Annotated in this window: 118 protein-coding genes and 4 tRNA genes; 45 read left to right on the top strand and 77 right to left on the bottom strand. The window is 70.4% G+C overall.

Annotated features, from left to right (window positions below):
- Positions 1-63: 63 nt before the first annotated feature.
- A complete protein-coding gene (locus CFN78_RS06355) occupies positions 64-1203 on the top strand; it encodes an adenylate/guanylate cyclase domain-containing protein (RefSeq protein WP_165777480.1) in 1140 nt (379 codons plus the stop codon).
- A 13-nt stretch (positions 1204-1216) separates the two neighbouring features.
- Here the strand turns inward: CFN78_RS06355 and CFN78_RS06350 are convergent, their stop codons facing one another.
- Together CFN78_RS06350 and CFN78_RS06345 are read right to left on the bottom strand one after the other, a co-directional pair.
- The gene (locus CFN78_RS06350; protein ID WP_094861666.1) at positions 1217-2458 is read right to left on the bottom strand and encodes an aldehyde dehydrogenase family protein; all 1242 of its coding nucleotides are present in this window, start codon (positions 2456-2458) and stop codon (positions 1217-1219) included.
- A 120-nt stretch (positions 2459-2578) separates the two neighbouring features.
- Positions 2579-3283 (bottom strand): M50 family metallopeptidase, encoded by a 705-nt coding sequence (locus CFN78_RS06345; RefSeq protein WP_094861665.1) that lies wholly within the window; start codon positions 3281-3283, stop codon positions 2579-2581.
- 506 nt (positions 3284-3789) lie between these two features.
- On the opposite strand from CFN78_RS06345, the gene CFN78_RS06340 reads away from it, so the two are divergent.
- On the top strand, positions 3790-4551 hold the full coding sequence (locus CFN78_RS06340) for a class I SAM-dependent methyltransferase (RefSeq protein WP_094861664.1): 762 nt from the start codon (positions 3790-3792) through the stop codon (positions 4549-4551).
- Here the strand turns inward: CFN78_RS06340 and CFN78_RS06335 are convergent, their stop codons facing one another.
- Entirely contained in the window at positions 4552-5196 is a 645-nt protein-coding gene (locus tag CFN78_RS06335) for an alpha-ketoglutarate-dependent dioxygenase AlkB family protein (RefSeq protein ID WP_094861663.1), read from the bottom strand. It abuts the gene before it with no gap.
- An 86-nt stretch (positions 5197-5282) separates the two neighbouring features.
- On the opposite strand from CFN78_RS06335, the gene CFN78_RS06330 reads away from it, so the two are divergent.
- Positions 5283-6227, top strand: coding sequence for a S1C family serine protease (locus CFN78_RS06330; RefSeq protein WP_094861662.1), 945 nt, complete (start codon positions 5283-5285; stop codon positions 6225-6227).
- Positions 6228-6270: 43 nt separating this feature from the next.
- Here the strand turns inward: CFN78_RS06330 and CFN78_RS06325 are convergent, their stop codons facing one another.
- The gene (locus CFN78_RS06325; RefSeq protein ID WP_094861661.1) at positions 6271-7821 is read right to left on the bottom strand and encodes a helicase HerA-like domain-containing protein; all 1551 of its coding nucleotides are present in this window, start codon (positions 7819-7821) and stop codon (positions 6271-6273) included.
- A gap of 122 nt (positions 7822-7943) precedes the next feature.
- Between CFN78_RS06325 and orn the strand changes: the two genes are divergently transcribed.
- Together orn and CFN78_RS06315 are read left to right on the top strand one after the other, a co-directional pair.
- Complete coding sequence (orn, locus tag CFN78_RS06320; protein WP_094861660.1) at positions 7944-8552, top strand: oligoribonuclease; 609 nt, start codon at positions 7944-7946, stop codon at positions 8550-8552.
- 89 nt (positions 8553-8641) lie between these two features.
- Positions 8642-8717, top strand: a tRNA-His gene (locus tag CFN78_RS06315).
- 166 nt (positions 8718-8883) lie between these two features.
- On the opposite strand, the gene CFN78_RS06310 is transcribed toward CFN78_RS06315, so the two are convergent.
- The gene (locus tag CFN78_RS06310; protein WP_094861659.1) at positions 8884-10098 is read right to left on the bottom strand and encodes a L,D-transpeptidase; all 1215 of its coding nucleotides are present in this window, start codon (positions 10096-10098) and stop codon (positions 8884-8886) included.
- Between the two features lie 204 nt (positions 10099-10302).
- On the opposite strand from CFN78_RS06310, the gene CFN78_RS06305 reads away from it, so the two are divergent.
- Positions 10303-10375: transfer RNA gene (locus CFN78_RS06305), tRNA-Lys, on the top strand.
- A 156-nt stretch (positions 10376-10531) separates the two neighbouring features.
- A complete protein-coding gene (locus CFN78_RS06300; RefSeq protein ID WP_094861658.1) occupies positions 10532-11038 on the top strand; it encodes a CHAP domain-containing protein in 507 nt (168 codons plus the stop codon).
- Positions 11039-11140: 102 nt separating this feature from the next.
- Here CFN78_RS06300 and kynU read toward each other — a convergent pair whose 3' ends face one another.
- Positions 11141-12346, bottom strand: coding sequence for a kynureninase (kynU, locus tag CFN78_RS06295; RefSeq protein WP_094861657.1), 1206 nt, complete (start codon positions 12344-12346; stop codon positions 11141-11143).
- Between the two features lie 170 nt (positions 12347-12516).
- Here kynU and CFN78_RS06290 point away from each other — a divergent pair, with 170 nt between their 5' ends.
- A complete protein-coding gene (locus CFN78_RS06290) occupies positions 12517-14352 on the top strand; it encodes an AMP-dependent synthetase/ligase (protein WP_094861656.1) in 1836 nt (611 codons plus the stop codon).
- 39 nt (positions 14353-14391) lie between these two features.
- On the opposite strand, the gene CFN78_RS06285 is transcribed toward CFN78_RS06290, so the two are convergent.
- On the bottom strand, positions 14392-15342 hold the full coding sequence (locus CFN78_RS06285) for an SDR family NAD(P)-dependent oxidoreductase (RefSeq protein ID WP_094861655.1): 951 nt from the start codon (positions 15340-15342) through the stop codon (positions 14392-14394).
- Positions 15343-15794: 452 nt separating this feature from the next.
- Between CFN78_RS06285 and CFN78_RS06280 the strand changes: the two genes are divergently transcribed.
- The 5 genes from CFN78_RS06280 to CFN78_RS06260 all read left to right on the top strand — a co-directional run bounded on the left by CFN78_RS06280 (position 15795) and on the right by CFN78_RS06260 (position 24566).
- Positions 15795-16994, top strand: a complete 1200-nt coding sequence (locus CFN78_RS06280) for an MFS transporter (RefSeq protein WP_094861654.1) — start codon at positions 15795-15797, stop codon at positions 16992-16994.
- A 1444-nt stretch (positions 16995-18438) separates the two neighbouring features.
- Entirely contained in the window at positions 18439-19800 is a 1362-nt protein-coding gene (locus tag CFN78_RS06275) for a GGDEF domain-containing protein (protein WP_240519303.1), read from the top strand.
- Positions 19801-19865: 65 nt separating this feature from the next.
- Positions 19866-22055, top strand: a complete 2190-nt coding sequence (locus tag CFN78_RS06270) for a phospholipase (protein WP_094861653.1) — start codon at positions 19866-19868, stop codon at positions 22053-22055.
- 160 nt (positions 22056-22215) lie between these two features.
- Entirely contained in the window at positions 22216-23898 is a 1683-nt protein-coding gene (locus tag CFN78_RS06265; RefSeq protein ID WP_094861652.1) for an LCP family protein, read from the top strand.
- A gap of 170 nt (positions 23899-24068) precedes the next feature.
- Entirely contained in the window at positions 24069-24566 is a 498-nt protein-coding gene (locus tag CFN78_RS06260; protein WP_420807855.1) for a helix-turn-helix transcriptional regulator, read from the top strand.
- Between the two features lie 31 nt (positions 24567-24597).
- Here the strand turns inward: CFN78_RS06260 and CFN78_RS06255 are convergent, their stop codons facing one another.
- On the bottom strand, positions 24598-26109 hold the full coding sequence (locus tag CFN78_RS06255; RefSeq protein ID WP_094861650.1) for a flavin-containing monooxygenase: 1512 nt from the start codon (positions 26107-26109) through the stop codon (positions 24598-24600).
- A 157-nt stretch (positions 26110-26266) separates the two neighbouring features.
- Here CFN78_RS06255 and CFN78_RS06250 point away from each other — a divergent pair, with 157 nt between their 5' ends.
- Together CFN78_RS06250 and CFN78_RS30185 are read left to right on the top strand one after the other, a co-directional pair.
- Complete coding sequence (locus tag CFN78_RS06250; RefSeq protein ID WP_094861934.1) at positions 26267-26845, top strand: TetR/AcrR family transcriptional regulator; 579 nt, start codon at positions 26267-26269, stop codon at positions 26843-26845.
- A 198-nt stretch (positions 26846-27043) separates the two neighbouring features.
- Entirely contained in the window at positions 27044-27664 is a 621-nt protein-coding gene (locus tag CFN78_RS30185) for a hypothetical protein (RefSeq protein WP_338065511.1), read from the top strand.
- Here CFN78_RS30185 and CFN78_RS06240 read toward each other — a convergent pair.
- Positions 27661-27882 (bottom strand): DUF3618 domain-containing protein, encoded by a 222-nt coding sequence (locus CFN78_RS06240; protein WP_094861649.1) that lies wholly within the window; start codon positions 27880-27882, stop codon positions 27661-27663. The two genes, CFN78_RS30185 and CFN78_RS06240, sit on opposite strands and share 4 nt — an antisense overlap.
- Positions 27883-28003: 121 nt before the next feature.
- On the opposite strand from CFN78_RS06240, the gene CFN78_RS06235 reads away from it, so the two are divergent.
- Together CFN78_RS06235 and CFN78_RS06230 are read left to right on the top strand one after the other, a co-directional pair.
- Positions 28004-28077, top strand: a tRNA-Leu gene (locus CFN78_RS06235).
- A 165-nt stretch (positions 28078-28242) separates the two neighbouring features.
- A complete protein-coding gene (locus tag CFN78_RS06230) occupies positions 28243-28677 on the top strand; it encodes an SgcJ/EcaC family oxidoreductase (protein WP_094861648.1) in 435 nt (144 codons plus the stop codon).
- 221 nt (positions 28678-28898) lie between these two features.
- On the opposite strand, the gene CFN78_RS06225 is transcribed toward CFN78_RS06230, so the two are convergent.
- Positions 28899-29078, bottom strand: coding sequence for a DUF397 domain-containing protein (locus CFN78_RS06225; RefSeq protein WP_240519302.1), 180 nt, complete (start codon positions 29076-29078; stop codon positions 28899-28901).
- Complete coding sequence (locus CFN78_RS06220) at positions 29053-29928, bottom strand: helix-turn-helix domain-containing protein (protein ID WP_165777466.1); 876 nt, start codon at positions 29926-29928, stop codon at positions 29053-29055. Before CFN78_RS06220 ends, CFN78_RS06225 begins: the two co-directional genes overlap by 26 nt.
- 108 nt (positions 29929-30036) lie before the next feature.
- Here CFN78_RS06220 and CFN78_RS06215 point away from each other — a divergent pair, with 108 nt between their 5' ends.
- The 5 genes from CFN78_RS06215 (at position 30037) to bcp (ending at position 32123) form a co-directional block, all read left to right on the top strand.
- A complete protein-coding gene (locus CFN78_RS06215) occupies positions 30037-30285 on the top strand; it encodes a hypothetical protein (RefSeq protein WP_094861646.1) in 249 nt (82 codons plus the stop codon).
- Positions 30282-30545: a hypothetical protein gene (locus tag CFN78_RS06210; RefSeq protein WP_094861645.1), complete on the top strand. Its 264-nt coding sequence runs from the start codon at positions 30282-30284 to the stop codon at positions 30543-30545. The genes CFN78_RS06215 and CFN78_RS06210 overlap by 4 nt, the downstream gene beginning before the upstream one ends.
- A gap of 119 nt (positions 30546-30664) precedes the next feature.
- Positions 30665-30847, top strand: a complete 183-nt coding sequence (locus CFN78_RS06205; protein ID WP_094861932.1) for a hypothetical protein — start codon at positions 30665-30667, stop codon at positions 30845-30847.
- Between the two features lie 221 nt (positions 30848-31068).
- Positions 31069-31620: a hypothetical protein gene (locus tag CFN78_RS06200; RefSeq protein WP_240519301.1), complete on the top strand. Its 552-nt coding sequence runs from the start codon at positions 31069-31071 to the stop codon at positions 31618-31620.
- Between the two features lie 23 nt (positions 31621-31643).
- Complete coding sequence (bcp, locus tag CFN78_RS06195; protein WP_094861644.1) at positions 31644-32123, top strand: thioredoxin-dependent thiol peroxidase; 480 nt, start codon at positions 31644-31646, stop codon at positions 32121-32123.
- Positions 32124-32172: 49 nt separating this feature from the next.
- Here the strand turns inward: bcp and abc-f are convergent, their stop codons facing one another.
- From abc-f to rph, 3 genes are all read right to left on the bottom strand, one after another.
- Positions 32173-33801 carry a ribosomal protection-like ABC-F family protein gene (abc-f, locus tag CFN78_RS06190; protein ID WP_094861643.1) on the bottom strand — a complete coding sequence of 543 codons (1629 nt, stop codon included), beginning with the start codon at positions 33799-33801 and terminating at the stop codon, positions 32173-32175.
- Positions 33802-34090: 289 nt separating this feature from the next.
- A complete protein-coding gene (gene rdgB, locus CFN78_RS06185; protein ID WP_094861642.1) occupies positions 34091-34699 on the bottom strand; it encodes an RdgB/HAM1 family non-canonical purine NTP pyrophosphatase in 609 nt (202 codons plus the stop codon).
- Positions 34700-34774: 75 nt separating this feature from the next.
- Positions 34775-35569 carry a ribonuclease PH gene (gene rph / locus CFN78_RS06180; protein ID WP_094861641.1) on the bottom strand — a complete coding sequence of 265 codons (795 nt, stop codon included), beginning with the start codon at positions 35567-35569 and terminating at the stop codon, positions 34775-34777.
- A gap of 104 nt (positions 35570-35673) precedes the next feature.
- Between rph and CFN78_RS06175 the strand changes: the two genes are divergently transcribed.
- Positions 35674-36531 carry a hypothetical protein gene (locus CFN78_RS06175; protein WP_094861640.1) on the top strand — a complete coding sequence of 286 codons (858 nt, stop codon included), beginning with the start codon at positions 35674-35676 and terminating at the stop codon, positions 36529-36531.
- Here CFN78_RS06175 and CFN78_RS06170 read toward each other — a convergent pair.
- From CFN78_RS06170 to clpS (CFN78_RS06120), 11 genes are all read right to left on the bottom strand, one after another.
- Positions 36519-37286, bottom strand: coding sequence for an MBL fold metallo-hydrolase (locus CFN78_RS06170; protein WP_094861930.1), 768 nt, complete (start codon positions 37284-37286; stop codon positions 36519-36521). The two genes, CFN78_RS06175 and CFN78_RS06170, sit on opposite strands and share 13 nt — an antisense overlap.
- A gap of 20 nt (positions 37287-37306) precedes the next feature.
- Entirely contained in the window at positions 37307-38110 is an 804-nt protein-coding gene (gene murI, locus CFN78_RS06165; RefSeq protein WP_094861639.1) for a glutamate racemase, read from the bottom strand.
- A complete protein-coding gene (locus CFN78_RS06160) occupies positions 38107-38790 on the bottom strand; it encodes a rhomboid family intramembrane serine protease (RefSeq protein ID WP_094861929.1) in 684 nt (227 codons plus the stop codon). The genes murI and CFN78_RS06160 overlap by 4 nt, the downstream gene beginning before the upstream one ends.
- Positions 38791-38982: 192 nt before the next feature.
- Positions 38983-39711, bottom strand: coding sequence for an aspartate/glutamate racemase family protein (locus CFN78_RS06155; protein WP_094861638.1), 729 nt, complete (start codon positions 39709-39711; stop codon positions 38983-38985).
- A gap of 25 nt (positions 39712-39736) precedes the next feature.
- Positions 39737-40687 carry a PLP-dependent cysteine synthase family protein gene (locus tag CFN78_RS06150; protein ID WP_094861637.1) on the bottom strand — a complete coding sequence of 317 codons (951 nt, stop codon included), beginning with the start codon at positions 40685-40687 and terminating at the stop codon, positions 39737-39739.
- A 3-nt stretch (positions 40688-40690) separates the two neighbouring features.
- A complete protein-coding gene (locus tag CFN78_RS06145) occupies positions 40691-40969 on the bottom strand; it encodes a MoaD/ThiS family protein (RefSeq protein WP_094861636.1) in 279 nt (92 codons plus the stop codon).
- A gap of 67 nt (positions 40970-41036) precedes the next feature.
- A complete protein-coding gene (locus tag CFN78_RS06140) occupies positions 41037-41498 on the bottom strand; it encodes a M67 family metallopeptidase (protein WP_094861635.1) in 462 nt (153 codons plus the stop codon).
- Between the two features lie 61 nt (positions 41499-41559).
- Positions 41560-42582, bottom strand: a complete 1023-nt coding sequence (locus CFN78_RS06135) for a P1 family peptidase (protein WP_205660446.1) — start codon at positions 42580-42582, stop codon at positions 41560-41562.
- A 10-nt stretch (positions 42583-42592) separates the two neighbouring features.
- On the bottom strand, positions 42593-43150 hold the full coding sequence (locus tag CFN78_RS06130; RefSeq protein ID WP_094861634.1) for a DUF2017 domain-containing protein: 558 nt from the start codon (positions 43148-43150) through the stop codon (positions 42593-42595).
- Positions 43147-43380, bottom strand: coding sequence for an ATP-dependent Clp protease adapter ClpS (gene clpS / locus CFN78_RS06125; RefSeq protein WP_094861633.1), 234 nt, complete (start codon positions 43378-43380; stop codon positions 43147-43149). The genes CFN78_RS06130 and clpS (CFN78_RS06125) overlap by 4 nt, the downstream gene beginning before the upstream one ends.
- Positions 43377-43664 (bottom strand): ATP-dependent Clp protease adapter ClpS, encoded by a 288-nt coding sequence (gene clpS / locus CFN78_RS06120; RefSeq protein WP_094861927.1) that lies wholly within the window; start codon positions 43662-43664, stop codon positions 43377-43379. Before clpS (CFN78_RS06120) ends, clpS (CFN78_RS06125) begins: the two co-directional genes overlap by 4 nt.
- An 87-nt stretch (positions 43665-43751) precedes the next feature.
- Between clpS (CFN78_RS06120) and CFN78_RS06115 the strand changes: the two genes are divergently transcribed.
- Positions 43752-45044: a nicotinate phosphoribosyltransferase gene (locus tag CFN78_RS06115; protein WP_094861632.1), complete on the top strand. Its 1293-nt coding sequence runs from the start codon at positions 43752-43754 to the stop codon at positions 45042-45044.
- Positions 45045-45111: 67 nt separating this feature from the next.
- On the top strand, positions 45112-45681 hold the full coding sequence (locus CFN78_RS06110; protein ID WP_094861631.1) for a nicotinamidase: 570 nt from the start codon (positions 45112-45114) through the stop codon (positions 45679-45681).
- A gap of 18 nt (positions 45682-45699) precedes the next feature.
- Here the strand turns inward: CFN78_RS06110 and CFN78_RS06105 are convergent, their stop codons facing one another.
- Positions 45700-46362, bottom strand: a complete 663-nt coding sequence (locus CFN78_RS06105; protein WP_133116291.1) for a hypothetical protein — start codon at positions 46360-46362, stop codon at positions 45700-45702.
- A 217-nt stretch (positions 46363-46579) separates the two neighbouring features.
- Here CFN78_RS06105 and CFN78_RS06100 point away from each other — a divergent pair, with 217 nt between their 5' ends.
- The 3 genes from CFN78_RS06100 (at position 46580) to CFN78_RS06090 (ending at position 49763) form a co-directional block, all read left to right on the top strand.
- Positions 46580-47164 carry a biotin transporter BioY gene (locus tag CFN78_RS06100; RefSeq protein ID WP_094861629.1) on the top strand — a complete coding sequence of 195 codons (585 nt, stop codon included), beginning with the start codon at positions 46580-46582 and terminating at the stop codon, positions 47162-47164.
- Between the two features lie 132 nt (positions 47165-47296).
- Entirely contained in the window at positions 47297-49348 is a 2052-nt protein-coding gene (locus tag CFN78_RS06095) for an ATP-dependent DNA helicase (protein ID WP_094861628.1), read from the top strand.
- A gap of 67 nt (positions 49349-49415) precedes the next feature.
- Entirely contained in the window at positions 49416-49763 is a 348-nt protein-coding gene (locus CFN78_RS06090; RefSeq protein ID WP_094861627.1) for a hypothetical protein, read from the top strand.
- 122 nt (positions 49764-49885) lie between these two features.
- On the opposite strand, the gene CFN78_RS06085 is transcribed toward CFN78_RS06090, so the two are convergent.
- Genes CFN78_RS06085 through ctaD form a run of 4 tightly spaced genes read right to left on the bottom strand, consistent with a single transcriptional unit; the run spans position 49886 to position 54174 of the window.
- Positions 49886-50287 carry an OsmC family protein gene (locus tag CFN78_RS06085; protein ID WP_094861626.1) on the bottom strand — a complete coding sequence of 134 codons (402 nt, stop codon included), beginning with the start codon at positions 50285-50287 and terminating at the stop codon, positions 49886-49888.
- Entirely contained in the window at positions 50284-51111 is an 828-nt protein-coding gene (locus CFN78_RS06080; RefSeq protein ID WP_094861625.1) for a peptidyl-tRNA hydrolase, read from the bottom strand. Before CFN78_RS06080 ends, CFN78_RS06085 begins: the two co-directional genes overlap by 4 nt.
- The gene (gene serB, locus CFN78_RS06075) at positions 51108-52337 is read right to left on the bottom strand and encodes a phosphoserine phosphatase SerB (protein ID WP_094861624.1); all 1230 of its coding nucleotides are present in this window, start codon (positions 52335-52337) and stop codon (positions 51108-51110) included. The genes CFN78_RS06080 and serB overlap by 4 nt, the downstream gene beginning before the upstream one ends.
- Positions 52338-52371: 34 nt before the next feature.
- Entirely contained in the window at positions 52372-54174 is a 1803-nt protein-coding gene (gene ctaD / locus CFN78_RS06070) for an aa3-type cytochrome oxidase subunit I (protein WP_094861623.1), read from the bottom strand.
- Between the two features lie 126 nt (positions 54175-54300).
- Between ctaD and CFN78_RS06065 the strand changes: the two genes are divergently transcribed.
- A complete protein-coding gene (locus tag CFN78_RS06065; protein WP_094861622.1) occupies positions 54301-55155 on the top strand; it encodes a phosphotransferase enzyme family protein in 855 nt (284 codons plus the stop codon).
- Between the two features lie 25 nt (positions 55156-55180).
- On the opposite strand, the gene CFN78_RS06060 is transcribed toward CFN78_RS06065, so the two are convergent.
- Positions 55181-55936 (bottom strand): alpha/beta fold hydrolase, encoded by a 756-nt coding sequence (locus CFN78_RS06060; protein WP_094861621.1) that lies wholly within the window; start codon positions 55934-55936, stop codon positions 55181-55183.
- A 40-nt stretch (positions 55937-55976) separates the two neighbouring features.
- On the opposite strand from CFN78_RS06060, the gene CFN78_RS06055 reads away from it, so the two are divergent.
- A complete protein-coding gene (locus tag CFN78_RS06055; protein ID WP_240519300.1) occupies positions 55977-56504 on the top strand; it encodes a GNAT family N-acetyltransferase in 528 nt (175 codons plus the stop codon).
- 78 nt (positions 56505-56582) lie between these two features.
- Here the strand turns inward: CFN78_RS06055 and CFN78_RS06050 are convergent, their stop codons facing one another.
- Together CFN78_RS06050 and CFN78_RS06045 are read right to left on the bottom strand one after the other, a co-directional pair.
- Positions 56583-56879, bottom strand: coding sequence for a hypothetical protein (locus CFN78_RS06050; protein WP_094861619.1), 297 nt, complete (start codon positions 56877-56879; stop codon positions 56583-56585).
- A 27-nt stretch (positions 56880-56906) separates the two neighbouring features.
- Complete coding sequence (locus CFN78_RS06045; RefSeq protein ID WP_094861926.1) at positions 56907-58040, bottom strand: alkaline phosphatase family protein; 1134 nt, start codon at positions 58038-58040, stop codon at positions 56907-56909.
- Between the two features lie 46 nt (positions 58041-58086).
- On the opposite strand from CFN78_RS06045, the gene CFN78_RS06040 reads away from it, so the two are divergent.
- Complete coding sequence (locus CFN78_RS06040) at positions 58087-58299, top strand: FmdB family zinc ribbon protein (RefSeq protein ID WP_094861618.1); 213 nt, start codon at positions 58087-58089, stop codon at positions 58297-58299.
- Between the two features lie 9 nt (positions 58300-58308).
- Here the strand turns inward: CFN78_RS06040 and CFN78_RS06035 are convergent, their stop codons facing one another.
- The 10 genes from CFN78_RS06035 to nucS form a co-directional block, all read right to left on the bottom strand.
- Positions 58309-60090 (bottom strand): 3-hydroxyacyl-CoA dehydrogenase family protein, encoded by a 1782-nt coding sequence (locus CFN78_RS06035; RefSeq protein ID WP_094861617.1) that lies wholly within the window; start codon positions 60088-60090, stop codon positions 58309-58311.
- A gap of 89 nt (positions 60091-60179) precedes the next feature.
- Positions 60180-61199, bottom strand: a complete 1020-nt coding sequence (locus tag CFN78_RS06030) for a hypothetical protein (RefSeq protein WP_133116290.1) — start codon at positions 61197-61199, stop codon at positions 60180-60182.
- A gap of 95 nt (positions 61200-61294) precedes the next feature.
- Positions 61295-62014, bottom strand: coding sequence for a dihydroxyacetone kinase phosphoryl donor subunit DhaM (gene dhaM / locus CFN78_RS06025; RefSeq protein ID WP_094861615.1), 720 nt, complete (start codon positions 62012-62014; stop codon positions 61295-61297).
- Complete coding sequence (dhaL, locus tag CFN78_RS06020; protein WP_094861614.1) at positions 62011-62649, bottom strand: dihydroxyacetone kinase subunit DhaL; 639 nt, start codon at positions 62647-62649, stop codon at positions 62011-62013. Before dhaL ends, dhaM begins: the two co-directional genes overlap by 4 nt.
- A 1-nt stretch (position 62650) precedes the next feature.
- Positions 62651-63652, bottom strand: a complete 1002-nt coding sequence (gene dhaK, locus CFN78_RS06015) for a dihydroxyacetone kinase subunit DhaK (RefSeq protein WP_094861613.1) — start codon at positions 63650-63652, stop codon at positions 62651-62653.
- An 80-nt stretch (positions 63653-63732) separates the two neighbouring features.
- Entirely contained in the window at positions 63733-64746 is a 1014-nt protein-coding gene (locus CFN78_RS06010; protein ID WP_165777465.1) for a DUF3558 domain-containing protein, read from the bottom strand.
- A gap of 67 nt (positions 64747-64813) precedes the next feature.
- Positions 64814-65104, bottom strand: a complete 291-nt coding sequence (locus tag CFN78_RS06005; protein ID WP_094861611.1) for a hypothetical protein — start codon at positions 65102-65104, stop codon at positions 64814-64816.
- Positions 65105-65122: 18 nt separating this feature from the next.
- Positions 65123-66823 (bottom strand): sodium:solute symporter family protein, encoded by a 1701-nt coding sequence (locus tag CFN78_RS06000; protein ID WP_094861925.1) that lies wholly within the window; start codon positions 66821-66823, stop codon positions 65123-65125.
- Between the two features lie 404 nt (positions 66824-67227).
- The gene (locus CFN78_RS05995) at positions 67228-67467 is read right to left on the bottom strand and encodes a hypothetical protein (protein WP_133116289.1); all 240 of its coding nucleotides are present in this window, start codon (positions 67465-67467) and stop codon (positions 67228-67230) included.
- A 117-nt stretch (positions 67468-67584) separates the two neighbouring features.
- Positions 67585-68244: an endonuclease NucS gene (gene nucS, locus CFN78_RS05990; RefSeq protein ID WP_165777464.1), complete on the bottom strand. Its 660-nt coding sequence runs from the start codon at positions 68242-68244 to the stop codon at positions 67585-67587.
- A gap of 65 nt (positions 68245-68309) precedes the next feature.
- On the opposite strand from nucS, the gene CFN78_RS05985 reads away from it, so the two are divergent.
- Both CFN78_RS05985 and CFN78_RS05980 read left to right on the top strand, forming a co-directional pair.
- Positions 68310-68843 carry an NUDIX domain-containing protein gene (locus CFN78_RS05985; RefSeq protein ID WP_420807860.1) on the top strand — a complete coding sequence of 178 codons (534 nt, stop codon included), beginning with the start codon at positions 68310-68312 and terminating at the stop codon, positions 68841-68843.
- A 130-nt stretch (positions 68844-68973) separates the two neighbouring features.
- Entirely contained in the window at positions 68974-69912 is a 939-nt protein-coding gene (locus CFN78_RS05980; protein WP_094861607.1) for a hypothetical protein, read from the top strand.
- Between the two features lie 58 nt (positions 69913-69970).
- On the opposite strand, the gene CFN78_RS05975 is transcribed toward CFN78_RS05980, so the two are convergent.
- From CFN78_RS05975 to CFN78_RS05945, 7 genes are all read right to left on the bottom strand, one after another.
- Positions 69971-70744, bottom strand: a complete 774-nt coding sequence (locus CFN78_RS05975; RefSeq protein ID WP_094861606.1) for an enoyl-CoA hydratase-related protein — start codon at positions 70742-70744, stop codon at positions 69971-69973.
- A gap of 38 nt (positions 70745-70782) precedes the next feature.
- Positions 70783-71715, bottom strand: coding sequence for a TauD/TfdA dioxygenase family protein (locus CFN78_RS05970; RefSeq protein WP_094861605.1), 933 nt, complete (start codon positions 71713-71715; stop codon positions 70783-70785).
- A 362-nt stretch (positions 71716-72077) separates the two neighbouring features.
- Positions 72078-72842 carry an ectoine/hydroxyectoine ABC transporter ATP-binding protein EhuA gene (ehuA, locus tag CFN78_RS05965; RefSeq protein WP_094861604.1) on the bottom strand — a complete coding sequence of 255 codons (765 nt, stop codon included), beginning with the start codon at positions 72840-72842 and terminating at the stop codon, positions 72078-72080.
- A 42-nt stretch (positions 72843-72884) separates the two neighbouring features.
- Positions 72885-73544, bottom strand: a complete 660-nt coding sequence (gene ehuD / locus CFN78_RS05960) for an ectoine/hydroxyectoine ABC transporter permease subunit EhuD (protein WP_205660444.1) — start codon at positions 73542-73544, stop codon at positions 72885-72887.
- On the bottom strand, positions 73544-74254 hold the full coding sequence (ehuC, locus tag CFN78_RS05955; RefSeq protein ID WP_094861602.1) for an ectoine/hydroxyectoine ABC transporter permease subunit EhuC: 711 nt from the start codon (positions 74252-74254) through the stop codon (positions 73544-73546). The genes ehuD and ehuC overlap by 1 nt, the downstream gene beginning before the upstream one ends.
- Before the next feature lie 25 nt (positions 74255-74279).
- Entirely contained in the window at positions 74280-75164 is an 885-nt protein-coding gene (gene ehuB / locus CFN78_RS05950; protein WP_094861601.1) for an ectoine/hydroxyectoine ABC transporter substrate-binding protein EhuB, read from the bottom strand.
- 186 nt (positions 75165-75350) lie between these two features.
- Complete coding sequence (locus CFN78_RS05945; RefSeq protein ID WP_240519299.1) at positions 75351-77381, bottom strand: methylmalonyl-CoA mutase family protein; 2031 nt, start codon at positions 77379-77381, stop codon at positions 75351-75353.
- 189 nt (positions 77382-77570) lie between these two features.
- Between CFN78_RS05945 and CFN78_RS05940 the strand changes: the two genes are divergently transcribed.
- The gene (locus CFN78_RS05940) at positions 77571-78197 is read left to right on the top strand and encodes a LysE family translocator (protein ID WP_094861600.1); all 627 of its coding nucleotides are present in this window, start codon (positions 77571-77573) and stop codon (positions 78195-78197) included.
- Between the two features lie 10 nt (positions 78198-78207).
- Here CFN78_RS05940 and CFN78_RS05935 read toward each other — a convergent pair whose 3' ends face one another.
- Together CFN78_RS05935 and murA are read right to left on the bottom strand one after the other, a co-directional pair.
- Positions 78208-78432 (bottom strand): pyridoxamine 5'-phosphate oxidase family protein, encoded by a 225-nt coding sequence (locus tag CFN78_RS05935; protein ID WP_133116288.1) that lies wholly within the window; start codon positions 78430-78432, stop codon positions 78208-78210.
- A 30-nt stretch (positions 78433-78462) separates the two neighbouring features.
- On the bottom strand, positions 78463-79737 hold the full coding sequence (gene murA / locus CFN78_RS05930; protein ID WP_094861598.1) for a UDP-N-acetylglucosamine 1-carboxyvinyltransferase: 1275 nt from the start codon (positions 79735-79737) through the stop codon (positions 78463-78465).
- 175 nt (positions 79738-79912) lie between these two features.
- Here murA and CFN78_RS30075 point away from each other — a divergent pair, with 175 nt between their 5' ends.
- From CFN78_RS30075 to CFN78_RS05920, 3 genes are read left to right on the top strand one after another with little or no spacing between them, the layout of a single operon-like run.
- Positions 79913-80041: a hypothetical protein gene (locus tag CFN78_RS30075; RefSeq protein ID WP_276307325.1), complete on the top strand. Its 129-nt coding sequence runs from the start codon at positions 79913-79915 to the stop codon at positions 80039-80041.
- On the top strand, positions 80031-80555 hold the full coding sequence (locus tag CFN78_RS05925) for a glycoside hydrolase family 75 protein (protein WP_205660443.1): 525 nt from the start codon (positions 80031-80033) through the stop codon (positions 80553-80555). The genes CFN78_RS30075 and CFN78_RS05925 overlap by 11 nt, the downstream gene beginning before the upstream one ends.
- Before the next feature lie 53 nt (positions 80556-80608).
- A complete protein-coding gene (locus CFN78_RS05920) occupies positions 80609-81232 on the top strand; it encodes a cob(I)yrinic acid a,c-diamide adenosyltransferase (protein WP_094861597.1) in 624 nt (207 codons plus the stop codon).
- 282 nt (positions 81233-81514) lie between these two features.
- Here CFN78_RS05920 and CFN78_RS05915 read toward each other — a convergent pair whose 3' ends face one another.
- The 16 genes from CFN78_RS05915 to CFN78_RS05840 form a co-directional block, all read right to left on the bottom strand.
- Positions 81515-81712 carry a DUF397 domain-containing protein gene (locus tag CFN78_RS05915; protein WP_094861596.1) on the bottom strand — a complete coding sequence of 66 codons (198 nt, stop codon included), beginning with the start codon at positions 81710-81712 and terminating at the stop codon, positions 81515-81517.
- Positions 81709-82557, bottom strand: a complete 849-nt coding sequence (locus CFN78_RS05910) for a helix-turn-helix domain-containing protein (protein ID WP_094861595.1) — start codon at positions 82555-82557, stop codon at positions 81709-81711. The genes CFN78_RS05915 and CFN78_RS05910 overlap by 4 nt, the downstream gene beginning before the upstream one ends.
- 119 nt (positions 82558-82676) lie before the next feature.
- On the bottom strand, positions 82677-83111 hold the full coding sequence (locus CFN78_RS05905) for a DUF2550 domain-containing protein (RefSeq protein ID WP_094861594.1): 435 nt from the start codon (positions 83109-83111) through the stop codon (positions 82677-82679).
- A gap of 21 nt (positions 83112-83132) precedes the next feature.
- Complete coding sequence (locus tag CFN78_RS05900) at positions 83133-83498, bottom strand: F0F1 ATP synthase subunit epsilon (protein ID WP_094861593.1); 366 nt, start codon at positions 83496-83498, stop codon at positions 83133-83135.
- Positions 83499-83682: 184 nt separating this feature from the next.
- Positions 83683-85116 (bottom strand): F0F1 ATP synthase subunit beta, encoded by a 1434-nt coding sequence (gene atpD, locus CFN78_RS05895; RefSeq protein ID WP_094861592.1) that lies wholly within the window; start codon positions 85114-85116, stop codon positions 83683-83685.
- A gap of 3 nt (positions 85117-85119) precedes the next feature.
- Positions 85120-86070, bottom strand: coding sequence for a F0F1 ATP synthase subunit gamma (locus CFN78_RS05890; RefSeq protein WP_094861591.1), 951 nt, complete (start codon positions 86068-86070; stop codon positions 85120-85122).
- Positions 86071-86081: 11 nt separating this feature from the next.
- Positions 86082-87725, bottom strand: coding sequence for a F0F1 ATP synthase subunit alpha (gene atpA / locus CFN78_RS05885; RefSeq protein ID WP_094861590.1), 1644 nt, complete (start codon positions 87723-87725; stop codon positions 86082-86084).
- 142 nt (positions 87726-87867) lie between these two features.
- Positions 87868-88689 (bottom strand): F0F1 ATP synthase subunit delta, encoded by an 822-nt coding sequence (locus tag CFN78_RS05880; protein ID WP_094861589.1) that lies wholly within the window; start codon positions 88687-88689, stop codon positions 87868-87870.
- Positions 88690-88695: 6 nt separating this feature from the next.
- A complete protein-coding gene (locus tag CFN78_RS05875; protein ID WP_094861588.1) occupies positions 88696-89250 on the bottom strand; it encodes a F0F1 ATP synthase subunit B in 555 nt (184 codons plus the stop codon).
- Positions 89251-89279: 29 nt separating this feature from the next.
- Complete coding sequence (locus tag CFN78_RS05870; RefSeq protein WP_094861587.1) at positions 89280-89537, bottom strand: ATP synthase F0 subunit C; 258 nt, start codon at positions 89535-89537, stop codon at positions 89280-89282.
- Positions 89538-89593: 56 nt separating this feature from the next.
- Positions 89594-90361: a F0F1 ATP synthase subunit A gene (atpB, locus tag CFN78_RS05865; RefSeq protein WP_205660456.1), complete on the bottom strand. Its 768-nt coding sequence runs from the start codon at positions 90359-90361 to the stop codon at positions 89594-89596.
- 324 nt (positions 90362-90685) lie between these two features.
- Positions 90686-91177, bottom strand: a complete 492-nt coding sequence (locus CFN78_RS05860; protein ID WP_240519298.1) for a Cg1360 family ATP-synthase-associated protein — start codon at positions 91175-91177, stop codon at positions 90686-90688.
- Complete coding sequence (locus CFN78_RS05855; protein ID WP_094861585.1) at positions 91174-92337, bottom strand: glycosyltransferase family 4 protein; 1164 nt, start codon at positions 92335-92337, stop codon at positions 91174-91176. The genes CFN78_RS05860 and CFN78_RS05855 overlap by 4 nt, the downstream gene beginning before the upstream one ends.
- Positions 92338-92440: 103 nt before the next feature.
- A complete protein-coding gene (locus tag CFN78_RS05850; RefSeq protein ID WP_094861584.1) occupies positions 92441-93091 on the bottom strand; it encodes an L-threonylcarbamoyladenylate synthase in 651 nt (216 codons plus the stop codon).
- Positions 93092-93148: 57 nt separating this feature from the next.
- Positions 93149-94018 (bottom strand): peptide chain release factor N(5)-glutamine methyltransferase, encoded by an 870-nt coding sequence (gene prmC / locus CFN78_RS05845; protein ID WP_094861583.1) that lies wholly within the window; start codon positions 94016-94018, stop codon positions 93149-93151.
- A 107-nt stretch (positions 94019-94125) separates the two neighbouring features.
- Positions 94126-94470, bottom strand: a complete 345-nt coding sequence (locus tag CFN78_RS05840; protein WP_094861922.1) for a MerR family transcriptional regulator — start codon at positions 94468-94470, stop codon at positions 94126-94128.
- 69 nt (positions 94471-94539) lie between these two features.
- Here CFN78_RS05840 and CFN78_RS05835 point away from each other — a divergent pair, with 69 nt between their 5' ends.
- The 4 genes from CFN78_RS05835 (at position 94540) to CFN78_RS29715 (ending at position 96127) form a co-directional block, all read left to right on the top strand.
- Positions 94540-95316 (top strand): alpha/beta fold hydrolase, encoded by a 777-nt coding sequence (locus tag CFN78_RS05835; protein ID WP_094861582.1) that lies wholly within the window; start codon positions 94540-94542, stop codon positions 95314-95316.
- Between the two features lie 5 nt (positions 95317-95321).
- A complete protein-coding gene (locus CFN78_RS30070; protein ID WP_205660442.1) occupies positions 95322-95570 on the top strand; it encodes an LLM class flavin-dependent oxidoreductase in 249 nt (82 codons plus the stop codon).
- On the top strand, positions 95563-95766 hold the full coding sequence (locus CFN78_RS30065; RefSeq protein ID WP_276307324.1) for an LLM class flavin-dependent oxidoreductase: 204 nt from the start codon (positions 95563-95565) through the stop codon (positions 95764-95766). The genes CFN78_RS30070 and CFN78_RS30065 overlap by 8 nt, the downstream gene beginning before the upstream one ends.
- A 70-nt stretch (positions 95767-95836) precedes the next feature.
- Positions 95837-96127, top strand: coding sequence for a hypothetical protein (locus CFN78_RS29715; protein WP_240519297.1), 291 nt, complete (start codon positions 95837-95839; stop codon positions 96125-96127).
- A gap of 30 nt (positions 96128-96157) precedes the next feature.
- On the opposite strand, the gene prfA is transcribed toward CFN78_RS29715, so the two are convergent.
- The 8 genes from prfA to argS all read right to left on the bottom strand — a co-directional run bounded on the left by prfA (position 96158) and on the right by argS (position 106851).
- Positions 96158-97225, bottom strand: coding sequence for a peptide chain release factor 1 (prfA, locus tag CFN78_RS05825; protein ID WP_094861581.1), 1068 nt, complete (start codon positions 97223-97225; stop codon positions 96158-96160).
- 100 nt (positions 97226-97325) lie between these two features.
- The gene (gene rpmE, locus CFN78_RS05820) at positions 97326-97541 is read right to left on the bottom strand and encodes a 50S ribosomal protein L31 (protein WP_094861580.1); all 216 of its coding nucleotides are present in this window, start codon (positions 97539-97541) and stop codon (positions 97326-97328) included.
- Positions 97542-97874: 333 nt separating this feature from the next.
- Positions 97875-99941, bottom strand: a complete 2067-nt coding sequence (gene rho, locus CFN78_RS05815) for a transcription termination factor Rho (protein WP_094861579.1) — start codon at positions 99939-99941, stop codon at positions 97875-97877.
- Positions 99942-100342: 401 nt separating this feature from the next.
- Positions 100343-101221, bottom strand: coding sequence for a homoserine kinase (gene thrB / locus CFN78_RS05810; RefSeq protein ID WP_094861578.1), 879 nt, complete (start codon positions 101219-101221; stop codon positions 100343-100345).
- A complete protein-coding gene (thrC, locus tag CFN78_RS05805; protein ID WP_094861577.1) occupies positions 101218-102279 on the bottom strand; it encodes a threonine synthase in 1062 nt (353 codons plus the stop codon). The genes thrB and thrC overlap by 4 nt, the downstream gene beginning before the upstream one ends.
- A gap of 4 nt (positions 102280-102283) precedes the next feature.
- Positions 102284-103588, bottom strand: coding sequence for a homoserine dehydrogenase (locus tag CFN78_RS05800; RefSeq protein ID WP_094861576.1), 1305 nt, complete (start codon positions 103586-103588; stop codon positions 102284-102286).
- An 85-nt stretch (positions 103589-103673) separates the two neighbouring features.
- A complete protein-coding gene (gene lysA / locus CFN78_RS05795) occupies positions 103674-105113 on the bottom strand; it encodes a diaminopimelate decarboxylase (RefSeq protein ID WP_094861575.1) in 1440 nt (479 codons plus the stop codon).
- Positions 105114-105195: 82 nt separating this feature from the next.
- Positions 105196-106851, bottom strand: coding sequence for an arginine--tRNA ligase (argS, locus tag CFN78_RS05790; protein WP_094861574.1), 1656 nt, complete (start codon positions 106849-106851; stop codon positions 105196-105198).
- A gap of 213 nt (positions 106852-107064) precedes the next feature.
- On the opposite strand from argS, the gene CFN78_RS05785 reads away from it, so the two are divergent.
- Both CFN78_RS05785 and CFN78_RS05780 read left to right on the top strand, forming a co-directional pair.
- On the top strand, positions 107065-107976 hold the full coding sequence (locus CFN78_RS05785) for a DUF3105 domain-containing protein (RefSeq protein WP_094861573.1): 912 nt from the start codon (positions 107065-107067) through the stop codon (positions 107974-107976).
- Between the two features lie 143 nt (positions 107977-108119).
- Positions 108120-108845 carry a DUF305 domain-containing protein gene (locus CFN78_RS05780; protein WP_420807859.1) on the top strand — a complete coding sequence of 242 codons (726 nt, stop codon included), beginning with the start codon at positions 108120-108122 and terminating at the stop codon, positions 108843-108845.
- 7 nt (positions 108846-108852) lie between these two features.
- Here CFN78_RS05780 and CFN78_RS05775 read toward each other — a convergent pair whose 3' ends face one another.
- Positions 108853-109767 carry a cation diffusion facilitator family transporter gene (locus tag CFN78_RS05775; protein WP_094861572.1) on the bottom strand — a complete coding sequence of 305 codons (915 nt, stop codon included), beginning with the start codon at positions 109765-109767 and terminating at the stop codon, positions 108853-108855.
- Positions 109768-109873: 106 nt separating this feature from the next.
- Here CFN78_RS05775 and CFN78_RS05770 point away from each other — a divergent pair, with 106 nt between their 5' ends.
- Positions 109874-111379 carry a phytoene desaturase family protein gene (locus CFN78_RS05770; RefSeq protein WP_094861571.1) on the top strand — a complete coding sequence of 502 codons (1506 nt, stop codon included), beginning with the start codon at positions 109874-109876 and terminating at the stop codon, positions 111377-111379.
- A gap of 25 nt (positions 111380-111404) precedes the next feature.
- Positions 111405-111477: transfer RNA gene (locus CFN78_RS05765), tRNA-Arg, on the top strand.
- Positions 111478-111608 lie beyond the last annotated feature (131 nt).

The raw sequence follows: 111608 nt of genomic DNA, 5'->3' as shown, positions 1-111608 counted from the left end.
GCCGTGGCCGACGAGCGCGACGCCGAAGTCCCTGCCGAGGTCCCTGCCGAGGCGCTCGCCGGGCTGTCACCCGGTGAGCTGCAACGACGGATCGAGCGCGCCCTGCTCGGCGGCAGGCGCAAGTACACCCGCGCCGAGGTGGCCGACCGCGCCGGGGTGCCGAGCGAACGTTCGGCGCGGCTGTGGCGTGCGCTCGGCTTCGCCACCGTCGCCGACGACGAGGTGGTGTTCACCGACGCCGACGTCGAGGCGATGCGGGTCACCGACCGGCTGGTCCGGTCCGGGCTGGTCGAGGACACGGTGGAGTCCTCGGTGGCACGCGCACTCGGCCAGCACTTGTCCCGGCTCGCCGAGTGGCAGATCGACCTGCTCAGGACGTTGATCGTGGAGAATCCCGGTCTCGCCAGCAGCGAACGCCGGATCGCCAGGCTGGTGGAGGAGCTGCTGCCCGAGCTCGAAGCGGTACAGACCTTCGTCTGGCGCAGGCATCTCGCGGCGTTCGCCGGCCGGGCCTTCGCCGACGGCGACAGCGACACGGATGCGCGGGTGCGGGTGGCCGGCTTCGTCGACATGGTCGGCTTCACCCGACTGACCCGGCGGATCGACGACGCTGAGCTGCGCGCCGTGCTGGAACGTTTCGAGGGCATGGCGGGCGAGGTGATCGCCGAGCAGCACGGGCGTGTGGTGAAGATGATCGGTGACGAGGTGCTGTTCGTCGCCGACTCGGCGGCCGGGGCGGCGGAGATCGCGCTGACGCTCAGCGAACGCGCGGACGCCGACGAGGGCCTGCCCGCCGTCCGGGCCGGGCTGGCGTCGGGGCCCATCCTGTCCCGGTTCGGCGACGTCTACGGCTCGGTCGTGAACCTCGCCAGCAGGCTCACCTCGATCGCCCGGCCCGGCACCATCCTGGTCGACCGGGCGCTGGCCGCCGAGCTCGCGGAGCACCTCGACTATCGCCTGCGACTACGCCGTCCCGTTTCCGTGCGCGGCTACAACCGGCTCCGTCCCTCGGCACTGCGCCGTGCGGGCGATCGCCCCGGCGGCTTCCTCGCGGGTTCGCAGGAACTCGCGGCCGGGGTGCTGGGACGTACCCCGCACGGGAGGGCCCCGGGGCCACCGCTCGACGGCGAGCCGGGCGAGCACACCCCGGACGGCCGCGGCAGACCTGGCGGTGTGCGATCCCGCCGCCGGCGGCGCCGCTGACCCCGCGGTGGGATCAGCGCCCTTCGGGGAGCACTGCGTACTGGCGGACGTAGAGGTCGGTGTAGGTGACCGGACCCCGCGGACCGGGGACCTTGTCGAGGTTGATGCCCGTCTCCGGCACGCCGAGCATCGTGAAGCCGTCGAGCAACCGGGTCGGGGCGTTCCAGAAGACACCGGTTCCCTGGTAGCCGTCGAAGAACGCCTCGGCGGCGGACGCGTCCTCGGTGGCGATACCCGCCGCGAGCCCGGAGGTCCGCTCGTTGGCGATCTCGACGGCCTCGGCGAGGGAACCGACCCGGGCGACGGTCACCGTGGCCTCGCTGTCGGAGTCCAGCGCCCATTCGTAGCCGATCGGATGCTCGTGCGGCGGGAGCGAGGCCACGACGCCGCGCTCCGCGAGCGCATCGGCGATCGACGGCCACACCTGGTCGTGCACGGCCGAGGAGATCAACAGCAGGTTGAGCCGGTTGCACACGCCCAGCCGGTCGAGGCTGCGGGAGACCAGTTCGCGCACCGTCGCCGGGTCGGCGGCGTCGTCGACGTAGAGGACCCCGCCACCGTCGGCGTGGGCGAGGGTGCGGACGCCGTGGGCGGCGGCCTCGGTGGCCAGCGCCCTGGTGCTCTCCCCGCTGCCGCGCAGGATGACCAGCGGTACCAGGCCCGGCAGCCGGACGAGCTCCGCAGCGGCAGCTCGCTCGGCCCGCGGCACGAGCTGGATCACGGCCGGATCGATGCCCGCCTCCACCAGCGCGGGCGTCACCACGACCTCCAGCAGCCGCTGCGCCGAGCCCAGCGCGGCGGAACCGGTGCGCAGCACACCGCCGTTGCGGGACTTGACGAGCTGGGATGCGATGTCGACGGTGACGTTCGGCCGGGCCTCGTAGTTGGCGCCGATGACGCCGACCGGGCGCCTGCGCTCGACCAGCCGCAGCCCACCGTCCAGAGTGGACACCGGCAGGGAGCGCTCCTGGTGCGGGCAGCCGGCCAGCAGCCGGAGCTGTTCCGCCATCCCGGTCAGCCGCTGCTCGGTGATGGTCAGCCGGTCGAGCAGGCCCGCGCTCATGCCCTCGGCCCGCGCCGCGGCCACGTCGGCCGCGTTCGCTTCGAGCACCGCGTCCCGCTCGCTGCGCAGTCGTCCGGCCATGGCCAGCAGGGCCGCGTCGACGGCCTCCGGGGCCGCCGCGGCCAGGGACGGCGCCGCGGTCTTCGCCGCACGCGCACACTGCTCGACAGCCTTCGACACCTCGTCGGTCACCGCGGATCCTTTCGACAGCCCCAGGAACGGACTTCTCCCGTGCCGGTCCGCACGTCCACCGGGTGGCGGCCGGAACACCAGGCAAGTGTGCCGCACGCGCGGCGGGTGCCTCGGCGCCGGTCAGGCGAACACCGGCTCCACCAGCAGCATCCCGCCGAGAAGCAGACATCCCACCGCGAGCACACCGAGGACGAGCATCCACAACGCCGCCGGCACCCCGGTCAGCCGGGAGAGTTGGTCGGCGTCGGAGTCGCGGGCCGCTCCGCGCCTGCGCTTGCCCTGCAGTTCGAAGACCGGCCGGACGCCACCGAGGAGCAGGAACCAGGTCATCAGGTACACGAAAGCCGCCTGGACGCCCGGCGGCGCCAGCCAGGCCACCACGGCGAGCACCGCGGCCGAGACGACCACCGTGAAGACGCCGTACACGTTGCGCACCATCACCAGCACGCCCAGCAGCAACCCGGCGGCCAGCACCAGCAGCAGGGGCGTGCGGTCGGCCGCGATCAGCCCGGCGAAGGCCAGCCCGAGCAACGCGGGCGCGGGGTAACCGGCCAGCGCCGTCAGCGCCATGCCCGGACCGGTCGGGCGGCCGCGGGAGACGGTAACGCCGGAGGTGTCGGAGTGCAGGCGGATGCCCTGCAGGCGGCGGCCGACCAGTACCGCGATCAGAGCGTGCCCGGCCTCGTGGACGATCGTGACCACGTTGCGTGCCCAGCGCCACGGCGATCCCGACAGCACCAGTAGCAGCGCCAGCCCTCCGGTGACGAGTGGCACGGCGCCCGCCGGATCGGGTTGCGCGTTGACGAGCTGATCGAGGCCGTTCACTCGTCCAGCTCACCACAACCGGCCCGCCGCCGGACCGGCCCCCTCCGCCGTGACGGCACGGGCGCGCCTCCGGCCGGGTACCTCGCCGCGCCCCGGAAGCCTGCCGAGTGCTCATGTGCTCCCCCTCCTCGTCGCTCGGGCGACCGTGCCGGGCTCTCGCCGGCCGCCGGCCGCACCTGCGCGGAATCCGCCCGTTTCCTTTCCCCGCAACGAAAGTAGAACGGCGGCGCGAGCTGGCGCCAGCGCAACCGGCACGAGTGGACCGCTCGTACCGAACCGAGCGGCGAACGGCGGGCCGCGGACGACGAACGGCGCCCCCTCCGTCCACGCGGCCCCGCTGCGAGCGCACTGTTGGGTGGCGCGGCGGCCGAGGCCCCGCACGGACGGATGCGCCGGCGGTGCGCGGCGGCCAGACTGGCGGTACCGGAGACGGAAGCCGTCACGCGGAGCCGGGAGCGGAGCCGGAACGCGGCCCGCCGGCAGCACTCCGGGGAAGGAGCGCAACCATGCCCGGTCCCTCCGCGGCCGACCAGCGTCTGCTCGGGCTTCTCGCCGAACCACCGGCCACGCCGAGAACCGCCGCCGGCTACCTCGACCTGCTCGGCGACTCGCCCGCCGGACCGTCCACCGGTATCACCCAGCGGCTCATGGGCGTCGGCGCCGTGGCCGCGGTCTACGAACACTGGTGGCGGCCCGCGCTGGGGCGGGTGGCCAAGGGCGCCGGAGGCCCGAGCATGGACGAGGAGGTCGCGCTCGCCATGGAACTGCTGTGCCCCAATCAGGGCGACACCGTGCTGGACGTGGCCTGCGGCACCGGCCGGTTCACCAGGGCCTTCGCCTGGCACGTCGGGCCGGAGGGCCTGTCGGTGGGGCTGGACGGCTCCCGGCCGATGCTGGACCGTGCCGTGGCGGCGGACGGCCCGGACACGGCGGTGTACCTCCGGGGCGACGCGGTGACCCTGCCGCTGCGCGAATCCAGTGTGGACGCCGTGTGCTGTTTCGCGGCGCTGCACATGTTCGCCGATCCGCACGCCGCGCTCGACTCGTTCGCCGCCACGCTGCGCCCCGGTGGCCGGATCGCGCTGCTCACCACGGCGCGCCGTTCCTGGGAGCCCGCGCGGACCGTCGACACGCTCGGCGGGATCGCCTCCGGGCAGCGCATGTTCGAACGCGGTGAGATCGCCGCCGAACTACGGGCCAGGGGCTTCACCGAGCTCGACCAGACCTACGCGGGCGTCACCCAGATCGTCGGTGCCACGCTGCGCTGATCAGTCCAGTCCGGACTCCCGGAGGGTGATGTTGAGCCGCCCGGCGACGAGGCCGAGTGCCGGATCGGCGGTGCCCGGCCGGGTGCGGGGCACGCCGTGGAAGGCGAGACGCGAAGGGCCGCCGAAAACGAATAGGTCACCGGACTCCAGTTCGACGTCGGTCCACGGGCGGCCACGGTTCTCGGTGTTGCCGAACCGGAACACGCAGGCGTCGCCGATGCTGAGCGAGACCACCGGAGCCGTGCTCAGCTCCTCGCGGTCCTGGTGCAGACCCATCCGCGCGGTGTGGTCGTAGTAGTTGACCAGCGCCACGTCCGGCCGGTAGTCCGGCGCGTCGCCGAGGTAGGCGTCCGCGAGCGCCCTCCTGCCGAGATCGCCCAGCCATTCCGGGAACGGGGTGACCGGGGAGCCGTCCCCGTCGTCGATCGTGCGCGAGTACCGGTACGGGTACCAGTGCCAGCCCAGGCACATCGAGCGCACCGACATCACGCCGCCGTTCGGCAGCCGGGCCGCGCGCAGCGCACCCGCCCAGCCCCGGCACGCCCGGACGAGTTCGCGTTGCGCGTCGAGGTCCAGCCAGTCCGGCAGGTGCACGGCACCGGGGGCCAGTTCCCGCCGGACGCGGGGAATCAGCGCGTCCGTCACGCCGCCGTCTCCTCCTGGCGCGACTCTCAGCCAAATCGAGGGCTTGCCCTCAGCCTGCTCTCACGATGCGCGCCGAACCTGGGTTCATGGACACCGACCAGTATCGCGGCCACGGCCCCTGGAACGCAGCACACCCGCAGAACACCGCCGACCCGGAATCCGGGCATCCACTGTTCGCCCCGGCACCCGGCGGGCAGCGGGAGCGACCGCGCGGACCCCGGCGTCTCGCCGCCGTCGTCTCCGCCACCGCGGTGGCCGCGGCGCTGGTGGGCGGCGGGGCGGGCGCCGTCGTCGTCGGGCTCGGCAGCGGCACGGACGGTGGGCCCGGCACCTCGGCCACCGCCACCGGAACGCCGGTGTCCACCGGGGCCGCCGATGTCAGCGCCGTGGCCGGGCAGGTGCTGCCGAGCGTGGTCCAGGTCAACGTGCGTACGGCGCGCGGCGAGTCGATCGGCTCCGGCGTGATCCTGAGCGAGGACGGACGGATCCTCACCAACGCCCACGTCGTCGACGGGGCGTCCGGGCAGGTCACCGTCACCCTGTCGGACGGCCGGAAGGTGCGGGCCGACGTCCTCGGTGCGGACGCCACGGCCGACATCGCCGTGCTCCAGGCGACCGGCGCGAGCGGGCTGACGCCGGCGGTACTCGGCGACTCCTCGGCCGTTCGTGCCGGGCAGGAGGTCGTCGCGATCGGCTCCCCCGGTGGCCTGCGGAACACGGTCACCTCGGGCATCGTCAGCGCCGTCGGCAGGCAGCTATCCGAGGTCGGCGAGCGGGCCGAATCGCAGGCGCGCGGCGGCGGGTCCGCGGAGCAGGCGCCCGGCTACACCGCGATCCAGACCGACGCCTCGATCAACCAGGGCAACTCGGGCGGGCCGCTGGTGAACTCGGCGGGCGAGGTGATCGGCATCAACTCGTCCATCTACTCCCCGTCGGCGGGCAGCGGCGGTGCCGCGGGCAGCGTCGGAATCGGCTTCGCCATCCCGATCAACGACGCGAAGACGATCATGGCGAAACTGACGGATCGCTGACACGGCAAGGGTTTCGCCGTGCCGGATCGCCGGCCCGCCCTGGCTACCGGCGCCGGTTGCCGAACAGGCCGCGGGTGACCTCCCTGCCGAGCGCACTCGCGGCCGAGCGGGCGAAGGACTTGAGCGCGGGGTTGCTCATCGCCTTCGACAGGAAGCCGGGCTCCTCGGCGTCGGACTCCGGCTGCCGCTCCGGTGCGTCCGGCGTGGCCGCCTCGGTCTCGCCGGCGGACGCCGGGGCGGACACCCGGTCCGCGAGCTTCTCGTACGCCGACTCGCGGTCCACCGTCTCCGAGTACTTGCCGTGCAGATCCGAGGTGGCCGAGGAGGCGGTGATCGCCTCGGCGCCGATGGATCCCATCTTCGACCTGGGCGCGCGCAGCCGGGTCCACGCCACCGGGGTCGGGGCACCCCGTTCGGACAGGACGGTCACGATCGCCTCGCCGGTGCCCAGTGAGGTGAGCGCCTCGTCCAGTGCGTAGTGCTTCGTCGTCGGATACGTCTTCACGGTCTTCGCCAGGGCCTTCTGGTCCTCGGGAGTGAAGGCGCGCAGCGCGTGCTGCACCCGGGCGCCGAGCTGGGAGAGCACCGCGTTCGGGATGTCGGTCGGCAACTGGGTGCAGAAGAACACGCCGACCCCCTTGGAACGGATCAGCTTCACCGTCTGCTCGATGCTGTCCAGGAACGCCTTCGAGGCGTCGTTGAACAGCAGGTGCGCCTCGTCGAAGAAGAACACCAGCTTCGGCCGGTCGAGGTCGCCCTCCTCCGGCAGTTCCTCGAACAGCTCGGCCAGCAGCCACATGAGGAAAGTGGAGAACAGCGCCGGTTTCGTCTGCAGGTTGTCCAGTTCCAGCAGGCTCACCACGCCCTTGGCGTCGGTCCGCCGCATCAGGTCCGCGACATCGAGCTCCGGCTCGCCGAAGAAGTCGTCGCCGCCCTGAGCCTCCAGATTGGACAGTGCGCGCAGGATGACCCCGGCGGTGGCTGCCGAGACCCCGCCGATGCCCTTCAGGTCCTCCTTGCCCTCGTCACTTGTCAGGTGCGTGATCACCGCCCGCAGGTCCTTGGTGTCCAGCAGAGCCAGCCCGCGCTGGTCGGCCCAGTGGAAGATCAGTCCGAGCGTCGACTCCTGGGTCTCGTTCAGTCCCAGCACCTTCGACAGCAGGATCGGCCCAAAGCTGGTGATGCTCGCCCTGATCGGTACGCCCTTCCCGCCGGTGCCGAGGGAGAGGAACTGCACCGGGAACGCCTCCGGAGCCCAGTCGCCACCGGTCTCCGCGGCACGCGCGGTGAGCTTGTCCCCGCCGGTGCCCTGCTCGGCCAGTCCGGACAGGTCACCCTTGACGTCGGCCAGTACGACGGGCACGCCGCTGGCGGAGAGCTGCTCGGCGATCAACTGGAGGGTCTTCGTCTTGCCGGTGCCGGTCGCGCCGGCCACCAGCCCGTGCCGGTTCAGCGTCGCCAGCGGCAGCCGCACGGCCGCCGAGGCGTCGGCCTGCCCGTCGATCACCACCGAACCGAGTTCGATCGCGCCACCGTCACTCGCGTAACCGGCGGCGATCTCCTGGGCCGGGCTGGAGGACTGCTGGTCGGCCATTGAACGCTCCCGCTCATCGAAAGGCTTCGTAGGGCATGCACGATTCAGGGCATTAGAACCCATCGGCGAGCGATTCGCAGGTGACCCGGCTCCTGTCGCCCGGTTCGGTTAGGGTTTGCCGGGTGACTGACCGCCTTGTCTGGATCGACTGCGAGATGACCGGACTCGACCTCGGCAAAGACGCCCTGATCGAGATCGCTGCCCTGGTGACCGATTCCGAGCTCAACGTTCTGGGTGACGGCCTCGACGTGGTCATCCACGCCGATGACGACGCTCTCGCCGGCATGCCGGACATCGTGCGCGACATGCACGCCAGGTCCGGGCTCACCGAGGAGGTCCGTGCCTCCGCGGTCACCCTCGCCGAGGCCGAGCAGCGCGTGTTGGACTACATCCGCGAGTACGTGCCGGAACCCGGGACCGCTCCGCTCGCCGGGAACTCGATCGGCACCGACCGCGGGTTCATCGCCCGGGACATGCCCGCGCTCGACGGGCACCTGCACTACCGGATGGTCGACGTGTCCTCGGTGAAGGAACTCGTCCGCCGCTGGTATCCGCGCGTCTACTACGCCAAGCCGGAGAAGGGGCTCGCACACCGGGCGCTGGCCGACATCACCGAGTCCATCGGCGAACTCGCGTACTACCGCAGGACCGCCTTCGTCGCCCATCCCGGCCCGAGCACCGACACCGCACGGGCCGCGGCCGCCGAAATCGCAGGTGAACGCACGGAGTAACCCCCGGAAACACCCGCCGGGCCCGCACGATACGATGTCTGCGCGCAGGTCGCCGGGACGCTTTTGAGTCCCTACGCGAGAGCGCCGTGGTGGCTGTAGCTCAGTTGGTAGAGCACCTGGTTGTGGTCCCGGAGGTCGCGGGTTCGAGCCCCGTCAGTCACCCCACGAAACCCCTCGTGGCCGAACGTCACACGTTCGACCACGAGGGGTTTTCTGTTGCGCGACAAGCTAAACAAGCCCGCGCGGCGATCCACCTGCCGAAAACGCACGCGGGCCCCGCGAGTTGCTCGCGGGGCCGGGGTGCGTTTCGGGGCGGGTCGGCAGTAGGCGGTCAGTTCTTCTCGCCGCCTGCCTTCCAGTCGTCCCAGCTCATCTGCCAGACGCTCCAGCCGTCGGTGGGCTCGAGCTCCTGGCCTCCGCTGTTCTGCACCGTGATGATGTCGCCCTTCTTGGACATGTCCATCAGCCACTGCGCGTTCTCGGTCGAGAGGTTGATACAGCCGTGGCTGACGTTGCGCTTGCCCTGCGAGCCCACCGACCACGGCGCCGAGTGATAGAAGATGCCGCTGTTCGACATGCGCACCGCGTACTTGACGAAGGTCTCGTAACCGCCGGGGGAATCGGCCGGGACACCGTAGGTGCCCGAGTCCATCGTGTAGCCGTTGTGCTCGCTCATCACCGTGTACGACCCGTTCGGGGTGGTGCTCGACTTCTTGCCCATCGAGATCGGCATGGTGCGGGCTTCCTGGTCGTTCACCGAGACCTTCATCTGGAAGTTGCCACCGTCGGCGATCGCCACCAGCTTGTCGCCGACCGTCGCCGAGGCGGCGCGGTCCTCCTTGCCGAACGTCCCGTTGCCGAGGTTCTTGCCGTAGATCGCCGCGTTCACCGAGAGCTTGGTGCCTGCCTGCCAGTAGTCCTTCGGACGCCAGGTCACGGCCTCGTCGGAGAACCAGTGGAAAGCGCCTTCCTGAGCGGGCTCGCTCACCACCTTCAAGGCGCGTTCCGCCGCGCCCTTGTCGGTGATCTTGCTGCCGAAGGTGAACACCAGCGGCATGCCGACGCCGACGGTCTCGCCGTCGGTCAGGTTCATCGAGACGGTGGTCTGCCGGGCGGGCTTGGCGGTGGTGAAGGTGGACGTGGTGGAAGCGGGCTTGCCGTCGGTGCCCGTGGCCGCGGCCGTCACCGTGTACGACTTGCCGTACCCGAGCGGCTCCGCGGACTGCCAGCCCGAGCCGTCCGGACTCGGCTGGCCCGCGACGACCTTGCCCTCCTCGTTGGTGAGAGTCACCTCGGTGATCTTGCCGTCGGTCGCGGCCACCGTCACCGGCTCGCCGGGCGCGACCTCGGCGGTGCCCTCGGCCGGGGTCACCGCGAGCGAGACGGGTTTCGGGGGTGCCGTAGAGGTCGCGGGCGGCGGCTGCCCGTCACCGGCCTGCTCGTCGGCAGGTGCCGCGGTGCAGCCCGCGAGCACCAGTCCCGCGGCGGCCAGCACCAGCGACCACCGCGTCCCCAGGCGCGAGCCCGCGCCACCCCGACTGCTCATCGACGACCGTCCGTTCCCTGTCGAGTTTGCCCTTGTTCCGTCTGTAGTGTGCCCGACCGCATAAACTTCGTGTGCAGGTAGTGTCAAGTCGTGTCCTTGGCGGAACAGGGGGCTCCCGGCAAGGCCCGAAAACGCCCTGTGCTACGGTTTCCGCCGTCGCCAAGGAGTTCCGGCGACGTGAGAACAAGCATGTGACAGACACCAGCGCCGTTAGCTCAATTGGCAGAGCAGCTGGCTCTTAACCAGCGGGTTCGGGGTTCGAGTCCCTGACGGCGCACCCACAGAACGCAGGTCATCGTTGATGGCCTGCGTTCTTTTTTGTGCACGCCCTCGCGCCCACCGCGCATTGCTCCGCTTGGCGCTACCTCGCCCGTACCGACTCTGGTTGGCTTCGATCGTCCAGTGGGAAAATGTGACACCTGTCGGAGGATCCGTGACCAAGCACCGCGCACGAGGCTGGAGCCGTCCCGCCATCGCGGCCGTCACCGCGGCCGCTGCCGCGCTCATCCCGCTGGGCACCGCCGCGCCGGCCCTCGCCGAGCCGCCCACCCCGGCCGCCGTTCAGGAGATCGCCGCCTCCCCCGGCGATGGCACCGCCGCGGGTGCGGTCGAGTGGTTCACCTCGAAGAGTGGCTCCACCGCCTACGAGGGCCTGTGCGAGAAGGCAGTGGAGAACGCCTACGGCACGACGGGCATCTGGCCCTCGGCGATCGCCCACTGGGAGGGTGCGATCAAGGCGGGCAAGGCGCACAAGGGAAGCACCAACGCACCCAAGGGCGCGTTCGTCTACTGGAACACCAGCCAGTACGGCCACGTGGGCATCTCGGACGGCAAGGGTGGCTTCTACTCCTCCAGCGTCGGCGGGGCGATCGGCCACGGCGGCAGCCTCTCCTACTTCGGCAACTACCTCGGCTGGAGCGAGGGACAGGTTCCGGCCTGATCCAGTCAGCCCGGCCCCGGCGGCCCCATGGGCGCAAGCCCTTGCCGCCGGGCGGTCCGCGACTCCTCCCCGGGCGGCGTGGAGCACCGCCGCCCGGGGAGGTCAGGCCGTCTCGGCGCGCACGGTCGCCAGTGCCAGCACGGCCCGCAGCACGTCGGCGTAGCGGGTGTACAGCGGGGCCAGGCCGAATCGCAGGACGTCCGGCGGGCGGAAGTCCCCGATGACGCCGCGCTCGGTCAGCGTGCGCATCGTCGCCTCCGCGTCCGGCCAGGCGATCGAGATCTGGTTGCCGCGAGCGTGATCGCGGGGCGAGATCACGCCGGTTCCCGGCAGCAGTTCGTCCAGGCAGTGCAGGAAGAAGTCGCCCAGCGCCAAGCCCTTCGCCCGCACCTCGGCGAGGTCGACCCCCTCCCACACGTCCAGTGCGGCGTCCAGCGCCAGCAGCGACAGGATGTCCGGGGTGCCGCTGCGGGCACGGTCCATCCCGGGGCCGGCCTCGTAGGACTCCGCCATGGCGAACGGGTCGCGGTGCCCGCCCCAGCCGGCCAGTGGCTGGTCGAACACTTCCTGCAGACGCCGCGCCACGTAGACGAACGAAGGCGAACCGGGGCCACCGTTGAGGAACTTGTAGGTACAGCCGACCGCGATGTCCACATCGGACTGGTCCAGGTCCGGGGGCACCGCCCCGGCTCCGTGGCACAGATCCCATACGACGAGCGCACCCGCCTCGTGCAGGCCCGCGGTCACGGCGGGCAGGTCGGCAAGTGCGCCCGTCCGGTAGTCGACGTGGTTGACCAGTGCCACGGCGGTGCGCGGGCAAGCGGCGCCTGCCATCTCCGGCATCGGCACCCTGCGCACCCGGGTCCCGGTCAGCCGGGCGACGCTGTCGGCGATGTAGCCGTCGGTCGGGAAAGTGCCCGCGTCGAGCAGGATCTCCTCGCGCCCCGGGTTGATCCGCGTCGCGGCGACCAGTGCCTTGAACAGGTTGACGCTGGTGGAGTCGCACACCACCGTCTGACCGGGTGCCGCCCCGAGCAGCGGCGCGATCCGCTCCCCCACCCGCACCGGGGCGTCCCACCAGCCGTCGGACCACGAGCGGATCAGCCGGCCGGCCCACTGCTCGCGGACGACCTCGGCCAGCCGGGGGGCGACCGACAGCGGTGGGGCGCCCAGTGAATTCCCGTCCAGATAGGCGACTTCGGGGTCGAGATCGAACTCGTCCCGCTTGCCCGCGAGCCGGTCGCGCCCGTCCAGTTCCCTGGCTTGTTCGCTGAGGTCTGCGGCGAGATCGCGCACCACGGAATCCATGAGCGGAACGCTACCAACGCGCGGCGCGGACGATCACCGCTCGGACTCGGTTCGGGCTCGACCCGGCACAAGCGGAAACGTTACGTTTGTCACAGCGAAGGACTACGTGTACGAATCGCGCGTATCCGCGCAGCGCCCGGCGGCCCACCGCCCTGACGAGGAGGCCAGCGTTGACCCCTTCCCCATCCGTCGCAGCCGAGACCGAAGACCTCACCATCCCGGGCCTGGTCCGCCGCAACGCCGAGGAGTACGCCGAACTCCCGGCCATCACCGGCCTCGACGACACGGGCGAACCGACGCTGACCTGGTCGGAGTTGCGCACCGAGATCGCGACCGTCGCGCACGGCCTCGCCGGACTGGGCCTCGAGCCCGGTGACCGGATGCTGATCATGGCGTCCTGCCGCCCGGCGCACTTCGTCGTCGACCTCGCCGCCACCCATCTCGCCGCGATCCCCTGCACCGCCTACGCGACGCTGTCCTCGGATCAGGTGCGCTACGTGGCCAGGCACAGCGCCGCCACGGTCGCCGTGCTGGAGGGCAGCGCCGAACTGGAACGCTGGCTGCCCGTCCTCGACGACCTGCCCGCCCTGCGCCGGATCGTGGTCCTCGACGCCTCGGCGATACCGGCCGGCGACGACCGCTTCGCCGCCTACTCCGGCGTACGGGCGGCGGGCGCCGAACGGCACGCGGCCGAGCCGGAGGCCTTCGACCGGATGTGGTCGGGGATCAAACCGGACGATCCGCTGTCGATGATCTACACCTCCGGCACGACGGGCGACCCCAAGGGCGTCGTGCTCTCGCACCGCAACGCCCTGCACCAGGGGCTCGCCGTGAACACCCTGCACGGTATGCGGATGCACACCAAGAGCATCGCCTACCTGCCGCTGGCGCACATCGCCGAGCGGGAACTGGCGATCTACCTGCCCACGCTCTACGCCGGGCACGTGCACACCGTCGCCGATCCGTCGACCGTGGTCGCCGCGCTCGGCAAGGTCAAGCCCGACTGGTTCTTCGGCGTCCCCAGGGTGTGGGAGAAGATGGTGGCTGGGCTGCGGAACATGCTCGGCACACTGCCCGAGGAACGGCGCACCGCACTGCTCGGCGCGAACGAACTCTTGCAGCAGGGCTACAAGCTGCGCTCGGCCGGCTCGGAGGTGCCCGCCGAACTCGCCGCCAGGATCGCCGAGGCGGACGAGACCGTGATGAAGCCCGTCCGGCAGCTACTCGGGCTGGACAATCTGCTGCTCGCCTCCAGCGGAGCCGCCGCGCTGCCGCTCGAAGTGCTGTACTTCATCGCCGGGCTGGGGATCGAGATCGAGGAGGTCTGGGGCCTGTCCGAGACCACCGGTGCCGCCACGTCCAACACCCAGGGCGCGTTCCGGGCGGGAACGGTGGGCAGGCCGCTGGCCGATATCGAGGTACGCGTCGCCGAGGACGGCGAGCTGCTGGTCCGCGGGCCCATCGTGTTTCTCGGCTACCTGCAGGAGGACGGCACGATCAACCCGGCCGTCGACGCCGACGGCTGGTACGCCACCGGCGACATCGGCACGGTCGACGAGGACGGGTACGTGACGATCACCGACCGGAAGAAGGAACTCATCATCACCTCGGGCGGCAAGAACATCGCGCCGACCCGGATCGAGGGCCTGCTCAAGGAGCACCCGCTGATCGGCCAGGCGGTGGCGATCGGCGACCGCAGGCCCTACGTCACCGCGCTCATCGTGCTCGACGACGAGATCGCCCCGGCCTGGGCACAGGGGCAGGGCATCGACGCGGCCGACATCGAGTCGCTGGCCCGCCACGAGGGCGTCCGGGCGGAGATCGACCGGGCGGTGGCGAAGGCCAACGACCGCCTTTCCCGTGCCGAGCAGATCAAGCGCTACCACCTGATCGCCAGGACCTGGACCCCGGAGAGCGGCGAGGTGACCCCGACGCTCAAGCTCAAGCGACGGGTGATCAACGAGCGCTACGAACCGAGCATCGCGGAGCTGTACCAGGCGACCTGAGCGGGCGCCGGTCCCGGCGCGGTGGCCGGGACCGGTCCGTCAGGCGCTGCGCAGAGGTGTCGCCGCCGAACCGTCGGTCCACTTGCGCAGCCGAGGAGGCACCCGCTTCTCCAGCCCGTACGGCTCCAGGTGGGCGCTGAAAACCTCCTCGAACGCGCCGCGCACGCTCTCGGTGTCCCAGACGGCGCGTTCCAGGATGGGCGCCTTGAGGTGCGGGTGGCCGACGATGTGCAGTTGCGGCCCGTTGCACCGGACGAGCTGGCCGGTGATGCCACGCGAGTCGTCGCCGAGCAGGTAGAGGACCAGCGGTGCGATGCGCGAGGGGGTGCGGTCCGGCGGGCAGTTGCGCAGTGAACGTTCCGACTTCCACACCATCCGGGTGTGGGCCAGCGGGCAGACCCCGTTCACGCGGATGCCCGCCTCCTCCATGTCGAGCGCCCACGAGTAGGTCAGCGAGGCGACCGCTCCCTTGCTCGCGCTGTACGCGCCCAGCTTGCGCTGCCCGAGCGAGGCCCCGGAAGAGATGTTGACGATCGAGCCGCCCGTGTCCTGCGCGATCATCGCGTTCGCGGCGGCCATGCCGGTGTAGATCACGCCGAGCACGTTCACCTCGACCAGCTCCCGCACCCTGGCGGGGTCGTCCTGCCACGGCAGCGCCTCGTAGTTGAGGCCCGCGTTGTTGACCAGGCCGTCGATGCCGCCGAACTCGCCGACGCAGGTGTCGACGATCGCCTGCGCCTGCTCGGCGTCGGCGACATTGTGGCCGCTGGCCACGGCCCGGCCGCCGTGCGCCCGGATACCCGCCGCCGTCCGATCGGCGAGCTCGGCGTCGATGTCGTTGACGACGACCGCGGCTCCGGCCTGCGCGGCGTGCACGGCGAACGCCTCGCCGAGACCCCGGCCCGCTCCGGTGACCACCACGGCCTTCCCGGCGAGCGTTCCCGCGGACCCGTTGCCGGTGCCCGTGTCGCCGCCCTTGACGGTGCCCATGTCGCTCCTCCGCCCCGGCCGGCCCCGACACAGCTCCTGGTTCGCTCGCTGCCACCGGCTCTTGTTCCCAGTGTTGGCCGCGGTCGCGGCCGTGCACCCCGGGCCGCGACGAGCGGCGGCTGCGCTGCGCCGAACGAGTGAGTGCTGATCGGTGCGGTGAAAGTGCCGCGCGGGTCGGCCGGAGCGCGGAGAACCACCCCGCGCATACCCACAGTGGTGAATCGGTCACCCAGCGGACGGCTGATACCCGCCATTCGTCCTGTTCAGGCGTGGTTCTCTGTTCGTCTCCCCGTAGCCGACGGCATACTGAACGTGTCGCCGGTGACGTGGACCCGGTGGCCCTCGCATCGCCGTCGCAGCACCACCGCACCGGCGGGCGGGGAAGGACGGACGCGAGGACTTCGGCGGAGGGGGCAGGTGGCCGACCGGTGAGCACCAGCACGGCACCCCGCATGGGAGTGGTACTCCAGAACGTCGAGTTCAGGGCGCTGTGGTTCGCCGAGGCACAGTCAGCGGCGGGCGATCAGCTCGCCAAGGTCGCGCTGGCGATCATGGTCTACCAGCGCACCGGTTCGGCACTGTGGGCGGCGGGCGTCTACGCGCTGACCTTCCTGCCCGCGCTGATCGGCGGGCTCGGCCTCTCCCAGCTCGCCGACCGCTACCCGCGACGTGCGCTGCTGACCACGTGCGCGCTGATCCAGGCGGCGCTGGTCGCACTGATGGCGGTGCCCGGCATGCCGCTGGTCGCCCTCTGCGCGCTGGTCGTCGCCGTGCAGCTCGTGGTGGCCCCGGCCAATGCCGCGCAGAACGCCGTCACCCGCGAGGTGTTCACCGACGACGATCTGTACCTGCGCAGCCAGGACCTGCGCGGCATCACCACGAACACGGTGATGTTGCTCGGCCTGGCGGGCGGCGGGCTGCTGGTGACGCTGGTCGGCACGTCCTGGGCGCTGGCGTGCAACGCCGTCACGTTCGCGATCAGCGCGCTGGTGGTCCGGCTCTGGGTGCGGGCCCGTCCGGCGGCCGGCAAGAAGTCGGACAGCTGGTTCGGCGGGGCCCGCTGGGTCTTCGGGCAGCGGAGGCTCCGGCTGCTGCTGGCGCTGTCCTGGCTGGTCGGTCTCGCCGTCGTCCCGGAGGGTCTCGCGGCGCCACTGGCGGACCAGATCGGTGCCCCGCAGGAGGCGGTCGGCTGGCTGCTCGCGGCGGACCCGCTGGGATTCGTGCTGGGCGCGTACCTGCTCTCGAAGTACGCGTCGGCGCAATCACGGCTGCGACTGATGGGGGTACTGGCGGTCGCGTCCTGCGGGGTGCTGATCGGCTTCGCCGTGCAGCCGAACCTCGGGCTGGCGCTGGCACTGCTCGCACTCGCCGGCGCGGCGGGTGCCTACATCATCACCGTCGGCGCCACGTTCAACACCTGGGTGCCGAACGAGATGCGCGGGGCTGCCGGGGGCCTGTACCGGACCGGGCTGCGCGTCGCGCAGGGAGTGGGGGTCGCGCTCGGTGGCGCGGTGGCCGAGTTGATCGGTTCGGTCCCGAACACGATCGCGCTGGCCGGGGTTCTGGGAGTGGTACTCGCGGCGCCGGTGGCGCTGTCCTGGTCCCGGGTACACAAGGATCAGCAGGCGCCCCGGGTCGACGAGGCCGGCTGATCACCCCGACACGTCTGTAGGTCTCATGCCGCACGGTCGGACACGCCGGCACATCGCCGGATCGCCGGCGCCTGGCGGCCGGGACGTCCCCGGCACCGTCGTGCGGACCGCTGCCGCCGGTCCTGCCCTCGTTCACGCCTCACGGTCCGACATCGCGGAACCTCCACCTCGTCCTCGTCCTCGCCGGAATCCGGGTCTCCGCCCGTCTTCGGCGTCCTGCACGTTCCGTCCTTCGCGTCCCGGTCGTTCGCTCGTGCCGTCGCTCGTGCTGGCGCACGTGCCGCTCGTGCGGTCGATGGGGTATCCGTTCACGCCTCGCGGTCCGACATCGCGGTCCACCTCTCCGTGTGTCCAGGCCTTCGCCGTCATCTCGGTACTGCCGTCCATTCCCGATCCGGGATCTCACGCCTCGCGGTCCGACACGTTTCTCACCTCCGGTCCTTCTTCGTTCACGGCCTGCCGTCGCTGTCCGGTATTTCACGCCTCACGGTCCGACATCTCGGGTCACCTCCGCCTCGCCCACTGGTCGTTAGAACTTTCAATGACTTCGGAATTCACGCTTCCCGGTCCGACATCGCGGTCCACCTCCTCGCTGCTCGTCGATTTCCGTCGCTGCCCGGCTCATGCCTCGCGGTCCGACATCTCGTGGCCACCTCCACTTCGTTTCCCGTGCTGCCCCGCTTTTCCCGGTTCCGTGCTCACGCCTCGCGGTCCGACACCCTGCTCACCTCCGATCTCGCCGATCCTCGACTGCCATTCGAACGGATGTTCACGCCTCGCGGTCCGACATGCGCCCTCTCCTTCCCTGCTGCGATTTCCTCCGCCGTACGTCAATCCCGGTTACTCACGCTTCGCGGTCCGACATCGGGCACCGTCCTTTCGTCTCGCCTTTTCTTGCATACCAGCAAATTCGTGCGCGCGGCTCAGGCCTCACGATCCGACATCCGGCTCACCTCCGTACCCCGCGGGTTCGAGAACTGGAACACTCCGCACGTTCAGGCCTCACGATCCGACATGGCGGGACACCTCCCAGAAGCACAACGAGCGACGACCGTCCCCGGACTCGCACCACGCGATCCGGCATCCGCCGGACACCCTCCGTCTCGTACCCGGAATCGCCGAGACCAACCGCCACGATCGGTGCCTTCCGCCGAGCATGGGAAAATCACCTCATCGCGAAGACTTCACGAGTGGACCGCTGATCAATTCGGGGACAATCATTGCAGTGCGAACACCGACAACTCGACGGTGGGATGATACCGGTGATTAACACCGATCCCACAGCCGAGACCGCTTGCCCGCCGAATCCGCCGCTGACTACCGAACCGGGAGGACTCGCACGATGACACCCGGTCCGCGCCGTCACCGGCAGCAAGTCCTGCACACGGACGGCGAGCCCACCGCCGCGGAAAAATCCGATAACGATTCCGAATACGCCGAGAAAGTGCCCGAGCGAACACGCACCGTCAAGGAACAGGCCGGTGGGAGCACCGCCGTGCGGCGGTACTCGCGGGCGTCCCCGCGACGCTGGGACCTGTGGTCCAAACCACGGGGCATGATCGTTTTCCTTGCGGTCTGGGAGATCGCGGCGGTCGTCCTGCTGTCCTTCGGAATCGCCACGGCCGGCGAGGTGACCGCTACGGACTGGACCCGGCTGGCGGCGCTGGCCGGCTGCGCGACGCTGCACATCCAGCTCACCCGGCGGCAGGAGGAACGCCGCCGCAACCGGATCGCGTCGGTGCACATCGACCTCAGCGGCATCTGGACCTTCCCCGCGGCCCTGCTGCTGCCGATCCACCTGACGCTGCTGCTGATCGCGATCGTCCGCGGCCAGCGATGGGTCAACTCGCGCCGCCCGCCGCACAAGTTCGTCTTCACGACGTTCACCGTCGCGGTGGCGGCTTTGGTGGCACAGCGGCTTTTCGAGGCACTCGCGGCCGACGACATCAGCAGGTTGGACCAATCCAACGGATTGCGGATGTTCGCACTGCTGATGCTCGTCGGGTTCGCCTACGCGCTCGTGCAGGCCCTGATCATCGGCTCCCTGCTGGCACTCGGCGGCACCGCGTCACCGACCCTGCGCAACGTACTCGGCAGCAAGTCCGACAATCTCCTCGAGGCATCTACCATCGGACTCGGCACGATCGCGACGGTGCTACTCGTCAATCTGCCACCTTCAATAATCATTCTGGTTCTGGTAAGCGTGGTCGGAAACAGATTGGCCGAAATAAACCAACTGCAATCCGAGGCGCGCACCGACGCGAAAACCGGCGTGCTGAACGTGCGCGGCTGGACCGAATCAGCTCAACGCGCGCTGAACAGAGCGAGTCGTTCGTCCGAAGAACTTGCATTGCTGATGATCGATCTCGACCATTTCAAATGGATCAACGACACTTTCGGACACCCAGCGGGCGACGATGTGCTCAGATCCGTGGCGCAGACCCTCGGCGAGGTGACCCGTCCCGCCGATGTGGTCGGCCGTTTCGGCGGCGAGGAATTCCTGATCCTGCTGCCCGACATCGACAGGGCAGGCGCCGAACTCGCCGCGGAACGTGTCCGTAGCGCGATCGAGGATCTGCGGATCGTCACCACGGACAAGCGAGGCGGGCAGACCACGGTCGCCGGGCGCACCACCTCGATCGGTGTCGCCGTGTATCCCCGGCACGCCGACTCGCTCGAAGCGATGCTGCAGGCCGCCGACGGTGCCGTCTACGACGCCAAGGAGAGCGGACGCAACCTGGTGCGCTTCGCCGCCGACGTGCCGCCGGACGCCTCGGTGCCACCCGCACAGCGCACCGAGGGGTGACCTCAGGGAGAAATGGGGGACATCCGGAGTGCCCCCGCCACAGTGGCGCTGGAATCCTGTACCGCATGACCGCGACCGCCGACGGACCTCCGCCCGTGCGCAGGCCGCTGCGGACCTCGGCGTGGGCACTGGTGCTGGTGCTGGTGGTCGTCGGGTTCGGCTTCGTCGCGTCCCGCTCGCAGGCCCGTCCGGATCCCGGGCCGCCACGGGGCGATCTCGCGGCCGCCCGGCAGGCGGTGGACGCGCTGCTCGCCCCCGGCCCGGCGCCGACCGCACTCGACCGGCTGCCCGCCGACTTCACCGAGGTGACCGGCGTCCTCCCGGACCGGATGCCGGCGCGGGACGGAACGGTCCGCGCTGTGCACGTCGACGGCGGTTGCTCCGCGCCGTGGGGTGATGACAACACCCGCTGGGACTACTCGGTCCCGTGCAAGGCGCACGACCTCGGGTACGACCTGCTCCGGTACGCCGCCGCGAAGGGCAGCCCGCTGGGCCCGGACGCGCGGGAAGCCCTGGACGACCGGCTTTCCACCGACATGCACGCCGCCTGCGACCTCAATCCGATGGACTCCGCGGGCACCTGCCGTGTCGTCGCCTCCGCCTACTCGTTCGGCATGCTGCTCAATTCCTGGCACCAGCGGTGGGGCCCGCCCATCGGCGAGCCGATCGGTCCCGCGCTGGCCGGGCTGGCCGTGATCGGGGTACTGCTGGTCGTCCGGCTGCGCGGCTGGTTGCGGAACCGGCGGACAGCGGCCTTCGCGACCGTGCCGCCCGGCGCGCGACCCCGTGCCCCGGCCTCCTCGGCGGGCCGCTGGGCGCTGCTCGGCGTCGCCGCGATTGCCACGATGGTCCTCGGCGAGTCGGTCGTCGCACTGGCCCGCTGGGCGGGCGCGAGTCCCGGCTGGCTCTGGCCGCTGACCTGGCTCGCGCAGCTCTCCCTCGTGTTCTTCTTCGCGGGCGGGCACGCGAACGCGGCGGGCTGGCACGCGGTGCGCGCGGTCGGCGGCGGGTACCGGCAGTACCTCGCGCACCGGGCGGGCAGGCTGCTGCGCCCGGTACTGATCTTCGCCGTGGTGGCCTTCGCGGTGCCGATGGCGCTGGAGCTGCTGCGTATTCCCGGCGGCACCGCCGCGCACGTGCTGCGGATCGCGCTGCACCCGCTGTGGTTACTGGGCGTCTACCTGCTGACGATCGTGGCCACACCGCCGCTGCTGGCCGCGCACCGGATACGGCCGCGGCTGACAATGGCGGCGCTCGCCTGCGTGCTGGTCACCGCCGAGACCCTGGCGCGGGCGTGGACGACGCCGCTGCCGCACTACGTGTCGGCCGTGGTGCTCGCCCTGCTCGCCCAGCAGGCGGCGTTCTGCCACGCCACCTACGGCAGGCCCCGTCCGGTGACCACGGCGATCGTCGCGGTCGCGGCCATGGGCTGTCTCGCCGCGATCGCGATCACCGGTTCCGGCCCGCCCGTGCTGCTCGGACTGCCGGGAGCCCCGGAACCCCTGGCCGGCCCACCGCTGCCCGTCCTGCTGCTCGGCATCGTCCAGCTCGGTGTGCTGGGGCTGCTCGCCGGTCCGCTGCGCCGTTTCGCCGCGAACGCCACCGCGCTGCGCGTGACCACGACGGTCCTGCGCGCGCCAATGAGCCTCTACCTCTCCTTCCTGGCGGTGATGCTGCTGGTGGTCGCGGTCGTCTACCTGCCGGGCAGGCTGGACGGCGGACTGGACGTGCTGGCCGAGCCGCGATCGCTGCTGGCGCTCGCGCTGCTGGCGGCACCGGCGGCGCTGGTGTTCCGCTGGTTCGAACGCCACGCCGGCCCGCCCGCGCCACCGTCGGCCGAGCCGGTGGACGCCGGACTGGGGGCGCTGCTCGGACGGTCGGCCACCGTGCTCGGTGTCGGCTACGCGACGCTCGGCGTCTTCGGTTTCGCGCTGAGCGGGTTCAGCGACGGCACCGTCCCCTCGCCGGTACCGGGCATCTCGCTCGACCCCATCCAGAGCCTGGTCCACCTGCTGCTCGGCGTGGTTCTGCTGCACACGGTGCGGATCGGCAGCAGCGGGCGGGCGAGCACGTGGGCCCTGACGGTGCTGGCCTGCGCCCCGTCACTGCTGGCCGCCACGGCGGGCCAGCAGGTCGACCGGCTCGGCCTGCTCGTGCACGGCGGCACGGCCTTGTTCGCCGTGGCAGCGCTGGCCTGCACCGTCGTCGTCCGCGGACGCTCGAGGCAGGCTCTGGCGACCGAACACGGTGGGTGATACGGACTCACGACGAGTGAACCGCCCCGCCCTCGGCCGGGTGTGGTGAACGACCATCACAGATCGATATGCCACGCTACGACAACCCGGACCCCGGGCCGGGCGTCCACTGACCAGACCGCACACAACGAGCGGGCGTTGACGAGGGGAGCTGTTGGGCGTGGAAGAGCAGCCGCGGAACGGAGGCCGGGACCGTCGTCCCGCACGCCCGTGGCAGGAGTCCCGCCCGGACGGCCGCCCGCACCCACGCGGCGGTCCCGGACGGCCGCCCGGACCACCGGTGCCGCCCCGCCGCCGTCCACCCCCCGAGGGGCACGCCGCCGCGCCGCCGCGCGAGCCGCGCGATCACCGCAGGCCCCCACCACCACCCCCGCCGTCCCGGCGCGGCCCGCGCGCCGCGAAGATCGCGCTGGCGATCTTCTCCGTCCTGGTGATGGGCATGACCGGCTACGCGTGGGCGGCGATGAAGGGCCTGGTCGACGGGCTGACGACCTCGGACGTGATCGGCGAGGAGGGCGGCGGCGACAAGCCGGCCGACGGCGCGCGCGACATCCTCCTGGTCGGCCTGGACAGCCGCACCGACGCGCAGGGCAACCCGCTGCCGAAGGAAGTGCTGGAGCAGCTCCGGGCCAGCGCGGCCGACGAGCCGCTGAACACTGACACCATCCTGCTGCTGCGGGTTCCCAACGACGGCAGCAAGGCCGTCACCTTCTCCATCCCGCGCGACTCCTACGTCGACATCCCGGACGGTTACGGCACGCACAAGGTCAACTCGGCGTACGTGCGCGCGAAGAACGACTCACTGCGCAGACTCCCCGGCGAGGGCGTGACCGATGCCAAGGAACTCGAGCTGCGCAGCAACCAGGAAGGCGCGAAGAAGCTGATCGAGACGGTGGAGAGCCTCACCGGAGTCACGATCGACAACTACGCCTCGGTGAACCTGCTCGGCTTCTACGACATCACCCAGGCCGTCGGCGGCGTCGACGTGTGCCTGAACAGGAAGGTCAAGGACACCTTCTCCGGGGCCGACTTCGAGGCGGGACCGCAGACGATCTCCGGTGGCGACGCGCTCGCGTTCGTCCGCCAGCGGTACGAGCTGGTCAACAACGACCTCGACCGCGTCGTCCGCCAGCAGGTGTTCATGGCGGGCCTGGCGAAGAAGATCCTGTCGGCGGGCACGCTGGCCGACCCCGGCAAGCTGCAGGGCCTGATCGACGCCACCAAGAAGTCCGTGGTGCTCAACGAGGGCTGGGACATCATCGGCTTCGCCCAGCAGATGAAGGGCCTGACCGGCGGGCAGCTCGAGTTCCGCACCGTCCCGGTGGGTGCCTACATCGACACCCCGGAGGACGGCGACGCCATCGAGGTCGATCCCCGGCAGATCTCGGAGTTCGTGCAGACCTCCAGCGGCCTGCCCGCACCACCGCCCGCACCGGGCGAGGAGAACGCGGGCACCACGGTCGACGTGCGCAACGCCTCGGGCGTCACCGGACTCGCCGCGCAGGTCTCCCAGGCGCTCACCGAGAAGGGTTTCACCGCGGGCGACACGGCGAACGCCGAGTCCCGCGAGTCGACGGTCATCCGGCACGGTGCCGGTGGCGCGGACGCCGCGGCGAAGGTGGCCGAGGCGCTCGGCGGCTCGGGCACCGTCGAGGAGGACCCGTCGATCTCGGCCGGCCGGGTGACGGTGCTGCTGGGTTCCGACTACTCCGGTCCCGGCGGCAGCACCACGTCCTCGGGGCCGAACGCGCAGGGCGGCGGTGCCGGTGCCCCGGGTGCGGCCCGCCAGCCCGCTCCCGAACCGCCCCCGATCACCGCCGAGGGCGTTCCCTGCGTCAACTGATCCACGGCGGCGGGCGAGCCACCCGAAAGGGTTAACTCGTTCAGCCCAGTTCTGCGGTTTCTCCCTGCCAATCCAGGAAAACCGCGTAAGTGGGAGCGCTTCGGCCGTTTTCATTCATGTGAAGCACGCTCGCGTTCGACCGGCAACGGAGCCGGGACGCTGGACTACGCATGGGTGAGGGCAGGGGGCACGTAGTGCGGATCGACGGGGAGGCGTACCAACGCGTACTCGGCGAGGAACTGAGGAAACTCCGGCGAAAACGCGGCTGGACTCGCAAGGACCTCAACGACAGGCTGCAGAGCGAGATCTCCCTGCAGACGCTGGCGACCTACGAGCTGGGCACCCGGCACTGCTCGGTGGTCCGCCTCGTCGAGCTGTGCGTGGCGATGGAGGAGTTGCCGCAGAACCTGCTCGCCCGGGTGCACCGGCGCGTGTTCGCCGACGAACCCGGCAGGGTGCGCCTCGACCTGCCCCGGATCGTCGCCGACGACCAGCCCGAGCTGATCCCGCTGCGACGCTGGGCCGCCGACCGGCTGACCACCGCCACCGTTCCCGAGCTACAGGTCGAGCTGGGCGCGCTGGACTGGATGGCCGAACTGTGCGGGCTGCCCGCCAACGATCTACTGGCGAGACTGCACGCCATGTCCGGCATCCGGACGTCCCCCTAGGCAGCGCCACCGGGGGACGCCCGGGGCCCGGTCAGCCGGACGCCTGGTCGGCCATCGGCCGGGCGTCCTCGGCGTTGCCGACCAGCTCGAAGTCGGCACTGCGGAGCTTGCGCGTACGCATCCAGTAGCGCCAGGTGAAGCCCGGCCAGACCGTGCGGTTGATGCCCTTGGCGTCGAGGTACCAGCTCGTGCAGCCGCCCTGGGTCCAGATGCCCTTGTCCAGCTTCTGCTGGATGCCGGTGTTGAACTGCGCCTGGGTGTCACTGCGAACGTCGATGGCCCGCGCCTTCGACTCCTCCACCAGCCGGATCGCCTCCGCCACGTAGCGGATCTGCGACTCGATCATGAACACCACCGAGTTGTGGCCGAGCCCGGTGTTCGGGCCGAGCAGGAAGAACAGGTTGGGGAACCCGTTGACGGTGATGCCGAGGTGGGTCTGCATGCCCTCGCCCGCCCACTCCTTGCCGAGGTTGCGGCCGCCCTCCCCGATCATCTCCAGATCGTCGAAGGCGTCGGTGACGTGGAAGCCGGTACCGAAGATGATCGCGTCGACCTCGTGCTCGACCCCGGCGGTGTCGACGATGCTGTGCTCGCGGACCTCGGCGACGCCGTCGGTGACCACCTCGACGTTGTCCCGGTTCAGCGAGGGGTAGTAGTCGTTGGAGACGAGCACCCGCTTGCATCCCATGGTGTAGTCGGGCGTCAGTTTCGCGCGCAGCGCCGGGTCCTTCACCCCCTTGTCGATGTTCCACTTGGCCAGCTTCTGGCCGAGCTTCATCACGCCGGGGTGACCGTTGAAGCCGACCGCACGGACCTCGAGCATCCAGTACAGGAAGTTGCGGTAGGCCCGCTGGGCACCCGGGACCTTCGCGAAGACCTTCTTCGCCCAGTCCGGCATCTCGTGGTCGGGCTTGGGCATGATCCACGGCGGCGTCCGCTGGAAGAGAGCGAGATGCTCGACGTCCTTGGCGATCTGCGGGACGAACTGGATCGCGCTGGCCCCGGTGCCGATCACGGCGACCTTCTTGCCGCGCAGGTCGTAGTCGTGGTCCCACTGCGCGGAGTGGAAAGTGGCCCCGCGGAAGCTCTCGACGCCGGGCAGCCGCGGGATCTGCGGGATGTGCAGCGCTCCCACACCGTTGACCAGGAACCGGCCGGAGAACACGTCGCCCGCCTTGGTGTTCACGTACCAGCGGTGCTCCTCGGCGTCCCAGCGCGCGCCAGTCATCTCCTGGCCGAACCGCACGAAACGGTAGAGGTCGTACTTGCGGGCGACGCCCTTCATGTACTCCCAGATCTCCGGCTGACTGGAGAAGGAGCGCGACCACTCCGGGTTCTGCTCGAAGGAGTACGAGTACATGTGCGACTGGATGTCGCACGCACAGCCCGGGTAGGTGTTGTCCCGCCAGGTTCCGCCGACGTCCTGCGCCTTCTCCAGGATCACGAAGTCCTCGCGGCCCTCCTTGAGAAGCTGGATCGCCATCCCTAGTCCGGAGAACCCGGTTCCGACGATGACCACTCCAGCTTCGACGCGCTCACCCATCTGCTCGTCCCTCCGTTCTCCGTCTGAGATGCGTACCGAAAGATGCGTATTAGGTGTTACCGGAAGTCCATCTTACTCGGAGTAGGTTACTTCCGGTAGAGTGGGTTTCGTGACGTCGACATCGCGCAACGCCGACTCGGCACCGAAGCGCACCCGGATGCCGAGGGCCGAGCGCGAGCGTCAGATGATCGACATCGCCGAGACCGTCTTCGCCGAGCGCGGCTACGTGGCCGCGTCGATGGACGAGATCGCCGACCGGGTCGGGGTGTCGAAACCGATGCTGTACGAGTACTTCCGTTCCAAGGAGGGCCTGCTCGTCGCCTGCATCCGTCAGTCCCGCACGGCGCTGCGCGACGCCACCGAGCTCGCCGTCGTCGGTTCCGCCGACGCCGAGGAATCCCTGCGCAACGGCCTGCGTGCGTTCTTCGTGTTCATCCGCGAGCACCGCGAGGCCTGGGCCCTGCTCCGGCACGAGGTCGCACTGAACGGCACCTCGGCAGCCGAGGAGGTCGAGGCGACCCGCAGGCAGCAGACCGACCTGATCGCATTCCTGATGGCCGGCTACTTCGACGACTCGGATCCGCTGCACGTCGAGGCGTCCGCGGAGTTCGTGGTGGGGGCCACCGAACGGCTGGCGATCTGGAGCGAACGACACGAGGACATGACGCCGGAGCAGGTCACCGACTACGCGATGGACATCCTCTGGCACGGGCTGGGCGTTCGCGCGCGGCGCTGACCTGCGTCGAGGCCGCCGCCCCTGGTATCCCCCACTCGGCGGCACAGATTTGCCCGATCGAGGCGGACGACCGAAGATTCTTGTAACTGGAAGATTCCGGTCCGCCGGAACGTGTCACAGGTGATCTCGCGTCATACCGCGAGGGTGACCGGGTCTCCCAGGGTGCAGGGGTGCCAGGAGACGGGAGGGGTGGGACTGATGGATGCCATCACAGCGACATACGTGCAGGACGAGGACGACTGGACGATCACCGTCGCCGGGCTCGGCAAGGAGTTCACCGGACGGGCGCCCGGCATCATCGCCGCGCGCGACCGTGCCGACCAGCTTGTCGAGAAGCTGTCGCCAGTGGGAAAGGCGCCGACGGTGGTGCACCTGCTGGGGGGCAGCGCGCTCGAGTTCACCACCGCTTACATGACGGCCAGGCTGACCCGGCCGCAGACCAGCGAGGCCCCCGCGACCCAGGCGGCGGACGAAGCGCCGGCCGCGGAGGACAACGGCACCGAGGCGGAAGGCACGAACGGCACGGTCTCCGAAGCCGGGAGTCCGGAAGCCGGGAGTCCGGCCGAAGGCATCGCGGGCGAGGAAACGAAGAACGAGGTCACCGGAGAGCCCGTCGCCGTGGAGACGGCCGGGGCGCCGTCCGAGGACGCCACGACTGCCGGGGACGCGAAGCCGGGGAAGCCCATTCCCGCCGTCTCGAAGAAGCTCCCCGAGACGCGACGGAACTCCGGTACCGAGACGGCATCCGGGGATCGCGAGAAGGACACCGCGGCCACCCGGGACGAGCCCGCCACCACTTCGGCGAGCTCCGCGGGCTAGCGGAACAGCTTTCGCAGCAGCAGCAGACCGATCAGCGCGCCCACGCCGATCAGCGGGTACTTCACCTTCGGCTCCTCCAGGGTCGACAGCACGCTCGACTTCGCCGAGTCGGCCAGCCGCTTCGGGTTCGCCTTGACGCCGAGCTCGTCCAGAGTCGACGCCAGCGCGTTGCGCGCCTTCTCGATCTCGCGCTCGATGGTGTCCGGATCGCGGGCCACTGTTCCTCCTCGCCAGGCATGCCGTGCAGGCGCCCAACGGTAGATCACCGGAGGCCGCGACGCCGCACGGGCACGCCGAAGGCGGCGCCACACCCGCCCGCTAAGCTCTTCCGGCGAGATGGGGCCCGTAGCCCAATTGGCAGAGGCACACGGTTTAGGTCCGTGCCAGTGTGGGTTCGAGTCCCACCGGGCCCACCCGACAGGCATGTTCCCGCGCGGCTTCGCCGGGCAAACCAGCAAGTCGTAGGCGTTCGCCCCGGCGACCGAGCGGCCGGCGAGCAGGCCGAGCCGGATCAGCGGGTCGCCGCGCCGTCTCCGGCGCGTTGACCTCTACCTCGGTCGAGGTGTCACGCTGCGGCCATGACGAGAACGCACGAGCTGATGACCGGCCTCCGGAAGGCGTGGAACGCGGGCGACGGCGCCGCCTGGGCGGGCCACTTCGCGGCGGACGCGGAGTTCGTGGACGTGCTGGGCCGGATTCAGCACGGCCGAGAGGTGATCGCCCGCGAGCACCAGAAGGTCTTCGACACGATCTATCACGGCTCCCGGCTCGACCTCCGCGAACTGTCCTCCCGCCCGCTGACGGACGGCGTTCTGCTGGTGCACACCACGTCCGCTCTCCTGGTTCCCGCCGGGCCGCGCGCCGGCGAGACCCACGCCATCCAGACGAAGATCGTTCGCGACGGCCTGATTCTGGCGTTCCACAACACGATCCGGAGCCAGTTCGCCGTATTCGCCGAGGGCGACGAGGCCCTCGCGCACACGGAGCCGCTGGACTGGGACGGACAACGGTGAGTCCGCCCGCATCGCCGGGGAACGCATCCGGCGGACCGGCCCGCGTCACCGGCCAGGCTTGGCGGCAAGGGATTGGGCGGCAAGGGATTGGGCGGCAAGGGATTGGGCGGCAGAGACTTGGCTGGCAAGGGCGGCGGCGAGACGGCGGGCAGGACACGGCGCAGCGCCGGCTCGGCATCCGGGTGCCGGGGCCGGTGGGGACGGACGTCGCCGTGGCCGGGTCAGAGACGGCGCAGCAGCGCCTGCCACGCGGGCTGCGAGAACACCAGGAAACCGCCACCGCGGTCCTTGGTGTCGCGCACCCCGGTCAGGCCGGGCCGTCTGGTCACTTCGACGCACTGGGCGTTGTTGTTCGACGCCGTGGCTTTCCGCCATTCACAGCGGGCGGGGTCCAGGTTCACGAGTCCTTCTCCGATGCTCCTCGGCAATCGCACTCAGCCGTTCGGCCGATTCATCGAAGGGTAATGCCCTGGCGGCGAGCTTGGCCCAGGTATCGCTGTAGGACTGCACCTCGTTCTCATCGTCGATGTAGAGCCCGCCGGTGAGGTTGTCGCAGGCCACGCACTTGTAACCGTCGTCGAGGGTGAACAGCGAGTACGGCGTACTGAGCGCGCTGTGCACCACTCCGTCGGGGATGACCTGGACCGAGACCTGCTGTGTGCCCGCGAGTTCGGCGAGCCGTTCGACCTGTTCGGCCATCACCTGTTCACCGAATCCCGCCCTGCGCAGCGCGGGCTCGTCGATGATCGCCCACAGCTCCAGCTCGCCCGTCTGGATCCGCTTCTGCCGGTTCATCCTCAGGTCGAGACGTTCCTGGAGCTGCTCGTCCGGCTCCCTCGGCAGGGCGGCGCGCAGGATGGTGCGCGCGTAGCTCGCCGTCTGCAACAGGCCAGGGACGACGTCGATGGTGAAGCTGTACTCGGTGACGGCGTCGGCTTCGAGTTCGAGCAGGTCGGTGGACCGGCCGAGAATGCTGTCCGGATAGGTCTGCCACCAGCCGCGCTGCTTCGCCTGACGGGCGAGTTGCACCAGCTCGTCGCTCAGTTCCCTCGGCACGCCCAGCACCGTGCACAGCGCGTCGGTGTCGTCCCCGCTGATCGCGATGTGCGCGCCCTCGATGCGGGACAACTTCGCCTGGGAGAACCCCGCTGCCCTCGCCGCATCGGTGACCGTCAACTCGGTGTTCTGCTCCCGCAGCTTCTGCAAGGTCCGGGCGAGCCTGCGGCGGCGCAGCGGCGGCTTCGAGGACATCGATGCTCCGTCCGGGCTAACTGCATTCTCTCCATTGTGCATACATGCACGATGTGATGTGCTCGTGGCGAGCATACAGCCGCAGTCGACCCACCGAACGGAGGCGCGATGGTGCCCGGCCAGCAGACTGCCCGCGCCCCCGGCGACACGGGCGGGGAGACGATCGAGCGGGCGTACCGGCCGGTCCTCGGCGGCGTCCGCCACCTCAGCGACCACGAGACGGCTCCGGGGAACGGCACCGTGGTCGACCTGCTCTGCGGCATGAACCACGTCGTCGGCTCCCGCCGGGCCGCGAAGCGGATCTACGACTGCTCCGCCTGCGACGAGGTCCGCGGCGAACGCGGCGGGCAGGCATGACGGCCACACCCCGTCGTCCCGCGTCGGCCGACAAGCTCGGGTACTACCGCGAACTCGCGCTCGGACCGGCGGGCAAGGACCGCAAGAACGCCCGCGACTGGCTGCGCAGGCACGGATTCGAGCACCTCATCCCGTCCCGGCGCCCTGCCGGGACCGAACGGGCACCCGCACCGGAACCGGTCGTGACACGGCGGGTTGGCCCAGGGGTCTGCCGAGTGGACGACCACGTGAACCGGGCGTGCCACTGCTTCCCCGGCTGATCTCCCGGCCGGCGCGCACGTGGTTCCCCGTGCCCGCGCGCGCCGGCCGGGCTCCACCCGGCCGCACCGGCCACGGAATGTCGTACTGTGACGCGTGTTCCGCGCCGGAAGGGGGCCCGATGTCCAGTCGTAATCCGTTCCGGATGCTGGTCCGCTGGGCCGACTGGTTCGAGCTGCGCGGGGTCTACGTTCCGGGCGAGGACAACCGGGCGATCGACCCGTGGCGCGACTTCGGCTGGCTCATCGTCGCCTGGCTCGCGGGACTCGCCGTGTTCATCCTGTTCCTCGCGCTCGCCGTCTGAGCCTGCCGGAAGTCCCGGAGAACATCCGGGAAGGCGAGACGCATCGGGACCATCTGTCACCAGGCGTGCCGAAACGATCACGGTACGGCCACGACAGGACACCAGCTACGCCTCAACACGGCGTTCCGCTCGCGGCACGGACCCTCGACCGGGACAGTGGTTCAGGACGTCGGCGACACCGCCGAACGGATGACCCCCGCTACTACCAGGAGTGGAAAACGATGCTGGCGCCTCTGCGGACGCCCGGCCGCATCCTGGCCGCGGGCGCACTGCTGGTCCTGACGGCCTGCGGTGCCACCGAGGCGAGCGAGGGGCCCACTCCCGGTATCGCGGGCAGACCCGTGGCCGGCGCCGCGCCCGCGGGCAGCACGGCCGACCCCACCGGGCTGACGTTCGGCAGCGAGTACCGCTTCGCCAGCGGGCTCACGGTGCGCATCTCCACCCCCAAGTCGTTCCGCCCCAGCGACACCGCCTACCCGCGCAGCGACCGTGCGGTCGCCGTCGAGGTCTCGCTCTACAACGAGGGTGCCCGCTCGTTCCGGCTGTCCAACCTGACGGCGGTGGCGCGGATCGACGGTGCGCCCGCCAAACAGGTCGTCGACCCGACGCAGGGCTTCAACGGCGTCGTCAACGCCGACACCGATCTCCCCCAGGGCCGCAACGTACGGCTGATGCTGGCCTTTGCCGTCCCCGCCCGCCCTGCCGAACTCACCCTCTCGGTGCAGCCCGACGGCGCGGTTCCGGTGGTGGCCAGCTATCGCGGTGAGGCGTGAGCACCGCCCGCTAGTCTCCTCACATGACCGAGCAGCAGCGCCTCTCCCCCGGCGACCCGGCCCCCGAACTGACGCTTCCCGACGCGAACGGCGACACCGTCTCCCTCGGTGACTTCCGTGGCAAGTCCGTGGTCGTCTACTTCTATCCGGCCGCGGGGACCCCCGGCTGCACCAAGCAGGCCTGCGACTTCCGGGACAGTCTCGCCCTGCTCAACGACTCCGGTTACCAGGTGCTGGGCGTCTCCCCGGACGCCCCGGCCAAGCTGGCGAAGTTCACCGAGGCCGAGCAGCTCACCTTCCCGCTGCTGTCCGACCCGGACAAGTCGACGCTGACCGCGTGGGGTGCCTTCGGCGAGAAGAAGAACTACGGCAAGGTCGTCCAGGGCGTCATCCGGTCCACCTTCGTCGTCGACCCGGAAGGCCGGATCGCCGAAGCTCGCTACAACGTCCGCGCCACCGGGCACGTGGCGAAGCTGATCAAGGATCTCCGGCTGGAGAAGTAGGCGGCGCGGGCGCGACCCCGGGGCTGCGCCCGCGCCGAGGCGGCGCTCGTCACAGCTCCGGCGGACCGGCTTCCAGCAGGGTGCCACCGGAGAGCCGCAACCTGCGCTCCACCCCGATCTCCGCGAGGAACCGTTCGTCATGGCTCACCACGACGAACGCGCCCTGGTAGGCGGCCAGCGCGCTCTCCAACTGCGCGACGCTCACCAGGTCGAGGTTGTTCGTCGGCTCGTCCAGCAGCAGCAAACGCGGTGCCGGTTCCGCGCACAGCACGCAGGCCAGCGTCGCGCGCAGCAGCTCCCCGCCGGACAGCGCCGCGACCGGAAGATGCACCCGCGGGCCCCGGAACAGGAACCGCGCCAGCACGTTCATCCGCCGCTCCAGCTCCAGCCCCGGCGCGAACGCGGCCAGGTTCTCCGCCACCGTGCGATCGGTGTCGAGCAGATCCAGCCGCTGCGAGAGGGCGGCGACCCTGGCCTCCGCCCAGCTCGTCGTACCGGCCTCCGGTTCCAGTTCACCGGCGATCACCCGCAGCAGGGTGGACTTCCCCGTGCCGTTGGGGCCGGTCAGCGCGATCCGCTCCGGACCACGGATCGCCAGATCGACACCGGCGAACACGTCCCGGTCGCCGTGGCGCACCCGCAGTCCCTCACCGAGGAAGACGGTGCGTCCGGCCGGAACGTTGGTGGCGGGCAGTTCCAGCGCGATCCGCTGGTCCTCGCGCAGCGAACGGGACGCCTCGTCGAGCCGCGCCCGCGCCTGGTCCACCCGCGCGGAATGCGTCCCGTCCGCCTTCGCCGCCGACTCCTGCGCGTTGCGCTTCTTCATCCCGGCGACGATCTTCGGCAGCCCCGCGTTCTTCAGGTTGCGGGCGGCGTTGCCGGCCCGCCGCTCCGCGCGTTCCCGGGCCTGCTGCTTCTCCCTCTTCTCCCGCTTCACGTCCTGCTCGGCGTTGCGGACATTGCGCTCCGCCACCTCCTGCGCCGCCCGAACCGCCTCGCTGTAGGCAGTGAAATTCCCGCCGTGGTAACGGATCTCGCCGCGATCGAGCTCGGCGATACGGTCCATCCGGTCGAGCAGCACCCGGTCGTGGCTGACCAGCAACAGGCAGCCCGTCCACTCGTCCAGCACGGTGTACAGCCTGCGGCGCGCGTCCAGATCGAGATTGTTGGTGGGCTCGTCGAGCAGGAGGACGTCCGGCCGCTTCAGCAACTGGGCGGCCAGGCCGAGCGAGACGATCTGGCCGCCGCTGAGCGTGCGCAGCCGCCGGTCCAGGGCGAGGCCGCCGAGGCCGAGCCGGTCCAGCTCCGCCCGGGTGCGCTCCTCGACGTCCCAGTCGTTGCCGATGGTGCCGAAGTGCTCCTCACCCGTGTCACCGGACTCGATCGCCTCCAGCGCCCGGAGCACCGGAGCGATCCCCAGCACCTCCGCCACGGTCAGGCTCCCGGTCAGCGGCAGGCTCTGCGGTAGGTAACCGACCGTCCCGTGGACGGACACGCTCCCGGCACCGGGCCGGTACTCACCCGCGATCAGCTTGAGCAGAGTGCTCTTGCCCGCCCCGTTCGGGGCGACGAGACCGGTACGGCCCGCGCCCACCGTGCAGGACAGGTCCCGGAACACCGGAGTGTCGTCGGGCCAGGAGAAGGACAGCTCGGAACAGACGATGAAGGCATCGGACATAGAAAAACCTCGGAGGTGATCACGGGCGCGCCGGAGCCGCCCTGGCCGGTGCGGGATTCATGGGGACGACGACATGGCCACGGCGGCAGCGCGTTCCGCGCGCCTGCCGATGGCCGGACACTTCCGGGTTCACCCGGAGATGTCGTCCTCACCTGCCACGACTGAACTCCCGTACTCGACTGTCACTCGTGTCGCACCATAACAGCCCGGACCGGTACGACACACTCCATTTCCACCCGACCACCAGTACCGGCCGCACGCAGGACACACCATCCACTGTGGACTTGATTCAGCCCTCGGCCAGCGCCCGCAGCCGCGGCAACAGCGCACGCAACGCGCGGCCTCGATGCGAGAGACCGTCCTTCTCCGCGGCGTCCAGCTCCGCCGAGGTCCGGCTCCCACCCTCCGGAACGAAGACCGGGTCATAACCGAAACCGTTGGCGCCCCTCGGTTCCCGGACGATCACACCTCGCCAGTCGCCACGCACCACCGTCTCCTCGCCGCCCGGCAGCACCAGGGCGGCGGCGCAGACGAAACCACCACCACGTCGCTCGTCCGGAACATCGCCGAGCTGTCCCAGCAGCAACTCCAGGTTCGCCACATCATCGCCGTGCCTGCCCGACCAGCGCGCCGAGAGCACACCCGGCATCCCGTTCAGCGCGTCCACGGCAAGACCCGAATCATCCGCGATCGCGGGCAACCCCGTCGCCGCCGCGGCATCGCGCGCCTTCGCCAGCGCGTTGCCCTCGAAGGTCGGCTCCGTCTCCGGCGCCTCCTCGAACTCGTCCACATCGGACAGTCCGAGCACCTGCACCCCGGCGATCCCCTCCGCCACAAGAATTCGCCGGAGCTCACCCAGCTTCTTGGCGTTCCGGGTAGCCAGCAGCACCTGGGTCACCGCACGCCTCCGCTGAGAAAACCACGTCGGCGAGTCAACTCACGCCTCCGCTGAGAAAACCACGTCGGCGAGTCATCACTTCGAGCCCTTCGGCTTCTTCTCCGGCTTCTTCCCGTTCGCCTTCGGCTCGGGCAGCTCACCCGGATACGGCAGCGCCAGCGCCTCGTTCTGCTTGCGCGTCAGCTCCGCGCAGCCAGCCAGCGCCATGTCCAGCATGGTGTCCAAAGTAGACCGGGTGAAAGTGGCGCCCTCGCCGGTGCCCTGCACCTCGATCAGGGTGCCCGCGTCGGTGGCCACCACGTTGGTGTCCACCTCGGCCCGCGAGTCCTCCTCGTACGGCAGGTCGAGCCGTACCCGGCCGTCCACCACGCCGACACTGATCGCGGACACCGCCGCCGACAGCGGCTGCGGGTCGGCTAGCCGCTGGGCCGCACCGAGCCAGGTGATCGCGTCGTGCAGCGCCACGTAGCCGCCGGTGATGGCGGCCGTCCGGGTCCCGCCGTCGGCCTGGATCACGTCGCAGTCGATGACGATGGTGTTCTCGCCCAGCGCGGCCAGATCGATGCAGGCACGCAGCGAGCGCCCGATCAGCCGGGAGATCTCGTGCGTCCGGCCACCGATCCGGCCCTTCACGGCCTCCCGGTCGCTGCGGGTGTTGGTGGCCGAGGGGAGCATCGCGTACTCCGCGGTCACCCAGCCGAGGCCCGAACCGGCACGCCAGCGCGGCACCCCCTCGGTGACGCTCGCGGCGCAGAGCACCCGCGTGTCGCCGAACTCGATGAGCACCGAACCCGCGGGCCAGCGCTGAAAGCCTCGGGTGATCCGCACCTCGCGGAGCTGGTCGTCGTTCCTGCCGTCTTTTCTCACCACGGCACCCAGCCTAGGCCCCGCCGCCGCGGCCGCGACGCGGACCTTGTTCCCGCCGTGTCCGTCCCGCTACAGTTCGCGATCCGGCAACGCCCTGGGGGGACGCGATGAGGATCCGGCACGGCAGGTTCACCGCCGCCGTCACGCTCGGGATCACCGTGCTGCTCGGCTCGGCGTCCGTTCCCGCCGTCGCCGAGGTGCATCGCACGCCCGCGGCCTGCGCCGCCACGCTCGACTGCACCGCGGGCGACATCGACCGGATGACGATGGCCGAACGTCTCGACCTCGTCCGCGCGCTCTCCGACGGCCCGGCCGCCGAGGTGATCCCCGGCTACACCCCGCGCTGGCGCAACATCGAGGGCATCGTCGAGTTCTTCCGCGCCAACGACATGGGCGCCCCCGGCACCTGGGTGTCGCACGTGGACGCCGGAATCATCGAAGGCATAGAACGCGGTATCGCCATCGCCTCCGGCCGCGACGAGGACACCTTCGGCAACCCCGGATCGACGCTCTGGGCGAACTACCTGACCCGGCTGCGCGACGGCGGACTCGCCTCCCGCTCGGCGCACGACCAGGCCTGGAGCGAGGCCGAGCAGGCCTCCACCGAACACGGCAAGGCCCTCGCCGAGCAGGTCCACGGCGTCCCGCCGACCGCCGTCGAACAACGCTTCTACGAGTTCTCCGACTTCTACCGGCTCGTGCTGCGCAACCGCTCGCCGCTACTCGACCCGCTCTCGCCCGGCCCGGGGCCGGGTTCGCGGCGCCAGCTCACCTTCCTCGACTGGTTCACCGACGTCGGCAACGCGACACCCAGCCTGCGCGGCGCCGAACTGGCCCACGGTATCGCCGAGTTCGACCTGCCCGACGGGGCCGCGAAGACCGTCGCCCTGCTGGCCGCGTACACCGAGTACCTGCTGACCGACTACCTCGACCAGACCGGCGCGCCCGCGCCTCAGAGTTCGTAACCCGCGCCCTGCTCGACCAGTGCGGCGCCGGCGAAGGCCGCCGTGGCCTCGGCGAGCACCTCGCCGCGATCGGTCCACGGCGCGATGTGCGTCAGCAGCAGCCGGCCCACTCCGGCCCGTGCCGCCAGTTCCCCCGCCTGCCTGCCGGAAAGATGCACCCCCGCCGGCCGGTCCGGCGCGTCGGTCCACGAGGCCTCGCAGAGCAGCACATCCGCCCCGGCGGCGAGGTCATCGAGCTGCGGGCACGGCCCCGTGTCGCCGGTGTAGGCGAGCACGCTGCCGCCGTGTTCCACCCGGACCCCGAACGCCGCCGTCGGATGGTCCACCGGGTGTGCCGTCACCGTGAACGGGCCGATCCGGGTGGCACCGGCGTCCAGCGCCCGGAAGTCGAACACGTCGGACAGGTCGGTGCCGCGGCGCTCCGACTCGTGCGCGGCGTAGGCGTTGGCCAGCCGCTGCGGGGCCTCGGCCGGCGCCAGCACCGGCAGCCTGCGCGGTCGCACCTCGTACGGCGGCGCCGGGTGGTACCTCCGGTACACCGCCAGCGCACTGACGTCCGCGCAATGGTCGGCGTGCAGATGGGTGAGCAGCAGGGCGTCGAGGTCGAACGGGCTGCGCAGGGTCTGCAGCCGGGCCAGCGTGCCGTTGCCCAGTTCGATCCCAAGCAGGAATCCGTCGGCTTCCAGCAGGTAACCGGAGGCCGCGGCGTCCGGGCCCGGCACGGAACCGGAGCAGCCGAGAATGGTCAGGCGCACGTCGGACACCCTGTCACGGATCAGCTCGCGGCCGCGGACAGCGCGCCAGGACCGAAGCCCATGAACCGCTGCGCGAGCCTGCCGAACGGTTCCGCGGACCCGGTCGCGAGGAACTCGTGCCGGGGCGCCTCCCCGGCCGGTTCGGCGAACAGATCCAGCTCGGTGAGCACCCGCACCACGTCCTTCGCCGTCTCCTCCGCACTGGACACCAGGGTCACGTCCGGGCCCATGACGATCTGCAGCACCCCGGTCAGCAGCGGATAGTGCGTGCAGCCGAGCACCAGGGTGTCCACCTCCTCGCGCAGCAGCGGGTCGAGGTACCCCTGGGCCAGGCCCAGCACCTGCCGTCCCGAGGTGATCCCGCGTTCGACGAAGTCGACGAACCGCGGGCAGGCCACCGTGGACAGGCGCACGTCCCGTGCGGCCGCGAAGGCGTCCTCGTAGGCCCGGGACCGGACCGTGCCCTCGGTGCCGATCACACCGATCCGGCCACTGTGCGTGGCGGCGACCGCCCGCCGCACGGCCGGGAGCACCACCTCCACGACGGGCACCTCGTAGCGTTCCCGGGCGTCGCGCAGGCAGGCGGCGGAGGCGGTGTTGCAGGCGATGACCAGCACCTTGACCCCGCCTGCCACCAGTTCGTCCATGACGGCGAGGGCCAGCTCCCTCGCCCGCGCGATCGGCAGCGGGCCGTACGGGTTGTGCGCGGTGTCGCCGACATAGCGCAGTCGCTCGGCCGGGAGCTGATCGGCGATCGCCCTGGCGACCGTCAGGCCGCCGACACCGGAGTCGAAGACGCCGATCGGCGCGCCGGGAGAGCTCACACGCCGAGGCTACCCGGAGCGGACGCGGGTCCACCGGTACCGGCGGGGCCCTTCGCCGGCTTGGCGCGGCCGGACCGGCCGACCAGCCAGGCGGCCAGGACGCCGCCGAGCGCGCCGAAGAGGTGTCCCTGCCAGGAGATGCCCGGCTGGCCGGGGAACACGCCCCAGAGCATCCCGCCCCAGATGCCGAACAGCACCACGGCGACCACGAGCTGACCGATACTGCGATTGAAGATGCCCCGCACCAGCAGGTATGCGAGCCATCCGAACGCGAGACCGGACGCGCCGATGTGCACCGCCCCCGGCGGGGCCATCAGCCAGACGCCCAGCCCGCCGACGATCCAGATCGTCGCCGTCACGGCCAGCCACTGACCGATCCCGGCCGCCATCGCGAGGAAGCCGAACACCAGCACCGGCACGGTGTTGCTGACCAGGTGGCTCCACTCGCCGTGCAGGATCGGTGCCCAGGCGATCCCGTCGATTCCGGACAGTGAGCGCGGCGCGATTCCGCCCTGCTCGAAGTTGCCCGGCAGGATCCGGTCCACCAGTTCGACGAGGTAGAGCAGGACGGTGAAGGCCAGCGCGACCACCCCGGCCGCCTTCGGGTTGGCGGGGACGATGCGCTTGGCCGGGTTGGTGGTCTCCGGCGTCTTCCCGGACTGCGCGGGCCCGATCGGCATGGTGCTCACGTCAACCAGACTACGTCCGCGCGCCCGACCCCACCTCGGGTGATTTCCCTGATTCCGCCCCTCACACCCCGTGTCGGGCGGTCCGGCACCCCGTGTCGGGCGGTCCGGCACCCCGTGTCGGGCGGTCCGGCACCCCGTGTCGGGCGGTCCGGCAGGCTCTTCGAGCCGCCGCCACCGGCCGGGTCAGGTCCGCCGGTCCGCCGGGAGCGGCGGCAGCGGCACCCTGCCGAGCGCGTGGTCCACGGCGGCCTCGACGTGCAGGCGGGTGGTCGGGAAGCTGGGCACCGGGCTGTCGTCAGGGCCGACGAGCAGCTCGATCTCCGTGCAGCCGTAGACGATCCCGTCCGCACCCGCCTCGGCGAGCCGGTCCATGACGCCCCGGTACGCCCTGCGGGACTCCGCCGAGACGACGCCGACGACCAGCTCCTCGTAGATCACCCGGTGCACCAGCGCGCGATCGGTCTCGCCGGGCACCAGGACGTCGAGGCCGTGCGCGGCGAGCCGGTCCCGGTAGAACGGCTGCTCCATCGTGAACGCCGTGCCGAGCAACCCCGCACGGCGTACGCCCGCCCGCAGCAGGGCGTCGGCGGTGGCGTCGGCGAGATGCAGCAGCGGTACGCCCACCGCGGCGGCGAGCTGATCGGCGACCTTGTGCATCGTGTTGGTGCACAGCACGATCAGCTCCGCACCGGCCCGGGTCAGCGCCACCCCCGCCTCGGCCAGCGTGGTGGCGGCCTCGTCCCAGCGCCCCTGCGCCTGCATCCGCTCGATGCCGGCGAAGTCGACGGAGTACAGCACGCAGTGCGCGGAGTGCAGGCCACCGCGAACGTCCCGTACCCGTTCGTTGACGAGCCGGTAGTAGTGCGCGGAGGATTCCCAGCTCATGCCGCCCAGCAGCCCGATGACCTTCATCGGGCCATCCTCTACCGGACGTGCCCTACGCCCAGAGCTGCCCGTCGAGCAGTTCGGCCGCCTCGTCCAGCGAACCGCTGTAGGCGCCCGTCGACAGGTACTTCCAGCCCGCGTCGCAGACGACGAACGCGATGTCCGCCGGTTCCCCGCTCGCCGCCGCCTTCTCCGCGACGGCCAGCGCGGCGTGCAGCACGGCGCCGGTGGAGATCCCGGCGAAGATGCCCTCGTGTTCGAGCAGTTCCCGGGTACGGCGAAGGGCATCGTAGGCGCCGACGGAGTAGCGGCCGGTGAGCACCTCGGCGTCGTAGAGCTCCGGTACGAAGCCCTCCTCGAGGTTGCGCAGCCCGTAGACGAGCTCGCCGTAACGCGGTTCGGCGGCGACGATCTGCACGTCCGGCTTGTGCTCACGCAGGTACCGCCCGGCGCCGACGAGCGTGCCGGTGGTGCCGAGGCCCGCGACGAAGTGCGTCAGCGTCGGCAGGTCCTTCAGCAGCTCCGGACCGGTCGTCTTGTAGTGCGAGTCGGCGTTGGCCGGGTTGCCGTACTGGTAGAGCATCACCCATTCCGGGTTCTGCTCGGCCAGTTCCTTCGCCCGGCGGACGGCCTCGTTGGAGCCGCCCGCCGCCGGGGAGAACACGATGCGTGCCCCGTACGCCTGGAGGAGCTGCTTGCGTTCGCTGGAGGTGTTCTCCGGCATGACGCACACCAGGCCGTAGCCCTTGAGTTTCGCGGCCATCGCCAGCGAGATGCCGGTGTTGCCCGAGGTGGGCTCCAGGATCGTCGTGCCCCGGCGCAGGGTGCCGTCCGCCTCGGCCGCCTCGATCATCGCCAGCGCGGGGCGGTCCTTGATCGAGCCGGTCGGGTTGCGGTCCTCCAGCTTCGCCCACAGCCGCACGTCGTGCGTCGGGGACAGTCTCGGCAGCCCGACCAGCGGGGTGTCGCCGAGCGTGTCGAGCAGCGACGGGTAGCGGGCCATCGCTTAGCGAGCACCGCCCGCGACGGCGGGGAGGATGGTCAGCGAGTCGCCGTCCTTGACCTCGGCACCCAGTCCTCCGGAGAAGCGGACGTCCTCGTCGTTGACGTAGACGTTGACGAAGCGGTGCAGCTTCTCGTCCTTGACCAGCCGGGCCTTGAGGCCGCCGTGCTGGGCCTCGATGTCGTCGATGATCTCCAGCACGGTGCTGCCGCTCGCCTCGACGGACTTCTCGCCGCCGGTGTGCGTACGCAGGATCGTGGGAATGGACACGGTCACGGCCATGGGTTACCTCCGCTTGGGGTTCTTGTCTGTGCTGACGTCTCGGCTCGCGGGACTATTCCCGCGGGTCTCAGGCGTCGGGGGTGTCGTCGCTGCCGGTGTTGGCGAACATGTACGACTCGACGACCTCGACCTGTTCCTCGGTGACCACGCCCTCGACGATGCGGTACGAGCGGAACTCGTGCTGCTCGGCGTCGCGAGTGGAGACGAGCACGTAGTGCGCGTCGGGCTCGGAGGCGTAGGAGATGTCGGTGCGCGAAGGGTAGGCCTCGGTGGCGGTGTGCGAGTGGTAGATCACCACGGGCACCTCGTCGCGGGAGTCCATGTCGCGGTACAGGCGGAGGAGGTCCGCGGAGTCGAACTCGTAGAACGTCGGTGAGCGCGCGGCGTTGAGCATGGGGATGTGACGCTCGGGGCGATCGGAGCCTTCGGGACCCGCGATCACCCCGCACGCCTCGTCCGGGTGGTCTCGGCGGGCGTGCTCGACGATCGCGTCGACGAGGTCACGGCGGATGCGCAGCACGTCGCCCATCCTAATGGCTGGACCGCGAACGTTCACACTGTGAGAGCGGGTGGTGCTCCTCGCATTCGCCTCAGCGCAGGACGCCGGGCCAGACCTCGGCGTACGCGGGGACGCCGCTGGTGGGGCCGGTGCGCAACAGTCCGTGCACCATGGCGCGGGCGAACACCCGCGCCGAGGCGGAACACAGCGCGTCGAGTGCCGCGGCACGGCCCGCCCCGCCGACGACGCCCGCACCCTCGGGCAGTTCCCGCTCCCCGGTGGCCATGACGAAAACGGTGTCGCCGTCGAACATGGTGTGCGCGGGGCGGACGGCACGGGCGAGGCCGTCCTGCGCGGCGACGGCCAGCCTGCGGCACTCGGCCTTCGACAGGGCTGCGTCCACGGCGACCACGCCGATCGTGGTGTTCAGCCGGGGCGCCTCGGTGCCGGGCAGGACCGCCGGGCGGTCCGGCCACGCCGTCACACCGAACTCGCCGTCGACCTCGTGGTCGGCGGCGTAGGGGCGGCCGGTCTCCAGGTCCACCGCCTCCCCTGCCGCGTTGACGGCGGCGAGCGCGCCCACCACGAACCCGTCCACCTGTTCGCTGGCCGTGCCGATGCCGCCGGAAAGGGAGCCGACGGTGGCGCCGGTGCCGGCACCGACGTTGCCCTGCGGCACGGGTCCTCCGGCCGCGGCAGCGCAGGCGGCGTGACCGAAGGCCGCGTCGGGCCGGTTGCCCCAGTCGCCGCGCGGCAGGTCGAACAGGACCGCGGCGGGGACGATCGGCACCACCTCGTGCGGCTGCTGGCCGACCGGGAGTCCGCGGCCGCGCTCGCCGAGCCACCGCACCACCCCGTCCGCCGCCGCGAGACCGTAGGCACTGCCGCCGGACAGGCACACGGCGTCGACGTACCGCACCAGGTTCTCGGGTTCGAGCAGGTTCGTCTCGCGGGTTCCGGGCGCGCCTCCGCGCTGGTCCACGGCTCCGGTGGTGCTTTCCGGCGCGAGCAGGACGGTGGTGCCGGTGGCCCAGCCGCGGCCGGTGCGCTCGTGGTGGCCGACCAGCACGCCGGCCACGTCGGTGATCGCGTTGAGCGGTCCGGTTCGCGCCACGGTGCCTCCGTCAGTCGGTGAGCGCCTGGACCAGGCTCTCCTGCACCCAGGTGAGCCAGTGGTAGACGCCCAGGTGCGGGGCGCGGGGGTCGTCCTCGGGCAGGTCGTCGGGCATGTCGTCGGTGACGTCGAGCGCGGTGCCGAGTGCGAGGCGGACGTCGTTGAGGGCGGACAGCCAGGCGTCGGCCTCCTCGAAGCTCAGCTTCACCTCGCCACCCTCGGGGCGCAACGTCTTGAGCACGACGGCAGCGACGCCGACCTTCGCGTCCAGCACCGTGGGCTCGTGCAGCGAGCGCAGCGCGGCGGCCGAGTCGAGGTCTTCCCTGGACGGGTTGTCCGGGTCGAGTTTGTGAAAGTCGGGCAGCAGGCGGGACAGCACCGGGTCGTTCGGCGATTCGGAGGGGCCGGTGCGGATGCCGGTCAGCTCGGCGAGTTCGTCCTGCGGCGCTTCCTCGGAGCGGGCGCGCAACATGTCGTCGAGCTGGCGGACGAGGCCGCGCAGCACGGCCGCCTCCTGCTGTTCGAACCCGGCGTGCACCCGGGCGCCCTTACGCCGCCAATTCTTCATGCCGGCTGCTCCATCGTCGCCCACAAGCCGGCAGCATGCAGCTTCGCCACATCACCCTCCACCTTGTCCTTCGTCCCCGAAGTCACGATCGCCTTGCCCTTGTGATGGACATCCAGCATCAACTTCGTGGCGTGATCGCGGCTGTAACCGAACAACTTCCCGAAGACGTATGTCACGTATGACAACGAGCGATACAGCACCGGGTCGTTCCACCCCGCCAACACGCTCATACCGGCTGCTCCATCGTCGCCCACAAGCCGGCAGCATGCAGCTTCGCCACATCACCCTCCACCTTGTCCTTCGTCCCCGAAGTCACGATCGCCTTGCCCTTGTGATGGACATCCAGCATCAACTTCGTGGCGTGATCGCGGCTGTAACCGAACAGCTTCTGGAAGACGTATGTCACGTATGACATGAGGTTTACCGGGTCGTTCCAGACGACGGTCTGCCACGGCTTGTCCTCGGCACCGAGTTCGGAACCGATCGCCTCTTCGGCCTCGGCGGGCGTGGTCATGCCGTCCATGTTGTCACGCGCGGGTGACGCCGGTGCCACAGGCCATGGAACGCCCACCCGAAGGCGTTTCCTGCATAGGGTTACGCCATGGCCCCGGAAACCACCGCCAGCACCGCACTGTTCACCGACCACTACGAGCTGACCATGCTGGGCAGCGCGCTCGCCGACGACACCGGCTCCCGGCCGTGCGTGTTCGAGGTGTTCGCCCGCCGCCTGCCCTCGGGCAGGCGTTACGGCGTGGTCGCCGGCACGGGCAGGCTGCTCGACGCGATCGCCGACTTCCGCTTCGGGGACGCGGAGCTCGCGCAGCTCGAGTCGACGGCCGTGGTGGACGCCGACACCTTGGCCTGGCTGGCGGACTACTCGTTCTCCGGCGAGATCGACGGCTACCCGGAGGGTGAGCTGTTCTTTCCCGGTTCGCCGGTGCTGACGGTGCGCGGCACGTTCGCCGACGCCGTGGTGCTGGAGACGCTGGCGCTGTCGATCCTGAACCACGACAGCGCGATCGCCTCGGCGGCCGCGCGCATGGCGGGTGCCGCGAACGGGCGGCCGATCATCGAGATGGGCGGGCGGCGCACGCACGAGGCGGCGGCGGTCGCGGCGGCTCGGGCCTCGTACCTGGCCGGATTCGCCACTACGTCGAACCTGGAAGCCGGGCGGCGGTACGGGATCCCCACCCGCGGCACGGTCGCGCACGCCTTCATGCTGCTGCACGACAGCGAGGAGCAGGCCTTCCGCGCGCAGGTGGAGAAGATGGGCACGGACACCACGCTGCTGGTGGACACCTACGACATCACCGCGGGCATCGAGACGGCCGTGCGGGTGGCGGGCCCGGAGCTGGGCGCGATCCGGATCGACTCGGGCGATGTCGGTGTGCTGGCCCGCAAGGCGCGCGAGCAGCTCGACTCGCTGGGGGCCAGGGACACTCGGATCGTGGTGTCCGGCGATCTGGACGAGCACGCGATCGCCGCCCTGCGCGCCGAGCCGGTGGACGCCTACGGCGTGGGCACCTCGGTGGTGACCGGTTCGGGCGCGCCGACGGCCGGGATGGTCTACAAGCTCGTCGAGGTGGACGGCCGTCCGGTGGCGAAACGCAGCACGCACAAGGAGTCGCGCGGCGGGCACAAGCGGGTGTTGCGGCGGCACAAGCCGACCGGTACGGCGCTGGAGGAGTTCGTGTACCCGGCCGGCACCGACCCGGAGCGCGGCGAACACGACGTGGAGCCGCAGATCCCGCTGGCCCGCGCCGGAGTCCCGGTCGACGGTCTGCCCTCGCTGGACGACGGCCGCGCCCGGCTGCGCAGGGCGCTGGTCAGCCTGCCGTGGGAGGGCCTGAAGCTGTCCCCCGGTGATCCTGCGGTGCCGACGGTGTTCGGGTGATCGCTCGCGCGGACGTGAGGGACAATCGGCGGCGAACCCACCCACCGGCCGCCGAGGGGCATTCGACATGGCTACCGCGCTGATCGTGATCGACGTGCAGAACGACTTCTGCGAGGGCGGTGCGCTCGCCGTCACCGGCGGTGCCGCCGTGGCCGACGAGATCACCACTTACCTGGCCTCGGGCGTCTACGACCACGTGGCCGCGACCCGGGACCACCACATCGATCCTGGCGCGCACTTCAGCGAGCAGCCGGACTTCGTGCGGTCCTGGCCGGTGCACTGCGTCGCCGGGACGCGGGGCGCGGCGTTCCATCCCGGCTTCGACGTGGCGCGGGTGAGCGCGGTGTTCTCGAAGGGCCAGTACAGCGACGGCTACTCCGGCTTCGAGGGGCACACCGACGCCGGGGAGAAGCTCACCGACTGGCTGCGCGAGCGTGCGGTCGACCGGATCGACGTGGCGGGCATCGCCACCGACCACTGTGTGCGGGCCACTTCGCTGGACGCGCGCGAGGCGGGCTTCGCCGTCCGGGTGCTGCTCGGCCTCACCGCGGGAGTAGCTCAGTCCACTGTGGACACCGCACTGGCGGAGATGCGCTCGGCGGGCGTCGAACTCACCGGGACACCGAAGGTCGGCTGATCCCGGCGAGCCCGGCGGTCAGCCGCCGGAGGGGTCGCAGTTCGCCGTGCCGAGCACGATGTCGCCGCTCGCCGGGCCGCCCTGCGGGAACAGGGTCATCCGCAGCGCGTGCGTGGTGAGGGTGCCGTCCGCCGGTTCCGGTACGACGAACTCGTTGAGCGTCAGCTCGGCCAGCGGTGCGGCGCCGGGGGTGCGCGAGGGCACGGTGACCTTCGAGTCGGGCTCGATGCGCTGCGGCAGTTCGAACCCGGACACGCCGCCGAGCGCCATCGACGCGCTGCTGCCGGTGCCGTTGGTGCGGCACTCCAGCGAGAACGAGCGGATCCGCACGGTGGGGCCGCCGAATCGGGTGAGCACCGTGCTCTCGAACCGGCCGCCCTCGGCCCTGGCGAAGGCGTTGCCAGCGTCGTCGGTGCCGCAGGTCGTGGTCGAGGAACCGTAGGACACCACGTCCGGCACCGAGGTGCCGCCGGTGGACGCCTGCGGTGTGCTGCCCAGTTCGCACGGCGCGAGCGGTGCGACGGTCACCGGCACGCCACCGAGGTCGAGCTGCACCGAGCCGACCGCCCCGCTCGCGGCGGGTGCCGCCGCCTGCGCCGGGCCGGCGAGCGCACCGGTGGCCAGCATGCATCCGGTGAACACGGCCACGGCCGACCTGGCACTGCGGTTGAACGTCGCCATCGGGGAACTCCTGTCGTCGGTGCTCGGCTGCTTCGGCGGTGTCGCCTTCCGTCGACATCGGCCGTCCGGTTCCGCGGCCTGACCCGCGCCCGGCCGATCCCACCTGAACGAGTGTCAGTGAGCTGAGCCACTGCGGGCCTCGGCCGGGCACACCGGGAACTAGCCTCGTCCGGCAGGTTCCCCTAGCAGGCACGTTCCCCGACACCAGGAGGTCGCCGTGTCCGTCCCGTCCCTTGCCGCTCGCCGCCCCGTGCTGGCCGACCTCGTGCCGGGCACGCTGGCCCGCGACATCACGCTGGTCGCGGCCGGAGCGGGGCTGACCGGGCTGGCCGCCCAGGTCGTGCTGCCCGTTCCCGGCACGCCGGTGCCGATCACCGGCCAGACCTTCGCCGCCCTGCTGGTGGGCGCGACTCTGGGCTGGCGTCGTGGTGGCGCGGCGATGCTGCTCTACCTGCTGGTCGGTGCCATGGGCGTGCCGTGGTTCAACGGCGCGACCTCCGGTCTCACCGGCGCCTCCGCGGGCTACATCGTGGGCTTCGTTTTCGCGGGCGCCCTGGTCGGTGCGCTCGCGAGCCGCGGCGGCGACCGCACGCCACTGCGCGCCGCCGGGACGATGGCGGTGGGCAACCTGGTCGTCTACGCCGTGGGCGTGCCATGGCTGATGGCCGCCGCGTCGATGGACCTCGGCACCGCGCTGGGCGCCGGGGTGGCACCGTTCCTGATCGGCGACGTCGTCAAGATCGCGCTCGCCGCCGGACTGCTGCCCGCCGCGTGGGCGCTGACCGGCCGCGGCCGCGACTGACCCACCCCACTCGTACACAGGCCCTCGCCCTCGTGGCGGGGGCCTGCTGTGCTGTGCGGCCCCCGGGACCGGATGCCCGCCACGGCCGGGCGCGGCGAATTCCGACGGTGCGCCCCGGTAACGTCTCCGGGCGTGCCGTCCCGAGCAGACTTTCCCGGTGTCAACGAACTGCTGACCCACGCGGTCGAGTCGGTCGGGGGCGCCGAGCGGCCCGGTCAGGTGTCGATGGCGGAGGCGGTCGGCAAGGCGATCCGCACCGGTGAGCACCTGGCCGTGCAGGCGGGGACCGGGACCGGCAAGTCGCTGGCCTACCTGGTGCCCGCGATCCGGCACGCCGTCGAGAAGGACACCACGGTGGTGGTCTCCACGGCGACGATCGCGCTGCAGCGTCAGCTCGTCGACCGGGACCTGCCCAGGCTGGCCAAGTCGCTGAAGAAGCCGCTGGGCCGGGAACCCACGTTCGCGATCCTCAAGGGCAGGCGCAACTACCTCTGCCTGCACCGGCTGGACACCGGCGCGCCAGAGGAACCCGACGACGCGCAGCTCTTCGACCCGTTCGCCGTGTCCCGTCTCGGCAAGGAGGTCACCCGCCTCTACGAGTGGTCCTCGGACACCGAGTCGGGTGACCGGGACGAGCTGGTGCCCGGTGTGTCCGACCAGGCGTGGCGGCAGGTGTCGGTGACGGCGAAGGAGTGCCTTGGCGCGGCCCGTTGCCCGATCGGCACCGACTGCTTCGCCGAGAAGGCGCGGGCGGAGGCGGGCAAGGCCGACATCGTGGTCACCAACCACGCCCTGCTCGCCATCGACGCCCTGCAGGGCTACCAGATCCTGCCGGAGCACGACGTGGTGGTGATCGACGAGGCACACGACCTGGTGGACCGGGTCACCTCGGTGGCCACGGCGGAGCTGACCAGCGCGATGATCTCGGCCGCCACCCGTCGCTGCGGCAAGCTCATCGACGCGGACATCGCCGACCGGCTGCTGGAGTCCGGCGACGGACTCGCGCTGGTGCTGGACGACCTGCAGCCCGGCCGGATGGACGCGCTCCCCCAGCCGCTGCGCACCGGCGCGCTGCCCGCCGTCCGGGACGCCGCCCGCGCCTGTGTCGACGCACTCGGCTCGGACCGCAAGGAGGACGTGGACGAGGCGACGGCACGCAAGCTCGCCCGCACGCTGCTGGAGGAGGTGCACGACACCGCGGCCAGGCTGCTCGACGCCTTCGACCCGGACGAGGCGCACCAGCGTGACGTGGTGTGGCTGCACGGGGACACGTTCTCGGCGAACCCGCGCCCGCCGGCGCTGAAGGTGGCGCCGTTGTCGGTGTCCGGCCTGCTCCGCGAGCGGGTGTTCAACCAGAGCACCACCGTGCTCACCTCGGCCACGCTGACCCTGGGCGGGACCTTCGACACGATGGCACGGCAGTGGGGCCTGCCCGCGAGTTCACCGGAGCACGTCAAGGCGGCGGGCACGGCGACCGACAAGGCGCCGCCGGCGGACAACGACGGTCCGAAGTGGACAGGCGTGGACGTCGGCTCGCCCTTCGACCACAAGAAGAACGGCATCCTCTACGTGGCAAGGCATCTGCCCGCGCCCGGCAGGGACGGACTCGCCAAGTCCACTTTGGACGAGATCGCCGAACTGGTGGAGGCCGCGGGCGGCAGGGCGCTGGGCCTGTTCTCCTCGATGCGGGCGGCGAAGCAGGCCACGGAGGCGATGCGCGAGCGGCTGGACCACCCGATCCTGTGCCAGGGCGACGACTCCACCGGTCTGCTGGTGCGCAAGTTCGCCGACGACCCGCGCACCTGCCTGTTCGGCACGCTGTCGCTGTGGCAGGGCGTGGACGTCCCGGGGCCGTCCCTGCAACTCGTTCTGGTGGACCGGATTCCGTTTCCCCGCCCCGATGATCCGGTCTCCTCGGCCCGTCAGCGGGCGGTGGAGGCACGCGGCGGCAACGGTTTCCTCACCGTCGCGGCCACCCACGCGGCGCTGCTGCTCGCCCAGGGGACGGGACGGCTGCACCGTACGGTCAGCGACCGCGGTGTGGTGGCCGTACTGGATTCCCGGCTTGCCACGGCACGGTACGGCGGCTTCCTGCGGGCGTCGCTGCCGCCGTTCTGGCCGACGACGGACCCCGAGGTCGCCCGATCGGCACTGCGCCGGCTCGAAGCCGCCGCCCCAGCCTGAGGGCCCCCGGTCGAGGCGGATACGGTAACCGGAACTCTGGAGCCGCGAACACCCATTGGAGAGCCCGTTGTCCAAGGAGTCGTCCAACGCGCAGTCCCGCTCGGTCACCGTCGACGATGCGGGGGTGCGTCGTCAGCTCGCGGACGGCAGCGAGGAATCGGTCACCTGGGCCGACCTCTCCGCCGTGGTGATCCGGGTGATCCCCGAGGGGCCGTGGAAGGAAGACGTCTTCCTGATGCTGGCCGGCGCCGACGGCAAGGGCACCGCGATCCCCAGTGGCGACCCGGCGGCGGACGCGCTGATCGAACGCCTGCAGGCACTTCCCGGTTTCGACAACGAACGGTTCATCGAGGCGATGACCACCGACGCCGACGAGGCGTACGTGGTGTGGAAGCGCTCCGACGGCGAGTCCTGACCCTCCCCGCACCGCAATACGTCGACATATCGCGAAACCTTGTGCACGATGCTTCGCAATACGTCGACGAATTGCGGTCTTCGCCGCCGCAATACGTCGACGTATTGCGGTGTGGGAGGAGGTCAGGGGACGACGGTGTCGCGTACCGGGACACCGCTGCGCAAGGTCCTGCTGACGGTGCACAGCCGCTCGATCGCCCGTTCCACCACCTCCGCCAGTTCCGCCCGCGCGGCCTCGTCCACGGTGGACAGGTCGAGGTCGAAGCGGACGTCGACGGCATCCAGTTCGTGTGCGCCGGGCCGCTGCTCGGCGGAGACCTCGGCGCGCATCGCCGTGTCCTGCCCCAGCCTGCGGGCGATCAGTGACTCCCCGGTGACGATCGCGCACCCGGCCGCCGCGATCTGCAGCAGTTCGGCGGGCGAGAACGTCCCGTCCTGCTCCCTGCGCCCGATCGGCACCTCCGCGCCACGGCCGTTGCGCCCGGTGAACCGGTGCTGCCCGGTACGTACCACCTCGAGTGTCATCGCCCGTCCTCCTGTTCCGGGAGTGCCTGTTCCGGGTGCCCCTGTTCCGGGTGCCCCAGTTCCGGGGACCACTGCGCGAGCACGGTGACCGTGCCCGGCGCGACCTCGGTGAAACCCGCGTCGCGGACGGCCACCACCCGGTTCCGTTGCCAGGCACCGGCCGGATCGTCACCGGGGTGCAGCTCGTGCCAGCGTCCCAGCGAGGGCGTGCGGACGGCGCAGCGGAGACCACGCTCCGCCCAGTACGCCAGCGCGGCGTCGCCGAGCAGCGAGGCCAGGATCATCGTGCCGTGGCCGACCTGCGCCGCCGCCTTCCCGACGGTCATCGGCACCGTCGGGTTGAGCAGCAGCGACGGGGTCCCGGCGCGCACCGGGCCGGGTTCGTCGGCGGGCAGTTCGCTGCCGGAGATCTGCAGCCTGCTCACCGCCTTCGGTGTGTCGGCCACGCGCAGCGGCACCAGGGCCCTGGCCTGCGCCCCGTCGACGGTGACCGTCACCCCTGGCTGCTGCTGGACGGCCTGCCAGTGCGCGCCGCGCGCCCGGCGGGCGACCTTGCGGATCCGGCCGTCGATCCAGGCGGCGACCGGCTGGTGCCAGTCGCCGCCGGGTTCGCCGCGCGGGTCGAGGCAGACCGCCAGGGCCGCCGCCGCGGCCGCTTCGAGCAGGGCCGTGCGGGCGGGCGGCTCACCGCGCTCGATGCGCAGGACCACCGGCATGGCACGCACCTGCCCGGGTTCCTCCTCGGAGGTGTCGGCGGTGAGCGCGGCGGGCAGACCGAGCCAGGAGGCGTAACGGGCCGCGAGCGGTTCGAGGGCCGCGTTCACGGACGCAGCGGGGCGAGACCGTCGGCGGCATCGGCCGCCTCGACCTCGGCGCGCGTCACGCCGAGTACGAACAGGACGGCGTCCAGGTACGGGTGGGAGAGGGCGGTGTCGGCGACCTCGCGCAGCGCGGGCTTGGCGTTGAACGCCACGCCCATGCCGGCCGCGGCCAGCATGTCGATGTCGTTCGCGCCGTCGCCCACGGCTACGCACTGCTCCAGCGGAATGCCGTAGTCCTCGGCGAAACGGCGCAACGCGGTCGCCTTGCCCAGCCGGTCCACGACCTCGCCGACGACCCTGCCGGTGAGCTTGCCGTCGGCGACCTCGAGTTCGTTGGCCGCGGCGAAGTCGAGACCGAGGTCGTCGACGAGCCGGTCGATGACGCGGGTGAACCCGCCGGACACGACACCACAGCGGAAACCCAGTCGCTTGAGCGTGCGCACCGTGGTGCGGGCACCCGCGGTCAGTTCGAGGCTGTCCGCGACCTCGTCGAGCACGGTGACCGGCAGCCCGGCGAGCAGCGCGACGCGGCGTTCCAGCGACTCGGTGAAGTTGAGGTCGCCGCGCATGGCGGCGTCGGTGATCTCGCGGACCCGCGCCTCGACGCCCGCATGCGCCCCGAGCATCTCGATCACCTCGCCCTGGATCAGGGTGGAGTCGACGTCGAAGACCACCAGCCGCTTGGCCCTGCGCGCGAGCCCGGCCCGCTCCACGGCCGCGTCGAGACCGACCCGGGAGGCGACCTCGGCAAGCGTGGACCGCAGTTCGGCGTCCGCCTCGTCGGTGTCCTCGGCCACCGAGACGTACAGCTCCAAGCCGGTCACCGGGTAGTCGGCGACGCTACGGATGGCGTCGATGTTGGCGCCCAGCGCGGCGAGGCGGCGGGCGACCTCGGTGAACGCCCGTGCGGTGACCGGACGGCCGAGGACCACCAGGACGTGGCTGGAACCCTGCTTGCCGGGCGCGAAGGGGTCGTCGCCGATGGCCGCGCCGATCCGCACCTCGACCTGCATGCCGACGGTGGCCATGGCCTGTTCGACGGCTTCCTGGAGCCCCTCGGGGTCGTTCTCCGCACCGGCCAGCACACCCAGTACCAGCCGGTTGCGGATGACGACCTGCTCGACGTCGAGGATGTCGACGCCGTGCCGGGTGAGGACGGCGAACAGCACCGAGGACACACCTGGCTTGTCCGGACCGGTCGTGGTGATCAGAACAGGGGTGGTGCTCACCGCAGTGGTGCTCGCTTCCTCCGGCCGGCGGGCTCTACTTGGTGTTCTGGTCGTCCTCTTCGGCGGGCACGCCACCGTCCTTGCCGCCCGGGATGACCGCCGCGGTGACCTTCTCCGAGGGGGCGTCGTGCGCCTCGGGGTGCGCCAGCGCCTTACCCGTGAAGCTGATGTGGCCCTCGTTGTGGATCCGCTCGACCATATGCGGGTAGTGCAGTTCGAACGCGGGGCGCTCGGACCGGATCCGCGGCAGTTCGGTGAAGTTGTGCCGCGGCGGCGGGCAGGACGTCGCCCATTCCAGCGAGTTTCCGTAACCCCACGGATCGTCGACCGTGACGATCTCGCCGTACCGGTAACTCTTGAAGATGTTCCAGATGAACGGCAGCGTCGACGCGCCGAGGATGTAGGCCCCGATGGTCGAGATGGTGTTCAGCGTGGTGAACCCGTCGGAGACCAGATAGTCGGCGTACCGGCGCGGCATGCCCTCGTTGCCCAGCCAGTGCTGGACCAGGAAGGTGCCGTGGAATCCGACGAACGTAGTCCAGAAGTGCAGCTTGCCCAGCGGTTCGTCGAGCATTCGGCCGGTGATCTTCGGGAACCAGAAGTAGATCCCGGCGAAGGTGGCGAACACGATCGTCCCGTAGAGCACGTAATGGAAGTGCGCGACGACGAAGTAACTGTCCGACACGTGGAAGTCGATGGCGGGAGCGGCGAGCAGAATGCCCGTCAGGCCACCGAAGAGGAAGGTCACGAGGAAGCCGACCGAGAAGATCATCGGCGTCTCGAAGCTCAGGTTCCCCTTCCACATCGTGCCGATCCAGTTGAAGAACTTGACGCCGGTCGGGACGGCGATGAGGAACGTCATGAAGGAGAAGAACGGCAGCAGTACCGAACCGGTCGCGTACATGTGGTGCGCCCACACGGCGACGGACAGCGCGGCGATCGCCAGCGTCGCCCAGACCAGTCCCTTGTAACCGAAGATCGGTTTCCGGCTGAAGACAGGGAAGATCTCCGAGACGATGCCGAAGAATGGTAGAGCGACGATATATACCTCTGGATGGCCGAAGAACCAGAACAGGTGTTGCCAGAGGATCACGCCGCCGTTCGCCGGATCGAAAACGTGGGCGCCGAGATGCCGGTCGGCGAGCAGGCCCATCAGCGCGGCGGTGAGGATCGGGAACGCCAGCAGGATCAGGATGCTGGTGACCAGGATGTTCCAGGTGAAGATCGGCATCCGGTACATCGTCATACCAGGAGCGCGGAGGCAGACCACGGTGGTGATCATGTTGACCGCACCGAGGATCGTGCCCAGACCGGAGACCACCAGCCCGGAGATCCACAGGTCGGCACCGACACCCGGCGAGTGAATCGCGTCGGACAGCGGCGTGTAGGCGAACCAGCCGAAGTCGGCGGCGCCACCCGGGGTCAGGAAGCCGGACATCACGATCAGCCCGCCGAACAGGTACAGCCAGTACGAGAACGCGTTCAGCCGCGGGAAGGCGACGTCCGGCGAACCGATCTGCAGCGGCAGGATGAAGTTGGCGAACCCGAACAGGATCGGCGTCGCGTAGAGCAGCAGCATCACCGTGCCGTGCATGGTGAAAAGCTGGTTGTACTGCTCCTGCGAGAGGAACTGCTGGCCCGGGCGGGCGAGCTCGCTTCGGATCAGCATCGCCATCGCGCCGCCCGCCATGAAGAAGGCGAACGACGTGACCAGGTACATGATGCCGATCTGCTTGTGGTCCGTCGTGCGGAACAACCGCAGCAGGTACGAACCCTTGGCCGACTCGCGCACCGGATACGGGCGCGTGGCGATCGGCTTGGGGGCTACGGCCGTCACTCCTGCCTCCTGCAAGCTTCGTGGTGGTCACGGGCCGCGGACGAGGGACGAACCCACTGCCGTCGGCTACGGGGATCGTAGCCCTCGGGCTTCGGGGGTGTGCGAACCGGCTGGCAAGATCACGTCATGCTGGAGCGCGCTCTCGATGCCGTCCGGGAGCTCGGCGCCCGTCTCGATCTTCCGGACGCGGAGCCCGAGATCCTGAAGGACGGGGCGAACCTGCTGGTGAAGCTGGGGTCCGTGGTGGCGAAGGTGGCCACCACGACGGCTCTGGTGCGGCCGGGGGTGGCCGCGTGGCTGGAGCGCGATGTGACGCTCGCCCGCTTCGCCGGCGCCCGTGGCGTACCGGTCGTCCGGCCGTGTGACGAACCTCCGCCCGGACCGCACCACCAGGACGGATTCGCCGCGACGTTCTGGCGGTACACCCCGCACGAGCAGGGCCGGAGACCGGAATCCGCGCGGACGGGCGAGTTGCTGGGAGTGCTGCACGAGGCACTGGCCGGCTATCGGGGCGCGTTGCCGGAGGACGGCCCGGCCCGCGAGATCGACGACGTGCTCAGCCTGCTCGACGCCACCGACCTGCCCGCGGAACTGCTCGGGGCACTGCGGGACCGCGCCCCGGACACGGTCGCGGCGGCGGCCACGGCCACGGCGGACTGGCCGGTGCAGGCCCTGCACGGCGACGCGCATCCAGGAAACCTGCTGATCACCCCGGACGGCCCGGTGTGGATCGACTTCGAGGACGCCTGGCGCGGACCGATCGCCTGGGATCTGGCCGTGCTGACGCGGGCGTCCCCGCACGAGGGCGTGGACGCGCTGGCCGCCTACCCCGGCTCGCCCTCACCGCAGGACCTGGCGCCTTTCGTCCGGCTGCGCGAACTGCACGCGCTGTGCTGGCATCTCGTGCTGGCCAGGCGTTTCCCGGACCGGCGCGCGCCGGCTCGCACCGCCGCGGACGCCTACCTGGCCGGGACGGGCTGAGCGACCGGACGACGGCAGGCGGGGCTCAGCGCACCGAGGGCAGCCAGGCCGCGATGGTGTCCGCGACGGTCGCCGGACTCTCCATCGGTGAGAGGTGGCCGACGGCGGGCAGTACGGCGAACTCGGCGTCCGGCAGGACCTCGGCCATCTCCCTGGCGACCTCGGGCGTGGTGAGCGTGTCCTCCTCGCCGACCAGTACGAGTGCGGGTACGTCCGCCCCGCGCAGGGTCTCGGTCGAGTCGGGGCGGGCCGCCATGGCGCGCTGGGCCCAGGCGATCCCGGCGGGGTCCTGGCCGTCGACGAGTTCGCGCACGGTGCCGGCGAGTTCGGGGCGGGCCGAGCGGGTGGTGGCGCCGAGCAGGTTCGGCAGCATGTCCCCGGCCAGCCAGCCCGCGTGGCCCTCGGACTCGGCACGGTCGGCGATGGCCCTGCGGTTCGCCGCAGCCTGCTCCGGATCCGCGCCCGCCCGGGTGTCGATGAGCACCAGCCCGCCGACACGTTCCGGTGCCACCCGCAGCACGGCCATGGTCAGGTAGCCGCCCATGGAGCAGCCGCCCAGCACGGCGCGCTCGATCTCCAGCTGGTCCAGCAGGGCGACCACGTCCCGGGCGGCGTCGGCGAGATCGGGTTCCCGGCCGGACTCGGGCAGCGGGGTACGGCCCAGTCCGCGCTGGTCGGGGGTGATGAACCGGGTGACCGAGGACAGCGGCGCGCGAACGTCGTTCCACATCCGCGAGTCGAGCGGGAAGGCGTGCAGCAGCACCAGCGGCAGTTCCGTCATGGGCGATATTGTGTTGCACCGCCGGGCTAACGTCACTGACGTGCGCACTGGACACGCCGAGTTCCGTACCGAACGTCTGCTGCTGCGGCCGTTCCGGGAGGACGACCGGGACGAGATCGTGGCTCTGCACGTCGATCCGGCGACGAACCGGTTCAACCCGCACCCGCCGGACGAGGCCGTGATGAACGCCAGGTTCGACGGCTGGCTGGCGGGCTGGGCGGCCGGCGGTCTCGGTTACTGGGCGGTGACCGGCGCGGCCTCCGGCGAGCTGCTGGGCGTCGGCGGCCTCAATCCGGTCGAGGACGAGGGCGAGCGGGTGCTCAATCTCGCCTACCGGTTCCGCCCGTCGGCCTGGGGGCACGGCTACGCGACGGAGGTGTGCCGCGCCGCGCTCGCGGTGGCGGCGGCCCGGTGGCCGGAGGTGCCCGTGCAGGCCGTCGTGCGGGACACCAACCTGCCCTCGATCAGGGTGACCGAACGGCTCGGCCTGCGGGAACACCGCAGGCGCACCAAGGACGGGGTCCGCGAGATCCTGTTCCGCCTGCCCGGCGCGGGCGTGCCCGGCTAGCGGATCCGTGGTCCGCGAGGTTTCCGCGGTCCGCGAGGTTTCCGGCACGGCGGAACGATGCCTCGGGCCGGAGGGGCGCTAACGGCGCCGGACCGGCCCGCGCCTGCCGCGGGCCTGCCAGCACGCGCGGTGCCAGTGCCTGCGGTCCTCGGCCGAACCCGTCTCGTCGGCGGGCCAGGCCACGACGTGTGGTACCCCCGGCCGGATCTCGTGGTCGCAACCGGGGCAGCGGTAGAACTTCGACGCGCTCGCGCCGGGCACGCTGCGCACCAGCCAGTCGCCGTCCGGCCCGGACTCCGCCCGCGCCCAGCCGGTCGCGGCGCCGAGCGCGGGGCCGGTACGCCTGCCGGGGTCAGGGCGGTTCTTCCTGGGCACGCCTCCACGGTAACGAGACGTGCGCGCTCAGCCGTAGGCGAGGGCGAGCGGAACGAGCTGCTCGGCGGTGGAATGGGAACCGTGCTGCCCGATCAGGCCGGACTCCATCGGCTCGGCGGCGCGGCGGAGAAGGCCGGACCGGCCGCGCGCGGCGGCCACCAGGTCACCGATCCGGGGGCGGACGTGGTCGGCGACGCGGCCGAACCAGCCCGCGCCGATGGCCTCCTCCCCGCGGACCACCCAGGCCCGGTCGCCCAGCGTCTCGCGCCAGGCCGTCAGCACGTCCTCGGTCGCACCGTCCATTGTGTACACATGACGGGCACGCACCTCGCCGCCCAGCGCGCGCACGCCGGCCGCGAGTTCCGGGGCGGCGTCCAGATCCACGGCGGTGCCGTCGATCCCGACCATGCCGTGGTCGGCGACCACGGCCAGCACCGCCCCGGCCGGCAGACCGTCCACAATGGATTCCACCAGCCGGTCCACCTGGCGGAGCTGCATACGCCACGGCGGGGTCCCCGGGCCGTGGATGTGGCCCAGCTTGTCGAGTTCGCTGTGGTAGGCGTAGCAGAACGCGGGCGCGGGACCGAGCGCGGCGATCACGGACGCGGCGAGGTCACCCAGCGCGTGCACACCGACATACCTGCCGCCGTGCAGCACCGCGCGGGTCAACGGTGTGCCGGCGAACTCGGCCGCGGAGACCACCGACACGGCCACCCCGGCGTCCGCGGCGGTGGCGAAGGTGGTCGGCAGCCGCTGGACCTCGCCCGGCGCGAGGGCATCCGCCAGGCTCGGGCCGCCGGGGTGGTGGCACCAGCTCAAGGCGTTGAGCACGCCCGTGCCCGGCACCTCGAAGCTGTACCCGACCATGCCGTGCTCGCCGGACTCCGCGCCCGTGCCGAGCGCGGCCAGACCCGCCGCGGTGGTGGCCGGGTATCCGGCCCGCAGCGGCGTTCGGGCCAGGCCGGCCAGCACGGGCGCGTCCTCGGCGTGCTGGTCGAGCAGTTCCCAGCCGAGCCCGTCCACCAGGAGCACGCACGCCCGCGCGAGACCGTCGCGCAGGCCCAGCGAGCCGGTGAACCCGGGTGTCCCGATGGCACGCAGCAGGGAGGGCACCACACGGGCGAGGTGCGGCACGGACTCGTCCGGCACGGGGATGTCCATGCGGGCCAGGTTCTCATCACCGCAACCGGCGGTCATAATCGTCGGCATGCCGACGTACGCGTACCGCTGCCGGGAATGCACCAGTACCTTCGAGCTCGTCCGTCCGATGAGCGCGTCGGGTGAGGCGGCCGAGTGCCCGGACGGCCACGCCGACACCGTCAAACTGCTGACCACGGTGGCGCTGACCGGCGCCGCCGGCGGGCCGGCCCCAGCTCCGGCCGCGGGCGGCGGCTGCTGCGGTGGCGGCTGCTGCGGCTGAATCCACCCGTCAGCGGCGCGTGTGGTCCTTGAAGCCCTTGCCGGTCTTGCGACCGAGCCGTCCGGCGGTGACCAGGTGCTCGAGCAGCGGGGCCGGGGCGAATCCGGCCTCGCGGAACTCGTTGTACAGGGTGCGCTGGATGGCCAGTGACACGTCGAGGCCGACCACGTCGAGCAGGTCGAACGGGCCCATCGGCAGTCCGCAGCCGACCTTCATCGCGGTGTCGATGTCCTCGGCCTCCGCGTAGTGGCCCTCCAGCATCTTCACCGCGTCGTTGAGGTACGGGAACAGCAGCGCGTTGACGATGAATCCGGCGCGGTCGCCGCAGTGCACCGGGTGCTTGCCCGCCGTGTCGCACAGCGCGTGCACGGTGGCGGCGACCTCCGGGGCGGTGGCGATGGTGCTGACCACCTCGACGAGCTTCATCACCGGTGCGGGGTTGAAGAAGTGCATGCCGACGACGTCGGCGGGCCGGGAGGTGGCCGCGGCGCACTCGATGACCGGCAGCGAGGAGGTCGTGGTGGCCAGTACCGCGCCGGGCCGGAGTACCTCGTCCAGCGCGGTGAACACGGCCTGCTTCACGGCGAGGTCCTCGGCGACCGCCTCGACGACGAGGTCCGCCCCGGCCAGTTCCCCGAACTCGACGGCGGGGGTGATCCGGCCCAGCGTCGCGACAGCGTCCTCCTCGCCGAGTTTTCCCTTCGCCACGGCCTTGTCGAGCGATTTCCGCACCTTCGCGATCGCCGCGGCGGCCTTGTCCGCGGTGCGCGCCCGCAGGACGATGTCGAGGCCGCGCCTGGCGAGCACCTCCACGATCCCGGTGGCCATGGTGCCGGTGCCGACGACGCCGACCGTCCGCACCGGGCGGGCCGCGGACGAGTCCACAGTGGACTCCGCGGACAGGGCGTCGGTGACGACCTCGGGCGAGTCCGGTGCCTGGTAGGTGTAGAAGCCGCGCCCGGACTTCCGGCCGAGCAGACCCGCGGTGATCATCTGCTTGAGCAGCGGGGCCGGGGCGTGCAGGCGGTTGCGCGACTGGTGGTACATCGTGTCGAGGATTTCGTAGGCGGTGTCCAGGCCGATCAGGTCGAGCAGCGCGAGCGGCCCCATCGGGTAGCCGCAGCCGTACCGCATCGCCGCGTCGAGATCCTCCCGCGTCGCGTAACGCTGCTCGTACATCCGCACGGCGTGGTTGAGGTAGCCGAACAGCAGCGCGTTGGCGATGAACCCGGCCCGGTCCCCCATCACCACGGGGGTCTTGCCGAGCCGTCCGGCGAACTCGACGACGTCGGTGACCACGTCCGGTTCGGTGACCACGGTGCGCACGACCTCGATCAGCCGCAGCACCGGCGCCGGGTTGAAGAAGTGCGTCCCGACGACCTTGCCGGGGCGGGAGGTGTGCATGCCGATCTCGGTGATCGACAACGAGGAGGTGTTCGAGGCGAGGATGGTCTCCGGGCCGATGATCCCGTCGAGACGGGCGAAGACCTCGGCCTTGAGTTCCAGGCTCTCCGGGATCGCCTCGATCACCAGGTCGGCGTCGGCGAGCGCGGCCAGGTCGGTGCCGAGACTGATCCGGCCGAGCAGTTCGTCCCGTTCGGTCTCGCCGAGCTTGCCCTTGGCGACGGCCCGGCCGGTGGAGTTGCGTAGGTGTTCGCGCCCGCGTTCGACGCCCGCGTCGTCGAGTTCCACGGCGGTGACGGCCAGGCCGCTGCGGGCGAGCACTTCCGCGATGCCCGCCCCCATGGTGCCCAGTCCGACGACGCCTACGTTCCTGATGTCCCTGGCCACAGCGTCCTCCGAGCGTTACTCGCCGGTAGTCGAGCTGATCGTGCCACGTCGGGCGCGCGGTGGCAGGGTTCGAACGGGTGCCGCCCGGATCAGTTTCCCCCGGCGGCGGGCAGCCGGGGCCAGGCGAGGGCGGCGGTGTCCCTGGCGATCGCGCACGGATCGCGTTCGTCGCTTCCGGGCAGCAGTACCCGCACGGCGGCGCGCTCGATCTCGTCCTCGATGCCGAGCTGGTAAGGGATGTTGTCGGTGTAGGCGTTGCAGACCTTCACCGAGTCCGACTGCGAGAGCAGCACGATCGTCGGCCTTCCCGCCACGTCCTCGGGGGCGGGGATGGTGCCGGTGGTGTCGTTGACGACCTTGCCGACGAAGAAGTCGAGCTGCACGTTCGCCTGCTCGGACCCGGCAGGGCCCCAGCGGCACTGGTGCTCGGCGGGTAGCAGCGTGGTGTCCTTCTCGGCGATCCCGGTGCGCCGGGCGAGCTCCGCGCCGGGCACCAGGGAGCAGGGCGACAGGCGCACGAAGGAGTTCGGCGCGGGATCCCAGTGCGTGATCGTGCCTGCCGTGGCGGCCCGGTGCACCCCGGTCAGCCCGGCCTCGGCGACGCCGCACACCTGGGCCCGGTCGAGCGAGACACTGGAGTTCTGCGGATCGGCGACCGCGGAGACGGCGAGTCCGTCGGAGAGCACCAGGTACCGCTCGCAGGCCTCGTCCGTCTCCGGCTTCTGCACCAGCCGCACGTTGCCGGGCAGCGAGCGGACGTCGGTCACGTCCTCGGCCAGCTCGGACTCCGGCAGCAGCAGGCCGATCCGGATCTCCACGTTCTGCCCCTGCACGGTGACGGCGAAGGTGCAGTCGTCCATCGAGGTACGGGCCAGCGTGCGCGCGGGACCGATCCCGGCGAACGTGTCCGGGGCGGTCATGCCGCAGGGATCGATGGAGCGCAGGTCACCGAAGACCGCCCTGGTGAGCGGGGCGGCCACCGAGGCGTCCGGCACCGCCGTGCCCGCGACCGCGCCACCACAGCCCGCGAGCAGCAACGGCAGCAGTACGGCGAACCGGACCACCCGTCCCCCGCGGGACGAACCCCGCCACATTTCCCGTGCCCGCACCGGCTGGTCCTCGCTCTCTTCGGCTGTCCGGACGGATCCTACGGGCGGCTCCCGCGATCGGGTGACTGAGTGCGGACAGCGTTACCAGGACGTCGCTACGTCGTGGCCGGGGAATCCACAACGGACGGACCGTCGCCCGGCTCGCCGAAGTCCTCGCGCACCAGGTCCTCCACCCTGCGCAGGGCCTCCGCCGCCGCGCTGCCGGTGGCGGTGACCTCGATCCGGTCGCCGTGGCGGGCCCCGAGCGACATCAGGCCGAGGACGCTGCGCGCGTCGGTCTCGGTGTCACCGAGCCGCACGCGCACCTCGGCGTCGAACTCCGCGACCGCCCTGGCGAGCTGGGCGGCGGGCCGCGCGTGCAGGCCGATCTCGTTGCGCAGGGTCAGCTCGACGGCCTGCCCGCCGTCCGGGATCCGTGCCGCGGGCCCGAGATCCGGCGGCGCTCCCGCCGCCGCGGCCGCACCGGCGACGGCGGTGCGGTCACCTCCGCCCTGCGCCTCGACCGCGGCGGCCACCGCGCCCTCCACCAGCGGGGCGTCGGCGACCGTGACCGACTCCGGCCGCGCGGCGGACTCCGCGGCCAGCTCCGCGGTCAACTGCGCGCTGCCGAGGTCGTAGAGCAGCACCACGCCCGCACCGGAATCGGCGTGTTCGGTGGCGGCGAGGACCTCGTCGTAGTCGGTGCCGAGGCCGCCGCCGGGCAGCCCGCCCGCGGCGATCACGGCGACGTCCGGTGCCATCTGCGCGGCGAGTTCGACGAGCCCCTCGGCCAGCTTCGCGCTGTGCGAGACCAGTACCAGCCCGACCCGGCTCATGCCCGGCCCGCCAGCGCCCGCAACAGCAGGGCGGTCGAACGCGCGCCCGGATCGACATGACCGACGGCGCGTTCACCGAGATAGGACGCGCGGCCCTTGCGCGGCACCAGCGGGGCGGTGGAGTCCGCCCCGGCGTCGGCGGCATCCGCCGCGGCCAGCAGCACCTGCCGGACGCCCGCCGTGCCGGACGCCTGCCGGGCGAGGTCCTCGGCCGCGGTGACCGCGGGGGCGAGCGCGTCGACCATCGTCGCGTCCCCCGTCTCGGCCTTGCCCCGCGCGCGGACGCCGTCGAGCGCGGCCCGCAGCGCCTCGGCCGTACCGGCGGCGTCGAGCTCCGCGTGGTCGCCCAGCGCCGTCGCCGCGCGCAGGAAAGCCGTGCCGTACAACGGTCCCGCCGCACCACCGACCTTCGAGATCAACGTGGTCGCCGCCAGCTTGAGCACCGCGCCCGGCGTCGCCGCGATGCCTGTGGTGTCCAATGCGGACACGATGGCGGCGAATCCGCGTTCCAGGTTCTCGCCGTGGTCGGCGTCGCCGATGACCCGGTCGAGTTCAACCAGCTCGTCCCGGTGCTCGGTCACCGCCTCGGCGGCCGCCCGCAGCGCGGCGGCGACCTCTGTTGCGCCACATGTCATCTCAGCGGCCCCAGCGCAGCGCGGCGGTCCGCACCGGCGCGTCCCAGAGTTCGGTCAGCTCCTCGTCGAGCCTGAGCAAGGTGACACTCATTCCCTGCATCTCCAGACTCGTGACGTACGGGCCGACCAGCCTGCGCCGCACGGTGATCCCGCGCTCGGCGAGCAGCCGTTCGGCGATGCCGTGCGCCAGGTACAGCTCCAGCAACGGGGTGCCGCCCATGGAGTTGGTGAACAGCAGCACCTCGTCCCCTTCGGCGTAGGGCAGGTCCTCGACCACCGCCGCGAGGAGGCGTTCCACCAGCGCGTCGGCGGGTTCGGCGGGAATGCGCTCCCGGCCCGGCTCGCCGTGGATACCGATGCCGAACTCGACCTCGCCGTCGCCGAGGTCGAAGCTCGGCTGCCCGGCGTGCGGCACGGTCGGCGAGGTCAACGCGACACCGATCGACCGCACCTGGCCGATCACCTTGCGCGCCAAGGCTTCCACCGCATCCAGCGAGTCGCCCCGCTCGGCGGCGGCACCGGTGATCTTCTCCAGCAGCACGGTGCCGCCGACGCCCCGGCGGCCCGCGGTGAACGTCGAATCGGCCACGGCCACGTCGTCGTCGATCACCACGCTACGGACGTCCTTGCCGTCCGCGGCGGCGAGTTCGGCGGCGGTCTCGAAGTTCAGCACGTCACCGGTGTAGTTCTTGACGATCAGCAGCGCCCCGGCATCTCCGGTGGTGGCGGCGACGGCGGCCTGTACCGCGTCCGGGGTCGGCGAGGTGAAGACGGCTCCGGGGACGGCGGCGTGCAGCATGCCGGGCCCGACGAAACCGCCGTGCAGTGGCTCGTGCCCCGAACCGCCGCCGGAGATCACGGCGACGCTGTCCGCGACCGGGGCATCGGCCCGCACCACCACCGCCGGGTCCTGTTCGACCCGCAACAGGTCGCCGTGCGCGAGCGCGAGACCTCGAAGCGACTGGGCGACCACGGTCGACGGGTCGTTGATGATCTTCTTCATGGACGGTCCTTCCCACGGCGACGGAACGCGTCTGCGACATTCCTACCGCCGCGGGAGCGCCGCCGCCAGAGCCGGAACCGCTACGGCCTTGGCAGCGTGCCCGCCGCGGCCTGCGCCGCCGTCAGTACCTTCGCGCACGGATCGTCCGCCGTGGCTTCGCCGTTGTAGTTGGACCAGCTGACGTTGACGAGTTCGTCCTCGCCTTCCTCGCCGGCCGTCCGGTGCAGCCAGGTGATCTTGCATTCGTTCGAGTCACCGAGCTGCTCGGACAGGCCGGAGATGCCGTTGCCGAGATCGACGGGCTGCCCGTCGTCACCCGGCCTTGGCGGATAGCCGGTGCGGAAGTCCACCGCCACGCTGGTGCCCCGCGACCGCCACTGACAGCCGCGCAGGCTGGTCGGCTGCTGCTCCACCTCGGGGGGCACCAGTCCGGCGATCACCTCGTCGTCGACGGCGGTGCACGGATCGACGGGAACGAGTGAACCCTGCGCGGCGGGGATCTGCGCCGGCCCGTCCCGCAGATCCTTGACGACCTGCTGCAGCACGGTGCGTCCCGGCCTGCACGGCTCGCCCGCGCCGCTGTAGTCGACCGCGATCTGTACGCCCAAGGCCGGGTCCTTGGACGTCAGCGCCGTGACGTAGCAGGTGCTCTCGTCCTGCTTCTTCTCGATCTGCGGCAGTCCCTCGACGCTGCCGTTGGCGTCGTCGGCCGTGCCCAGCAGGTACTGCCCGACCTCGATCGTCACGTCGAGCGTCTTGCCGCCCGCGTCGCGGATCGTGGTGGAGCAGCGGCCGAAGCCACTGGGCTTGCGCTCGTCGGGGGTGCCGAGGCTGCCGACCGCCTCGTCGGAGAGCAACGGGCACGGGTCCACGGTGCGCAGCCGGTCCGCGGTCACGGCCTCGTCGGTGATCGGCCCCGAGGGCACCGGTCCGCTGCCCCCGCTGCCCGGATCGGGCGGAACGGTGGTGCGCTGGAAGTTCGCCTTGGTCAGGTCCTCCCCGGCACAGCCGGCGAGCGTTCCCAGTAGCGCGAGGCCGGCCAGCGCGGCTCCCGTGACACGACGGAAGCGGGCGGCCCGAGCACGATTCGACACGTCGTGCACGTTAGCCGCCCGCTTCCGGGTGCGTACGCGGTACCTGACTATCGGTACCCGGTTCTCCTTACGGCGCCTGGTTGGGCTCCTCGGTCGCCGACTCCTGCTGCTGCTCGGGCGTCATCTCCAGTTGCAGCGGCCGGACCTTGGCCCACAGGACGAACAGCCCTGCGAAGACGAGCATGGCGATGCCCGCGTACAGGTTGATGTTCATTCCGTCGGCCTTGTCCAGGTCGTCCTGGCTGGTGAAGCCGATCCCCATCACCGTGATGACCAGCCCGTACACGCCGACCAGCAGCGCGATGATGAGGCGGACGTCGAAGGCGGCCGCACCGCGCGATGACGATTGCGTGCTCATTGTCTGCTACCTCCCCGATCAGAAGATGAAGTTCAGGATGATGGTGATGGCCAGTGCGATCCCGGCCAGCAACCCCGGCTTGCGGTACCAGCCCGCGTCGTCACCGGTGGTGGAGTGCTTCAGGCTGTCCTTCGGGGTCAGCGAGTACACCAGGCCGGCGAGTTGCGCCTCCGGCTTCGGCTGAGTCATGTAGGTGACCACGACGCTGACCACGATGTCGACCACGAAGGCGGCACCGGCACCGACGAAGCTCGCACCCTGGCCCGGCAGGTCCCATACTCCGGTCTCGGCCAGGATGAAGACGCCGATCGCGGAGAAGGTACCCGAGACGAGACCGACCCAACCGGCCGTCGCCGTCATCCGCTTCCAGAACATACCGAGGATGAAGGTGGCGAACAGTGGAGCGTTGAAGAACGAGAAGAGCTGCTGCAGGTAGTCCATCAGGTTCGAGTACGTCGACGCGATGAACGCCGTGCCGATCGCCAGTACCGTGCCGACCGCGGTGATGGTGCGGCCGAAGCGCAGGTAGTAGGCGTCCTCGCGGCCCTTCTTGATGTACGACTGCCAGATGTCGTAGGTGAAGACCGTGTTGAACGAGCTCAGGTTCGCCGCCATACCGGCCATGAACGAGGCCAGCAGACCGGCGATCGCGATGCCGAGCATGCCGTTCGGCAGCAGGTCACGCATCAGGTACAGCAGCGCGTTGTTGAAGGTGGCGCCGCTGGCCGCGTCGTCGCCCGCGAGCAACGCCGCCTTGTTCTCGCCCATCAGCTCGGTGACCGTGACCGCGGCGATCATGCCGGGGATGATCACGATGAAGGGGATGAAGATCTTCGGGAACGCGCCGATGATCGGCGTGCGCCGCGCCGCGGACATGCTCTTCGAAGCCATCGCGCGCTGGACCTCGACGAAGTTCGTCGTCCAGTAACCGAACGACAGCACGAAGCCCAGACCGAACACCAGGCCCAGAACCGACAGGAAGTTGTCGGCGAACCCGGTCAGTTCGGTTCCCGGCCAGGAGTCGAGCTGCTCGGCCCCGCCGGGGCTGGCCGTGACCTTCTCGACCAGGCCCTCCCAGCCACCGACCTTGTACAGGCCGACCACGGTGAGCGGGATCAGCGCGGCGAGGATGACGAAGAACTGCAGCACCTCGTTGTAGATCGCCGCCGACAGTCCACCGAGGGCGGTGTACGACAGCACGATCACCGCCGCGAGAACGATCGAGACCCAGATGGGCCACCCGAGAAGCACGTTCACCACGGTCGCGAGCAGGAACAGGTTCGCGCCCGCGATCAGGATCTGGGCCGCGGCGAAACTGATGCCGTTGACCAGATGCGCCGGTTTCCCGAAGCGTCGCAACATGAACTCGGGAACGCTGCGGACCTTCGAGCCGTAGTAGAACGGCATCATCACGATGCCGAGGAACAGCATCGCCGGCACCGCGCCGATCCAGAAATAATGCGCTGTCGGCAACCCGTACTGCGCGCCGTTCGCCGACATTCCCATGACCTCGATCGCGCCGAGGTTGGCGGAGATGAAGGCAAGGCCCGTCACCCACGCCGGCAGCGATCGGCCGGACAGGAAGAAGTCGAGGCTGCTGGAGACCTGTCGGCGGGCCAGATAGCCGATGCCGAGTACCAGCAGGAAATAGAACGCGAGCAACACGTAGTCGACCGCGTTAGCGTCTAGGCGAAGGTTCGCCTCCGCTAGGACGTGCACCCGACCCACCTCCGGAGTCAACATCATCGAACAAGAACCACCATGATTGAGCTGATCGGGCACATTACTGCATGATTTCGTCCCCGTGAATCCGCCTGGCCATCTCTTGTCCTGGCTGTCATCAGACATGCGTCCAACAGGAGTAACCAATGGTCACGGGCCGGTTACGGGTCCGTGCCCCACGGCAGCGTAGAAGCTAGCGATAACGATTCAGTCCGGGACACCGCCGTTCGGCGTGTGCCATTACCCGTTCGGACGGCTCTTCCTGGCGCCCGGGGCAGTCACCGCCCGGCAGGGCCCGTGCGGACAGCAATATGTCGACGTATCGCGCTCACGAGAAGCGCAGTACGTCGACATATCGCTGTGGTGGAGCCCCCGGCCCGGGGGTGGCTCGGGGTGGAGGGTTACGGGATGAAGACCCGGAGCTCCCAGATGATCGAGTTCTGGAACGGGACGTCGACGCAGGAGAAGCCGGTCCAGCGGTTCTGGTTCTGTCCGAGGATCCCATCCGCCCGGCAGTTCTCCGGTGTCCCGTACGTGCCGTGCACGGTCCAGCCCGCCGCGCCGGCGGTGGTGACTCCGCCGACGGCCAGCGTCGCCAGCGTGACGAATCCGAGGACGGACGCGCGCAGTGCCTGCTTCATGATCGTTCCCTTCACTCCGGTCCGCCGCACCGGAGCACCGGCTACGGCCGCGTGCCACCGAGTGGACCAGCCGGGTCTGAATCCCGGCTGGCAGAACGGTGAAATCGGTACGGGGACTCAGAAGAGGCGGAACTCGTCGGACTCGATGCCGCGCAGCGCGTCGTAGTCCAGGGTCAGGCAGCGGATGCCGCGGTCCTCGGCGAGGGTGCGAGCCTGCGGTTTGATCTGCTGCGCGGCGAAGACGCCACGGACGGGGGCGAGCAGCGGATCACGGTTGAGCAGTTCGAGGTACCGGGTGAGCTGCTCGACGCCGTCGATCTCCCCGCGCCGCTTGATCTCCACCGCGACGGACGCACCGCCCTGGTCGCGGGCCATGATGTCGACGGGACCGATCGCCGTCGGGAACTCCCGGCGCACCAGCGAGTACCCGTCGCCGAGGGTGGAGATGTGCTCGGCGAGCAGCTCCTGCAGATGCGCCTCGACGCCGTCCTTCACCAGTCCCGGCTCGGCGCCGAGTTCGTGCGAGATGTCGTCGTGGATCTCGTCGATGCTGATGACCAGTTTCTCGCCGGCCTTGTTCTGCACGGTCCAGATCTTGCCGTCCTCGATGAGCCAGCACGGCGGGCTCATCCAGTTCAGCGGCTTGTACGCCCGGTCGTCGGAGTGGACCGACACCGACCCGTCCGACTTGATCAGCAGCAGACGGGTGGCCATCGGCAGGTGGGCGGTCAGTCGACCGGCGTAGTCGACCTGGCATCGAGCGATCACTAGGCGCACCCGGCGAGGGTAGGCGACGCCGCGCGAGGCGCATCGCGGGGTGGTGGAATCGACGGGTGGAATCCATTGAGCGCATCGACTCCCGTGAGGTCTACCGAAACCCGTGGATGACCGTGCGGGAGGACGGCATCCGCAGGAAGGACGGCTCCGCGGGCATCTACGGCGTCGTCGACAAACCGACCTACGCCCTCATCGTGCCGCTCGACGGCGACCGGCTGCACCTGGTCGAGCAGTACCGCTATCCGGTGGGCGCCCGACGCTGGGAGTTCCCGCAGGGCACGGCACCCGATCTCGCGGAGATGCCGGCCGCCGAACTGGCGGCCCGGGAACTGCGGGAGGAGACCGGGCTGCTGGCCGGGGAGATGACCGACATCGGCGGCCTGGACCTCGCTCCCGGCATGTCCAGCCAGCGTGGGCGGGTGTTCCTCGCGACGGCACTGGAACGGGGTGAGGTGCGCCGCGAACACGAGGAACAGGACATGCGGGCGGCGGAGTTCGAGCGAGTGGAATTCGAGCGGATGATCGCCGACGGAGAGATCACCGACTCCCAGTCGATCGCGGCATACGCATTACTCCTGTTGCGTGAACGGCGCGGTTGAGCGAATTCGGCGGCAACCCGATGGCATTCCCCGGCGTATATCCGGTGAACGCGGACTTACGCCACTGAGGGGATCGCGGCGGCGCGTTCGTTCCATTCTGTTCGCATTGCCGACATTTCAGGGGTGAGCCATGTCCAGAACCAGGCCCTTCTCCCGGTGGAGACGACCGGGTCGCGCCCTCGCCGCCGCCACCGGCGCCGCGCTTCTGCTGTGCGCCACGAGCACCGCCGCGCACGCACAGGATCCGACCTCCGGCTCCGACTTCACCATCGACGGTCACGAGGACATCCCGGCCAGGACCGCCGACGGGCGCCTGGTGTTCCACCCGCATTCGGGCACCTTCGACCCGGCGGATCCGGGTGCCACCTACACCGGAACGATCACGATCGACGAGGACTGGGCCGAAGCCGACTGGCTCGCCTCGGTGAACACCGGCTGGCCCGGCGGCGACATCCTCGTCGAGAACGACGGATTCATCGCGCTGCACCAGCATTCCCGCGTGTGGAATCCGGACGATCCACTGTCCACACTGGCGCCGGACCCCACCCGGGTCGGCGGGGCCGGCTGGGACAGTTTCGAGGAGAAGTTCACCGGCTCGTTCGTCGGCCGCAACGGCCCCAGCATCGTGGGAAGGGATTCCGCGGACGGCCACCTGTACGCCTTCCCCAGCACACTCAACCGGGACGGATCGCTGACCATCGGCGAGAAACAGCTACTGGGCCGGGACTTCCGCGGTTACGACCAGTTCGCTTCGGCGGACCTGAACGGCGACGAGGTCACCGATTTCGTCGCCCGCTCCGGCAGCGTGCTGTACGGCTTCCTGATGATGCCCACCCCGGCCGGGGCGGAGGCGTCGACCAACATCGTCCGGATCAGTGACGGCTGGGAGCAGGCGGACACCACCCTGACCAAGGACGTCGATTCTGACGGAAAGAAGGATCTGGTGTCCCGGATCGCCGCCACCGGCGAACTCGTCGCATTCCTGAACGTGGGCGAGAACGGTGCCGTCGCGTTCTCCGGGCGTCATTCGCTGGGCTACGAATGGGCACAGGAGAATCCGATCTTCTGACCGTGGCAGCGCTCGGTCCCGTCGTCCGGAATCATCACTCCGGGCGGCGGGAACGTGCTCAGTCCGGCCATTCAGGAGGACGCTTCTCCAGGAACGCCGCCATTCCCTCCTTCGCTCCGGGTAGCTGGGCGGCGGCGGTCATCGTCTCGACGGCGATCGCGTAGGCGTCCGCCTCGGGGCGGTCGAGCTGGGCGTAGAGGGCCTGTTTGCCGAGTGCCTTGCTCGCCCGGCTGCCCCGGGTGGCGCGGGCGAGCAGGTCGGCGACCGCCTCGTCGAGTCCGGCGTCGGGGACCACCCGGTTCACCAGGCCCCAGTCGAGCGCCGTCGTGGCGTCGATGGTGTCCCCGGTGAGCGCGAGCTCCATCAGCCGCTTGCGCCCGACGGACCGCGCGACCGGGACGGCGGGCGTGTGGCAGAACCAGCCGCCCTTGCCGCCGGGAAGCGCGAATCCGGCCGACTCGGCGGCGACGGCCAGGTCGCAGCTCGCGACGAGCTGGCAGCCGGCCGCCGTGGCCAGCCCGTGCACCCTGGCCACCACGACCTGCGGCACGGACTCCATCGTGCGCATCAGTTCGGTGCACAGACGCAGCAGCGCGCGGACTCCGGCGGTGTCCCGGGAGGCGACGTCGGCGAAGTCGTGGCCCGCGGAGAACACCGGTCCCGCGCCACCGAGCACGATTCCGGTGGCCTCGCCGCTCGCCGCGTGCTCGAACGCGGCGAGCAGCTCGGTCAGGTGTTCGGCGGACAGCGAGTTGCGCCGTTGTGCCCGGTTCATCGTGATGGTGACCGTGGCACCGTCGGTCTTGCTGAGGATGTGCTGGTACTCGCCCATCCCTCCACGCTAACCCCGCGATCGGGCCCGGGACAGGGTCAGAACGGCTCGTCCCCCGCGATCGCCACGCGCTCGGCGACGCGGGCGTGCGGGTGGTAGTCGTTGACGGCGTAGTGCTGGGTGGCGCGGTTGTCCCAGAACGCCACCGAGTTCTCCGCCCAGCCGAACCGCACCTGGAACTCCGGGACGTGCGCCTGCGCGAACAGCAGCCGCAACAGCCGGTCGCTCTCGGCCCGGTCGATGCCGACGATGTGCGTGGTGAACGCCTGGTTGACGAACAGGGTGCGGCGGCCGGTCTCCGGGTGCACCCGCACCACCGGGTGTTCGACCGGCGGGAACTCGCCCTGCCTGCGCGCGAGATCGGCGGAGTCGGAGAAGCGGACGAATCCGGGGATGAAGTCGTGGACCGCGCGCAGGCCCTCGATGCGGGACTTCACGTCCGCGTCGAGGTTGTCGTAGGCGGCCGCCATGTCTGCCCACATGGTGTCCCCGCCGACCGGCGGCACCTCGATCAGCCGCAGCACCGAGCCGAGCGCGGGACGGGGACGGAAGGTGACGTCGGTGTGCCAGATGTTCTCGTAGCCGGGACTGGTGGCGCTGCGGGCGAAGCGGGTGACCTGGTCGGTGTCGCCGACCGGGATGAACGGGTTGGTCTCCAGTTCGCCCCAGTGCGAGGCGAACTCCCGCTGCTGGGCGGAGGTGATCCGCTGGTCGCGGAAGAACAGCACCTTCCACTCCAGCAGTGCGCGGTTCAGTTCCGCGCGCAGTTCCGGGTACATGGGAGCGCCGAGGTCGATGCCGTCGATCTCGGCGCCGATGACCCGGCCGAGTGGGCGGAGGCCGAACAGCCGGTACGGCGCGGATTCGGCGTTCTCGGGCAGCCGGTGCAGCACCCGCGGACCCTCCAGGATGCCGTCGGCGGGGACGGTGGCCGGACGCAGGGCAGGGCGGGACGGGGATTCGATGGACACGAAGAGTTTCCTCACTGTGCGGACGAGAAGGGCTCGATCGGGCGCGCGGGAACCAACCGAGTTCCGTGCGGAAATGGTTGGGGTGTAAGGGAAAGCGCGGATCGTCAGATCGGGGGCGAGCCCAGCCGTCCACGGCGCAGCAGCAGGGCCGCCACGCCGACTCCGGCCGAACGCACAGTCAGCGTCGGCCTGGGGGCAAACGCACGAAGCCGGGAGAGGGACATGTCCGCATGATCGACCCTGCGGACGGTCGGCGTCAAGGATGGGAGTAACAGCTCACCAGGCGGGACGCGAGTGTCCGGCCTGGTAGAAGGGAACGGCCGGCACCCGGTGTCACACCGGGGCCGGCCGTCGCCGCGCCTTCAGTCGCGGTTGAGAACCGCGTGCAGGAAGGACTTCGTCCGTTCCTGTTCCGGCGCGGTGAACAGCTTCTCCGGCACCGCGTCCTCGATCACCCGGCCACTGTCGAACATCATCACCCGGTCCGAGACGTTGCGGGCGAACTGCATCTCGTGCGTGACGCAGAGGAAGGTGATGTCGGTGGTCCTGGCGATGTCCTTGAGCAGGTGCAGCACACCGGTGACCAGCTCGGGGTCCAGCGCCGAGGTGACCTCGTCGAGCAACAGCACGTCCGGTTCCATCGCCAGCGCCCTGGCGATGGCGACGCGCTGCTGCTGCCCGCCGGAGAGCTGGGTGGGCCGGGCGGTGATCTTCTCCGAGAGGCCGACCATCTCGAGCAGTTCCCCGGCCCGCGTCTCCGCCTCGGCGCGCGACTTGCCGAGTGTGCGGATCGGCGCCTCGGTGATGTTGCGCAGCACGTTCATGTTGGGAAACAGGTTGAACTGCTGGAAGACCATGCCGATGTTCCGCCGCGCCAGCCGCAGGTGCGCCTCGTCGGCCGGCACCAGCTTGCCGCCCTTGTCCATGTGGCTCAACGGTTTCCCGGCGACGGTGATGGTTCCGGTGGTGACCTTCTCCAGCGTCATCAGCAGTCGCAGGATCGTGGTCTTGCCGGAACCGCTCGGCCCGATGAGCGTGACGAACTCGCCGGGCGCGATCGAGAAGTCGAGTTCCTTCAGCACCTCGTTGTCGCCGAACTTCTTGCCGACGCCGTCGAAACGGATCATCGCGCCATCGGCCGCATTGTCTACTGTGGACACTTTTCGCTCTCACTTCTGTGCGACACGACGTTCCAATCTGCGTACCAGGATCGCGGCGGGGAAGCTCAGCAACAGGAACGCCAGGCCCGCCATCGTGTAGACCTCGACGTAGCGGTAGTCCGCGGTGCCCTGCTCCTCGGCCCGCGCGACGATCTCCGCGACGCCGATCGCCAGCAGCAGGGGCACTTCCTTGAACATCGAGATGGTGTAGTTGCCGAGTGCGGGCACCACCCGGGGCACGGCCTGCGGCAGGATCACCCCGGTCCAGACCCGAGACTTCGGCAGACTCAGCGCGGTGGCCGCCTCCCATTGCCCTGGCGGAATCGCGTCGATACCCGCTCGGTACACCTCGGAGGTGTAGCAGGCGTAGTGCACGCCGAGCGCGATCACCCCGGTGAGGAAGGGGGACAACTGCAGTCCCAGCGCGGGTTGCAGTACGTAGAACAGCACGAAGATCTGGATCAACAGCGGCGTGCTGCGGATCAGTTCGATCAGCGCCCACAGGATCTGGTCCAGCACGGGGATCCTGCTGCGCCGCACGACCGCCAGGATCAAGCCGAGTACATACGCGACCAGTGATCCGAGCACCGTGACCTGCAGGGTGACGAGCAAGCCCTCCAGAATCGGCGGAAGCGCGCCGAACGCCTTGTCCCAGTCCCAGACGTCCATCAGACGGCACCCCCCGTCACCTTCGCCAGCGCACGTTCGCGGCTGGGCACGCTACGGCCGACCCTGCGTGCGGCCACCCGTTCGAGCCAGCGCATCGGCATCGTGATGGCGATGGCCAGCAACAGGTAGAAGACCAGCTCGATCAGATAGATCAGCTCCTGATCGTCGCCGTACTGCGGGCGCAGAATGTCGCCCTGCTTGAAGATTTCGGTGACCTCGATGAAGTACAGCAGCGCGGTGCTCTTCAGGAGCTGGATGAACAGGTTGTTGAACGAGGGCAGCATCTCCACCACCGCCTGCGGCAGGATCACCCGCCACATCCGCTGGGCAGGCGTGAGGTTGAGCGCGATCGCGCCCTCGTACTGCGCCCTGGGTACCGACCCGATGGCGCCGCGCACGATCTCGGCACCGTAGGCCCCGTGGTTCAGGCCGAGCACGATGATGCCGGCCGCCAGCGGGATCAGGTCGATCCCGACCAGGATGGGCAGGGCGAAGTAGATCCAGAAGAGCTGGACCACCTCCGAGGTTCCGCGGAAGCCCTCGACGTACACCCGGGTGAGGCCCCGGGCCACCGGCGAGGACGCCAGCAGCCCGAGGCCCGCCGCGAACGACAGGACGATCGTCAGCGCGATTCCGCCGACCGTCGCGATGACGGTGTAGGGCACTCCGTCGAGGATTCGGGGAAACAGTATGGACAGGTTGTCGAACACGAGAAGCTCGCCTTTCCGAAGCCGCTCAGGCCTTGCAGAGCTCTTCGGTCTTCAGCTCCGGTCCGGGGGCGTTCGCCTCGCTGAAACCGAACGGGGTGACGATCTCCAACCACTGCCCGCTGTCCTTGACCTTCTGCAGTTCGGTGTTGAAGGCGTTGACGAACTCGGTGTCCTCCTTGCGGAAGGTGAAGGCACCGACGTCGGGAGCGGACTTGCTGCCCTGGAAGGACTCGGTGGTCTCGAAGGGCGCGCCCTCGTTCTGCTTGAGCAACCAGCGGCTGGTGATGTCCAGCAGTGCGGCGCCGTACACCCGGCCGTCCTGCACCTGCCGGAAGACGTTGTCCTGGGTGTCGATGGTGATGATCTTGTCGTCCGGGACGCCGGCTTCCTTCGCGTAGTCCTTCTCCACCGCCCCGGACATGACGGCGATCTTCACGTCCTTGCCGGTGATGTCCTCGAACCGGGTGATGCCCATCGGGTTTCCCTTGGGCACCAGGAAAGAGGAGGCGACCTTGAACTCCGGCGCGGAGAACGAGGCGTTCTCGCAGCGGTCCGGGCGGATCGACATGCCGGCGGCGACGATGGCGAACTTCTTCGCCTGCAGACCGGGAATGAGCTGGCCGAAGTCCGAGGGCACCGCTTCGATCTCGCCGATGCCCATGTTGCGCAGCACCACGCGTGCGATCTCCGGCTCGGCTCCGGTGAGCTGGCCGTCCGGCCCGGTGAAGCCGTACGGCGCCTCGTTGCCGAAGCCGACCTTGATCTTGCCGGATTCCTTGGCGCCCTCGAAGGTCGTGGTGTCGTCGCTGCTCGCGCAGGCGGACAGCAGCATCGGCCCACCGATGGTCACCGCTCCGGCTGCCGCCGCCCGTCTGAAGAAGTCCCGCCGCGTCCAGTCGCCCATAGCCATCGTGTGTGCTCCCTCGCCGTTACGCACTGTTCTCGAATTCCCCGTCGTTGGTCCAACCTAGGGACCCTCGATCGGGCGCTCAAGAAAACCGGCGAAGTTCCTCAATGGACATTCCCCGAAATCGTCCATCAGGCAGGCTCTGACCTGCGAAGATAAAGAATCGGTACGGAGTGTTACGATTTCGATTCAGTCGAGCCCGCGGGCCTGCCGGACCACCGAAACGATCTCGTTCATGATCTCCGTCAGCTCGTAGTCCTTGGGCGTGAACACCCTGGCGATGCCACGGTCCGTGAGCAGCTTCGCGTCCTCGGGCGGGATGATCCCGCCGACGATCACCGGCACGTCCGCCGCTCCCGCGGCGACCAGACCGTCCACCACCTCAGGCACGATCTCCAGGTGCGAGCCGGACAGCACGGACAGGCCGACCACGTGCACGCCTTCCTGCACCGCCGCCGACACGATCTGCTCGGGTGTGAGCCGGATTCCCTGGTAGATGACCTCGAAACCGGCGTCACGGGCACGCACGGCGACCTGCTCGGCCCCGTTCGAGTGGCCGTCGAGGCCGGGCTTGCCGACCAGTATCCGCAGCCGCTCGCCGAGTTCCGCTCCGGTCTCGCGCACCCGTTCACGCACGGCGGTGAGGTCGGCCGCGGCCTCGCCGCCGCCGGAGGAGGCGGTGACACCGGTGGGCGCCCGGTACTCGCCGAAGACCTCACGCAGCGCCCCGGACCACTCCCCCGTGGTGACGCCGGCCCGCGCGCAGGTCAACGTCGCCTCGAAGAGGTTCTCCTCGGTGCCCGCGGCGCTCTTCAGCGCGGCGAGCGCGGTCGCGACCGCCTCGTCGTCCCGCTCGGCGCGCCACCGTTCGAGGGCGAGCACAGCCTCCTTCTCGACGGCGGCGTCGACCGTCTCGATCGCCTTCGCCCCTTCCGCCTGCAGTGGGCTGGGTTCGCTGGTGTCGAACTTGTTCACCCCGACGATCACCCGCTCGCCCGACTCCACACCACGGCGGTAGTCGGCGAAGGAGGTGACCAGTTCGGATTTCATGTAGCCGCTCTCGACGGCGGGCACCGCACCGCCCATCTCCTGCACCCTGGCGATCTCCGCGCGGGCGCCCTTCTTGATCTCGTCCACTTTGGACTCGATGACCAGTGAGCCGTCGAAGATGTCCTCGTACTCCAGCAGATCGGTCTCGTACGCGAGTACCTGCTGCATCCGCAGCGCCCACTGCTGGTCCCACGGCCGGGGCAGGCCGAGCGCCTCGTTCCAGGCGGGGAGCTGGATCGCCCGCGCCCGCGCGCCGCGGGAGAGCGACACTGCGAGCATCTCCAGCACGATCCGCTGGACGTTGTTCTCCGGCTGCGCCTCGGTCAGTCCGAGGGAGTTGACCTGCACGCCGTAGCGGAGCCTGCGCGCCTTCGCGTCGGTGACGCCGTAGCGCTCGGCGGTGATCTCGTCCCAGAGCGCGGTGAACGCGCGCATCTTGGACATCTCCTCGACGAAGCGCACCCCGGCGTTGACGAAGAAGGAGATGCGGGCGACGACCTTCGCCATGTCGGCCTGCTCGACCTGGCCGGAGTCGCGTACCGCGTCGAGCACGGCGATCGCGGTGCAGAGGGCGTAGGCGACCTCCTGCGTCGGCGTCGCGCCCGCCTCCTGCAGGTGGTAGCTGCAGATGTTGATCGGGTTCCAGCGGGGCACGTGATGCACCGTCCAGGTGATCATGTCGGTGATCAGCCGGAGGCTCGGCCCGGGCGGGAAGATGTAGGTCCCGCGGGAGAGGTACTCCTTGATGATGTCGTTCTGGGTGGTGCCGGTGAGCTTGGCCAGTACCTCGGCAGTGTCGGTACTGCCGTCGCGTCCCGACTCTTCCGCCTGTTCCTCGGCGACGGTGACGTAGAGCGCGAGCAGCCACATGGCCGGTGCGTTGATCGTCATCGAGGTGTTCGCCTCGGCCAGCGGGATGCCGTCGAAGAGCCTGCGCATGTCGCCGATGTGGGCGATCGGCACACCGACCTTGCCGACCTCGCCCTTGGCGAGCTTGTGGTCGGCGTCGTAGCCGGTCTGGGTGGGCAGGTCGAAGGCCACGGACAGGCCGGTCTGTCCCTTGGCCAGGTTGCGCCGGTACAGCTCGTTCGACGCGGCGGCCGAGGAGTGCCCGGCGTAGGTCCGCATCACCCAGGGGCGATCGCGCTCCCGGTCGGTGGGATAGGGCACGGCTACCTCCCGATGGACGACCAGGCGAGCATACTCGCCGGTAACATATGGCGGCGAGTGGAACCGGACACGTCAACGCTGTCATCCGGGCCGCCGCCGGGGCAGCGGTCGCCGCGTTGTCGCCGCACCCGAGCACTGTGACCGATATCCGCGTGCTCCGCAGCTCCCCGGAGGGTTAGTGTCCGCCGCATGACGTGGAGCGTGTACGGCAGCTACCTCGCCGTCGTGGTCCTGGTGGTCCTGGTACCGGGCCCGGACACCGCGGTGGTACTGAAGAACTCGGTGGCCGGCGGTGCCCGCGGTGGCCTGCTGTCGAGTCTCGGGATCTTCACCGGTAACGCCGTGCAGGGAACCGCCGCCGCGCTGGGGCTCGGCGCGGTCATCGCCCATTCCCAGCCGGTGTTCACCACGTTGCGCTGGCTCGGTGTCGCCTACCTCTGTTATCTCGGCGTCCAGGCTTTGCGCGGGGCGTGGCGCGGCGAGTACCCGGCGCTGGACGACGCGGCCAGTTCGCGGTCCGGTGGGTTCCGGCGGTTCCGCGAGGGTTTCCTGTCGAACGTGACGAATCCGAAGGTGCTGGTGCTGTACCTGTCGGTGCTTCCGCAGTTCCTCGACCCGGCGACGACGGGCACCTGGCAGGCGTTGCTGCTCGCCTACACGGTCGCGGTGCTGGGCGGGCTGTGGTTGCTGGTGCTGCTGTTCTTCGTGCACCGGGTGCGGGTGTGGCTGCGCAGGCGCACCGTGCGCCGTTCGCTGGACGCCGTGACCGGCACGGCGCTGATCGGTTTCGGCGCGGTGCTGGCCGCCGAGGGGTGAGCCTCGGCGCTCAGCCCGCTTTCGACTGGTCCTGGCTGAGCCAGCGCTGCGGGCGCATGCGGATGAGGACGTGCCGGTTGCCCTCGACGGAGCGGAGGAATTCCGCCGCCTCGTCGGCGGGAAGGTAGCGGCTCGCGATGGCGAGTTCCACCTCCGGCGCGGGCGTCTCGTCGAACTCCTCGGTCTGGACGCACAGGCCGAAGGTGCCCACCTCGCGGAGCAGCCGTTCTTTCACCGAGCCGATCGTGGCGCGGGTCACACGGCTTCAGGAACGTTCGGGGTCGCCGATCACGCGTTTGATGTCGGCGCCGAGGCGGTTGAGGTTCTCCACGAAGTGCGGGTAGCCGCGGTCGATGTGGAAGACGTCCCAGATCTCGGTGACCCCGTCCGCGCAGAGGCCGGCGAGGACCAGGCCGGCTCCGGCCCGGATGTCGGCGGCCCAGACCGGCGCGCTGGAGAGCTGTTCGATGCCGCGGACGACGGCGTGGTGGCCGTCGGTGCGGGCGTCGGCGCCGAGGCGCACCATTTCCTCGATGAAGCGGAACCGCGCCTCGTAGACGTTCTCGGTGATCATCGAGGTGCCCTCGGAGACGCTGGACAGGGCCACGGCGAACGGCTGCAGGTCGGTGGCGAAGCCCGGGTACGGCAGGGTCACCCAGTCGACGGCCTGCGGGCGTTCGGCCTGCACGACGCGGAAACCGTCGCCGTCGAAGGTGGTGATGTCGGCGCCGGCGAGGCGCAGCTTGTCCAGCACCAGGTCCAGGTGGTGCGGGTTGACGCCCTTGACGGTGAGGTCGCCCCGGGTCATCGCGGCGGCGAAGGCCCAGGTGGCGCCGACGATGCGGTCGCCGATGACGCGGTGCTCGGTGGGGTGGAGCGCTTCGACGCCGTGCACGGTGAGCGTGGACGTGCCGGCGCCCTCGATCTTGGCGCCCATCTCGACGAGCATCGTGCAGATGTCGGAGATCTCCGGCTCACGGGCGGCGTTGTCGATGACGGTGGTGCCCTCGGCGAGAACGGCCGCCATCAGGATGTTCTCGGTCGCCCCGACGCTGGGGAAGTCGAGCCAGATCTGGGCGCCGTGCAGCCCGTCGGCCTCGGCGACCACGCAGCCGTGCTTGATGGTGCTGGTGGCACCCAGCTTGCGCAGACCGTTCTGGTGCATGTCGAGGGGCCGCTGGCCGATCGCGTCACCGCCGGGGAGCGCGACGACGGCCTGCTTGAGCCGTCCGACCAGGGGGCCGAGGACGCAGACGGAGGCGCGCAGCTTGCCCATCGCGGCGGAGTCGGCGCGGTGCGACAGTTCGGCGGGGGTGGTGATGCGGGCGGTGTCGCCGTCGATCTCCACCTCGCAGCCGACACTGCGCAGCACATCGCCCATTAGCGGGACGTCGAGGATCTGCGGGCAGTTGGTGATGGTCGTGGTGCCCTCGGCGAGCAGCGCCGCCGCCATCAGTTTGAGCACGCTGTTCTTGGCGCCGACGACCTCGACCTCGCCGACCAGTCGCGCGCCACCCTGCAAGTCGATGTGCTCGCTCATGGGGGCCAATGATGCCCGTCGCCTCCATCCGGCCGATCGGCAGGTCCGCCGTCGCCGCGCACCGGTTGGCGGCTCCCACGAAGGCGTGAACTCTGTTATCCACTAACGAAGTTGTCCAGTGGCAGGCACCGTGATCAACGAGGAGTAGAGCACCACGCGGACGAGAACCCTGTTGGTGGCGGCGGTATTGGCCGTCACCGCGGTCACCGTTCCCGCGCAGGCGGCTGCCGCGGCGGGCCCGGACGCCGAGCAGTTGCGGCAGGCGGCGAGTTACGCGGAGCGGATCTCGAACGGTGACGTCTGACGAGGATTCGGGCGGGGCGCGGACGATCGCGGTCTGCTCGACGGGTTCCGCGGTGCACTGGAAGTCCGATTTCGACGTCGACTGCGACGGTCGGCGCACCGAGGAGCGCAACGAGGACACCGATCCGTCGTTCCTGCCGGAGACGGCGTGGCAGCAGGCCGACGGGCAGCACTTCGATTCGGCCCGGCTGCCGTACATCGTGGTGCCCAGCGTCAACGACACCTGGCACTTCGGCGGGGCCGGTATCGACGGCGGGACCGTCGCGGCGGTGGTGCACGAGGACAGGGTCGCCTACGCCGTCGTGGGCGACATCGGCCCGGAGAACATGATCGGCGAGGGTTCGTACCGGCTGGCCGAGCAGCTCGGGATCGACCCCGACCCGGCGACCGGTGGTGTGTCCGCCGAGGTCGTCGACCTCATCCTGTTCCCCGGCGTGACGGTCGACCCGATCGAGGATCAGGGTGCGGCCGTGGCGCGGGGCGAGGAGGCGGCGACGGCGTTCGCCGGGGGCTGAGCGCCCTGGCGGATTCCGCGCTGCGGCGCGGGATCCGCCGGTAGGGTGGCGGCATGTCGGTTCGCATCAATCGCGTGTACACGAAGGTCGGCGACAACGGCAGCACCGCGCTGGGGGACGGCTCGCGGGTGCCGAAGACCGATCCGCGGCTGGGCGCCTACGCGGAGGTCGACGAGACGAACTCGGTGATCGGGGTGGCGATCGCGCTCGGCGGGCTGTCCGAGGAGATCGCCGGGGTGCTGCGCGGCGTGCAGAACGACCTGTTCGACGTCGGGGCGGATCTGTGTACCCCCGTCGTCCCCGATCCTCCCTCCCGCCACCCAGCCATCACCCCGGACGGAGACGCTGCGCGTCGCAGCGCTCCGGCGCCTCTGCGGATCACCGAGGAGTACGTGCAGCGGCTGGAAGGCTGGTGCGACGAGTTCAACGAGCGGCTGTCGAAGCTGACCTCGTTCATCCTGCCCGGCGGCACGGCGGGCGCGGCGTTGCTGCACCAGGCCCGCACGGTGTCGCGGCGCGCGGAGCGTGCCGGTTGGGGGCTGATCGAGGCGGACGCGGAGCGGACGAACGCGGTGGCGGTCAAGTACCTGAACCGGCTCTCGGACCTGCTGTTCATCCTCGCCCGGCTGGCGAATCCGGAGGGCGACGTGCTGTGGCAGCCCGGCGGCGGCCGCTGACCGCTCCCCCTCGCACGACCGTCCAGCGGCACGCATCGCCCCCCACGCACCGCCACCACCCGCGATCGACGCGGAGTTTCGACGGGCACCCCTCCCCCACCCGCCCTGGGGGGCGTCCCCGCTCCAGCGTATCCGCGCAACGCCCCTGGGAACGCGATTGCGCCCGCCTGTGGACGATTCTGCGGCACGAGTGGACCGATCGCGCGGAATCGCCCGTCGCTGGGGACAAACGTGGCCACGGTGGCAGCAGGCGACGCGGACCGGGTCAGCGCCGGACGCGGTTCAGGCCCGGAGACCGGCGATGTGACCGGTGAACGCACGCCATCGCGCGGGACCGAAGCGCAGTACCCCGGAGGCCGGGTCCTTGGAGTCCCGGACGGCGACCTCCGCCGCGACGAAATCCACCTCGACGCACGAGTCGTTCGCATTGCTGTGGCTGCTCTTGCGCCAGCCGGGGCTGCGCTGATCGGCCGCGGTCATGGTGCTCCTCCGTCGGGGCGGTCGTAGTCGCTTGCGAGCGCCGCAAGGAACTCCCGGGATTGTCCCTCATTCAGGGCATCCCCGGCGATCCCGTCGAGAAACGCGCGCGAGGTCTCGACGTCCTCCCGGTTCTCCACGAACATTCCGGCGAACGTGTTCTCCGCGTACAGCACGGGGCCATGATCGGCGTACTCCATCAACGCGAATTGCTGGCCATGTGCAGCACGCGCACCATCGGACAGGCGCACCACCCGGATCGTCATCTGCGGCCGGGACGACAGGAACACCAGGTGCAGCATCTGCTCGTGCATGACCCGGTCACCCCCCAGCGGGCAGCGCAACGCGGGCTCGTAGATCAGGTAGGTGAACCGGGGCGGCCATCGACGGCGCAGCAGCGTCTGCCGGTCCATTCGGACGGCGACCCGCGCCGCGATCTCGTCCTCGGTCAGCGAGCCGGGCAGATGCATCACCGCACGGGCGTAGTCCTCGGTCTGCAGGAGGCCGGGTACGAGCAACGGGGCGGTCTCGCGGATGCCGACGGCCGTCGACTCGTGCAACACCAGCGTCCGCAGCACGCTGCGGCGCACCAGATAACCGTCCTCACCGGGCTCGCCGAGCCGCAGGACCTCCGCCGCGTCCGGCGCGGACGTCCCGCAGTGCGCCAGATACGCCGTCAGCTTCACCTCGGAATGGTTTCCCAGGCCCGCTTCCATTCGCGACACGGTGCTCGGCGACCAGCCGATCCGGCGGGCCAGCTCGACCCCGTTCAGCCCGGCACGTTCGCGTCGCCTGCGCAGTTCCTCACCGAGTTGACGACCGCGCGCAGTGGATTCCAGCTCGCCCATGCCCCGCAGATTATGGTGCTTCGACCTGCCGAAACGCGGGACACGGCAACAGGCCACCCCAAAGAATCAGCAGCCGCCCGGCATTGCACCGGCTGCACAGCAGCGCGGGAGCGAACTGCTCAGCTCGCGCGGGGCAACCGCCGGCCCGGCGGGGCCGACTCCAGCCAGGACAGGAAGCCGGTCAGTGCGCCAGGCCCCATGGCCACCTCGATGGCCTCCTGCGCCTCCGACTCGAACCGGAGCACCGTGGCGCCCGCGGGAACGGCGTAGGACTCGGTGCCGCCGGGCTCGCGGCGGTCGGCGATCTCCAGGCTCTCCCGCTTGAACACACGGTCCGGGCCGGAACGGAGACTCCAGACGCGGTACCAGACGAACTCCTCGCCCCGATAGCGCCCGATCCCCAGGTGCCAGCCCGCGCGCGCGTCGTCCGGCCGCCAGCGCAGGGCCACGCTCACACCGCCGAGACGGCGCATCCGGACCCACCGCAGGGCATACCAGAACGCGAGACCGGCAAGGGCGACGAGCAGCACCAGGACCACCACTGTGATCTCCACGGCCGCTCCCCGCCCGTCGCTCTAGACCGACTGACCGGCTGCGCGGAGTTGCGCGGCCGCTCGTGTTCGTTCGGCCTCGTCCTCGCCGGACAACGCTGCCTTGGCGGCGTTCACGTCGACCTCGTCGGCGAGGTCCGCGCTCTCCGCCAGGATGCTCACCGCGGAGCCGGTGCACGAGAGGAAGCCACCGTGCACGGCGGCGATGAACGGCTCGCCATCGGTGGTGGTCACCTTGACGATGCCGCCCTCGATCAACTGGCCCAGTACCGGCTGGTGACCCGGCAGGATGCCGATCTCACCTTCGGTCGTCTGCGCGACCACGAAGGTGGCCTTGCCCGACCAGAGGCGTCGCTCCACCGCGACCAGCTCAACGGACATCTCAGCCACGTAGCTCTCCTTCACATCGGGCGCCTCTAGCGAGTGTAATAGCTGCGCCGACCCTACTTTGGCCGCTCCGCGTCACGACTCCGCCATCGCGGGATCGTCGCACGTCACAGACCTGACACGAGTAGAACGGCGGGGCCGGAGTCCACTGTAGACAGTGATCCCGGCCCCGCCGCACAGACCCGAACTACTTCTTGGTGATCTCGTTGTACTTCTTCTCGAGGTCCTCGAGGCCACCGATACCCAGGAACGCCTGCTCCGGGTAGTGGTCGAAGTCGCCCTTGGCGATCTTGTCGAACGACTCGATCGTCTCGGCCAGCGGCACCGTCGAGCCGGGCTGCCCGGTGAACGTCTCGGCGACCAGCATGTTCTGCGAGAGGAAACGCTCGATGCGACGCGCCCGGTTCACCGTGAGCTTGTCCTCCTCGGACAGCTCGTCCATGCCGAGGATCGCGATGATGTCCTGCAGTTCCTTGTACTTCTGCAGGATCGCGATGACCACCGATGCGACGCGGTAGTGCTCGTCACCGACGATCGCCGGGTCGAGGATCGTCGAGGTCGACGCCAGCGGGTCCACCGCCGGGAAGATGCCCTTCTGGAACACCGTCCGGGAAAGCTCGGTGGTGGCGTCCAGGTGGGCGAACGTCGTCGCCGGGGCCGGGTCGGTGTAGTCGTCCGCCGGCACGTAGATCGCCTGCATCGAGGTGATCGAACGGCCCTTGGTCGAGGTGATCCGCTCCTGCAGCTCACCCATCTCGTCGGCCAGCGTCGGCTGGTAACCCACGGCCGAGGGCATCCGGCCCAGCAGGGTGGAGACCTCGGAACCGGCCTGGGTGAACCGGAAGATGTTGTCGATGAACAGCAGCACGTCCTGGTTCTGCACATCGCGGAAGTACTCCGCCATGGTCAGCGCGGACAGGGCGACGCGCATACGCGTGCCGGGCGGCTCGTCCATCTGGCCGAAGACGAGGGCGGTGTTGTTGATGACACCGTCCTCGCTCATCTCCAGGAAGAGGTCGGTGCCCTCACGGGTGCGCTCGCCGACCCCGGCGAACACCGAGGTGCCACCGAAGTTCTGCGCGACACGAGTGATCATCTCCTTGATGAGCACCGTCTTGCCGACACCCGCACCACCGAACAGGCCGATCTTGCCACCCGAGACGTACGGGGTGAGCAGGTCGATGACCTTGAGGCCGGTCTCCAGGATCTGCGTACGACCTTCGAGCTGGTCGAACGCCGGCGGCTTGCGGTGGATGCTCCAGCGCTCCAGGTCCGAGCCGTAGCCGGGCTCGTCCAGGCACTCGCCGAGGGCGTTGTAGACGTGGCCCTTGACCTTGTCGCCCACCGGGACCGAGATCGGGCCACCGGTGTCGGTGACCTCGGCGCCACGGACGAGACCGTCCTGCGGCTGGAGCGAAATGGTGCGGACCATGTTGTCGCCGAGGTGCTGGGCGACCTCGAGGGTCACCGTCTTGCGCAGCTCCGCGAACTCGATCTCGGTCTTCAGTGCGTTGAAGAGTGCGGGAATCGCACCGCGCGGGAACTCGACGTCGACGACCGGGCCGGTCACCGAGACGATTCGGCCCTTGAGGGCGGTTTCCGTAACTGGGGTAGCAGTCATCGCTCAGTCATCACTTCCTACTGCGGCGAGCGCGTTCGCCCCACCGACGATTTCGCTGATCTCCTGGGTGATCTGGGCCTGCCGCGCCTGGTTCGCCAGCCGCGTGTAGGTGTTCACCAGATCATTGGCGTTGTCCGAAGCCGCCTTCATGGCGGTACGACGTGCGGCCAGCTCGGACGCGGCCGATTCCAGCAGCGCAGAGAAGATCCGCGTGTTGATGTACTTCGGCAGCAGCGCACCGAGCAGCTTCTCGGCACTCGGCTCGAACTCGTAGGCCGACGACAGATCGGAGGACGTCTGCTGCTCCTCCTCCTGCTCCTCGGAGTACTCGACCTCGAGCGGCGCGATGCGCTTGGCGACCGGGGTCTGGCTGAGCATGGAGCGGAACTCGGTGTAGACGATGTGCAACTCGTCCACGCCGAGCACACCGTCCGAGCCGGGGTTGTCCCCGTCGTCGTCCGCCCCGGAGAGGAACGACTCGACGAGCGTGGAACCGACCTCGGCGGCGTCGGTGTAGCGCGGCCGCTGGGAGAAGCCGGTCCAGTGCCGCACGATCTCGCGGTTGCGGAACCGGTAGTAGCCGAGCCCCTTGACGCCGGTCACGTAGACCACCGGGGTCTTGCCCTGCTCCCGCAACAGCGAGAGCAGCTCCTCGGTGGCACGCAGCACGTTGGTGTTGTAGCCACCGCACTGCCCGCTGTCGCTGGTCACGACCAGCACAGCCACCCGGCCGGGGTTCTCCCGCTCGGTCAGCATCGGGTCGTCCAGGTTGGACGCCGCGCCGGCCAGGGCGGAGAGCACATTGGTGATCTCCTCGGCGTACGGCCGTGAGGCCTGCACCCTGGCCTGCGCCTTGCCGATGCGCGAGGTGGCGATGAGCTCCTGGGCCTTGGTGATCTTGCCGATCGCTTTGGTCGACTTGACCTTCTGGCGGAGTTCGCGAAGTTGGGCCATGAGTTATCCGGTCACTTCTTCGGCGCGGGCTTGTTGACCTTCACGGTCTCCTGCCCGACCTTGTCGGCGTCCATTGCCTCGGCGTCCGCCTCGTTGACGAGGGCCTTGCCCTCCGAGGTGGTGAAGCCCTTCTTGAACTCGTCGGCGGCGGCCACGACGCGCTCGGCGAGGTCGTCACTCCACTTACCGGAGTCGCGGATCTCGGCGAGGATGCCCTCGTGCTTGTGCCGCAGGTTCTGCTGCAGCTCGTTGTTGAACCGCGCGACGTCCTCGACCGGGACCTGGTCCAGGTGGCCACGGGTGCCGAGGTACACGGAGACGACCTGCTGCTCGACCGGGATCGGCGAGTTCTGCGGCTGCTTGAGCATCTCGTACAGCCGGGAACCGCGGTCGAGCTGTGCCTTCGAGGCCGCGTCCAGGTCGGAGGCGAAGGCCGCGAACGCCTTGAGCTCCTCGTACTGCGAGAGGTCGATACGCAGCGAGCCGGAGACCGTCTTCATCGCCTTGATCTGCGCGTCACCACCGACTCGGGAGACCGAGGTGGTGACATCGACCGCCGGACGCTGACCCGAGTTGAACAGGTCGGACTGGAAGAAGACCTGGCCGTCGGTGATCGAGATGACGTTCGTCGGGATGTAGGCCGAGATGTCGTTGGCCTTCGTCTCGATGATCGGCAGCCCGGTCATCGAGCCCGCGCCCAGCTCGTCGTTCAGCTTGGCGCAACGCTCGAGCAGACGCGAGTGCAAGTAGAAGACGTCGCCGGGGAACGCCTCGCGGCCCGGCGGGCGGCGCAGCAGCAGCGAGATCGCACGGTAGGCCTCGGCCTGCTTGGTGAGGTCGTCGAACACGATCAGGACGTGCTTGCCCTGGTACATCCAGTGCTGGCCCAGCGCGGCACCGGTGAACGGAGCCAGCCACTTGAAGCCCGCCGAGTCGGACGCCGGGGCGGCGACGATGGTGGTGTACTCCAGTGCGCCCGCGTCCTCCAGCGTCCTGCGGACACCGGCGATCGTGGAGCCCTTCTGGCCGATCGCGACGTAGATGCAGCGGACCTGCTGCTTCGGGTCGCCGGTGTCCCAGTTGCGCTTCTGGTTGATGATCGTGTCCACGCAGACCGTGGTCTTACCGGTCTTGCGGTCACCGATGATGAGCTGACGCTGACCGCGGCCGATCGGCGTCATCGCGTCGATCGAGGTGATGCCGGTCTGCATCGGCTCGGACACGGGCTGGCGCTGAACGACCGAGGCGGCCTGCAGCTCGAGCGCGCGGGTCTCGTCGGACTCGATCTCGCCAAGGCCGTCGATCGGCTTGCCGAGCGGGTCGATGGTGCGGCCGAGGAAGTTCTCGCCCACCGGCACGGACAGAATCCGGCCGGTGCGCTTGACTTCCTGGCCCTCTTCGATCGTCTCGTTGTTACCGAGGATCACGACACCGATCTGGCGCGGCTCGAGGTTCTGGGCGACACCCAGAACGCCGCCGGGGAACTCCAGCAGCTCGTTGGCCATCGTCGAGGGCAGGCCCTCGACGTGCGCGACGCCGTCACCGGTGTCGATGACCGCACCGACCTCTTCCCGGCTCGTGTCCGGGGAGTAACTCGAGACGTAGTTCTCGATCGCGCTACGGATCTCGTCCGAGGAGATCGTCAGCTCCGCCATGTCGTTCCCGCTCTCGCTGTGTGTGATTTCTCGTCTCCGGATTCGTGCCGCCGCTCTGCTCGGCCGCGATACTCGTTCATCCGTCGACTCGGGGTTCGTTCCAGTCTTGCAAAGTATGTGGTGACGCGTGTGTCATGCCGGCTCAGCCGGCAAGCTGCCTGCGCAGCGTGGCGATGCGCCCGGCCGAGCTGCCGTCGATGACCTCGTCGCCGACCCGGATCACCAGACCGCCGCCCAGGTTCGGGTCGATCTCCTGGTGCACGGCGATCTGCCTGCCGTAGATCGCACGCAGCTTCCCGGCGAGCGTGCTCTGCTGCTCATCGGTCAGCTCGGTCGCGGTGGTCACCCGCGCGACCGAGCGCTCGCGGCGCTCGGCTGCCAGCTTGACCAGTTCGTCGAGCCCGTAGCTCGCGCCACGCCCGCGCTGCCGCACAACGGCCCGCTCGGTCAGCATCCGCGTGATGGGATCGACCTTGTCGCCGAACAGGTTCCGCACCAGTCCGCGCTTCGCGTCGGCGGGCGCGGTCTGCTCGGACAGTGCCCTGTCCAGCTCGGCGGAGCCGCCGACGATCCGGGCGATGTCGAAGAGCTGACGCTCGACGGAGTCGAGGTTGCCCGTCGTCTCGGCACTGGTGAGCAGTGCCGACCGGCCGAGCGACTCCAGCCCGTCGAGCAGCTCGCGCGGGCTGGACCAGCGCGAGGAGACCGCGGTGTCGAGCACCGTCAGGGTGGGGTCGGAGACCTTGCCGTCCAGCACCGACCGGACCAGCCGGACGCGGACCTGCGGGTCGGACGAGCCGTCGCCGGCCGCCCGGCGCAGCCCGACCTCGCGGGACAGCAGGTCGACCACGGAGAGGAGCTCCTCACCGACGACCGACGGGTCGGTGCCCGCGTCGCCGAGTACCTCGCCGAGACGGTTCTCGGCGAGGCCGAGCGCCTCGCGGCTCGCAGCATGCAGCGTCATCTACTTCTACTTCCTCGTTCCGGCCGTACCGGTGGTCTCGAGCTCGGCAAGGAACCGGTCGACGGTGCCGCGACGGCGGGTCTCGTCCTCGAGCGACTCACCGACGATGCGGCTGGCCAGCTCGATGGAGTTGCGTCCCAGCTCCGAGCGCAGCTCGGCGACGATCTGCGCCTTCTGCGCCTGAAGCGCGGCCTCGCCCTGCGCCACGATGCGGCGGGACTCCTCCTGAGCTTCGGAACGCAGCTCGTCCTTGATCTGCTCGGCCTCGAGCCGGGCGTCGTCGCGGATCTTGGCCGCCTCGGAACGGGCCTCGGCGAGCTGGGCACGGTACTGCTCGAGTGCCTCCTGCGCCTCGGCCTGGGCCTGCTCGGCCTTCTTGATGCCGCCCTCGATGGTCTCCGCACGCTCGGTGTAGAGCTTCTCGAACCGCGGAACGACGAACTTCCACAGCACGAACAGCAGCAGACCGAAGGCGACGAACCCGAGGATCAGCTCCGACGGGACCGGCAGGATCGGATTGTGCTCGCTCTCAGCGGCGAGCACGGTCTGTGTCTTCAACACGACGTCTCCCAACGCGATGAGCGGTTAACTCAGCCACCGGACGCGATGAAGTAGACGACCAGACCGATCAGCGCCAGCACCTCGACCAGGACGAACGAGATCCAGGCGATGCCCTGCAGCTTGGCCTGGGCCTCCGGCTGACGCGCGGTGCCGTTGATGACCGCTGCCCAGATCAGACCCACACCGATACCGGGGCCGATCGCGCCGAGGCCATAGCCGATGGCGGCGAGACCCGGGTTGATGTCGACCGCCGCTTCGCCGGCCTGCGCAAGAACGTTGTTGCTCACGTGCATTTCCTTCCAACTCGGTCCGCAACTGCGCGGATCGGGGCTTTCGGTTATTCCTAGTGCTCTTCCGCCAGTGCGGCGCCGATGAAGTTCGCGGCGAGCAGGGCGAAAATGTAGGCCTGCAGAACCTGAATGAACGCTTCGAGGAACGTCATCGCGATGGCCAGCGCCCAGGAGAGCAGGGAAACCGGCTTGAGCGGACCCGAAGCGTCCAGCAGCGCGGTGCCACCCAGGGTGAACACCAGCAGAATCAGGTGACCGGCGAACATCGCGGCAAAAACACGAATCGCGAGCGATGCCGGCTGGAAGACGAACTTCTGGGCGAACTCGATCGGTGCGAGGAGCACGTAGATCGGCTTGGGGACGCCGGGCGGGAACATGATGTGCTTCAGGTACCCGCCGAACCCGTGCTTCTTGAACCCGACGAAGTGATAGGTCGCGTACACGAAGAGGAACAGCGCGATCGGGAAGCCGATCCGCGCCATCGTCGGGAACTGAATGACCGGGATGATCCCGAACAGATTGTTCACCAGGAGGAAGGCGAACAACGAGAAGATCAGCGGGACGAACCGACGGAAATCCTGGGCTCCGATCTGCTCACGCGCGATCGTGTTGCGGCTGAAGTCGTAGATCGACTCCGCGGCGAACTGCCCCTTGCTCGGGACGATCGACATCTTGCGCGTGGCAAGCAGGAAGTACGTGACGATGATGATCACCGACAGCACAACGAGCACCATCGGCTTGGTCACCGAACCGAAGATCGGCGGCAACACGAAGCTGTCTGCGCCCGGGGGGAACTCTGCGGCTAGAACAAGCTCGCCCAACGAGGGCTCCTTCCGGTTCTCCCGGCCGGCGTTCACTCCGCCGGGGGAATCGTCACGATCTGGACTTAACGTACCGGATGGGTTTTGCGACCTTCGAAGTGGATCCCTCTGAGTCCGAGCACGCATCCGGAACGTCGTGATGCACGCTTCCGGAAGGCCCGCGCCCCATGTCCCGCGAGGGGAATCGGCACTGTTTCCGGAGTTGTCACCAGCGACAACGGCGCACGCACCGCCTCCGCGAAACGGACGATACCAGCAGGAAAATCGCCGCCGTACAGGCGTACTCCTTACCCCGCGGGCCGCCCCGGAGAGGCTCGCGGAGCGTTACCGGCCGCTCGGGATGATGGCCGGGATCTTGGCCTTGCGGTAGGCCACGACCTCGGCCCCCGCCCACACCAGGATGACCGCCAGCAGGGTCAGCGACAGAGCGTAGGGGTGCAGCACCTCGACGCCGCGCAGCAGCGTCATCACGATCATCAGCACCATCAGCTTGAAGACGTACCCACCCAGCGCCACGGCCATCACCAGGGCCGGCATCAGGGCGGCGGACTTGCGCATCATCAGGATCGTCAGCAGGCAGGAGGCGACCGCCAGCCCACCGCCGACCAGAGCGCCGAACAGGCCGGGCAGGCCGACCCAGAGGGTGGACACCAGGACGCCGGCCGCCACCGTGGCCGCACTCGGCAGCAGTGCCGTGCGCAGCATCGAGTTGGCCAGGTCCAGCATCACCTTGGCGTGCGGGTTCTCCTCGGCGGGCGGCTCGCCCGCCCCCGTCTGCTGGGTACCGGTGTCGGCGCCGGTCTCGGTCTCACTCATCGCTGCACTCCCTGATTGCGGGACTTCAGTCTAGGGATCGCCGAAACGAGGATCGCCAGCAGCAGGCCCGCGCCGAACAACCAGAAGCCCGCGGCACCGTCGAACAGGGTCACCGAGACCGCGCCGAAGGCCAGCAGCGAGGCCCACAGGTAGATGAGCAGGACGGCACGACGCTGCGAGTGGCCGATCTCCAGTAGCCGGTGGTGCAGGTGCATCTTGTCCGCGGCGAACGGGCTCTCGCCGCGGCGGGTACGGCGGATGACGGCCATCAGCAGGTCCAGCATCGGCACGAAGACCACGGCCGCGACCACGAGCAGCGGCGAGAGCAGCGCCAGCGTGTCCGCGGGCCCGAAGTTCGTGTAGCTGATCTTGCCCGAGGCCGAGGTGCTCGCGGCGGCCAGCATCAGCCCGATCATCATCGAGCCGGAGTCGCCCATGAAGATCTTCGCCGGCTGGAAGTTGTGCGGCAGGAAACCGAGACACGCCCCGGCCAGCGTCGCGGCGATCAGCGTGGGCGGGTAGTTGCCGACGTCGCCGCCGGTGTTGGCTAGCAACCCCAGTGAGAACGCCGCGGTCGCGGCCGCCGCGATGAAGCCCAGTCCGCCGGCCAGCCCGTCCAGGCCGTCGACGAAGTTCATCGCGTTGACCATGGTGACCACCAGCAGCACGGCCAGCAGCCCGCCCTGGTTCTGGTCGAGCACCAGCACCGAGCCGAGCGAGTCGCCGTCACCGCCCCAGGGCACCCAGAACGAGAACCACTGCACGCCGAACAGCACCAGGATGCCCGCGCACATGACCTGACCGGCGAGCTTGGTCCACGAGTCGAGCTCGAACCGGTCGTCCAGCGCACCGATCAGCACGATCACGCCGCCGCCGATCAACACGCCGACCGGGTCGAGCGAGTACTCGAACGCGCGGCGCAGCACCGGAAGCTGGTGCGCGAGCGCCATCCCGCCGACCACGCCGAGGTACATGGCGAGCCCGCCCATCCGCGGGATCGGGATGACGTGCACGTCCCGGGAGCGGGGGTTGGCGATCGCGCCGACCTTCGTGGCGAACCGGCGGACGAGCCCGGTGAGCAGGAAGGTGAGCGCCGCCGTGGTGAGGGCGACGAGAAGGTACTCCCGGATCGGGAGGCCGGCGGTGACGGAAGGTGGCACGGACGCGTTATCCCCTGGATGCCCGTCGCGAAGCGTTCACCCGGACACGCTACCGCGAGCCGTGTACGGCCGGAGTTCGGCTACCGGCCGGGCGAGGAGACCGCTATCCGGGTGTGGCCACCGGCGTGCCGAGCACCTCGGTCACCGCCTCGGCGCTCACCGCGCCCTCCCGCAGCAGCACCGGTTCCGAGCCGGTGAGGTCGACGATGCTCGACGGCACCGCCTCGCCGGTCGGACCGCCGTCGAGATACACGGCCACCGAGTTGCCGAGCTGTTCGCGGGCGTCCTCCGCGGTGGCCGGGGCCGGACGCCCGGAGATGTTCGCCGAGGAGACGGCCAGCGGGCCGATGTCGCGCAGCAGTTCCAGCGCGACCGGGTGCAGCGGCATCCGCAGCATGACGGTGCCGCGGGTGGTGCCGAGGTTCCAGTTCAGGCTCGGTGCGTGCGGCAGCACCAGCGACAGGTCGCCCGGCCAGAAGGCCTCGATCAGTGCGCGGGCCTGTGGCGGCACGCCCAGCACCAGACCGTCCACTGTGGACCACGAGCCGACGAGAACGCCGACCGGCATGTCCGGGCCGCGGTTCTTGGCGCGCAGCAGCGACTGCACCGCGCCCTGGTCGAACGCGTCCGCCCCGATCCCGTAGACGGTGTCCGTCGGCAGCACCACCAGTCTGCTCGATCGCACCGCACCGGCCGCCGCCGTCAGCCCGTCCGACCTGGTGTCCTGCCTGCTGCAGTCGTACACGACGCTCATGCCCGCGAGCGTAGCCGTGCCGTCCGGACGCGACGGCCCCGGCTCGGCACCGGCGGCTCAGCTCCCGGCGCGCCGCGCGGTGGCGAAGCGGGACCTGCCCGCGAGGTCGGTGTGCGCGCGCACGTCGGCGAGGACGCGGCGGGCGGCGAGCAGTTCGGGAACGGCCGAACCCTGCGTGTCGTCGTGCTCGATGGCCACGCCGCCGCCAGGGCGCAGCAGCCGGGCGCCCGCCGCGACGGCATGCCGGATGACCTCCAGCCCGTCGCCGGGCGCGAAGACCGCGTGCTCCGGGTCGTGGTCGGCGACCTCCGGGGGCACGTACGTCCCGGCGGGCACGTACGGCGGATTGCAGAGGACGAGGTCCACCAGGCCGTCGAGTTCGGCGAACATCGTGCGGTCGCCGATGTCTCCGGAGTACAGCCGGATGGCGGAGTCGCCCGCCTCGACGCGGGTGTCGGCGTTGCGGCGGGCCCAGGCCAGCGCCGTCGCGTCGACGTCCACGGCGTACACGATCGCGTCCGGCACGGCGTTGGCGACGGCCAGCGCGAGTGCGCCGGAACCGGTGCAGAGGTCGACGACGACCGGATGGGTGCGCCCGGCCAGCACCCCGAGGCCCCATTCGAGCAGGAGTTCCGTCTCCGGCCGGGGAACGAACACGCCGGAACCGACGGCGACGGTGATCTCCCCCATCGCCGACCACCCGGTGAGGTACTGCAGCGGGACCCGCTTGGCCCGGCGGGCGACGAGCTGCCCGAGCGCCTCGACCACCGGCGGATCGACCAGCGGGGTCAGCGGCAGCCTGCCGCGGTCGACGCCCAGCACGTGCGCGGCGAGCAACTCGGCGTCGTTCCTGGGCGAGGCGACACCGGCCTCCTCGAGGATCCGGATCGCCTCCAGGATCGCCAGTCGCAGCGGTTGCCGCTTCACGGTGCCGTCCTCACGTCCTCGGCCAGCCGGTGCGCCGGTTCCTCCCGGCGCGGGGCCGGAGCGGACGGGCGGTACTGGCGGCGGTGTCACGAGCCTGTTCAAGACTGTCATACACCTGCCAGGTATCCGGCGAGCGCGCCACGGTTCTGCCGCAGCGTGTCGATCCGTTCGTCCAGCGCGTCGAGTTCCCGGCGGATCGTGCGGACCACCTCCGGGCACAGGTCCAGCTCGGCCAGGTCGCCGGCGGCGCACGGCAGTACCTCGGCGATCACCCCGGTGCTCAGCCCCAGTTCCAGCAGCGCGCGGATCTGCCGCACCGTCGTCACCGCGTCCGCCTGGTAGACGCGGTAGCCGTTGACGTCGCGCTCGGAGCGGAGCAGGCCCTGCTGCCCGTAGTAGCGCAGCATCCGCTGGCTGGCACCGGTGCGCGCGGACAGTTCGCCGATCAGCATGAGATCCACCCCACTGTGCCCGAGTTCGTGCTTGACCCTCACATCGTTGTCACTGCCTAACGTCGGGACATGACCGAACATTTCCCCTCGTTCGTCCACGGTGACGGCCCCGGCCTGGTGCTGGCGCACGGTGCGGGCGGCGACATACCGGCGAACTTCGGTGCGATCGCCGGCGCGCTGGCCGCGACGCACACCGTGGTGGGCACCGACTACCCCGGCAGCGGTGACTCCCCGTCGAGCCGCGGCGGCCCGCCGCGGCTCGACGAGCTGGCGGACACGCTGGTCCGTACCGCCCTGGCCGCCGGGCTGCCCCGGTTCACCGTTCTGGGCTACTCGCTCGGCGCGGCGGTCGCGGTACGAGCCGCCACCCGGCATCCCGAGGCGGTGGACGGACTGATCCTCACCGCCGGGTTCGCCTCGGCGGACAATCGGATCCGCCTCGCCGCCGAGGTATGGCGGGGTCTGCTCGCCCACGGCGACCGCGTGCTGCTGGCGCGGTACCTGACGCTGCTGGGGACCGGCGGGCCGTGGCTGCACGCGCTGAGTGCGTCCGAGATCGAGGAGTCCGTGGCCGCGCTCGCGGCGTTCATCCCGCCGGGCAGCGCGGACCAGGTCGAGCTGGTGTCCGATGTGGACGTTCGCGCCGAACTGGCCGGGATCGCCGTGCCCACGCTTGTCGTTGCGACCACGGAGGACGGGCTGGTGGGCCGGGAGCGGTCCAGCGAACTGGCCGAGAGGATACCCGGCGCCGAACTGCGCGAGATCCCGGCCGGACACGGCATCGGCACCGAGGCGCCCGGCGAGTGGCTGGCCGTCATCCGCGATTTCCTGGACCGGAGGGCGTGAATCGGATGGAACTGCAGCCGGTGCTGCCGAACGAGTCGGCCACGGAGAACCCTGGGCGGCTGGCCGAACTCGCGGTGGCCGCCGAGGAATCCGGCGACACCACCGCGTGGCTGCCGGGCCACCTGCTGCCGCCGGAGCCGTTCGGCGCGACCTACGGCGGGGTGTACGAACCCCTCGTCGCTTCGGCTTTCCTCGCCGCTCGGACGAGCCGGATCCGGTTCGCCCACCTCGGTGCCGGTGCTGCCGATGCGTAGTCCGTTCGCCGTCGCCAAGCAGGTGGCCGCCCTGGATCGTCTCTCCGGCGGACGGTTCACGCTCGGTGTCGGCATCGGCTGGGACGCGGTGGAGTTCGCCTCGGTCGGCGCCGACTTCGGCACCCGCGGCGGGCGCACGGACGAGGCGCTCGCGCTGCTGCGAACTGTTCGCGGGCGGCATCTCGTTCGAGGGTGAGTTCTACGGTTTCGACCACGGTCACTTCGGGCCGCGCCCGGAGGGACGGGTACCGATCATGGTGGGCGGGATGACCGATCGGGCGCTGCTGCGCGCCGTGCGCTTCGCCGACGAATGGCAGGGCGTCGGCGGCGACCCCGTGCAGTTCGCCGCTCATGTCGCCCGGCTGCGCGTGCTGGACGGCCGGATGCCCCGGGTCGGTACCCGCATCGCCTGGCCGGCGGACGGCGGCCCGGTGGACCGGGTGGTGGCGCGGGCAAGGACGCTGGCCGGGGCCGGTGCGCAGACGCTGGCCGTCCACTTCGGCGCGGACCGGACGGCGGAACGGCGGATGGCGGAACTCGCCGACGCCCTGCGCTGACGGTCCGGCATCAAGTGCGCGGGCCGGCACTCAGCCGTGGGCGGCCAGGCGCTCCTCGCGGTCTGCGGTGGCGAGCGCGTCGAGGACGGCGGCGAGCTCACCGTCGAGCACCTGGTCCAGGTTGTTCGCCTTGTAGTTCACCCGATGGTCGGAGATCCGGTTCTCCGGGAAATTGTAGGTGCGGACGCGCTCGGAGCGGTCCACGGTGCGCACCTGGGACCGGCGGGTGTCGGCGGCCTTCGTGGCGGCCTCCTCCTCGGCGATCGCCTGCAGCCGGGCCTGCAGCACCAGCAGCGCCCTGGCCCGGTTCTGGATCTGCGACTTCTCGTTCTGACAGGAGACGACGATGCCCGTGGGCACGTGCGTGATCCGGACCGCGGAGTCGGTGGTGTTCACGCTCTGGCCACCGGGACCCGAGGACCGGAAGACGTCGATACGCAGGTCGTTCTGGTCGATCTCGACCTCGACCTCCTCCGGTTCGGGGTAGATGAGCACCCCGGCCGCGGAGGTGTGGATGCGGCCCTGCGACTCGGTCGCCGGGACCCGCTGCACCCGGTGCACTCCGCCCTCGAACTTCAGCCGGGCCCAGACGCCGTCCGGGTCGGAGCCCCGGCTCTTGATCGACACGGTGACGTCCTTGAAACCGCCGAGGTCCGAGTCGGTCGCGTCGAGCACCTCGGCCTTCCAGCCGAGCCGCTCGGCGTAACGCAGGTACATCCGCAGCAGGTCGCCCGCGAACAACGCGGATTCCTCACCACCCGCACCGGACTTGATCTCCATCAGCACATCGGAGCCGTCATAGGGATCGCGCGGCAGGAGGAGCTCGGTGAGCTTCGACTCCAGGGCCGGGATCCGCTCGGCCAGTTCCTCGGCCTCCGCGGCGAAGGAGGCGTCCTCCCCGGCGAGTTCCCGGGCGGCGGTGACGTCCTCGCGGGCCGTCTCCAGTTCGTTGATCGCCTTGATGACGGGCTTCAGTTCGGCGTAACGCCTGCCCAGCCTGCGCGCGCGGGCCTGGTCGGCGTGCACCGACGGGTCGGCGAGCTGCCCCTCCAGCTCGGCGTACTCGTCCAGCAGACCCCGCAGCGAATTCGTCTCCACTCCCACACCCCTCCTCGTGCCCGCGCCGGATACCCGTCAGCGTCAGTGCTGACGACAACGGCGCCCACCCCCGGTCCGGGGATGGGCGCCGTCGGTGAAGCTACTTGCCGGCCCGCTTGCCGTAGCGCTTCTCGAAGCGCGCGACGCGGCCACCGGTGTCCATGATCTTCTGCTTGCCGGTGTAGAACGGGTGGCAAGCCGAGCAGACCTCGACGTTGATGGCGCCGGAAGACTTGGTGCTGCGCGTCGAGAACGTGTTGCCGCAGCCACAGGTCACCGTGGTGGGCACGTACTCGGGGTGGATACCGCTCTTCATCAGGGTCCTCTCGTAGTGGCCGCCGGGTCCCCGGTGGAACGTGGGGTGAACCGGTGCCGGACTTCAGCGGGCTGATTCTGCCAGATCGGCCGACGTGGTCTGCAACGCGCCTGCCCGGGCGGCTATTCCCGCACCCGCCGCGACCGGCGAGCCGCGCCGTCCGCCGCGTGACCCGCGAGTCGGCACGCGGTGCCCAGGCGTCCGGCAGCCGAGCCCGGCACAACCGAAGCGAACGAGAAAACCGTTGCGCGGCAAGGGGGTCACGTTCTGGAACGCCGGAAGGGCCGGGCACCCGCGAGGGGTGCCCGGCCCTTCCGGGGTGAAGCGAACGGGTCAGTCGTCCTGGCCCGGCGTGTTCTTCGAGACCTGCATCAGGAACTCGATGTTCGTCTTGGTCTTGCGCAGCCTGTCCAGCAGCAGCTCGATCGCCTGCTGCGAGTCCAGTGCGTGCAGCACCCGGTGCAGCTTGTGCGTCACCGCCAGCTCGTCCGGGTTGAGCAGCAGCTCCTCCTTACGGGTGCTGGACGGGTTGACGTCCACCGCGGGGAAGGTCCGCTTGTCGGCGATCTTGCGGTCCAGCTTGAGCTCCGCGTTACCGGTGCCCTTGAACTCCTCGAAGATCACCGAGTCACCGGTCGATCCGGTCTCCACCAGCGCGGTGGCGAAGATCGTCAGCGAACCGCCGTTCTCGATGTTGCGGGCCGCGCCGAGGAAACGCTTCGGCGGGTACAGCGCCGTCGAGTCGACACCACCGGAGAGGATCCGGCCGGACGCCGGGGCCGCCAGGTTGTACGAACGGCCGAGCCGGGTGACCGAGTCGAGCAGCACGACGACGTCGTGGCCCATCTCCACCAGCCGCTTGGCCCGCTCGATGGCGAGTTCGGCGAGGGTGGTGTGGTCGGACGCGGGCCGGTCGAAGGTCGCCGCGATGACCTCGCCGTTGACCGAACGCTCCATGTCGGTGACCTCTTCGGGGCGCTCGTCGACGAGCACGACCATGAGGTGACATTCCGGGTTGTTCGTGGCGATCGCGTTCGCGATGTCCTGCAGGATCGTCGTCTTGCCGGCCTTCGGCGGCGAGACGATGAGCGCACGCTGCCCCTTGCCGACCGGCATCACCAGGTCGATGACGCGGGTGGTGAGCTTGTGCGGCTCGGTCTCCAGGCGCAGGCGCTCGTTCGGGTAGAGCGGCGTGAGCTTGGTGAACTCGGGACGCTTCTTCGCCGCGTCCGGGTCCAGGCCGTTGATCGTGTCGACCTTCACCAGCGGGTTGAACTTCTGCCGCTGCTGCTCGCCGTCACGCGGCTGGCGTACGTGGCCGGTGATCGCGTCACCGCGGCGCAGGCCGTACTTGCGCACCAGCGACAGCGAGACGTACACGTCGTTCGGCCCGGCCAGGTAGCCCGAGGTACGGACGAACGCGTAGTTGTCCAGCACGTCCAGGATTCCCGCGACGGGAAGCAGGACGTCGTCCTCGCGGATCTCGGTGTCCGGGTTGCCCGCGCCGCCGCCTTCACCGCGTCCGCCACGACGGCGACGGTCACGGAACCGGCGGCCGCGACGGCCACCGCGCTCGTCGTCGTCGTCCTCGGGCTGACCGCCGCCGCGGTTGTTCTGCTGGCCCTGCTGCCCGCGCTGGCCACCCTGCTGGCGGTCCTGACGGTCCTGCCGGTCGTTCTGCTTGCGCTGGTCGCCCCCGCGCTGCTCACCGCCACGCTGACGGTCGCCACGCTGCTGGTCGCCACGCTGCTGGTCACGGTCGCCGCCGCGCTGCTGCTCGCCGTCCTCGCGCTGGCCGCCCGAGTCGGGGCTGCCCGCCGGGCGGTTGGCGCCGCGGCGCCTGCGACCACCCTCGCGCCTGCCGCCGTCCTCGCCCTGCTGGGCGTCGGAACGGCCGTCGGTGCGCTCGGGCTGCGACTGGGCGTCCGAGCTCGTCTCGTTCGGTGCCTCGGTGGCCGGGGCCGCCCCGGACGCCGCCGCGGTGGTCTCGGACCGCGTCTCGGCGCCGGTCCTCCCACTGCCGTTCTTCGACGCCTCGTTCTTCGACGGCTCGTTCTTCGGCGCCTCGCTCTTCGGGGCCTCGGCCGGGGTCTCCGTGGCTACGCCGTCGAGCGGGAGCGTGTCGCCCGCACCCGCGGCGCGGCGCTTGGTCTTGCCCTGACGCTCCCTGATGGCGGCGATGAGATCGCCCTTGCGCATGCCGGAGGTGTCGCTCACGCCCAGCTCGCCCGCGAGCTGACGGAGATCGGCGATGACCATCCCGGACAGGCCGCCCGCACGACGCTTCGGCGCACCAGCGCCGTTCGCCTGCTCGCCGGCACCGGAGTCGTCGGCGCCGCCTTCGGCAGCGGGGGCCGGCTGGGTGTCTGCGTCGCCGCTCAAGAGATCGGTGTTGCTCACACAAGTCCTTCCTGACCGATCCACACTCTGTGGTGGATCAGCGGACCGCCGCCCGCGTCCGATTGCGAGACGGCGTTTCGTTCCCCGGTGCAGGCTTTTTCAGCCAAGACGTGCGAGTCACTGCGGCAGAGCCGCCAGCACGGGAGGGTGCGTGCTCCAGGTGGAGCACACTGAATCGGCCACCGCGGCTATCTCCGAACCCGCCTGCGTCAAACCCGGCCACGTGGACGGGATTGTCGGCTGTACGGAAGATGCGATCCGAATGGATCCCCTGAGACCGTAACCGGGTGCGATACACGCACGGTGAACGACACCCCCGAGGGTAGACGGCGCCAACCAGCAGTGCAACAACCACCCCTGCGTGTCGCCGTACGCCAGGCTCCCGGCGGCCCGTCGCCGGGTCACTCCACCCGGACGCCGCCCAGGTCGACCGGTATGCCGACGACCTCGAAGCCGTCCGCCGCGACCTCGGCGGGCAGCACTCCCCCGGTGGTCAGCGCGAGCACCGAGGGACCGGCCCCGGAGATGGCCGCGGCTACTCCGTGCTGCCGGAGCTCGCCGACCAGCGCCGCGCTCGCCGGGTACGCCGACGCCCGATAGTCCTGGTGCAACCGGTCCTCGGTGGCCTCCAGCAGCAGCTCCGGCCGGGAAGTCATCGCGTGCACCGCCAGCGCGGCGCGGCCCGCGGTGAACGCGGCGTCGGCGTGCGGGACCTTCGCCGGCAACAGCCCGCGGGTCACCGCGGTGGCGGAGCGTTCCCTCGGTACGGCGAGTACCGGGCGGATCGACGGGTGCGGCACCAGCCGTTCGGCGCGGAACGCGCCGCCGGTGCACCAGGCGAGGACGAATCCGCCGAACAGGCTCGCGGCGGCGTTGTCGGCGTGCCCCTCGAACTCCGCGGCCAGTTGCAGCGCCGCCGAGTCCGGTTCGGCACCGGCCAGCGCGTACCCCGCGGCCACCCCGGACACCACGGCCGCGGCGGAGGAACCGAGTCCGCGAGCGTGCGGAATCCTGTTGTGGCAACGAAGTCGCAAACCGTCGGGCCGTACGCCGAGGTGCTCGCAGGTGCGGCGCAGCGCCTTCACCACGAGGTGTGTCTCGTCGGTCGGGACCTCGTCGACCGAGCCCGCGCCCGCGTCGACCACCTCCACCGCCAGGCCGGCGTCGGTGACCTCCACCTCGACGAGGTCGTACAGGGCGAGCGCCATGCCGAAGGTGTCGAAGCCGGGGCCGAGGTTGGCGGTGGACGCCGGGACGGTGACGCGGAACCGGGCCGTCACGAGAGTTCCAGCGCGGCGGCGACCGCGCCCGGGTCGACGGCCAGCGGTTCGACCTCGACGTTGCCCTCGAGTGCGGTCGCCGGGTCCTTCAGGCCGTGGCCGGTGACGGTGCAGACGACCGTCGAGCCCTTCGGGATCCGGCCGTCGGCGGCGGTGATCAGCAGCCCGGCGACGCTGGTCGCCGAAGCCGGCTCGACGAACACGCCCTCGCGGCGGGCGAGCAGCCCGTAGGCCTCCATGATCTGTGCGTCGGTGGCCGACTCGAACAGTCCGGCGGAGGCGTTCTTCGCCTTGACGGCGAGGTCCCAGGACGCCGGGCTGCCCACCCGGATCGCGGTGGCCACGGTGTCCGGGTCCGGCACCGGTTCGCCGTGCACCAGCGGGGCCGCGCCGGCCGCCTGGAAGCCGAACATCCGCGGCGGGGTGGTGACCAGGCCGTCCGCCGCGTACTCGGAGTAGCCCGCCCAGTAGGCACTGATGTTGCCCGCGTTGCCGACCGGCAGGCAGTGGATGTCGGGGGCGGTACCGAGCGCGTCGCAGATCTCCCACGCGGCCGTCTTCTGCCCGACCAGCCGCACCGGGTTCACCGAGTTGACGAGCGTGACGGGGTGGTCGGCGGCGGTCTTGCGGGCGAGTTCGAGGCAGTCGTCGAAGTTGCCGTCGACCTGCAGGATCCGGGCGCCGTGGCGGACCGCCTGGGCCAGCTTGCCCATCGCGATCTTCCCCTGCGGCACCAGCACCGCGCAGGTCAGCCCGGCGCGCGCGGCGTAGGCCGAGGCCGAGGCCGAGGTGTTCCCGGTGGACGCGCAGATCACCGCCCGCAGCCCGCTGGCGAGCGCGTGGGTGATCGCCACGGTCATGCCGCGGTCCTTGAACGAGCCGGTCGGGTTCGCGCCCTCGACCTTGAGGTACACCTCGCTGCCGGTCAGTTCCGACAGGTGCGGGGCCTGGATGAGCGGCGTGCCGCCTTCGCCGAGGGTGATGATCCGCGCCCCCGCCGGGATGGGGATCCGGCTCGAGTAGGCGTTGATGATTCCCGGGCGGACCGTCTCGTTCATGTGGTCAGTCCTCGCCTTCCACGCGCATCACGCTGACGACCTCGTGCACGGCGTCCAGCCGGGCAATGTCGTCCACTGTGGACTGAAGTGCGGCGTCGGCCGCGAGATGGGTCACCACCACGAGGCTGGCGGTGGAGTGCTTGTCCCGCTGGCGAACGGCGGCGATGCTCACCCCGTGCGCGGCGAAGGCCTGCGCCACCTGCGCCAGCACACCCGGACGGTCCGCCACGTCCAGGCTGATGTGATAGCGCGTCGGTGTCTGCCCCATCGGCCGCACGGGCAGGGCGGCGTGTGCCGACTCGCGGGGACCGTGCCCGTTGCCGACCTTGTTGCGCGCCACGGCGACCAGGTCGCCGAGCACCGCGCTGGCCGTCGGCGAACCGCCGGCGCCCTGGCCGTAGAACATGAGTTCCCCGGCCGCGTCCGCCTCCACGTAGACGGCGTTGAACGCGCCGTTGACGCCGGCGAGTTGGTGGCTGCGCGGGATCATCACCGGGTGGACCCTGGCCGAGACGGATTCGCTGCCGTCGTCGCTGGTCACCCGCTCGCAGATGGCGAGCAGTTTCACCGTGCGGCCGAGCACCTGGGCGGCCCTGATGTCGGAGGCGCCGACGGCGCCGATGCCCTCCCGGTGCACGTCGGCGATCGTCACCCGGCTGTGGAACGCCAGCGAGGCGAGGATCGCGGCCTTGGACGCGGCGTCGTAACCGTCCACATCGGCCGTCGGATCGGCCTCGGCGTAACCGAGCCTGCTCGCCTCGTCCAGCGTCTCGGCGTAACCGGCTCCGGTGGAGTCCATCGCCGAGAGGATGTAGTTGGTGGTGCCGTTGACGATGCCCATCACCCGGGTGATCCGGTCTCCGGCAAGGGATTCGCGCAGCGGGCGCAGCAGCGGGATGGCGCCAGCCACCGAGGCCTCGAAGTACAGGTCGGCACCGGAGGCGTCGGCGGCGACGAACAGTTCGGCCGAATGCTCGGCCAGCAGTGCCTTGTTCGCCGTGACGACGGATTTCCCTTGCGCCAGCGCGGAAAGCAGCCAGGTACGGGTCGGCTCGATGCCGCCGACCAGTTCCACCACGACGTCCACATCGGAGTCGATCAGCGCGGCAGCGTCGGACGTCAGCAGTTCCGGCGGCAGCTCCGGATGCTTGTCCGGCCTGCGTACCGCGATGCCCGCCAGCTCCACCGGCGCTCCCGCGCGGGCGGCCAGCTCCCCGGCCTGCTCGGTGAGTAGCCGGGCCACCTCGCCGCCGACCGTGCCACAGCCCAGCAGGGCCACCCTCACCGGCTTTGCCTGCGATGCGCTCACGAAACCTCCAGCTCTCCTGCGCCCGCGTCCGGGCGGTCGGCCCGGACGGTGCCGCGCGGGCGATGCCGCGCGGATGGCGACGCGCTCACGACACTTCCAGACGCAGCATGTCGTCGGTGGTCTCCCGCCGCAGCAGGACCCGGTCGGTGCCGTTGCGCACGGCGACCACCGGGGGCCGCGGCAGCCGGTTGTACGCGCTGGCCATCGAGTAGCAGTAGGCGCCGGTCGCGGCCACGGCGAGCAGGTCGCCCGGGGCGAGGCTGTCCGGCAGCCAGCAGTCGCGCACCACGATGTCGCCGGACTCGCAGTGCTTGCCGACCACCCGGGAGAGTGCCGCGCGGACCTCCTCCGGCTCCCCGTCGTCGCTGGCCCGGGAAACGAGCCTGCAGTCGTAGACGGCGTCGTAGAGCGCGGTGCGGATGTTGTCGCTCATCCCGCCGTCGACGCTGATGTAGCGGCGGACGGCCCCGTCGCCGAGCGAGACGTCCTTGATGGTGCCGACCTCGTAGAGGGTGACGGTCCCCGGCCCGGCGATTGCCCGGCCCGGCTCGCCCGCGATACGCGGCACCGGCAGCCCGGCGAACTCGCACTCCTTGCGCACGATCTCCCGGATCTGGGTGACCATCTGCGCGGGCGGCGGCGGGTTGTCCTTGTCGGTGTAGGCGATCCCGAAACCACCACCGAGGTCCACAATGGACAGTTGCTCGACGAGTTCCGGCCCGTGTTCCTTGCCCAGCTCGGCGATCAACCCGATCACCCGGCGGGCGGCGACCTCGAAACCGTCCGCGTCGAAGATCTGCGAGCCGATGTGGCTGTGCAGCCCGATGAGCCTGAGGGAGGACGCGGCCAGTACCCGGCGTACCGCCTCGGCGGCGCCGCCGGAGGCGAGGGAGAAACCGAACTTCTGATCCTCGTGGGCGGTGGCGATGAACTCGTGCGTGTGCGCCTCGACGCCCACCGTCACGCGGACCAGCACCGCCTGCTCGACACCGCGCCGCTCCGCGACCTCGGCGAGCCTGGCGATCTCGAAGTAGGAGTCGAGCACCACCGTGCCGACGCCCGCCTCGACGGCGGCCTCCAGCTCGTCGATCGACTTGTTGTTGCCGTGGAAGGTGATCCGCTCCGGCGGGAACTCGGCCCGCTGCGCCACGGCCAGCTCGCCACCACTGCACACGTCCAGGCTCAGGCCCTGCCCCGCGACCCAGCGGGCGATCTCGGTGGAGAGAAACGCCTTCGAAGCGTAGTGCACCAGCGTCGGGTCGTCGAAGGCCTCCGCGTACTCGGCGCAGCGGGACTTGAAGTCCGCCTCGTCGATCACGAACAACGGGGTGCCGTGCTTCTCGGCGAGTTCGCGGACGTCGACCCCGGCGATGCGGACGACGCCGTCCGGCGCGCGATAGGTGTTGCGCGGCCACACTTTCGGATACAGCCGGTCGAGTTCGTCCGAACTGGACGGTGGAAAACCCGACCTGTCAACGTGCGGGTAGACCTCCGCGTGCCGGGGACCGGCGGGGTGTGCGCACACTTGTTCTCGCCATCCTCACGCGCTCGCCTGCGCGTGTCGCTCGGGCAGGGCCCCGACTCCGGTGCGGGGCCCGCGTCTGCACTTACATCCGTTCCGGGGCACTGACCCCGAGCAATCGCAGGCCGTTCGCCAGTACCTGCCGGGCCGCCTCGCAGAGCGCGAGCCGGGCGTGCGTCAACGGGGTGGCCTCCTCGTCTCCCTGCGGCAGCACGCGCGCGGCATCGTAGAACTTGTGGTACGCCGCCGCGAGCCCTTCCAGATAGCGGGCGACCCGGTGCGGTTCGCGCAGCTCGGCCGCCTTGGTCAGCACGGAGGGGAACTCGCCGATCGTGCGGATCAGGTCACCCTCGCGCGGATGGGTCAGCAGCGCGAGCTCAGGGGCGCCCGTGGCGGTGATTCCCAGGTCGGCGGCGTTGCGCTGCAGGGAGGCCAGCCGGGCGTGGGCGTACTGGACGTAGAAGACCGGGTTGTCGTTGCTGTGCTTGCGCAGCAGGTCCAGATCGATGTCGAGGGTCGAGTCCACCGAGTACCGGCTCAGCTCGTACCGCGCGGCGTCCACCCCGACCGCTTCGACCAGGTCCTCCATGGTGATCACGGTGCCCGCCCGCTTACTCATCCGCACCGGCTTGCCATCGCTGATCAGGTTGACCATCTGGCCGATCAGCACCTCGACCACGGCCGGATCGCTGCCGATCGCCGCCGCCGCGGCCTTGAGCCGGACGATGTATCCGTGGTGGTCGGCGCCGAGCATGTAGAAGCACAGGCCGAAGCCACGGTCGATCTTGTCCTTGAGGTAGGCGATGTCGGCCGCGATGTACGCGGGCACCCCGTCGCCCTTGATCACGACGCGGTCCTTGTCGTCGCCGTGGGCGGTGGTGCGCAGCCACCAGGCGCCGTCGGCCTCGTACAGGCTGTCGTTGCGCTTGAGGTCCTCGATCACCGAGGCCACCGCGCCGCGATCGTGCAGCGAGCTCTCGTGGAAGTACACGTCGAAGTCGGTGCGGAACTCGTGCATGCTCTTCTTGATCTCTTCGAGCATCAGCTCCATGCCCGCGGCGCGGAAGATCCGGTGCCGCTCGGCCCCGTCCAGCGAGAGCGCGCTCGGTTCCCGGCGCAGCACCTGCGCGGCGATGTCGCTGATGTAGGCGCCCGCGTAGCCGTCCTCCGGCGCGGCCTCGCCCTTCGCGGCGGCGATCAGCGACTCGGCGAACCGGTCGATCTGGGCGCCCGCGTCGTTGACGTAGTACTCCCTGGTGACCTCGGCTCCCTGGGCCGCCAGGATGCGGCCGAGCGCGTCCCCGACTGCGGCCCAGCGGGTCCCGCCAAGGTGGATCGGGCCGGTCGGATTGGCGGAGACGAACTCCAGGTTGATCTTCCGCCCGGTCAGCACGTCACCGGTGCCGTAGGCGTCACCCGCGCTCAGGACACGCGAGACGAGGTCGCCCTGCGCGTCGGCGGCGAGCCGCAGGTTCAGGAAGCCGGGGCCGGCGACCTCGGCGGCGGCCAGTTCCCCGGCGAGCGAGAGTTCCTCGGCCAGTGCCTCGGCGAACTCACGCGGCGCGAGCCCTACTTTCTTCGCTACCTGCAGCGCCAGGTTGGTGGCGTAGTCTCCGTGCTCGGGATTGCGCGGGCGCTCGATCGTCACCTGGTCGGGCAGTGCCGCGTGGTCCAGGCCACGCGCGGAAAGTACCTGCACAGCGGACGATCGGACCAGGTCGGCAAGGGCAGCGGGAGTCACCCGGGCAGTCTAGGTGCGACCGGGTCACCGGCACGCAGACGGTCCCGGCAACCCTCGGCGCCCGATCGCCGATGCGCGCCCGGAGGCGACGCTGTTGACGGTGAACTGACACCCGGTCCCTAGACTGTCCCGGGTACTCCCCGCGGGACGGCCGTCGAACGCGCGACAGCCGGCTCCACCGGGCAAGGACGAGACGAGGTCGGAACTACCACGATGGCTAGCGGCACGAAGAAAAAGGGCACGCCCAAGAGCAACGCCGTGAAAGCGGCCCGGGGTTCCGTCGTCAGCAAGAAGCAGACGCCGTGGGGCACCATCATCGCGGTCGTCGCGATCCTCGCGCTGGCGGGCGGTGTTTTCAGCTACTACTACATCGAGTCCGCCGACAAGCGTGAGCAGGCCTCCCGGGAGGAGGCCGCCGCCGGGTTCGCACCGAGCCCGGAGAACCCGGACCCGTCCACGAAGATCCCCGGCGTCATCACCGAGCAGTACGCCGGCGGTGCGCACGTCCAGCCGACGGAGCGGGTGGCCTACGACAAGACCCCGTCCTTCGGCGGTCCGCACGACGGCTACTGGGCCTCGTGCACCGGCACCGTCTACCCGACTGCCGTGCGCACCGAGAACATGGTGCACTCCCTCGAGCACGGCGCGGTCTGGATCGCGTACAACCCCGACCAGGTCAGCGGGGACGCCCTGGAGCAGCTCAAGGTCCGCGTCGAGGGCAAGCCGTACACGATGATGTCGCCGTACCCGGGCCTGGACAAGCCGATCTCGCTGCAGTCCTGGGGACACCAGCTCAAGCTCGACGCCGCCGACGACGAGCGCATCGACCAGTTCATCGTGGCACTGCGCCAGAACCAGACCACCTACCCCGAGGTCGGCGCGTCCTGTGACGCCCTCGGACCCGGCGCGTTCGACCCGAGCGCACCCCCCGCGTTCGACCCGAGCGCCCCCGGACCCGACGCGAAGCCGATGGACTACCAGGGCTCACAGGGCGCGGCTCCGCCGGAGGCCGGCGTCGGTGGTGCCCCGGGCGGTATGCCCCCGGGCCTGCCCGGCGGTCAGCAGCCCGCGCCGGGTGGCGTTCCCGCGCCGGGCGGTCAGCCCGTTCCGCCCGCCGGAGGCTGACCGGCGTGACGAGCAAGTCCGACGATGACGGCGCCGGTCCCGAGAGGGCCGGCGCCGCGGACTCGCCGGTCGCCGACTCGTCGCCCGCAGACTCGTCACCCGCCGCGGATCAGAACGCCGGGGATCGGGACGCCGGAGACGGGGTGCCCGGGATCCAGCCGCTCGACGAGGACCCCGACGAGGAGTACCCCGAGTCCCGCACGCCCGCCTGGTCCCGCCTGGTGATCATCGGCGCGGCGATGCTCGCCGTCCTGCTCGTCGGCGCGACGGCCGGGATGCTGATCACCCAGTCGATGGCAGGCGAGGACACCGCGGCGACCCCGGGGCCGGATTCGGTGGAGGTCGGCTTCGCACAGGACATGTCGGTGCACCACTTGCAGGCCGTGACGATGGCCAACTGGGCACGCGACCACACCAGCGACCCGGCCGTTCGGCAACTCGCCTTCGACATCGGCAGCACCCAGATCGAGCAGGTCGGCCGGATGAAGGGCTGGCTCATGCTGTGGAGCCAGCCGGAGCAGGCGATCGGCGAGTACATGACCTGGATGGCCGGCGACGACGGACACGCGCACGGCGGCGGCGCCACCACGCAGGCCGCGCCGGGTGCCCCGATGCCGGGCATGGCCACCTCCGAGGAGCTGGCGAGGATGCGCAAGCTCGGCGGCACGAAGCTGGACGTGGACTTCCTGCAGCTCATGCTGCGCCACCATCAGGGCGGCTCGGAGATGGCGCAGTACGCCCAGGACCACACCGGCTCGCCCGCGGTACGGGCGCTGACGCGCAGCATCCTCGTCTCGCAGAGCGCGGAGACCGAACTGATGCGGCAGATGCTCGTCGCGCGCGGCGCTCAGCCGCTGCCCGCGCCCTGAGCGCCGGTCACCAGGTCAGCTCCGTACATCGCTTCGCCGCCTCCTGCGCTTCCACCTGGAGGGTGGCGTGGTCGATGCCGTGTGTCCCGGCCAGCAGCCGTTGCGCGGCGAGCAGCACCTCGGAGCCGTCGGCGTCCGCGTCGACCGTCAGGTGCGCGGAGGCGACCTCCATGCCCGAGGTCAACGTCCAGATGTGCAGGTCGTGCACGTCCGCGACACCCGGCAGAGCGGCAAGTTCCGCGTTGATCGCCCGCACGTCGACGAGTTCGGGCGCGTGCTGGAACAGGATGCGCAGCGCTCGGCGGGCCAGCACGTAGGTCCGCGGGAGGACGAACAGTCCGATCGCCACACCGATCACCGGGTCGGCGTAGCGCCAGCCGGTGAGCAGCGTGATCGCGCCGCTGACCAGTACGCCCACCGAGCCGATCAGGTCGGCGAGCACTTCGAGGTAGGCGCCGCGCAGGTTGATGCTCTCCTTGGCCCCGGAGCGCAGCAGGGCGAACGAGGCGAGGTTGGCCACCAGGCCCGCGGTGGCGGCGAGGACGACGGGCAGCCCGGGCACCTCGGGCGGGTCGGCGATGCGGCTGATCGCCTCGTACAGCACGTAACCCGCGACGCCGAACAGCAGCAACGCGTTGCCCAGCGCGGCCAGCACCTCGGCGCGGTAGAGGCCGAAGGTGCGCCGGTGGGTGGGCGTGCTGCGCCGGGCGAGCAGGATCGCCGTCAGCGCCATCCCGACGCCCACGACGTCGGTGAGCATGTGCGCGGCGTCGGAGATCAGGGCGAGCGAGGACGTGGCGAAACCGACCGCGAACTCCAGCACCATGAACGCCGCGCCGATGGCGAGAGCCGCGGCCAGCCTCGGCAGATGGCGCGCCGAGGCGCTGCCCGCGGTGTGTCCGTGCCCGTGACCGTGCCCCATGCGTTCGCCTCCCTCGGGTCCGGCCCAAAATATATAGTGACATGCGCATGAGTGCGATGCGACGACGATCACAGCCCACCTGGTGACATACCGATAGCCTGAGCCGATGGGGACACGAGCTGAGACCGGACCGGACGTCGCCATCGTCGGCACGGGACCCAACGGCCTCGCCGCGGGCGTGATCATGGCGCGGGCGGGCCTGTCCGTCCGGCTCTACGAGGCCGCGGACGAGATCGGCGGTGGTTCCCGTTCGGCCGACCTGTTCGACAGCGGCGTCGTGCACGACATCTGCTCCGCCGTGCACCCGATGGCGGCGGCGTCCCGCTTCTTCCGCGAGTTCGATCTCGCCGCACGTGGCGTCGAGCTGCTGCACCCAGAGGCGAGCTACGCGCATCCGCTGGACGGCGCGGACGCCGGCATCGCCTACCGCAGCCTGGACCGCACCTGCGAACGGCTCGGCCGCGACGGTGCCCGCTGGCGCAGGCTGATGGGTCCGCTGGTGCGGCGCAGCAGCCACCTCGTCGACCTGCTGCTGTCCAACCAGCGGCAGGTTCCGCTCGACCTGCTGACGCCGCTGCTCCTCGGTTCCCGCGTGCTCGCGCACGGCACTCCGCTGGCGTCCCGGATGTTTCGCGAACCGCAGGCGGCGGCCATGTTCGCCGGGGTGGCGGCACACGCCGTGCAGGGCCTGCCGAGCCTGCCCGGCGGGGCGGTCGGCCTGCTGCTCGGCCACCTCGCGCACAGCAGCGGCTGGCCGGTGCCCCGCGGTGGCAGCGGCCGGATCGCCGAGGTGCTGGCCGAGGACATCCGCGCACACGGCGGCACCCTGCACACCGGCACGCCGATCACCGACATCCGCGAACTGGGTGGCGCCCGCACGGTGCTGCTCGACGTCGCACCACGCGGTTTCAGCGCACTGGCGGGTGAGGTGCTGCCGGAGCGGTACCGCCGCAGGCTCGACGGGTTCCAGTACGCGTCCGGCGCCGCGAAGGTCGACTTCCTCGTCAGCGAGCCGATTCCGTGGCGCGACCCGGAGGTGGGGCGCGCCGGGACGGTGCACATCGGCGGCACCCAGCGGGAGATCTGGCGCAGTGAGACGGCGGCGGCGGGCGGGGTCCGGCCGGACGAACCGTTCGTGCTCCTCGCCGATCCGATGGCCGCCGACCCGAGCCGGGGGCTGCCCGGCAAGCGCCCGGTGTGGGCCTACTGCCACGTTCCCAACGGCGACACCGTGGACCCGACCGAACTCGTGCGCGCCCAGATCGAGCGGCACGCACCGGGATTCGGCGACACGATCATCGCCTCGCGGGCGGTCAGCACCGACAAGATGGAGGCGTACAACCCGAACTACGTCGGCGGCGACATCAGCGCGGGTGCCATGTCGCTGACCCAGGCCGCGTTCCGTCCCGCGCCCGCGCTCGACCCGCACCGGACCCCGCTGGCCGGGGTCTACCTGTGCTCGGCGTCCAGCGTCCCCGGCCCCGGCGTGCACGGCATGTGCGGCTACTACGCGGCACGGTCCGCGCTGCGCCGCGAGTTCGGCATCCGTGAGCTGCCCGCGCTCGGCCCACGTGGCCGGACCGCCGACGCCGGCGCCCGGGGCATACGCTAGGCTTTCGACGTCGCACAGCGATGGCGCCCTCGTAGCTCAGGGGATAGAGCACTGCCCTCCGGAGGCAGGTGTCGCAGGTTCGAATCCTGCCGAGGGCACAACTGTGATGTCTCAGGACATCGGCGACAGTCGGACCGACGAAGTGTCGGTTCGGCTGTTGTTATGTGTGGGGTCGGCGGGTGGGCCCTTTGGGGGCTCCGGTGGGTTGGTAGTCGCGTCTGGGGTTGAT

It is taken from the genome of Amycolatopsis antarctica (genome assembly GCF_002262875.1).
In the GTDB taxonomy this organism is placed as follows: Bacteria; Actinomycetota; Actinomycetes; order Mycobacteriales; family Pseudonocardiaceae; genus Amycolatopsis; species Amycolatopsis antarctica.
The sequence above is the reverse complement of the archived record's forward strand: the minus strand, read 5'-3'. Positions and strand labels throughout refer to the sequence as shown.

Coding starts and splice junctions, on each gene's coding strand:
- CFN78_RS05940 (WP_094861600.1), top strand. CDS start 77,571: ATGACGTGGAGCGTGTACGGCAGCTACCTCGCCGTCGTGGTCCTGGTG.
- CFN78_RS06140 (WP_094861635.1), bottom strand. CDS start 41,498: ATGGGCGACGTGCTGCGCATCCGCCGTGACCTCGTCGACGCGATCGTC.
- dhaL (WP_094861614.1), bottom strand. CDS start 62,649: ATGACATGTGGCGCAACAGAGGTCGCCGCCGCGCTGCGGGCGGCCGCC.
- CFN78_RS05840 (WP_094861922.1), bottom strand. CDS start 94,470: ATGCTGATCGGCGAACTGTCCGCGCGCACCGGTGCCAGCCAGCGGATG.
- CFN78_RS06005 (WP_094861611.1), bottom strand. CDS start 65,104: ATGAGCACGCAATCGTCATCGCGCGGTGCGGCCGCCTTCGACGTCCGC.
- CFN78_RS06340 (WP_094861664.1), top strand. CDS start 3,790: ATGCCCGGTCCCTCCGCGGCCGACCAGCGTCTGCTCGGGCTTCTCGCC.
- dhaM (WP_094861615.1), bottom strand. CDS start 62,014: ATGAGCCGGGTCGGGCTGGTACTGGTCTCGCACAGCGCGAAGCTGGCC.
- CFN78_RS06250 (WP_094861934.1), top strand. CDS start 26,267: ATGCCGAGGGCCGAGCGCGAGCGTCAGATGATCGACATCGCCGAGACC.
- CFN78_RS06085 (WP_094861626.1), bottom strand. CDS start 50,287: ATGACACTCGAGGTGGTACGTACCGGGCAGCACCGGTTCACCGGGCGC.
- CFN78_RS06205 (WP_094861932.1), top strand. CDS start 30,665: ATGTCCAGTCGTAATCCGTTCCGGATGCTGGTCCGCTGGGCCGACTGG.
- CFN78_RS06130 (WP_094861634.1), bottom strand. CDS start 43,150: ATGAAGAATTGGCGGCGTAAGGGCGCCCGGGTGCACGCCGGGTTCGAA.
- clpS (WP_094861633.1), bottom strand. CDS start 43,380: ATGAGCGTGTTGGCGGGGTGGAACGACCCGGTGCTGTATCGCTCGTTG.
- CFN78_RS05890 (WP_094861591.1), bottom strand. CDS start 86,070: ATGGCCCAACTTCGCGAACTCCGCCAGAAGGTCAAGTCGACCAAAGCG.
- CFN78_RS29715 (WP_240519297.1), top strand. CDS start 95,837: ATGACCGATCGGGCGCTGCTGCGCGCCGTGCGCTTCGCCGACGAATGG.
- CFN78_RS06150 (WP_094861637.1), bottom strand. CDS start 40,687: ATGGCCCGCTACCCGTCGCTGCTCGACACGCTCGGCGACACCCCGCTG.
- CFN78_RS05915 (WP_094861596.1), bottom strand. CDS start 81,712: ATGACCGCGGCCGATCAGCGCAGCCCCGGCTGGCGCAAGAGCAGCCAC.
- CFN78_RS05785 (WP_094861573.1), top strand. CDS start 107,065: ATGGCTAGCGGCACGAAGAAAAAGGGCACGCCCAAGAGCAACGCCGTG.
- CFN78_RS06065 (WP_094861622.1), top strand. CDS start 54,301: ATGCTGGAGCGCGCTCTCGATGCCGTCCGGGAGCTCGGCGCCCGTCTC.
- dhaK (WP_094861613.1), bottom strand. CDS start 63,652: ATGAAGAAGATCATCAACGACCCGTCGACCGTGGTCGCCCAGTCGCTT.
- CFN78_RS06285 (WP_094861655.1), bottom strand. CDS start 15,342: ATGGGCACCGTCAAGGGCGGCGACACGGGCACCGGCAACGGGTCCGCG.
- CFN78_RS05850 (WP_094861584.1), bottom strand. CDS start 93,091: ATGAGCGTCGTGTACGACTGCAGCAGGCAGGACACCAGGTCGGACGGG.
- CFN78_RS05980 (WP_094861607.1), top strand. CDS start 68,974: ATGTCCAGAACCAGGCCCTTCTCCCGGTGGAGACGACCGGGTCGCGCC.
- CFN78_RS06260 (WP_420807855.1), top strand. CDS start 24,069: ATGGGTGAGGGCAGGGGGCACGTAGTGCGGATCGACGGGGAGGCGTAC.
- CFN78_RS06145 (WP_094861636.1), bottom strand. CDS start 40,969: ATGGCCGTGACCGTGTCCATTCCCACGATCCTGCGTACGCACACCGGC.
- rpmE (WP_094861580.1), bottom strand. CDS start 97,541: ATGAAGAGCGGTATCCACCCCGAGTACGTGCCCACCACGGTGACCTGT.
- abc-f (WP_094861643.1), bottom strand. CDS start 33,801: ATGTCCGATGCCTTCATCGTCTGTTCCGAGCTGTCCTTCTCCTGGCCC.
- ehuB (WP_094861601.1), bottom strand. CDS start 75,164: ATGGCTATGGGCGACTGGACGCGGCGGGACTTCTTCAGACGGGCGGCG.
- CFN78_RS05920 (WP_094861597.1), top strand. CDS start 80,609: ATGTCGGTTCGCATCAATCGCGTGTACACGAAGGTCGGCGACAACGGC.
- CFN78_RS06310 (WP_094861659.1), bottom strand. CDS start 10,098: ATGAGCAGTCGGGGTGGCGCGGGCTCGCGCCTGGGGACGCGGTGGTCG.
- atpD (WP_094861592.1), bottom strand. CDS start 85,116: ATGACTGCTACCCCAGTTACGGAAACCGCCCTCAAGGGCCGAATCGTC.
- CFN78_RS30065 (WP_276307324.1), top strand. CDS start 95,563: ATGCGTAGTCCGTTCGCCGTCGCCAAGCAGGTGGCCGCCCTGGATCGT.
- atpA (WP_094861590.1), bottom strand. CDS start 87,725: ATGGCGGAGCTGACGATCTCCTCGGACGAGATCCGTAGCGCGATCGAG.
- CFN78_RS05910 (WP_094861595.1), bottom strand. CDS start 82,557: ATGGGCGAGCTGGAATCCACTGCGCGCGGTCGTCAACTCGGTGAGGAA.
- CFN78_RS06175 (WP_094861640.1), top strand. CDS start 35,674: ATGAGGATCCGGCACGGCAGGTTCACCGCCGCCGTCACGCTCGGGATC.
- CFN78_RS06270 (WP_094861653.1), top strand. CDS start 19,866: ATGACCGCGACCGCCGACGGACCTCCGCCCGTGCGCAGGCCGCTGCGG.
- CFN78_RS06220 (WP_165777466.1), bottom strand. CDS start 29,928: ATGTCCTCGAAGCCGCCGCTGCGCCGCCGCAGGCTCGCCCGGACCTTG.
- CFN78_RS06105 (WP_133116291.1), bottom strand. CDS start 46,362: ATGGCGACGTTCAACCGCAGTGCCAGGTCGGCCGTGGCCGTGTTCACC.
- CFN78_RS06115 (WP_094861632.1), top strand. CDS start 43,752: ATGGCCCCGGAAACCACCGCCAGCACCGCACTGTTCACCGACCACTAC.
- thrC (WP_094861577.1), bottom strand. CDS start 102,279: ATGAACGAGACGGTCCGCCCGGGAATCATCAACGCCTACTCGAGCCGG.
- CFN78_RS05775 (WP_094861572.1), bottom strand. CDS start 109,767: ATGGGGCACGGTCACGGGCACGGACACACCGCGGGCAGCGCCTCGGCG.
- CFN78_RS05860 (WP_240519298.1), bottom strand. CDS start 91,177: ATGAGTGAGACCGAGACCGGCGCCGACACCGGTACCCAGCAGACGGGG.
- CFN78_RS06210 (WP_094861645.1), top strand. CDS start 30,282: ATGACGGCCACACCCCGTCGTCCCGCGTCGGCCGACAAGCTCGGGTAC.
- CFN78_RS06215 (WP_094861646.1), top strand. CDS start 30,037: ATGGTGCCCGGCCAGCAGACTGCCCGCGCCCCCGGCGACACGGGCGGG.
- CFN78_RS06200 (WP_240519301.1), top strand. CDS start 31,069: ATGCTGGCGCCTCTGCGGACGCCCGGCCGCATCCTGGCCGCGGGCGCA.
- CFN78_RS06280 (WP_094861654.1), top strand. CDS start 15,795: ATGGGAGTGGTACTCCAGAACGTCGAGTTCAGGGCGCTGTGGTTCGCC.
- ehuA (WP_094861604.1), bottom strand. CDS start 72,842: ATGATCCGTTTCGACGGCGTCGGCAAGAAGTTCGGCGACAACGAGGTG.
- CFN78_RS05770 (WP_094861571.1), top strand. CDS start 109,874: ATGGGGACACGAGCTGAGACCGGACCGGACGTCGCCATCGTCGGCACG.
- CFN78_RS30070 (WP_205660442.1), top strand. CDS start 95,322: ATGGAACTGCAGCCGGTGCTGCCGAACGAGTCGGCCACGGAGAACCCT.
- CFN78_RS05835 (WP_094861582.1), top strand. CDS start 94,540: ATGACCGAACATTTCCCCTCGTTCGTCCACGGTGACGGCCCCGGCCTG.
- clpS (WP_094861927.1), bottom strand. CDS start 43,664: ATGACCACGCCCGCCGAGGCCGAAGAGGCGATCGGTTCCGAACTCGGT.
- CFN78_RS05995 (WP_133116289.1), bottom strand. CDS start 67,467: ATGAAGCAGGCACTGCGCGCGTCCGTCCTCGGATTCGTCACGCTGGCG.
- CFN78_RS06045 (WP_094861926.1), bottom strand. CDS start 58,040: ATGGACATCCCCGTGCCGGACGAGTCCGTGCCGCACCTCGCCCGTGTG.
- ehuD (WP_205660444.1), bottom strand. CDS start 73,544: ATGGACGTCTGGGACTGGGACAAGGCGTTCGGCGCGCTTCCGCCGATT.
- CFN78_RS06155 (WP_094861638.1), bottom strand. CDS start 39,711: ATGAAGGTCATCGGGCTGCTGGGCGGCATGAGCTGGGAATCCTCCGCG.
- kynU (WP_094861657.1), bottom strand. CDS start 12,346: ATGGATTCCGTGGTGCGCGATCTCGCCGCAGACCTCAGCGAACAAGCC.
- bcp (WP_094861644.1), top strand. CDS start 31,644: ATGACCGAGCAGCAGCGCCTCTCCCCCGGCGACCCGGCCCCCGAACTG.
- CFN78_RS06230 (WP_094861648.1), top strand. CDS start 28,243: ATGACGAGAACGCACGAGCTGATGACCGGCCTCCGGAAGGCGTGGAAC.
- murA (WP_094861598.1), bottom strand. CDS start 79,737: ATGAGCGAGCACATCGACTTGCAGGGTGGCGCGCGACTGGTCGGCGAG.
- CFN78_RS06330 (WP_094861662.1), top strand. CDS start 5,283: ATGGACACCGACCAGTATCGCGGCCACGGCCCCTGGAACGCAGCACAC.
- CFN78_RS06040 (WP_094861618.1), top strand. CDS start 58,087: ATGCCGACGTACGCGTACCGCTGCCGGGAATGCACCAGTACCTTCGAG.
- CFN78_RS06160 (WP_094861929.1), bottom strand. CDS start 38,790: ATGCCGATCGGGCCCGCGCAGTCCGGGAAGACGCCGGAGACCACCAAC.
- CFN78_RS06255 (WP_094861650.1), bottom strand. CDS start 26,109: ATGGGTGAGCGCGTCGAAGCTGGAGTGGTCATCGTCGGAACCGGGTTC.
- CFN78_RS05880 (WP_094861589.1), bottom strand. CDS start 88,689: ATGACGCTGCATGCTGCGAGCCGCGAGGCGCTCGGCCTCGCCGAGAAC.
- CFN78_RS06110 (WP_094861631.1), top strand. CDS start 45,112: ATGGCTACCGCGCTGATCGTGATCGACGTGCAGAACGACTTCTGCGAG.
- CFN78_RS30185 (WP_338065511.1), top strand. CDS start 27,044: ATGGATGCCATCACAGCGACATACGTGCAGGACGAGGACGACTGGACG.
- CFN78_RS06325 (WP_094861661.1), bottom strand. CDS start 7,821: ATGGCCGACCAGCAGTCCTCCAGCCCGGCCCAGGAGATCGCCGCCGGT.
- CFN78_RS06060 (WP_094861621.1), bottom strand. CDS start 55,936: ATGACGGAACTGCCGCTGGTGCTGCTGCACGCCTTCCCGCTCGACTCG.
- CFN78_RS05975 (WP_094861606.1), bottom strand. CDS start 70,744: ATGGGCGAGTACCAGCACATCCTCAGCAAGACCGACGGTGCCACGGTC.